We start from the raw sequence: 114,190 nt of genomic DNA on the forward strand, positions 1-114,190 counted from the left end.
GCAGCGGGGTTTGCTTGAGGGATTCGGTGGACATTGCAGCTCCTTGTAGGGTGTGGAGGGGATAGGCAAAGCCACTCCCCTTGAATGAGGGTCAGCACTCGATGATGTTGACGGCCAGACCGCCGCGGGCGGTCTCCTTGTATTTGCTTTTCATGTCGGCGCCGGTCTGGCGCATGGTACGAATCACCTTGTCGAGGGAGACGAAGTGCTGGCCGTCGCCGCGCAAGGCCATGCGCACGGCGTTGATGGCTTTCACCGAACCCATGGCGTTGCGTTCGATGCACGGCACTTGTACCAATCCGCCAATGGGGTCGCAGGTCAGGCCGAGGTTGTGTTCCATGCCGATTTCGGCGGCGTTTTCCACTTGTTGCACCGTGCCGCCGAGCACTTCGCACAAGGCCCCGGCGGCCATCGAGCAGGCCACGCCGACTTCGCCCTGGCAGCCGACTTCGGCACCGGAGATCGAGGCGTTTTCCTTGTAGAGAATACCGATGGCGGCGGCGGTGAGGAGGAACCGCACCACGCCGTCCTCGTTGGCGCCGGCAATGAAGCGCATGTAGTAATGCAGCACGGCCGGGACGATCCCGGCCGCGCCATTGGTGGGCGCGGTGACCACACGGCCGCCGTTGGCGTTTTCCTCATTGACCGCCAGGGCGTAGAGGTTGACCCAGTCCAGCACCGACAGCGCATCGCGCAGTGCCGCTTCCGGGTGCTTGCACAATTGCCGGTGCAGTGCGGCGGCGCGGCGTTTGACCTTCAACCCGCCGGGCAGGATGCCTTCATTGCGGCAACCAGCGTCGACGCAGTCCTGCATGACCTGCCAGATCTTCAGCAGGCCGGCGCGGGTTTCCGCTTCCGGGCGCCAGGCACTTTCGTTGGTCAGCATCACCTGGCTGATGGACAGGCCGTAGGTGGTGCAATGGCCGAGCAGTTCCTTGGCGCTTTTGAACGGGAAGGTCAGCGGTGTGCTGTCCTCGACGATGCGGTCGGCGCCGGCGGCGTCTTCATCGACCACGAAACCGCCGCCCACCGAGTAGTACTCGCGGCTGCGGATCTGGATGCCGGCGGCGTCGAAGGCGCGGAAAATCATGCCGTTGGGGTGATAGGCCAGGGGTTTCCTGATCATCGCCAGGTGGAGTTTTTCATTGAATTCGATGGAGTGTTCGCCGAGCAGATTCAGGCGTCCGTTGCTGCGGATGGTCTGCAGGCGGGCGGCGACGGTTTCGGTATCGACGGTATCCGGGTGTTCACCTTCCAGGCCCAGGAGCACGGCCTTGTCGCTGCCGTGGCCTTTGCCGGTGGCGCCGAGCGAGCCGTACAGCTCGACTTTGACGCTGGTGGTCTGTGACAGCAGTTGCTCGCGCCGCAAGCCCTCGACGAAACGCGCGGCTGCGCGCATCGGACCGACGGTGTGGGAGCTGGAGGGACCGATGCCGATCTTGAACAGGTCGAACACGCTCAGGGACATGTGGGTTCTCCGGGATCATTCTTATTATGGTGATGGACACGGTCTCCTGTAGGAGCCGGCTTGCTGGCGATTGGGGCGACGCGGTCCTTCAGCAAGACCGTGTCGTCGTTCATCGCCGGCAAGCCGGCTCCCACAGGGGGTCAGGCGTAGTTCTCGATCGACGGGCAAGCGCAGACCAGGTTGCGGTCGCCGAACACGTTGTCGACACGTCCCACTGGTGGCCAGTACTTGGCTTCGATCAACGACGCCACCGGGTACACCGCTTGTTCGCGGCTATACGGATGGAACCACTCGCCGACGATCTCCGCCGCGGTGTGCGGGGCGTTCTTCAGCGGGTTGTCGTCCTTGTCCAGGCTGCCGTTTTCCACCGCACGGATTTCTTCGCGAATGTGGATCATGGCGTCGCAGAAACGGTCCAGTTCTTCCTTGGATTCGCTTTCGGTCGGCTCGATCATCAGGGTGCCGGCCACCGGGAACGACATGGTCGGGGCGTGGAAGCCGAAGTCGATCAGGCGCTTGGCGACGTCATCGACACTGATGCCACTGCTGTCCTTCAACGGGCGCAGGTCAAGGATGCACTCGTGCGCCACCAGGCCGTTGCTGCCGCTGTAGAGCACGGGGTAGTGCTCTTCCAGGCGTCGGGCGATGTAGTTGGCATTGAGGATCGCCAGTTGCGAGGCGCGCTTGAGGCCTTCGCCACCCATCATGCGGATATACATCCAGGTGATCGGCAGGATGCTCGCGCTGCCGAACGGCGCCGCGCACACCGCGCCTTTCTTGCGTTCCATGCTGGCATGACCCGGCAGGAACGGGGTCAGGTGCGACTTCACGCCGATCGGACCGACGCCCGGGCCGCCACCGCCGTGGGGAATGCAGAAGGTCTTGTGCAGGTTCAGGTGCGACACGTCGCCGCCGAACTTGCCCGGGGCACAGAGGCCGACCATGGCGTTCATGTTGGCGCCGTCGATGTATACCTGGCCGCCGTTGTCATGAATGATGCCGCAGATTTCGCGGATACCTTCCTCGAACACGCCGTGGGTCGACGGGTAGGTGATCATCAGCGCGGCAAGGTGTTCGCGGTGCTCGATAGCCTTGGCTCGCAGGTCCTCGATATCGACGTTGCCGCGGGCATCGCAGGCGGTGACGATCACGCGCATGCCGGCCATGTTGGCGGTGGCCGGGTTGGTACCGTGGGCCGACGACGGGATCAGGCAGATATCGCGGCGTTCATCGCCACGGCTCTGGTGGTAGGCACGGATCGCCAGCAGGCCGGCGTATTCGCCCTGGGAACCGGCGTTCGGTTGCAGGGAAATCGCGTCGTAACCGGTGGCGGCGCAGAGCATCGCTTCCAGCTCATCGGTCAGTTGCTGGTAGCCGGCGCTCTGCTCGGCCGGGGCGAACGGGTGCAGGGCCCCGAATTCGGCCCAGGTCACCGGGATCATTTCGCTGGCGGCGTTGAGCTTCATGGTGCAGGAGCCCAGCGGGATCATGGTCCGATCCAGGGCCAGGTCCTTGTCGGCCAGCTTGCGCAGGTAGCGCATCAGCTCGGTTTCCGAGTGATAACGGTTGAACACCGGGTGGCTGAGGATTGCCGACTGGCGCACCAGGGCGGCCGGGATACGGCTTTCCAGCGACGCGGCAAGCACGTTGAAGTCCGGCACGGCCTTGCCGCCGGCCAGCAGTTTCCACAGGGCTTCGATATCGGCCTGGCTGCTGGTTTCGTCCAGGGACAGGCCCAGGCGCTGGGCATCCACGACACGCAGGTTGATGCGCTGGGCGCGGGCCTGTTCGTGCAGGGCGGCGGTATGCACGCCGGTGTTCAGGGTCAGGGTGTCGAAGAAGTGTTCCTGCTCGACCGCCAGGCCCAGTGCGTCGAGGCCCTTGGCGAGGATCGCGGTGAGGCTGTGGATGCGCCGGGCGATCTGGGTCAGGCCTTTTGGACCGTGATACACCGCGTACATGCTGGCGATGTTGGCCAGCAGGACCTGGGCGGTGCAGATGTTGCTGGTGGCTTTCTCGCGACGGATATGTTGCTCGCGGGTCTGCATGGCCAGGCGCAGGGCCGGCTTGCCGAAACGGTCGACCGAGACGCCGACCAGACGGCCAGGCATGTCGCGCTTGAACGCATCGCGGGTGGAGAAGTAGGCCGCGTGCGGGCCACCGAAGCCCAGCGGTACGCCGAAGCGTTGGGCGCTGCCGATGGCCACGTCGGCGCCGAACTCGCCCGGCGGGGTCAGCAGGGTCAGCGCCAGCAGGTCGGCGGCAACCGCCACCAGGGCGTTGACGGCGTGGAAACGCTCGGTCAGGGCGCGGTAGTCGAACAGATCACCGTTGCTCGCCGGGTATTGCAGCAGGGCGCCGAAGAACGGGCTGACGTCGGTCAGTTGGTGTTCGTCGCCGACCACCACGTCGATGCCCAGGGGTTCGGCGCGGGTGCGCAATACGTCGAGGGTCTGCGGATGGCAGTGCACGGAGGCGAAGAAGGCGTTGCTGCCCTTGTTCTTGCTCAGGCGCTTGCAGAAGGTCATGGCTTCGGCGGCGGCGGTGGCTTCGTCGAGCAGCGAGGCATTGGCGATCGGCAGGCCGCTGAGGTCGCTGATCAGGGTCTGGAAATTCAGTAGCGCTTCCAGGCGGCCCTGGGAGATTTCCGGCTGGTAGGGGGTGTAGGCGGTGTACCAGGCCGGGTTTTCCAGGAGGTTGCGCAGGATCGGCGACGGCGTATGGCAGTTGTAGTAGCCCTGGCCGATATAGGTCTTGAACAGCTGGTTTTTTGCGGCGATGGCCTTGATCGACGCCAGGGCGTCGGCTTCGCTTTGCCCGGCCCCGAGGTCAAGGACGCTGGTGCCCTTGATGCTGTCGGGGATCACGCTGGCGCTGAGGGCTTGCAGGGAGTCGAAACCGAGGGTTTCGAGCATGGCCTGTTCGTCCGCCTGGCGCGGGCCGATATGACGGGCAATGAATTCGTTGGCGGTGCTGAGATTGACAGTCATGACGGTTCCTCAGGCGTTGGCTTTGATCAGGCGGTCGTAGGCGTCCTGATCCAGCAGTCTAGCGACTGCCGAGGCATCGGTAGGCTGGAAGCGGAAAAACCAGCCGGCGCCCAGCGGATCTTCGTTGACCAGCTCGGGAGTGTCCGCCAGCGCCGGGTTGAATTCGAGCACTTCACCGTCCAGGGGCATGTACACGCCGCTGGCGGCCTTGACCGATTCCACGGTGGCGGCTTCGGCGCCTTTGTCGTAGTGCTGCAGTTCCGGCAGTTGCACAAACACCACGTCGCCGAGGGCGTCCTGGGCGAACACCGTGATGCCGACCGTGACACTGCCATCGGCTTCGCTACGCAGCCATTCGTGGTCTTCAGTAAAACGCAACTCGCTCATGGAAACTCCTAAGGGGGCCAGACTCGTCGTCAGGTGGACGCAGGGATGCGGGATCGACGTCCCGCTGAATGGGATTCCCTTAGCAAGTTTGTGGCCAATACTGAATAAGGCTTGTAAATCAATGAGTTGCTGGTTTTTTTGTGTGCGCCGGACGGCAATCTCTGTAGCGAAATCGCTACAGCTGGAGAGCAGAAAAAAAGCCTAGCAGGATCAAAGCCTTGTGGAACGGGGATTGGCCCGAAGTGTAGCGAAATCATTCCACTGTAGCGCTTTCAGTACAGATGAAGGTCGTTTTTGGCGTCGACGAGCCCTGTGGGCTGGCTTGCCAGCGATGAGGCTCTAAAACCTTGCTTCGACCACAAGGACGCCATCGCCGGCAAGCCGGCTCCTGCAGGTCGGCGTATCACCGCAAAATACTGTGGCTGCCGCGTCCTGTGTGGGAGCTGGCTTGCCAGCGATGAGGTCCTCGAGCCTTGCACCAGCCATGAGGACGCCATCGCCGGCAAGCCGGGCTCCTACAAGGTTCTTTGGTGCCTTGGGGGGCGTGGTTTGTCAGGGCTTGCCGGGAATGCCGTATTTGCGCAACCGATGGGCGATGGCGGTGTGGGAAGTCTGCAACCGACTAGCCAGTTGTCGGGTCGAGGGGTACTGCTGGTAGAGCTTTTCCAGCAGGGTCCTCTCGAAATCCTCCACCGCCTGTTCCAGGCTGTCGATCTCGGGATCGCTCTGGCGTGCCACGGAGGTTCCGGCGATATCCAGGTCACCGATGTCGACCACGCTGCTTTCGCAGATCGCCGCCGCCCGGAAAATTACGTTCTGCAACTGCCGCACATTACCCGGCCAGCGGTTGTCCAGCAGCGCCGGGTAGGTTCCGGGCGCCAACCGGCAGACCGGGCGCTGGATCTGCGTGCAGGCCTGCTGCATGAAGTAGCGCGCCAGCAGCAGGATGTCCTGGCCGCGTTCACGCAGTGGCGGAACCTCGACGTTGAGCACGTTCAGCCGGTAGAACAAGTCTTCGCGAAAGCTGCCCTCACTGACCATCTTCTCCAGGTTGCGGTGGGTGGCGCTGAGTATCCGCACATTGACCTTGACCTCGCGATCCCCGCCGACGCGGCGGAAGCTGCCGTCATTGAGAAAACGCAGCAACTTGGCTTGCAGGTACGGCGACATTTCGCCGATTTCATCGAGAAACACCGTGCCCTGGTTCGCCAGCTCCATCAGCCCCGGCTTACCGCCGCGCTGGGCGCCGGTAAAGGCCCCGGGGGCGTAGCCGAACAGTTCGCTTTCGGCGAGGTTCTCCGGCAGGGCCGCGCAGTTCAGGGCCAGGAACGGTGCGCCATGGCGCGTACTGATGGCATGGCAGGCGCGCGCCACCAGTTCCTTACCGGTGCCGGTTTCACCCTGGATCAGCAGCGGTGCGTCGAGGGCCGCAACCCGTTGGGCACGAGTCTTGAGGGTGCGGATCGCCGGGGACTCGCCGAGCAGCGCATCGAAACCTTCGGCATGGTCGTGGTGCAGGGCCGACAGGCGCTCACCGATGCGGCTCGGTTGATAGAGGGTCAGCAGCGCGCCGGCATCGGTGATCGGCGTGGCGTCCAGCAGCAGGGTCTGGCCGTTGACGGTGATTTCCCGCAGCGGCAGGCGAAAACCGTTTTCCAGCAAGCTGTCCAGGAGCTTGGGATCGGCAAAGAGTTCGGCGACGCTTTCGCCGGCTGGCTCGCGACCGTACAGGGCGATCAGTGCCGGGTTGGCCAGCAGCACATGGCCGGCACTGTCCAGGGCCAGCACCGGGTCGGTCATGGCCGCGAGCAGGGCGTCGAGTTGCAGGTGTCGACGCTGTCCCGGCAGGATGTCGACCACCGTTACCGCCTGTACGCCACGGACGCTGAACAGGGCGTCGCGCAACTCCTCCAGCACTTGCGGGCTGAGGGTCGGGGCGTCGATATAGACATTGGGCGGAACCATCTCCACCGCATCCAGGTTGAGATTGCGACCACCGAGCAGGGCCAGGACTTCCTGGGTGATGCCGACGCGGTCGATGAAGCTGACATGGATACGCATGGGGCGATTCGGTGTTCCGGGCGCGAGGGCGGCAATTATGCCTTGGCGTGGGGTGTTACTCCAAATGCTCGGGTTTCACTGGGTCGCCGGATTTGGCGTGGAGTTGCGCGCGCACGTCTTCGAACATCCGGTCGTAGTGGCCGTGCATGGTGCGCAGATCGACGTTTTTCGGTATGCCGTGCTTCACCGCGATGTGGAAGGCTTCGCTGGCGAAGTTGAAAGCCAGGTCCTTGGGCAGCGTGAAAGTCTCCTCGAAGGCTTTGTGGTTGATGTCGCCGTGCAGGGTGAACTGCATGGACGTGCCTTCCTTCGGATCCTGCACCACCTCATAGTCGATCTTTAGGTCGTAACTGAAATCCCCGGGTTGCAAGGCCGCGCGCTGGATATGCAGGTGACCGGGTTCGAACGTGGCCATGGTGTTCTCCTTCAAGGCATGGAGTAGGGCAGACCGCTGGCCTGCCCGATGGTTCTTATGAATAGGTGATGCCGGGTTTTGCCGTGCTGATCCGCGTCCCTGCCTTACCTTGGACTATCGCCTCGATATCCGCCAGTGAACCGATCACCGCGACCTTGCCGGTGTGCCGGGCGAACTCGCAGGCGGCCTGGACTTTCGGGCCCATGGAGCCGGCGGCGAAACCGAGTTTTTCGAGATCGTCGGGGTGGGCCTGGAGAATGGCTTTCTGGGACGGCTGGCCCCAGTCGACAAAAGCCGCATTGACGTCGGTGGCGATCACCAGCAGGTCGGCGTCCAGCTGTTCGGCCAGCAGCGCCGAGCACAGGTCCTTGTCGATCACCGCTTCGATGCCCTTGAGCTTGCCGTCCTCGCCGTACATCGTCGGGATGCCGCCACCGCCGGCACAGATCACGATGCTGCCCTTGTCCAGCAGCCATTTGATCGGGCGAATCTCGAAGATGCGCTTGGGTTTGGGGCTGGCGACCACGCGGCGGAACTTATCGCCGTCCGGGGCGATGCTCCAGCCTTTTTCGGCGGCCAGCTGTTCCGCTTCGGCCTTGGTATACACCGGACCGATGGGCTTGCTCGGGTGTTGGAAAGCCGGGTCCTTGGGGTCGACTTCGACCTGGGTGAGCAAGGTGGCGAAGGGCACCTCGAAGTCCAGCACGTTGCCTAGTTCCTGTTCGATGATGTAGCCGATCATGCCTTCGGTTTCGGCGCCGAGCACGTCCAGTGGGTACGGCGAGACCTGGGTGTAGGCGGCGGCCTGCAACGACAGCAGACCGACCTGCGGGCCATTGCCGTGAGCGATGACCAACTGGTTGCCGGAGTAGATTTTGGCCATCTGTTCGGTAGCGATTCGGATATTGGCGCGTTGATTGTCCGCGGTCATGGGTTCACCACGACGCAGGAGGGCGTTACCGCCCAGGGCGACGACGATACGCATAAGTACTGTCCTTCCAGAGGTTGCATGAGTCCTCCGGTAGGAGCGAGCTTGCTCGCGATGGAGGTCAACGATAACGCGGGGCATCAGGTACAACACGGCGCCCGTGCGTTTATCGCGAGCAAGCTCGCTCCTACAAGGGGGGAGCGCCGGTCTTAGATATCCGCCAGTGCCGAGACCAGAATCGCTTTGATCGTGTGCATGCGGTTTTCCGCCTGCTCGAAGGCGATATTGGCCGGCGACTCGAACACCTCCTCGGTTACTTCAACTCCATTGGCCAGGTGCGGGTAACGCGCCGCGATATCCTTGCCGACCTTGGTTTCGCTGTTATGGAACGCCGGCAGGCAATGCATGAATTTGACCCGGGGATTGCCCGCGGCTTTCATCATTTTCGCATTGACCTGATACGGCATCAGTTGCTCGATGCGCTCGTCCCAGGCTTCCACTGGCTCACCCATGGACACCCAGATATCGGTGTGGATGAAGTCCACGCCCTTGACCGCTTCCTGCGGGTCTTCGGTGATGGTGATGCGCGCGCCGCTTTCCTCGGCAAAGGCCTTGCACTGGGCGATGAAGTCTGCATGGGGCCACAGCGCCTTCGGCGCGCCGATGCGCACGTCCATGCCGAGCTTGGCGCCGATCATCAGCAGCGAGTTGCCCATGTTGTAGCGCGCATCACCGAGATAGGCGTAGCTGATGTCATGCAGCGGCTTGTCGCTGTGCTCGCGCATGGTCAGGGTGTCGGCGATCATCTGGGTCGGGTGGAATTCGGCGGTCAGGCCGTTGAACACCGGCACGCCGGCGAACTTGGCCAGTTCTTCGACGATCTCCTGTTCGAAGCCGCGGTATTCGATGGCGTCGAACATCCGTCCGAGTACGCGGGCGGTGTCCTTCATGCTTTCCTTGTGGCCGATCTGCGACGACACCGGATCGATATAGGTGACGTGGGCGCCCTGGTCATGGGCCGCGACTTCGAAGGCGCAACGGGTGCGGGTCGAGGTCTTTTCGAAGATCAGCGCGATGTTCTTGCCTTTGAGGTGCTGCTGCTCGGTGCCGGTGTACTTGGCGCGCTTGAGGTCGCGGGACAGGTCGAGCAGGTAGTGCAGCTCGCGGTTGGTGTGGTGCATCAAGCTCAGCAAGCTGCGGTTGCGCATATTAAAAGCCATTTGTGGATCTCCTCGGGTATGGGTTATCCGCCTGTCCGGCCATGGCCCTTCGTGGGGGCAAGGGCAGGTGTTGAATATCGGTTAGTAATCGATCGGGTCGCGAATGATCGGGCAGGTCATGCAGTGGCCGCCGCCGCGACCACGGCCCAGTTCGCCGGCGCTGATGGTGATGACTTCCACGCCGGCCTTGCGCAGCAGGGTGTTGGTGTAGGTGTTGCGGTCATAGCCGATCACCACACCGGGTTCCACGGCCACCACGTTGTTGCCGTCGTCCCACTGTTCGCGTTCGGCGGCGAAGCTGTTGCCGCCGGTTTCCACCACGCGCAGGGCCTTGAGGTTGAGGGCCTTGGCGACGGTGTCGAGGAAGTTGCTTTCTTCCCGGCGCACGTCGATGCCGCCGGGCTTGCTGTCGTCAGGGCGCAGGGTGAAGGCGACGATCTGGTTCACCACTTCCGGGAAGATGGTCACCAGGTCGCGGTCGCAGAAGCTGAACACGGTGTCCAGGTGCATGGCCGCCCGGGACTTCGGCAAGCCGGCGACGATCACCCGTTCCACCGCGTTGTGCTTGAACAGGTTCAGCGCCAACTGACCGATGGCTTGGCGCGAGGAGCGCTCGCCCATGCCGATCAGCACCACGCCGTTGCCCAAGGGCATCACGTCGCCGCCTTCGAGGGTGGCGTTACCGTGTTCCTGGTCCGGGTCGCCGTACCAGACCTGGACGTCGGCATTGACGAATTCCGGGTGGAACTTGTAGATGGCACTGGCCAGCAGGGTTTCCTGGCGTCGCGCCGGCCAGTACATCGGGTTGAGGGTCACACCGCCAAAGATCCAGCAGGTGGTATCGCGGGTGAACTGGGTATTGGGCAGCGGCGGCAGGATAAAGCTGGAGTGGCCGAGGAAGTCGCGGAACATCGAGAGGGTCTTGCCACCGAAGCTGCTCGGCAGGTCATCGGCCGAAACGCCGCCGATCAGGAACTCGGCGATCTTGCGTGGCTCCAGGCTGCGCAACCACGAGTCGACCTCGTGGACCAGCCCGAGGCCGACCTGGTTGGCGGTGATCTTGCGTTCGAGGATCCAGTCCAGGGCTTCCTTCTGGCCGACGATATCGGTCAGCAGGTTGTGCATTTCCAGCACATCGATATCGCGTTCGCGCATCTTGGTGACGAAATCGAAGTGATCGCGCTTGGCCTGGGCCACCCAGAGCACATCGTCGAACAGCAGTTCGTCGCAGTTGTTCGGGGTCAGTCGCTGGTGCGCCAGGCCCGGTGAGCAGACCAGCACCTTGCGCAGTTTGCCGGCTTCGGAATGAACGCCGTACTTCACTTTTTCCGTGGTCATTGCAGATCCTCCAGGGAACGAACAAACAGGCTGTTACAGGGTCAGGAAGCCGTCGTACAGGCCGTAGGCCGCCACCAGGGCGCCTATGACCACAGCAGCGAAAATCAGCTTCTCGACAGCGGTGAAAATCGGTTTGCCCAGCTCGCGCTTGGCCTTGGCGAACAGAATCACGCCGGGGGCGTAGAGCAGGGCGGACAGCAGCAGGTACTTGATGCCGCCGGCGTACAACAGCCAGATCGCGTAGATCAGGGCGATGGCGCCGATAAGCAGGTCTTTGCGGCGCTCGCCCGGGGCCTGTTCATAACTTTCGCCGCGTACCGCCAGCAGCACGGCATAAGCCGCCGACCACAGGTAGGGCACCAGGATCATCGAGGTGGCGAGGTAGATCAGCGACAGGTAGGTGCTGGCGGAAAACAGCGTGATGATCAGGAAGATCTGCACCATGGCGTTGGTCAGCCAGAGGGCGTTGGCCGGCACCTGGTTGGCGTTTTCGCGACGCAGGAACTCCGGCATGGTGTGGTCCCTGGCGGCGGCGAACATGATCTCCGCGCACAGCAGCACCCAGGACAGCAGGGCGCCGAGCAGCGAGATGATCAGGCCGACGCTGATCAGCACCGCGCCCCAATGACCGACCACGTGTTCGAGCACCGCGGCCATGGACGGGTTCTGCAGTTTCGCCAGTTCCGGCTGGGTCATGATCCCCAGGGACAGGACGTTGACCAGTACCAGGAACAGCAGCACGGTGATAAAGCCGATGACCGTGGCCTTGCCCACGTCCGAGCGTTTTTCCGCGCGGGCGGAGAAGATGCTCGCGCCCTCGATGCCGATAAACACCCAGACGGTGACCAGCATCATGTTGCGCACTTGGTTCATCACACTACCGAGGCTCGGATTTTTCACGCCCCAGATGTCGGCGGTGAAGATATCCAGCTTGAAGGCGAACAGTGCGATCAGCACGAACAGTACGAGTGGTACCACCTTGGCGACGGTGGTGACCAGGTTGATGAAAGCCGCTTCCTTGATGCCGCGCAGGACCAGCCAGTGCACCGCCCAGAGCAGCAGCGAAGCGCCGACTACCGCGGCGCCGGTATTGCCTTCGCCAAACACCGGGAAGAAGTAACCCAGGGTGCTGAACAGCAAGACGAAGTAGCCGACGTTGCCCAGCCAGGCACTGATCCAGTAGCCCCAGGCGGACGAGAAACCCATGTAATCGCCGAAACCGGCCTTGGCGTAGGCGTAGACCCCACCGTCCAGGTCCGGTTTGCGATTGGCCAGGGTCTGGAACACGAAGGCCAGGGTCTGGAACACGAAGGCCAGGGTCAGCATGCCCACGGCGGTAATCGCCCAGCCAATCAGTATGGCGCCGACATCGGCACTGGCGGCCATATTTTGCGGCAGGGAAAAGATCCCGCCGCCGATCATTGAACCCACCACAAGAGCGACCAGTGCGCCTAATCGCAGTTTTCCGGGTGATTCAGACATTGCATGACTCCAATCCATGGGAATTGAGGTCATAGGGTAGGTCAGAGGCAAAATCAAAAAATGATATAGATCAGATCATTGGCACATTCCATTGTTTATGAACGACTTGAGTGTCTAACGATGAGATAACGAAGGGCGCCTTGAAATGGCCGTCCCAGAGCTGTCGTGCTGATTTTTAGGAGAGGTGTTGCGTATTGCCGGGGAGGTTTGAACTAGCCAAACCTGTGGATTGTGCAAATGTCCGGCGGCGCTTTTTAAACGCATTTTATGGATTGGGAATGGGGTACGAAATGATGGAGGCAAGTAGGTTTTATAGGCGCTATCGATCTTAAGCGCCTATCTTTTTCATACCTGTTGAATAGACGAAACGACACGCCGGATAATTAATCAAGTGAACAGCTGTTCTCTTGTTAAATATTGAAACAATTAACCGGCAGGCGATATTGATCTCACCACCACTGTGGCGGATGAGCGCCCAGTTTCGTCGCCGCCAAAGCCCACTGCAACGGCACCGCCCCGACCTTCAGCGGTGACAGCAAGCGTTGCGCCGGACCCCAGGAGGTCTGTTCCAGCACCGGGTTCCAGTCTTGCGCTCCAGCAGGCGACAGCGCTTCGGTGCCATTGACCGTTCCCTGTTCCAGCAGCAACTTCGCCGTACGGGCCAGCGACAAACGCGCCGAGCCCCCCAGCCCGCTGTGCAGGCGCGCGGTCAGCGCACGGATCGCCGCGGCCGCCATCAGGTAGCCGGTAGCATGGTCCAGCGCCTGCACCGGCAGCGGGACAGGCTTGTCCGTCTGTTTCCAGAGCATGCCGGCCTGGGCGATGCCGCTGCTCATCTGTACCAGGCTGTCGAAGCCCCGGCGATTGCGCCACGGGCCGCTCCAGCCATAGGCATTGAGGCTCACGTCGATCAGGCCGGGGGCCAGGCGCTGGCGGCGCCGGGCATCGTAGCCAAGTCCGTCCAGGGCATCGGCGCGGTAGCCGTGCAGGAGGATATCGGCCCCGCCGAGCAATCCTTCGAAGACCTCACGATCGGTGGTGTCATGCAGGTTGAGGCGGGCGCAGTGCTTACCCAGGGTGACATCCGGGGTCAGGGCGGGTTCGTCCCAGGTCGGCGGGTCGATGCGCAGCACCTCGGCGCCCAGTCCCGCCAGCAGGCGGCTGGCCACGGGGCCGGCGAGTACCCGGGTCAGGTCGAGGACCTTGATGCCCGCCAATGGGCGCGCCTGCGAGCCGAGCCAGGTCCGTGAACCGTGGCTGTCGCTCGTGGCCCGCTGGACCAGCGGTTCGGCATTCACCGCCAGCCCTTGGGGGTGTTTCTTCCAACTGGCCCATGAACGCATTTGCGCGGCGCAGCCTCCGGCCTCGACCACCGCCTGCTCCAATTCGCTGGCGGACCATTGGGCAACCTTGCTGGCCATGGCGTTGCGATCCGTGGCCAGTCCCAGGACGCGCTCGGCGGCGCGGCGATGATGCGGAGCGTTGGTGTGCAGGCGGATCCAGCCGTCGGCGCTGGCATAGTCGCCGGCAATCGGCTCCCAGGGTGGCGGGATCTCCCAGCCCACTGGCTGCACGGCACTGCCGAACCAGAAGGAGGCCAGGCGTCGGTCGACTTCGACGGAGGGACGCAGTCCGCTCTGTTGCAGTAGCAGTTCGGCCACTGCCTGGCCGGCGGCGGCGAGGGTGGCAGCGGCCAGTTCGGTAACGGCGAAAGTCGAAGGTAGAGCGCCGCTACCGGTAAAAACCGGGGGCGAGAGGGGCAGGTCGAGCGCGGCTTGAATGGACGTCAGTAGATCGGTCATCGAAGGCTCTCCGTGAGAAGGGTCATTGCACCTGAAATACGGCCGATTGTCGATGTCGGGTGTGGCCTCCAGACCGTCAATATATTCTTGATCCTGGCCCTGCCATTCCGATCCATGCGGTCCTTGTAGGAGCCAGCAAGCCGGGGCCTACAAGTCGGGGTTTGCCGAAAAATGCCCCCCGCAGGAACTGAAAGGGGCTCAGGGTGCGTCGGATACGGCAAGCCGCTCCGGACGCGACCAGATCCACAGGTTGCCCAGGCTCATCCCGGCGATGGCCAGGTAGACCGGCCAACCCGGTTCGAGCATCACCAGCATCAGCGTGGCGCAGAGCAGCATGCTCAGGGTGGCGCTGACCTTGGCCCGGCGGGCGATGATCTTGCCGTTGCGCCAGTTGCTCAGGATCGGGCCGAACAGCCGATGGTTTTCCAGCCAGGCACTTAGGCGCGGTGAACTCTTGGTGGCGGCCCAGGCGGCGAGCAGGATGAACTCGGTGGTCGGTAGGCCCGGAATGACGATGGCGATCAGACCGATGCCCAGGCTGACGTAGGCGAGCAGGCCAAAGAGCACGCGGGCGAGTTTGGAAGAGGAGGGTTTTGGTTGGGTCATGGCGTCAATTGTGCGGCGATGGAGTGAACGGCTCAAGCCCCGGATCCTTTTGTTGCCTGTGCAAGGAGGCGTACGCAAGATTAGGGAGCGATGCGTAACTTGTAGGAGCGAGCTTGCTCGCGATGGCCTGAAGAGCGCTGCTGTGTTTCAGGTATCCCGCGTCATTGTTGACGTCCATCGCGAGCAAGCTCGCGCCTACTCAGGCCAGTTCTGGTGCCGTGGCGTAAGCCTGTTCCAGCAACACGGTAAAGCGCTCGAACGCATCAATCGCGCCTTTCTCCGCTGCCGCTTCTTCTGCGGCGCTCAGCTCCAGACCGTCGAGGGTCCTGGTAAAACGCTTCCAGCCTTCGGCGCGGCCGCCGGCCGGTTCGCCCAAGTGGCGGGCACCGAAGGTTTCGCTGAGGCCCAGGCCCACGGCGCGCTTGATCAGGAATGCGGCGCCGAGTTTCGAACCCTCGGAAACGAAGAGCCAGCCCAGGGCTTCGGCCTTGCTCGGGTGATGCACAGCACCGGCTACTGGCGCCGGTACTTCGGTGTCCAGGTCTGCCAGATCGGCCTTGGCGGCTTCAGCGCGGCAGCGTTCTGCCAGATCCGGCACGATGGCGATCAGTTCCGAATCGTTGTACAGCGCCACCAGCTCCGACTGGAACAGGTACTGGGCCACCACGAAACGGGCGAAACCCGGCTGGGTTTCGAACGGCGCATGGGCTTTGACCAACTGGTCGAGCTTGGTATGCGGCGCGTGGGTGATCTGGTTCAGGCGTTGCGAGCGCAGGCTCGGGCGCTGGGTGTTGTCCGGGGTGGTCATAAGCATGTCCTTGAGAATGAGAGGCGCTGTGTGACTAGACGAATCAGAAGACGCGCGACAGTAAAAAAACTTCACCCAGGCCCTGTGAAATACGGCCGGGTGAGGTTCAGTTCGATCAGATATCCCAGACCAGGTTGACCGAGAAGTTGCGTCCCGGCGCGGTCAGCCGCTCGAGGTTGGCCGGGTTCAGCACCCCGGCTTCGCCGACGCTGTCGTAGCCGCGTACGTCATCCCAGTTCCAGTACTTCTTGTCGGTCAGGTTGTAGAGACCGGCGTTGACGGTGACGTCGTGAGTGACCTTGTAATACCCGGTCAGGTCCAGCACGCCGTAGCCCGGGGTTTTGAACTGTTCGCCCTTGCCGTCTGGCGAGAAGAAGTTGCTGCTGTCGACCCTGTTCTTGCGTTGTACCAGCGTCCAGCTCAACAGGCCGCCGTAGCGGTCCTGGTCGTAGCCCAGCGCCATGACGGCAGTCAGCGGGTTGACGCTGTTGAGCGGCTGGCCGGTGTCGTTGTTACGAGCGTAGGCGTAGGCCAGGGAACCCTTGCTGTAGAGACCTTGCGCTGCACCGAAGGTGTCCAGGTTGAGGCGCCCCTTGAGCTCGGCGCCCTTGATGGTGGCGTGCTTGATGTTGTTGCTCTGGAAGGTCAGCTCGGTGTAGCCGGGGGCGATGGCATCTTCGTTGATGAAGTCGCGGTACTGGTTGTAGAACACCGCCAGGTCAAACGAGCCTGCGTCGAACTTGCCGCGCAGGCCGGTCTCATAGCTCTTGCTCTTTTCCGGTTGCAGGTTCGGGTTGGGGGCAACTTGGTAGCCGGTGTCCAGGTTCTGGAAGCGACCGTACAAGGCCTTGGCCGATGGGGTGCGGAAACCCTCGGCGTACTGGCCGTACCAGGTGTACTGGTCGTTCAGGGCGTAGGTCAGGCCGAACTTGGGCGAGATGCGATGCCAGGTCTTGTTGGAGCCATCAACGGCTCCGCCGCCCGCCGCGGCAATGGTATTGAGGAACTCCTGGGTGATATGTGGCTTGAGCTGGGCGTAGTCATAGCGCAGGCCCGGCAGGAAGGTCCAGCTGTTCCAACTGATCTGGTCCTGGGTGAACAGGCTGTAGCTGTCGAGGGTCGGGTCCGGGAAGTCGCTGGACTTGACCAGGCGGTCGGCCGGGCTGTCAGCGCCCACGGCGGTACAGCCCCGCCCCACGGCCAGGCAGGTGCCGGAGCCACTGCGCGAACCGGTGACTTGCTGTTGCTTGATCGTGGTGCCATAGGTCAACAGGTGATCGGTCGTACCGATATTGAAGGCCTTGTCGGCCTGGGCATCGAAGACCCACTGCTGCTCTTCGTAGACCGTATCGCGGCTGCGCAGGACGTTACGGGTGAACGGGAAGTAGTTTTCCAGGGTGCTCTGGTCGGTTTTCGCGATCTGGTAGTTCAGGCTCAGCTTGACGTGATCGGCCACGGCGCTGTCCAGGCCGAAGCTGTTCTCGATGCCGAAACGTTCGCGACTGATGGTGTCGTTGCCGGTGCGCGAACGGTACATGCCCAACGGCTGGCCGACGTTGAACGGGCCGCCGACGGCGCTGCGCTGGTTGGTATCGACATCGTCTTTGTAGCGCTCGTAGGTCAGGCCCAGGCGCGAATCGTCGTTGTAGTTCCAGCCCAGTTTGGCCAGCACGTTGGTGGCACGAGCTTTCTCCGGGTTCGCCGCGGTGCGGTTCAGGCCGTTGCCGCCGGTATCGCCATAGGACTCGGTCTCACGCCCGTTGCGCTGGCTCAGGTGCAGCAAACCGTCGAAATCACCGCTGCGTCCGGCGACGGTGCCGGAGGTCAACCAGCTGTTATCGGCCGAGCTGTAGCCGCTTTTCAGGCGGGCGCCGACGTCCTGGCCCGGCTTGATGATGTCGTCCGGGTCGAGGGTGTAGTAGCTCACGGCGCCGCCGATGGCGTTGCTGCCGTAGAGCACCGAGGCCGGGCCGCGGAGGATCTCCACGCGCTTGATGATTTCCGGGTCGACGTAATTGCGCTGGGTGTTGGCGTAGGGTCCGTTGAAGAAACTGTCGGGAATCTCGACGCCGTCGACCTGGGTCAGGATCCGGTCGCCGTCGATACCGCGAATGTTGTAGTTGCTGATACCACCACCGCGCTGGCCGGTACCGCCGACCGAGACGCCGGGTTCGTCACGTACCAGTTGCTTGATGGTATTGACGTTCTGGCGGTCGAGTTGCTGGCGGTCCTTCACCGTTACGGTGTTGGGCACCGAGTTGATGTCCTGCTCCTGGCGGGTGGCACTGATGGTCACCTGCTCCAGGTGCAGGGTGCTACCGCTGGCGTGCTTTTCCAGGACGATGCTGTTATCGCCGACTTTGCGGTAGCTCAGGTTGGTGCCGAGGAGCAGGCGCTCAAGGGCCTTTTCTGGCGGCAGGGCACCGCGCACGCCCGGCGAGGCCACGCCCTGGCCGAGTTCGGCGGGCAAACCGACTTGCCAGCCGGTGATTGAGGTAAAGGCGTTGAGTGCCGAGACCAGGGGTTGTTGCGCGATCGAGAAACTGTAGTTGCCCAGGCTCCGGGCCGGCTGTTCGGCGCTACCGGCGGCCAGCACTGGCGTGGCTTGTGCGCCGGCCAGCAGGATGGCCGCGGTCAGCCAGGACAAGGTGCGTAGTTGCAGGCCGCCGGTGCGGGGCTTGGAGGTGAAACGAATGGGCATCGATAGCGCTCCCGGGTGGACGAATCGTTATAGTTGCTACGCAATTCAAAATAAGAATCACTTGCATTGGCTATAACGAGACGAATCACCGAAGGCTATCGCGTAAAAATAATTATTCTCAGTTGAGAATCACCAGCGCCGGGTACTCCGAAACCTTGGCGGAAGTGATCTGGGCCAGGGCGCGGACCACGTCCAGAGGCTTGTCCAGGCGGTAGTTGCCGGTGACGGCGAGCTGGGCCAGGTGCTCGTTGTTGTTGACGATCCAGCCGGGGTAGTAGCGCCGCAGTTCGGCCAGTACCTGGCCCATCGGGCAGTTTTCGAACACCAACCGGCCCTGGACCCAGGCCAGGTCCTTCTGCGCATCGAGTTTTTCCGGACGCCCGAAACCATGGGGCCCGACCCGCACGCTGTTGCCGGCGGACAGGCGCAGGCGGGCGCTGTCGTCGAGGGTGCGCAGGTCGACCGCGCCGCGCTGGACCTGCACTTGTGCTTCGCCATCGAGGTAGCGCACGGCGAAGCTGGTATCGCTGACGCTGGCGCGGACTGGCCCGGCATCGATTTCCAGCGGCTGTTCGCGTTCGGCGGCGACCTCGAAAAACGCCTCGCCTTTGTACAGTCGGGCCTTGTGTTGGTGTCCGCTGAAGTTGCTGGAGAACGCCGAATTGGTATTGAGCAGGACTTTCGAGCCGTCCTCGAGTTGCAGGTGCTGGCGCTCGCCGGCCACGGTGAGGTGATCGGCTTGCAGGCGCAAGGGCAGGTCGCTATAGCTGCCGAGGGCGATCAGCAGCGCGGCGGCGCTGGCCAGGGGTTTCCAGTGTGGGCGCAGGCGCCGCAGCAGGGAAGGGCGCCGTTGCTGTTGCAGGACCTGGGCGACGGCGAACACCGGCTGCGCATTCCAGGCGCCGCTGGCGCGTGCATAGGCCTGGGCATGGCGCGGGTCGGCGGCGAGCCAAGTGTCGAAGGCGGCCTGCTGCTCGGCACTCGGGCACTCCATCAGGATCAGCCAGTCCAGTGCCTGATCCATGGCGGGGTCATGCGGCACCTGCCCGGAGGCGGGGCGGCGCAGGTCTTGACTGTCTGTCACGGGTGTTCCTCGGCAATCTTTGCCACGGTCTGGTTCAACGATCTTGTGATTTGGCGCGATCGCGCTGTAGGGCTTTTGAGCGGACTGTCCACGCTCTCAGGCGCCAGAGCTTAAGGGCGATCCAGGCGTTCGGCTACTCCGACACAGATCGCCATGATCAGCTTGAGCTCTTTTTGCACGGTGCTCAGGGACACGTCGAGCTGGTCGGCGATCGCCTGATAGCTGCGGCCGTGGAGGCGGTTGAGGATGAAAATCTGCTGCTGACGGGCACTCAACTGGCTGAGGCTGACACTCAGGCGCTTGAGCATTTGTTCGGCATGGGTGGCGTCTTCCGCGGTGCTCAGGGGCGCGGCAATATTTTGCATGACATCCAGCGGCACGTCGTCCATCAGCGTACGCGACTGGATACGCAGCGTCCGCAGGTGGTCCAGCGCCAGGTTTCGGGCGGTCTGGAAGACGAAGGGTTCGAGGTGATCCACCGAACGTTCGCTCAGGGCACGGGTGACCCGCAGGTAGGTTTCCTGCAGCAGGTCCTCGGCGGTGCTGGGATTGTTGACCATGCGCTGCAAGGTCCGCAGCAGCGTGACACGCTGGGCGAGGAAGACAGTATTGAAGTGGGACTGACTCACGGAAGCACCGGACCGATGACAAGTTAATGATAATGCTTATCATCTGCCTTATTGGTCAAGTCCTAATGTGTTCCTTTCTCCTACGAAGCCGGAGGTATTCGATGAGTCAGGGCTGACGCCGACCTACTGTAGGAGCCGACTTGCTAGCGATGGCGTCCGGATGGACGATACACGATTAGCCGGTCGTTGGCATCGAGCCGAAACAATCAGGGCCGTTGCTCTTTTTGGATACGTCGCTGATAATGTTTCGCGAGGGCTCCTTAAAGAGCAGGGGTATTGAGCATCACGGCGACATCGGCTCAATACTGTGGATGTGCAAGGCTCGCCGGCCTTGTGGTAGCGGCAACCGGCAACAGTGGTTGGCTTCCGACCCCTTTCTCGTGGTGACACGGGGACGTGCTAAGCGAAGCGCTGCGACTACCAGCCCTCATTACTTTCTTGAAAAGGCGCTCATTTCAGAGCGCTTTTTTTGTTTTCAGAGTACCGACTTTCGTTGCGTGAGGACTACGGTGTAGTTTGTAGGCGGTCACCACCGAGTAGAAGTTGTTTCCCTCTGTGTCTAACTGTGGCGAAAGAATCACACATCCTTTTGCACCTTTCAGAATGGTCAGACGATAACCGTCTGCTGTGAGATAAAACTCACACAGAATTTGCGCGCCCGGTGAGCAGATACTCGCCACATATATTGCAACATCGTGAATGCTCTTGCATCCCCACTTGGGAAGCTCGTGCCCGTGGCCTTGCCAGATGTGATTGGCCCCGAAGCCTTTGTTTACGCCGACATGCTTTCCCACTCTGAGATAAATTTCGCCCGCCGGTAACGTGAGGTTTCGACTGCTATAGCCTGGAATAAAGCCGTAGCTTGGAAGGCCCGTCACGGGATGCGGTATGACGTCATCTTCGTGCAAGTTGCAGTAGTCGTGAAGGGGCTTGGGTGGTGAGGTCTGTGACAAGGGAGAGCATCCTTTGCATTGTGCTCCTGATTATGCACAAGCGAATAGGTGTTCAACCTGTTTGAAGTTTTAAGCAATAAAGTTTTTGTATTTCGATGCGCTTATTCAATATTCAGCCTAGTACTGCGGTATTTGGCTGGGGCAAAGATTTTAGCGAATTTTAAGTCATTATCTTTAGATGAGTGTGTAGGCTGTTTCTTCTTTCTATACTCAACTCATCAATATCTCGCCAGTAGATGAAATGGCTTGCAAAAAAATCTCATGTTTCCTACATGTTTCAGCCGTGGGAGAATATTGCGTGCGCAAAAGGTGAACGCTAGAGTCTGGCTGTCGCTGCCAATTCAGCGATACGGGTTTTGCAGCCCGGAATAGCAAAGGCGCACAGCGCCGCGAAAGCGGCATTTGTGCTCGCTTCATGGCGGGCTGTGTGCAGGAGGCTTCGGCCTGCCGGTTCCTTTGCTCCGGTCTGCAAACCTGTGTACGGCTCGCCACCTTTCGTTTTGCAGCGTGGATGACGAGCTCCTTACCTAGCAAAGGAGTTTCACCATAACCAAGAAAATCACTCCCGATCCACCGAGCATTCGCAACGCTTCCAGCATGGCGGACAGAGATATGTACCTCCGTAAAGTCTCTGATGAGCCTTCAAATGAGTCTGAGCCGGCACCGGCAAATACGACCCGTTTGCTCGATACCCTCGCGTTCACCTGCTCCGGTTTCGCCTTCGTTGGACCAGCGATAGACCAAAACGAAAAAAGCCCGCCAAAGGCGGGCTTTCAACACTTTCGTATTTCCCCCAGCGAAATCAATGCTTGCAGCATTTGAACCCTGTCCGGGTGGCTGATGGGGTCAAATCTGTGAATCAGAGCAGTATGCAGGCGTCCGACATCGGAATCTTGGCGACGTCCCCCTTGCCCACGCACAGCAGGGTGACTTTGGCGCCTTTTTTCAGCGGAGCCAGTTTAGGGGCGTCTTCTTTTTCGAAAGCGAATTGCGGTTCCATGAACTGGTTCACACCACCGACCAGTGTCAGGTAAGGCGCACCCATGAAGTTGGTGCTGATATCGGCGACAGTGCCCGAGACTTTGAACTTTTTGCCTTTGAACTGTTGATCGGCAGCCACAGTGTTCTCGTTATAAGCTACTGCAATAGCCTTGGCCGTGACCGCGGGCATGGCCGCCACATCCTGCTTCGCCTTGTCTTGTGCTGCCTGTGCCTGAGCTTGATCGGCGGCGGCTTGTTGCGCATGTTTTTGTTCCAGAGCGGCGGCATCCGCCTGTTTTTGCTCTGGAGACTTCATGGCATTCGAGATGATTGAGATGGCTATCAGGCAGCCAAAAACGATACCGACCCATTTGAATAGCTTTTTCACGTCCTTCTCCCTACCCAGTAAGTGACTTCCATTAACGCTCCCGTGCCATAGCGTCAAACCGCTAAAGCAGCGGGATTCTCTCGGATACTCGGAGGCGAAGCAAGGCAGAGTGCCACCAATTGCTGTGGTCGAAGGGGGGAATATCTGACCCTGGGCAGTCATTCATTCGACTGAAGCTGATAGGTGGCAGTGAGTGTCACCTTCAGTCATGACGATGGATGATTCACCGCCGCTATCGCCAGCAAGCTGGCTCCTACAGTTTTGTGTTGTGTACAAAATTGTGGCACAGACGACGCACTGTAGGAGCAGGGCTTGCCCGTGAAGCATTTGGCGATCTTCACGGACGCCTACGCAGCGATGGGTCTCCTGGCGAGGTTCCACAACGGAGAGTGTCCAGCCTGCTGACTGGCGTTAACGCCGTGCCGCCAGATACGCCTCATAATCCGGTACCCGATACTTATGCGCCTGCTCCATCAACGGACTGCCGAGCAGGTAGTCGGCGGTGCACTCGTTGCAGGCCACGGGAATGTTCCACACCGCAGCGACCCGCAGCAATGCCTTGATATCCGGGTCGTGGGGCTGGGGTTCGAACGGGTCCCAGAAAAAAATCAGCATGTCGACCCGCTGCTCGGCAATACGGGCGCCCAATTGCTGGTCACCGCCCAACGGGCCGCTGATCATGCTTTCCACCGGCAGGCCCAGGCGCTTGTTCAGCAACAACCCCGTAGTGCCCGTGGCCACCAGCTCATGCTGGGCCAGACGGTCTTTCTGGCGCTCGGCCCAGTCCAGCAGAAACACTTTGCAGTGGTCATGAGCCACCAGGGCGATGCGCTTGCGCGCCGCCATGGTGGTCTGGGTAAAACTGATCCCTATCATCGGTTCCTGTTCCACGCCTGTTCCTTGTTCCGTGTTGGTTTTTTACTCGGCGTTGCACAGCGCCAGGCAGTTATCCAGCATGCGGTTGGAGAAGCCCCACTCGTTGTCGTACCAGGCCAGGACCTTGAGCAGCTTGCCGCTGACCTTGGTGTGGTTGGCGTCGAAGATCGACGACAGCGGGTTGTGGTTGAAGTCGCTGGAAACCAGCGGCAGGGTGTTGTAACCCAGGATCTTCGAATGCCGGCTGGCTTCCTTGAGCAGGGCGTTGACTTCTTCAGCCGTGGCCTCGCGCTTGAGTTGCACGGTCAGGTCGACCAGGGACACGTTGATCACCGGCACGCGCACGGACATGCCGGTCAGCTTGCCCGCCAGTTCCGGAAGCACCAGGCCCACGGCTTCGGCGGCGCCGGTTTTGCTCGGGATCATGTTCTGGGTCGCCGAACGCGCGCGGTACGGGTCGGTGTGGTAGACGTCGGTCAGGTTCTGGTCATTGGTGTAGGCATGGATGGTGGTCATCAGGCCACTTTCGATACCCAGCTCGCGGTGCAGCACCTGGGCCACCGGGGCCAGGCAGTTGGTGGTGCACGATGCGTTGGAAATGATCTGGTGCGATTGGCGCAGGATGTCATGGTTGACCCCGTACACCACGGTGGCATCGGCGCCTTTGGCCGGCGCGGAAATAATCACTTTGCGGGCGCCGGCAGTCAGGTGCGCGGCAGCCTTGGCACGGTCGGTGAACAGACCGGTGCATTCAAAAACCACGTCGATCTTCTCGGCGGCCCAGGGCAGTTCGGCCGGATTGCGGATCGCGCTGACGGAAATGCGATCGCCGTTGACGATCAGGCTTTCATTGTCATGTTCTACGCTGGCATCAAAAGTGCCGTGAACCGTGTCGTACTTGAGCAGGTGAGCATTGATGGCGCTGTCGCCCAGGTCGTTGATGGCGACGACCTGCAGGTCTTGACGGTAACCTTGGGTATAGAGTGCACGCAGTACGTTGCGGCCGATGCGGCCAAAACCGTTGATTGCGATTCGTAGAGTCATTTAGGGAAGCGCCTGTCATAGTTTTGTTGTTGGAATTACAAGATTATTCGCATAAAAATAGAAAACAAGCCTTTTTAGTGGCAATATTTTGTTTTATCTACAACGAGTGACCTGAATCAACAGGTCCAGATGATTGAAAAGCCCCGTCGTACGAGGCTTTCGATCAGCTTGGAACCACAGGTCGCCCTATCCGTTAGCCTGGAGTTCTACACATGCATCCCCGCGTTCTTGAGGTCACCGAACGGCTTGTCGCCCGCAGCCACGCCACTCGCCAGGCGTATCTGGCACTGATTCGCGGTGCCGCCAGTGATGGCCCGATGCGCGGCAAGCTGCAATGCGCGAACTTTGCCCATGGCGTGGCCGGCTGCGGCAGCGACGACAAGCAGAACCTGCGCCTGATGAACGCCGCCAACGTGGCGATCGTTTCGTCCTATAACGACATGCTCTCCGCGCACCAGCCTTACGAAACCTATCCGGAACAGATCAAGCACGCCCTGCGCGAGATCGGCTCGGTCGGCCAGTTCGCTGGCGGTGTGCCGGCCATGTGCGATGGCGTGACCCAAGGTGAGCCGGGCATGGAGCTGGGCATCGCCAGCCGCGAAGTGATCGCGATGTCCACCGCCGTGGCCCTGTCGCACAACATGTTCGACGCGGCGATGATGCTTGGCATCTGCGACAAGATCGTGCCCGGCCTGTTGATGGGCGCCTTGCGCTTCGGTCACCTGCCGACCATCTTTGTGCCCGGCGGGCCGATGGTCTCGGGGATTTCCAACAAGGAAAAAGCCGATGTGCGCCAGCGCTATGCCGAAGGCAAGGCCAGCCGCGAGGAGCTGCTGGAGTCGGAGATGAAGTCCTACCACAGCCCCGGCACCTGCACCTTCTACGGCACCGCCAACACCAACCAGTTGCTGATGGAAGTCATGGGCCTGCACTTGCCGGGTTCGTCCTTCGTCAATCCGAATACCCCGCTGCGCGATGCCCTGACCCGCGAAGCGGCGCACCAGATCACCCGCCTGACCAAGCAGAGCGGCAGCTTCATGCCCCTGGGGGAGATTGTAGACGAGCGTTCGCTGGTCAACTCCATCGTTGCCCTGCACGCCACCGGCGGTTCCACCAACCACACTCTGCATATGCCGGCGATTGCCCAGGCGGCCGGTATCCAACTGACCTGGCAGGACATGGCCGACCTCTCCGAGGTGGTGCCGACCCTCTCCCATGTCTATCCGAACGGCAAGGCCGATATCAACCACTTCCAGGCGGCGGGTGGCATGGCCTTCCTGATTCGTGAACTGCTGGAAGCCGGCCTGTTGCACGAAGATGTGAATACCGTCGCCGGCCACGGCCTGAGCCGCTACACCCAGGAGCCGTTCTTGCTGGACGGCGAACTGGTCTGGCGCGACGGCCCGATCGAAAGCCTCGATGAACATATCCTGCGCCCCGTGGCCCGGGCCTTCTCTCCGGAAGGCGGCCTGCGGGTGATGGAAGGCAACCTTGGCCGCGGCGTGATGAAAGTTTCCGCCGTGGCCCTGGAGCACCAGATCGTCGAAGCCCCGGCGGTGGTGTTCCAGGACCAACAGGACCTGGCCGATGCATTCAAGGCCGGCTTGCTGGAGAAGGACTTTGTCGCGGTGATGCGCTTCCAGGGGCCGCGCTCCAACGGCATGCCGGAATTGCACAAGATGACCCCGTTCCTCGGCGTGTTGCAGGACCGTGGCTTCAAGGTCGCGCTGGTCACCGACGGTCGCATGTCCGGGGCCTCGGGCAAGATTCCGGCGGCCATCCATGTCTGCCCCGAAGCCCATGTCGGCGGCGCGCTGGCGCGGGTCCGTGATGGCGATGTGATCCGCGTGGACGGGGTCAAGGGCACCTTGCGGGTGCTGGTGGACGACGCCGAATTCGCCGCGCGCGAGCCCGTGGTCGGCCTGCTGGGTAATAATATCGGCTGTGGCCGCGAACTCTTCGGCTTCATGCGCATGGCCTTCAGCTCGGCGGAGCAGGGCGCCAGCGCGTTCACTTCGGCCCTGGAGCACCTTGAATGAAGTTGGCGTTGGTAGGCGACATTGGCGGCACCAATGCGCGTTTCGCGTTGTGGAAGGACAATGCCCTGGATTCGGTGAAGATCCTGGCAACTGTCGATCATGCCAGCCCCGAGGCGGCCATCAAGGTCTACCTCGACGGCCTGGGCCTGGCGCTGGGGGCGGTCGGCGCCGTGTGCCTGTCGGTGGCGGGCCCCGTGGGCGGCGACGAGTTTCGGTTCACCAATAACCACTGGCGGCTGAGCCGCCGGGCGTTCTGCGAAACCTTGCAGGTCGACGAGCTGTTGCTGGTCAACGACTTTTCCGCCATGGCCCTGGGCATGACCCGGCTGGAGCCGGGTGACTACCGGGTGGTCTGCGAAGGCACGCCGGAGCCGTTGCGTCCGGCGGTGGTGATCGGTCCCGGCACCGGCCTCGGCGTGGGTACTTTGTTACACCTGGGCGAGCAGCACTTCATGGCCTTGCCGGGGGAAGGTGGGCATGTCGACCTGCCCTTGAGCAGCCCACGTGAAACCCAGCTCTGGCAGCATATTCACAGTGAAATCGGCCATGTCAGCGCCGAGTCGGCGTTGAGCGGTGGCGGCTTGCCACGGGTATACCGGGCGATCTGCGCGGTGGACGGGCACGTGCCGGTGCTGGAAACCCCGGAGTCGATTACCGCGGCCGGTCTGGCGGGCGATCCGATTGCCCGGGAAGTGCTGGAGCAGTTCAGTTGCTGGCTGGGCCGGGTGGCGGGCAACAACGTGCTGACCACGGGCGGGCGCGGCGGGGTGTATATCGTCGGCGGGGTGATCCCGCGGTTTGCCGATTTTTTCATCAACAGCGGCTTTGCCAGGAGCTTTGCTGACAAAGGCTGCATGAGCGACTACTTCAAGGGCATCCCGGTGTGGCTGGTGACGGCCCCGTATTCCGGGCTGATTGGCGCGGGGGTGGCGTTGCAGCAGGCTTTTGAGCACACCCTGGTGTCGGCGAGTTAATAAGGCTTCAGGTAGACGCGATCTCAATTGTGGCGAGCGGGCAAGCCCGCTCGCCACAAGATCGTGCTCGGCTTCAGATTTTCTTGATTGACGGGTATTTGGGGCTTGCCCGCAAAGGCATTCCATTCCCCCAGGCAACACTGCTTCACGGCTTAATCGATTAAGGCATAATCCGCATTTCAGTCCTCATCACAACAACAAGGACGATTTCCGTGAGCGTATTCAGTAAGTCCATTCTCCTGGTCGACGACGATCAGGAAATCCGTGAGTTGCTGGACACCTACCTCAGCCGTGCCGGTTTCCAGGTGCGTACCGTCGGCGATGGCGCCGGCTTTCGCCAAGCCCTCAACGATGCCCACAGCGATCTGGTGATCCTCGACGTCATGCTCCCCGACGAAGACGGCTTCAGCCTCTGCCGCTGGGTACGCCAGCATCCGCGACAGGCGCAGGTGCCGATCATCATGCTGACGGCCAGCTCCGACGAGGCCGACCGGGTCATCGGTCTGGAACTGGGCGCCGACGATTACCTGGGCAAACCGTTCAGCCCACGGGAACTGCAGGCACGGATCAAGGCCCTGTTGCGCCGTGCCCAGTTCGGCCAGGAGCGCAATGGCAGCGAGGTGCTGGCTTTTGACGACTGGCGCCTGGACACGGTCAGCCACCGGCTGTTCCACACCGACGGTGAAGAAGTGATTCTCTCCGGCGCCGACTTCGCCTTGCTCAAGCTGTTTCTTGATCACCCCCAGGAAATCCTCGACCGCGACACCATCGGCAATGCCACCCGCGGGCGTGATCTGATGCCCCTGGACCGGATCGTCGACATGGCGGTCAGCCGCCTGCGCCAACGCCTGCGCGACACCGACAAGCCGCCGCGACTGATTCGCACCGTGCGCGGCAGCGGCTATCAGCTGGCGGCCAACGTCACCGCAGCCAATGCCCTCTGAACTGCGCCGGCGCCTGCCGGTTCCGCGCTCGCTGCTGGGGCGCATGTTGCTGCTGACCCTGCTGGCGGTGTTGATCGCCCAGACGCTGTCCAGCGTGATCTGGCTCTCGCAGTTGCGGGCCACGCAGCTCGAAGGCCTGGTCACCAGTGCCCGCAGCCTGGCTCATTCGATGACCGCCAGTGTCAGCTACCTGCGCTCGCTGCCGCTGGCCTATCGTCCGCTGGTGCTCGATCAGTTGCGCAGCATGGGCGGCACGCGTTTTGTCGTCACCCTCAATGACAAACCCCTGGACATGCGCCTGCTGCCGGCCACGCCACGCAAGACCGCGGTGCTCGACGCCGTGCACGAGGTGTTGCGCCAGGCGTTGGGCAACGAGGTGGATATCTCGGTGCAATTCGTCAGCCCGGACGACCTGCGGATCTTCAACGGCGGCCTGAAACTCGACGAGCTGCCGCGTTCCTGGGCCCACTATGCATTGACCCTGGAACCGGTCAATCCGCCGGTGCTGGTGACGCAGATCCAGATGTCCCCCGGCGAATGGCTGTATATCGCCTCCCTGTTGCCGGAACCCTACACCAGCCTGGAGGAGGAAGGCCTGCCGTCCCAGCAGGTGTGGTTTATCGTCCTCACCAGTAGCTTTCTGCTGTTGTTCATCGGCCTGCTGGTGCACTGGCAGAGCCGTCCCCTCAAGCGCCTGGCACGGGCGGCGCGGGACATGTCCCTGGGCGATGCGCAGGTACGGCCGGTGGCCGAGGGTGGCGGTAGCGAAGTGGTGGAGGTGGGGCGCGCATTCAACGCCATGCGTGAGCGCATCAGTCGTTACCTGACCGAACGCAGCCAGTTGTTCAGCGCCATTTCCCACGACCTGCGCACCCCCATCACCCGCCTGCGCCTGCGGGTCGAGCTGCTGGAGGACGAGAAGCTGCAGCACAAGTTTGGCCGCGACCTCGACGAGCTGGAGATGCTGGTCAAGGGCGCGCTGCAATGCGTGAAGGACACCGATATCCACGAGAACATCGAACCGGTGGACCTCAACCACGCCCTCGATTGTCTGATCGAACCCTACCTGCCGCCCAACGGCAACGGTCGGGTCTCGCTGGACGGGCGCGCCCACGCGGCCTTTCCCGGCAAGCCGCTGGCGCTGCGACGCTGCATGGGCAATCTGATCGACAACGCCCTCAAGTATGGTGACAAGGCCCATCTGCACATCGAAGACGACGACGTGGCCTTTGTCCTGCACGTCGATGATGAGGGACCAGGGGTACCCGAGCAGCGCCTGGAGCAGGTCTTCGAACCGCACTTTCGCTTGTCCGGTCAGCAGCAGGGCTACGGCCTGGGGCTGGGCATCGCGCGCAATATCGCCCACAGCCATGGCGGTGAGGTGAGCCTGCAGAACCTGCGCGACGGTGGGCTGCGGGTTACTTTGTACTTGCCGCGAAATGCCGACTGATCGACAGGAACGCTTGTTCCGCACTGATGTTCAGCGCCGGCTCGAGCGGGTCCGGCGTGAGAATATCGGCTGAGACCGAGACCTCCCGCGGTCGCGCCATGGCGGCACGGATGCGGTGCTCGCGCACGCGGCTGTTGCTCTGGCTGAAGTAGCGCTGCAAGGCTTCCATCGCCTGTTCATAGGGCTCGCCGCACAAGGCCAGCTGGCGTTCGCGCTCACGCAGCGCCAGGCGCTTGGCCTGTTCTTCGCCGTGGCGGCGGACACTGAAACTGCGGCTCAGGCAGTAGCCATGAATCCGCGTGCTGGCGCGCCAATAGCCGGTGTTGTTGGTCTCGACCCGAATCACCCCGGGATGCCCGCTGGTGTTGTGGGGCATCAGGCGCTGGCGTTCGGCATAGCTCAGCGAAGGCTGCATTTTCAGCACCAGGGCGTTGCGGTAGGACTCGGCCATGCTCCGGGCCGGTTCCTCGCCGCCGCATTCGGCAAAGCTGAAGACCCCGTCCAGGCGGACGCCGCCGCGCACGACCTCGACCCGCCAGGCACACAGCCCTTGTGCGTTGTAGACCGGGAAAATGCAGCATTGGCGGGGGTTGCGCAGGTGGGGGGCAACCATGGATCACACCTCCTTGTGGGCGCTCGACCGGCGCACCTGAAATGAAGAAGTGCAGCAGATTCGCCGAAGTAAAGGAGTGCTTCAATGTGGGAAAAGACGTTAGGGATTGCTCCTACATTGGAAAGGGAAACGACTTATTCAGCAATTTTCCTACCTTGCGGAGCCTTGGGCCGAAGGGTGCTTCCTTTGATGTTTGTCACTGAGTGGTGACATTTGCGCGGGGCTTCGTGACCTGGTGGCGCGAGATGGCTGGCTAGAATCGCCCGATGACAGGCATTGGTTCCATTGCTGATCAGTCAAGGTTGAACACGGTCTCCTGTAGGCGCTGGCTTGCCAGCGATGGCGGCGGTGAACGTGACATCGCCATCGCTGGCAAGCCAGCTCCTACAGGGGTGTGCGGTGTTTTCAAAGTCACATTTCCTTATCTGACGGCCTGGGGAATGCGCCCTGTCTTTTGATCCTAACAACAAGAAAGGTACTCGGATGGACACCCTTGAACTGCCCTTCAGCAGCTGGCTCAACGCCCCGGCCCATCACGCTTGGCTGCTGGCCGAAGGCCGGCGGCTGCTGGCGTTTGCCAAGGCCTCGCGCCTGGCCGAAGGCTTCGGCAACCTCGACGAGCGCGGGCAACTGGCGGACAGGGCCATGGCCGAAACCATGAACACCGCGCGCATGACCCACAGTTTCGCCATGGCCCATATCCAGGGGATTCCCGGTTGTCTGGCCCTGGTCGAGCACGGTGTCGCCGCTCTCTGGGGCCCGTTGCGCGATGCCACCCACGGCGGCTGGTATGCGCGGCCCGATCACCGCGATGGCAACAGCGGCAAGGCCGCCTACCTGCATGCCTTTGTCGCCCTGGCCGCGAGTTCCGCGGTGGTCGCCGGCAGCGCCGATGCCCCGAGCCTGCTGGCCGAAGCGATCGGCGTGCTGGAAACGCATTTCTGGAGCGAGGAGGAGGGCGCCCTGCGTGAATCCTTCGCCCGCGACTGGCAGCAGGAAGAAGCCTATCGCGGCGCCAACAGCAATATGCACGGCACCGAGGCCTTTCTCGCCCTGGCCGATGTCACCGGCGACAGTCGCTGGCTGGATCGCGCGCTACGCATCGTCGAGCGGGTAATCCATCATCACGCCGCCGCCAACGATTTCATGGTCATCGAGCACTTCGATCGCCAGTGGCAACCCCTGCGCGAGTACAACCACGACAACCCGGCGGACGGCTTTCGCCCCTATGGCACCACGCCCGGCCACGGTTTCGAGTGGGCGCGGCTGGTCTTGCACCTGGAGGCCGCACGCCGTGCGGCCGGCCTGTTCACCCCCGGCTGGTTGCTGGACGATGCCCGCGGGCTGTTCGACAGCGCCTGCCGCCATGGCTGGCAGGCCGATGGCACGCCGGGCATCGTCTACACGCTGGACTGGGCCAATCGCCCGGTGGTCCGTCAGCGCCTGCACTGGACCCATGCCGAAGCCAGCGCCACGGCCGCCGCCTTGCTCCGGCGCACCGGCGAGGCGCAGTACGAAACCTGGTATCGACGCTTCTGGGATTTCATCGATGTGCACTTCATCGACCCGGTGTTGGGCAGTTGGCATCACGAACTGGACGAGCACAATCGGCCCGATGCCAAGATCTGGGGCGGCAAACCCGACCTCTATCATGCCTTTCAAGCGGTACTGCTGCCCGACCTGCCACTCGCTCCGAGCCTCGCGAGTGCTCTGGCCCGGCAATCTTCGGCTAATAACGGCAACGCAAACCATGTAACCATGCGGTGACATTTGCACGTCCCTTCGTTACCTGCGAGGGGCCTTGCCTTGACTAGAATCCCATGCAGCGCAAGCACCAGACTTGCATGCATAACAACAAGAAAGGTACTACAGATGAATTCGATTTCCCGCCTCGCCGCTGTCGTTTCTCTCGCCTCGTTGTTTCCCCTAAGCGCTCTTGCCGCCGACTCGAAAGGGTCCGTGGAAGTTGTCCATTGGTGGACTTCCGGTGGTGAAAAAGCCGCGGTCGATGTCCTCAAGGCTCAAGTTGAAAAAGACGGCTTCACCTGGAAAGACGGTGCGGTAGCGGGCGGCGGCGGTGCCACTGCCATGACCGTGCTGAAAAGCCGTGCCGTAGCCGGCAACCCACCGGGTGTTGCGCAGATCAAAGGCCCGGATATCCAGGAATGGGCATCCACCGGGCTGCTCGACACTGACGTTCTGAAGGGTGTTGCCAAAGACGAGAAGTGGGACGGCCTGCTCGACAAGAAAGTCTCCGATACCGTGAAGTACAACGGTGATTACGTGGCCGTGCCGGTGAACATTCACCGCGTCAACTGGCTGTGGATCAACCCTGCAGTCTTCAAGAAAGCCGGTATCGAAAAAGCACCGACCACCCTCCAGGAATTCTACGCTGCCGGCGACAAGCTCAAGGCGGCGGGTTTCATTGCGCTTGCCCACGGCGGTCAGCCTTGGCAGGACAGCACCGTTTTCGAAGCTGTCGTGTTGTCGGTGATGGGCGTTGATGGCTACAAGAAAGCCCTGGTCGACCTGGACAACGCTACCCTGACCGGTCCTGAAATGGTCAAGGCGCTGACCGAACTGAAGAAAGTCGCGACCTACATGGACCAGGACGGCAAAGGCCAGGACTGGAACCTGGAAGCGGCCAAGGTCATCAACGGCAAGGCCGGCATGCAGATCATGGGTGACTGGGCCAAGAGCGAGTGGACGGCGGCCAAGAAAGTCGCTGGCAAGGACTACGAATGCGTAGCCTTCCCGGGTACCGATAAAGCCTTCACCTACAACATCGACTCCCTGGCGGTGTTCAAGCAGAAAGACAAGGGCACCGCGGCAGGTCAGCAGGATATTGCCAAGGTCGTCCTGGGTGAGAACTTCCAGAAAGTCTTCAGCATCAACAAAGGCTCGATCCCGGTTCGTAACGACATGCTCCACGAAATGGACAAGCTCGGCTTCGACGAGTGCGCCCAGAAGTCGGCCAAGGACTTCCTGGACGATGCCAAGACTGGCGGCCTGCAACCGAGCATGGCGCACAACATGGCGACCACGCTGGCGGTACAGGGTGCGTTCTTTGACGTAGTGACCAACTACATCAACGACCCGAAAGCCGATCCTGCCGATGCGGCGAAGAAACTCGGCGCGGCGGTCAAGTCCGCCAAGTAATCATTAGCAACGCAGGCTCCCTGTAGGCGCTGGCTTGCCAGCGATAGCGGAATATCGGTCACCGGATTCGCCAACTGATAAACCGCAATCGCCGGCAAGCCGGCTCCTACAGAGGATCTGCATGTAGTCCCTTTTCCCTGTAGTGGATTTTCCCATGAGTTCTGTTGCTGTGTTCAGCAAAGCCTCGCCGTTCGATGCATTGCAGCGCTGGCTACCCAAACTGGTGCTGGCGCCCAGCATGTTCATCGTCCTGGTGGGCTTCTATGGCTATATCCTGTGGACGTTCGTGCTGTCGTTCACCAACTCGACTTTCCTGCCGTCCTACAAATGGGTAGGCCTGGCGCAATACGCACGGTTGTTCGACAACGACCGCTGGTGGGTGGCGAGCAAGAACCTGGCGCTGTTCGGTGGCTTGTTCATCGGCGTCACCCTGGTGATCGGCGTGCTGTTGGCGGTGTTCCTCGACCAGCGCATCCGTCGCGAAGGTTTTATCCGCACGATTTACCTGTACCCGATGGCGCTCTCGATGATCGTCACCGGTACCGCCTGGAAATGGCTGCTCAACCCGGGCATGGGCCTCGACAAACTGCTGCGTGACTGGGGGTGGGAAGGCTTCCGCCTGGACTGGCTGATCGACCCTGATCGTGTGGTCTATTGCCTGGTGATCGCGGCGGTATGGCAGGCCTCGGGGTTCATCATGGCGATGTTCCTGGCCGGCTTGCGCGGTGTCGATCAATCGATCATTCGTGCGGCCCAGATCGATGGCGCGAGCCTGCCCAAGATCTATTGGAAAGTGGTGCTGCCAAGCCTGCGTCCGGTGTTCTTCAGTGCGGTGATGATCCTGGCGCACATCGCGATCAAGAGCTTCGACCTGGTGGCGGCGATGACCGCCGGCGGCCCGGGCTACTCGTCCGACCTGCCCGCCATGTTCATGTACTCCTTTACCTTCAGTCGCGGCCAGATGGGCATGGGCTCGGCCAGTGCGATCCTGATGCTCGGTGCGATTCTCGCGATCATCGTGCCTTACCTGTACTCCGAGCTGAGGACCAAGCGTAATGACTAGTCTCGTCCACAAACCGGCTATCAGCCTGAGTCGCATCGCCATCTACGCGGTGCTGATCCTCGCCGTGCTGCTCTATCTGGTACCGCTGGTGGTCATGCTGTTGACCAGCTTCAAGTCGCCGGAAGACATCAGCACCGGCAACCTGCTGAGCTGGCCGACGGTGATCACCGACATCGGCTGGGTCAAGGCCTGGGCCACGGTCAACGGTTACTTCTGGAACTCGATCAAGATCACCGTTCCGGCGGTGCTGATCTCCACCGCCATCGGTGCGTTGAACGGCTATGTGCTGTCGATGTGGCGCTTTCGCGGTTCGCAGTTGTTCTTCGGCCTGTTGCTGTTCGGTTGCTTCCTGCCGTTCCAGACCGTGCTGCTGCCGGCCTCGTTCACCCTCGGCAAGATGGGCCTGGCCAGCACCACCACCGGCCTGGTGTTCGTGCATATCGTTTACGGCCTGGCGTTCACCACGTTGTTCTTCCGTAACTATTACGTGAGCATTCCCGACGCGCTGGTGAAGGCGGCGCGCCTGGATGGCGCGGGTTTCTTCACCATCTTCCGGCTGATCATTCTGCCGATGTCGACCCCGATCATCATGGTCTGCCTGATCTGGCAGTTCACTCAGATCTGGAACGACTTCCTGTTCGGTGTGGTGTTCTCCAGCGGTGATTCGCAGCCGATCACGGTGGCGCTGAACAACCTGGTCAACACCAGTACCGGGGTCAAGGAATACAACGTTGATATGGCAGCGGCGATGATCGCCGGGCTGCCGACCCTGCTGGTCTATGTGGTCGCAGGCAAGTATTTCGTGCGCGGGCTGACGGCCGGCGCAGTCAAGGGGTAATCATGGCAACGCTCGAACTTCGCAATGTAAACAAGACCTACGGCGCCGGTTTGCCGGACACCCTGAAGAACATCGAACTGTCGATCTCGGACGGTGAGTTCCTGATCCTGGTGGGACCTTCGGGCTGTGGCAAGTCGACGCTGATGAACTGCATCGCAGGCCTGGAGAACATCACCGGCGGCGCGATCATGATTGATGATCAGGACGTCAGCGGTATGAGCCCGAAGGATCGTGACATCGCCATGGTGTTCCAGTCCTATGCGCTGTACCCGACCATGAGTGTGCGCGAGAACATCGAGTTCGGCCTGAAAATCCGCAAGATGAGCCAGGCGGCCATCGACGAAGAAGTCGCGCGGGTCGCCAAGCTGCTGCAGATCGAACACTTGCTCAACCGCAAGCCGGGCCAGTTGTCCGGTGGCCAGCAGCAGCGCGTGGCCATGGGCCGTGCCCTGGCGCGGCGGCCGAAGATCTACCTGTTCGACGAACCGCTGTCCAACCTCGACGCCAAGCTGCGGGTCGAGATGCGCACCGAAATGAAACTGATGCACCAGCGCCTGAAAACCACCACGGTCTACGTGACCCACGACCAGATCGAAGCCATGACCCTGGGCGACAAGGTGGCGGTGATGAAGGACGGCATCATCCAGCAGTTCGGCACGCCGAAGCAGATCTATAACGATCCGGCGAACCTGTTCGTCGCCAGCTTCATCGGTTCGCCGCCGATGAACTTCATCCCCCTGCGTCTGCAACGCAAGGACGGTCGCCTGCTGGCCTTGCTCGACAGCGGCCAGGCTCGTTGCGAGTTGCCGCTGGACGTGACCGACGCCGGTCTTGAAGACCGCGAAATTATTCTCGGCATGCGCCCGGAGCAGATCAGCCTGATGCAGGGCGAGCCCAATGGCTTGCCGAGCATTCGTGCCGAAGTGCAGGTCACCGAACCGACCGGCCCGGACACCCTGGTGTTCGTCAACCTCAACGAGACCAAGGTCTGCTGCCGACTGGCGCCGGACGTGGCGCCCCAGGTGGGCGAAACCCTGACCCTGCAATTCGATCCGGCCAAGGTGTTGTTGTTTGACGCCCAGACCGGTGAACGCCTGGGCGTGGTGGCTAAGCCGCAGGCCCAGGTGCATACCGACAATGTGGCGCAATTCAAGGGCCGCTGAAATTCGTGACGCGGGGTTCGCCCCGCGTCGCAGTCGATGTAACCGCGTTAGATAAAAACAGCTTAATAACAATAAAGACGAGGATGTAGGGATGAAAAAGCAAAACACCAATGCCCGCCTGTTCTGCCAATTGTCGGCGGCGGCAACACTGGTTCTGGCCGCTAATGCAATGGCGGACGATGCGTTCAGCGCTAACTCCAAATGGATGACCGGTGACTGGGGTGGAGAGCGAACCAAGCTGATCGAGGAAGGTATCGACATCAAGGCGGACTACGTCGGTGAGGTGGGTAGCAACCTGCATGGTGGCTACAACAATAACCACACCTCGCGTTACGCCGACCAGTTTGGCCTGGGCGTGGCGTTGGACCTGCAAAAACTGTGGGGCTGGGATAACACCCAGGCCAAGATCCAGCTCACCAACCGTAACGGTGAGAACATCTCCAATGACCGTATCGGCGACCCACGTGCCGGCACCTTGAGCTCCTCCCAGGAAGTCGACGGTCGCGGCCACATGGTCCGTCTGACCCAGCTGTGGATCCAGCACCAGATGTTCGACAACAAGCTGGACGTGAAACTCGGTTACTTCGGTGAAGGCGAAGACTTCAACACCTTCCCTTGCGATTTCCAGAACCTGTCGTTCTGTGGCTCCCAGGTGGGTAACTATGTCAACACCTGGTTCAACTGGCCCGTCGCCCAGGCCGCTATTCGCGTGAAGTACAACATCACGCCTGAGTTGTATGCGCAGATCGGTGCTTACAACCAGAACCCGTCGCAACTGGAACACGGTAACGGCTTCAAACTCAGCGGCAGCGGTACCAAGGGCACCGTCTTGCCGGTCGAACTGGTCTGGTCGCCGAAGGTCAACGACCTGCCGGGCGAATACCGTGTCGGTTACTACAAAAGCGCGGCCCCTGCCAATGATGTGCTCAGGGACAACAATGGCGGGGACGCGGCAACGACCGGTCTCCCTTATCGTGTCCACAACAGCAAGCACGGTTACTGGTTCGTTGCCCAGCAGCAACTCACCAGCCACAACGGCGATGCTTCCCGCGGTCTGAACATCGCGGCCAACGCGACCTTCCACGACAAGGCCACCAACCTCGTCGACAACTACCAGTCGGTGATGTTCGTGTACAAAGGGCCGTTCGATGCGCGTCCGAAGGATGACGTCGGGATCGGTTTCGCCCGTATCCATGTCAACCAGGACGTGAGGGAAAACGCCGAGTTGGAAAACGCGGCCAATAACGTCAGCGACTACAACAACCCGCTGTACTCGCCACTGCGCGACACCGAGTTCAACACCGAAATCAACTACGGCTTCCACGTCACCAACTGGCTGACCGTACGTCCCAACCTGCAGTACGTCACCCACCCGGGTGGTGTGAATCAAGTCGACAACGCTGTGGTCGCTGGCCTGAAAATTCAGTCGGTCTTCTAAGGCTTCGACTGATAAGCTCTCTCTCTATGTGCGCATCTTGCGGATGGTCCACCAGACCGTCCGCTTTTTTTTGCAGCACACTGTAGGAGCGAGCTTGCTCGCGATGAACGTCAACGATAACGCGGGGCAACTGGAGGTACGCGGTGCCCTTGCGTTCATCGCGAGCAAGCTCGCTCCTACAGGTGGAGGGATGCAAATGGTTGGGTGATTTCAGGATTCGCGGCACATGCATGAGCAACCGCTACAACGTTTTTTCAAATCCCGGCGCGAGCAGCCGGTGTTCCAGTGGGAGCGCTTTCAACAGCGTGAAGTACTGGTGATCGATCATCCCTTGTGCCAGGCGGTGTTCAGCCGCCAGGGCGCGCAACTGTTGCACTTCCAGCCGCGGGGGCAGAAGCCCTGGCTGTGGTGCGCGGCCAAATGGCCGCAGGTCGGGGCGATTCGCGGTGGGGTGCCGGTGTGCTGGCCCTGGTATGGGCGGCATCCGAGCGAAAACGCCTGGCCGTCCCATGGTTGGGCGCGGCTGATCGACTGGAAGCTGCTGGAGAGTAGCAGCGATGACGAGGGTGTCAGCCTGCATTGGCGCTTGCAGCTTTGCGACTGGCAGGTCGACCTGCATGCGCGCCTGGGTGAAAACATGGACCTGCGCCTGAGCACCGAGCATCAGGACAGCGAACCGTGTCAGTTGAGCCATGCGCTGCACGCCTATTGGCGTATTGGTGATGTTGGTGAGATAGCGCTGTCCGGGCTTGACGGTGCGCAGGGTTATGATCAGTTGAGTCGCCAGGCGTGTCGGCAGGAAGGCGAGTTGCGGGTCGATGGCGGGTGTCAGCGGGTGTTCCAGCATGACGGTGAACTGCACCTCAAGGATCACGCCTGGCAGCGAGAGCTGTGCATCGACACCGGCGACAGCGCCGACACCGTGGTCTGGCATCCGGGGCCCCGGCCGTTGCTGGGGGTAAGTTGGAATGAAGTGATGGGCTTTGTTTGTGTCGAGGCCGCCAGTGGCGGCACCGACAGCCTGTGCCTGGCGCCCGGGGAGCGGGCGCATCTGAGTTTGCAGGCGCGGGCTTCGGCCTAGGCGATGTGGCGGATGACGCCATCGCCGGCAAGCCGGCTCCCACAGGTCGGCATTCCACTCTGCTCTATCGTCGAGCCCGGATTCTGTGGGAGCCGGCTTGCTGGCGATAGGGCCCGCCCAGTCGACACAGAATCTGTGCCGGCCTCAGTTGAACTCGTCGCCCACCGGATAACGGCTGGCATTGAGGCTTTCCTTGATCTTGCGCAGGTGCGGCTGGAAATCCACGCCACGGCGCAGGGTCATGCCGGTGGCCAGTACGTCGAGCACCGTCAACTGGATGATCCGCGAGGTCATCGGCATGTAGATGTCGGTGTCTTCCGGCAGCGGAATATTCAGGCTCAGGGTGCTGGCCTTGGCCAGAGGCGAGCCCGCCGCCGTCAATCCAAGCACCGAGGCACCGTTCTCCCGGGCGATGCGCGCCACTTCCACCAGTTCCCGGGTACGCCCGGTATAGGAAATGATCACGAACAACTCGCCGGTGTGGGCCACCGAGGCGAGCATCCGCTGCATCAGCACATCGGCATGGGCGGTGACCGCCAGGTTGAAGCGAAAGAACTTGTGCTGGGCATCCAGGGCCACCGGCGCCGATGCCCCCAGGCCGAAGAAGTGGATCTGCCGGGCCTGAATCAGCAGGTCGACGGCGCGGCTGATCAGGTTCGGGTCCAGGGCCTGGCAGGCGCTGTCCAGGGAGGCGATGGCGCTGCCGAAGATCTTTTGCGTGTAGGCCTCGGGGTTGTCGTCGGCCTCCACCGCACGGCTTACATAGGCCGCGCCGCTGGCCAGGCTCTGGGCCAGTTGCAACTTGAGTTCGGGGTAGCCGCTGACGCCGAACGAGCGGCAGAAGCGGTTGACTGTCGGCTCGCTGACCGAGGCCGCCTGGGCGAGGGCGGCGATGCTGAAACGGGTCGCCTGCTGCGGGTTGAGCAGGATGACTTCGGCGACTTTGCGCTCGGCCTTGTTCAGGCCTTCGAGGCGGCCCTGGATCTGCTCCAGGAGATTTCGCACGCGGTCCATTTGGTGATTCCTTGATTCGAGACAACTTGGGTTCTGCAAGGCCCGGAACAATGCCCTTGGGCAGCTCCCGGCGGTGGCCTATCCTACTGATGGCGTGTGATGACCACCACTCGGAATCATCATTTTGATAAAATGTTGTGGTTATTACTACATTTTTCCTTGAGTGATGCCTCGAAAAAAGGTATTTATCGCTTAACTTGATAAAAGAACAAACATCATGCCTTCGATAACGGTTGAACCGTGCACCTTTGCCTTGTTCGGCGCCCTGGGCGACCTGGCGCTTCGCAAGCTGTTTCCTGCCTTGTATCACCTTGATGGCGCGGGCCTGCTGCATGAGGACACACGCATCCTGGCGTTGGCCCGCGAGCCCGGCAGCAATGCCGAGCACCTGGCGACCATCGAAGAAGAACTGCGGGTTTTTGTCGAGACCAAGGAAATCGACGAAGCGGTGCTTGAGCGCTTTCTCGCGCGCCTGAGCTACCAGCATGTGGACTTCCTCAAGGCTGACGACTATGTCGCCCTGGCCGAGCAGGCCGGTACCACTCAGTGCCTGATCGCCTATTTCGCCACGCCGGCCTCGGTCTATGGCGCGATCTGCGAGAACCTGGCCAAGGTCGGCCTGGCGAACAACACCCGGGTGGTGCTGGAAAAGCCCATCGGTTCGGACCTCGAGTCGTCGCGCAAGGTCAACGACGCCGTGGCGCGGTTCTTCCCGGAAAACCGCACCTATCGCATCGACCACTACCTGGGCAAGGAGACGGTGCAGAACCTGATCGCCCTGCGTTTCGCCAACAGCCTGTTCGAAACCCAGTGGAACCAGAACTACATCTCCCACGTGGAAATCACCGTGGCCGAGAAGGTCGGTATCGAAGGTCGCTGGGGTTACTTCGACAAGGCTGGCCAGCTGCGGGACATGATCCAGAACCACCTGCTGCAACTGCTCTGCCTGATCGCCATGGACCCGCCGGCCGATCTCTCGGCCGACAGCATCCGTGACGAAAAGGTCAAGGTGCTCAAGGCCCTGGCGCCGATCAGCCCGGAAGGCCTGACCACCCAGGTGGTGCGCGGCCAGTACATTGCCGGGCACAGCGAAGGGCATTCGGTACCGGGTTACCTGGAGGAAGAAAACTCCAACACCCAGAGCGATACCGAGACCTTCGTTGCCCTGCGCGCCGATATCCGCAACTGGCGCTGGGCCGGCGTGCCGTTCTACCTGCGTACCGGCAAGCGCATGCCGCAGAAGCTGTCGCAGATCGTCATCCACTTCAAGGAGCCGTCGCACTACATCTTCGCTCCCGAGCAGCGCTTGCAGATCAGCAACAAGCTGATCATCCGTCTGCAACCGGACGAAGGGATTTCCCTGCGGGTGATGACCAAGGAGCAGGGCCTGGACAAGGGCATGCAACTGCGCAGCGGGCCGCTGCAACTGAATTTCTCCGACACCTATCGCAGTGCGCGGATTCCGGACGCCTACGAGCGTCTGTTGCTGGAAGTGATGCACGGCAACCAGAACCTGTTTGTCCGTAAAGATGAGATCGAAGCCGCGTGGAAGTGGTGCGACCAGTTGATCGCCGGCTGGAAAAAATCCGGCGATGCGCCCAAGCCGTACGCAGCGGGGTCCTGGGGGCCGATGAGTTCCATTGCACTGATCACGCGGGATGGGAGGTCGTGGTATGGCGATATCTGAATTGAAACTGCCGCAGGGCGTGCAGGCTCGCGAGTTCCGCAGCCCGGCGCTGTTGGCCGAGGGTCAGGCGCAGGCGGTGGCCGAGCAACTGCGGGCAGCGATTGCCGCGCGTGGCGTGGCGACCCTGGTGGTGTCCGGCGGGCGCAGCCCGGTGGCGTTCTTCCAGAGCCTGGTGAAACAGGAGCTGGACTGGTCCCGTGTGGTTATCAGTCTGGCCGACGAGCGCTGGGTGCCGGTGGAGCACGCCGACAGCAACGCCGGCCTGCTCAAGCGCTACCTGCTCCAGGGCCCGGCGGCCATGGCGCGGTTTATCGGTTTGTACAGCGCCGCGGCGAACCTGGAAGCGGCGGCCGAACAGGCCGATCAACTGCTCGCCGAGCTGCCGGCGATCGACGTGCTGGTCCTGGGCATGGGCGATGACGGTCACACCGCGTCACTGTTCCCCGGCAGCCCGAACCTGGCGGCGGCCCTGCAAGTGGATGGCAGCCGGCGGATCTGGCCGATGCTGGCGCCCAGCGTGCCGCGCCAGCGCCTGAGCATGAGTCGGGCCCTGCTGGCTTCGGCAAGCTTCACCGTGCTGGCGATTTCCGGCCAGTCGAAACTGACCACCCTGAGTGCCGCATTGGCCGGCGACGACCTCGCCGCCATGCCGATTCGCGCGTTCTTGCAACCTACCCTGAATATTTACTGGTGCCCATGAGTCAAGGATCCGCTGCTATGACAAAAAATGCCCCGACCGTCTCCATGGCAGACAAGGTCGTCCTGATCGATGAGCTCTGCGCCCGTGCACGGATTCTTCCGGTGATCACCATTGCCCGCGAACAGGATGTCCTGCCGCTGGCCGATGCCCTGGCCGCCGGTGGCCTGACCGCGCTGGAAGTGACCCTGCGCTCGCAGTTCGGCCTCAAGGCCATCCAGATCCTGCGTGAGCAGCGTCCGGAGCTGGTGACCGGTGCCGGCACCGTGCTCGATCGGCAGATGCTGGCGGCGGCGGAGGCGGCGGGTTCGCAATTCATCGTCACTCCGGGCATTACCCGTGATCTGCTGGAAGCCAGCGTCGACAGCCCGATTCCGTTGTTGCCCGGCATCAGCAATGCCTCCGGGATCATGGAAGGTTATGGCCTGGGCTATCGCCGCTTCAAGCTGTTCCCGGCGGAAGTCAGCGGCGGTGTGGCAGCCATCAAGGCCTTGGGCGGCCCATTCGGCGAAGTGAAATTCTGCCCAACCGGCGGCGTCGGCCCGGCCAATATCAAGAGCTACATGGCGTTGAAAAACGTGATGTGCGTGGGCGGCAGCTGGATGCTTGATCCGGAGTGGATCAAGAACGGCGACTGGGCGCGGATCCAGGAGTGCACCGCCGAGGCGCTGGCCTTGCTGGACTGATTGAGCGTTACTGAATTCGTTGTGTGTTCTACGGCTTTACGGTGCGCTTGGTCGGCGCACCGTTTTTTTTTGCCTGGCGAAAAGCGGTGTTGTAGACGTGATCGTCTGTACGACGCGGATATCGGTAGGAGCAAGCTCGCTCGCGATCCCACGCAGCGGGCCACTCAACGACTCAATTCGCCCAGCGCCCGGGCCAACAGCTTGAAGTCCTCGGCCGAGTTGGCCAGGCCCGGTGTGACCCGGATGCAATTGCCATGGGCGGTGCCGTCGCGGACCACGGTAAACAGGTTGTAGTCCTTCAAGAGTCGTTCGACCATCCGCTGCTGGTCCGGCTCATGCCGAAAGCGCAGCGAGGTGATGCCGCAATACAACCGCGGATCATCCGGTGTCAGCACCTCGATACCCGGCATTCCGCGTGCCGCGCTCACCCAGATATCCCGCAGGTAATTGAGTCGCGCGCCCTTGGCCGCCGAGCCACCGAGTGCCCGATGTTCCTCAAGGACCAGAGGCAAGGTCATCCAGGCCGGAATATTCGGTGTGCCATAGGGGGCCCGGGCACGGATATCGTTGAGGGGGTAGCGGTCTTCGCCCATGTCCGGGTCGATATCCGCCAGGCGCTTGGGATCGATATAGAGAAAGCCCAGGCTCAGTGGCGCGCCCATCCATTTCTGCAGGTTGAAACCGGCAAACAGGATACCCAGTGCTTCGAGGTTGAAGTCGATCTGGCCGAGGGCATGGGCACCGTCGAGAATCACGTCGACCCCATGCTCGCGGGCCAGGGTCGCGATGGCCTGCACCGGCATCACCAGCCCGCTGCGATGGGTGACATAGGTCAGGGCCATCAGTTTCAGCCGGGGGTAGCGTTCGAAGGCTTCCTGGTAGGTGCTCACCAGGTTGGCGAAACTCGTCGGGAAGGGGTGGCTGATCTCGATCAGCTCGACGCCGCGGTTGCGCGCCAGCCAGCGCATGGCGCCCAGTACGCTGGGGTATTCCTGGTCGCTGACCAGCAACTGGTCGCCGGGCTGCAAGGCGTTGTAGTTGCGGATCAGCGCGTGCAGGCCGTCGCTGGCGCAGCGGGTCAGGGCCAGCGCTTGCGGATGGCTGCCCAACAGGTCGGCCAGTTGCGCGCGAATCTCCAGGCTTTCGATGGTTTCGAAGTGCTGGCGCACATACACCGAGTTGCTGCGGTTGATGAGCTCGATATGGCCTTTGTAGGTCTCCACGACACTACGGGTCATGCGGCCGAAGTAGCCGTTTTCCAGGTTGATCGGACCGGGCTCTACGTCATAGCGCTCGGCCACGGTTTGCCAGAAGTGTTCGTCGCGGGCGTGTTCTTCATTCCATGGCATGACGGTACTTCTCTCGACAACGGGGCTCAATGGCGGGGTTTGGGTTTGCCGTGCTTGGCGCGGAGCGGGTCGAGCAGGTCGGACAAGCCATTGTGGTCGATCTCCTGCATCAAGGCGAGCAGGCCGCCGAGTTCGCCGTGGGGGAAGCCCTCGCGGGCGAACCAGTTCAAGTACGGGCCGGGCAGGTCGGCGATGATCCGCCCCTTGTATTTGCCGAATGGCATTTCGCGGGTGACCAGCAGTTCGAGTTTCTCGGGATTCATGGGCGACCTTGTCTTGCGCTGTTCAAGCGTCTTGAAAAATACCGGCATTCTGCATGCAGGCCAATTGACAGTTCATGCAAATAACCACCATACAGATTCTTTGAATATTTTTAAGTTTATGAAATGTAAGTAAAAAATAGTTGTTCATGATTTGGCACGGTGACTGCAACCGTCTTGGCTAACTTCCACCACCAGAAGGAATTGAGCCATGACCAACATCAATAAAGAAGCCGTATCGATTCTCAACCATCTGATTGAAGTCAGCAAAGATGGTCAGAAAGGTTTTCAGACGTGTGCGGACGATATCAAGCATCCTGAGCTGAAGGCGTTGTTTGTGCAGCGTGCCAGCGAGTGTGCGAACTCGGCGCTGCAGTTGCAGGCCGAGGTGCGCAAACTGGGCGGTGATCCGGAGAACTCCAGCAGTGTGGCCGGTGACCTGCACCGTCGCTGGGTGGACGTCAAGGCGCTGTTCACCGGCAAGGGTGAAGAGGCCGTGCTCAACGAAGCCGAGCGCGGTGAAGACCACGCCAAGAAGGCCTACAGCGAAGCGCTGGTGAAGCTGGCCAAGTACAACCTGGTGGGGCTCACCGATCTGGTGAACCGCCAGTACCAGGGGGTGCTGCGCAATCATGACCAGGTGAAAGCGCTGCGTAATATCGCTCGCGCCAGTTAAGTTTCGCGCGGTCACAAAAAACGCCGGTTGATCCGGCGTTTTTTTGTTTGTTGAGCACAACGGATTTTTTGCGCTGGAGCGCGGTTTGGTGGGAGCCGGCTTGCTGGCGATGGCGTCCGCACGGGCGCCGTAAGACTCACGGGCCTCATCGCTGGCAAGCCAGCTCCCACTGATGGTCAGCCAATGGTGATCGGCGGCGGGCTGGTCAGGGTCACTGTCTGTTGCTTGCGTGGCGCGAGGATCTCGGCCTCGCCGTCGACCACCAGCTCATCGCGCTGGTTGAAGACGCGGGTGGCGATGCGCACGCGGAATTTCGGCAGTTTCTCGAGGATCTCCAGGCGCACGGTCAGGGTGTCGCCGATCTTCACCGGCTTCTGGAAGCTCATTTGCTGGCCCAGGTAGATGGTGCCCGGCCCAGGCAGCTCGCAGGCCACCGCGGCGCTGATCAGCGCACCGCTGAACATGCCGTGGGCAATGCGCTCCTTGAACATGCTTGCCGCGGCGAACTCGGGGTCCAGGTGCACCGGGTTGTGATCGCCGGACATGGCGGCGAACAACTGGATATCGCGCTCTTCAACGGTCTTGCTGTAGCTGGCGGTCTGGCCGACCTCAAGGGCTTCGTAAGGCGTGTTGGTAACCTGGGTCATCGCAAGGGGATCCTGTTAGCGGTTATTTAAAATCAACGAATTGATTTCAAAGAAAATAATGTAGCCGGCGATCATTCCGAGCGCGAGGGGCGGCGATGGGCCAGGGCTTGTTCCAGCCACTGGATCACGTCGTGGGTGACTTCCTCGCGGTTGCTCTCGTTGAACACTTCATGCCGTGCCTGTGGGTAGACGTTCAATTGCAGGTTCTGGCTACCGGCAGCGCGCAAAGCGTCGGCCAGATCCTTGAGACGCTTGCCCTCGCTGACCGGATCACATTTGCCGCCGATCACCAGCAGCGGCAGGCCCGGGTCGATCTGCGCGAGGTTTTTCGCCTTGCTGATCTGCTGCAGGCCGCCGAGCAGATCAATCCACAATTGGTTGGTGCAACGGAAGCCGCACAGCGGGTCGTTGACGTATTTGTCTACTTCATTCGGGTCGCGGCTCAGCCAGTCGAAGGCGGTGCGGTTGGGTTTGAAGGCCTTGTTGAACGAGCCGAACGACAGCCAGTTGATCAGTGCGCTGCGCCCGGTGGGGCCCTGGCGCCAGCGTTCGAAGCGGGCAATCGCGGCGGCCGCGCGGTACAGCACCACCGGTTGGAAGTTCGAGCCACTGAGGATCGCGCCCTGCAGGCTGGCACTGTGGTGCAGCAGGTAGGCCTGGGCGATGTAGCTGCCCATGCTGTGACCGAGCAGGATGATCGGTACCCCCGGGTGTTGCTCGCCGATGCGCTGGTTGAGGCTGGCCAGGTCACTGACCACCGCGCACCAGCCGTCCTGGTCGGCGTAGTGGCCGAGGATGCCGTGTTCGGCGGTCTTGCCGTGGCCGCGCTGGTCGAAGGCGTACAGGGCATGACCGGCGTCGCACAAGGCATCGGCCAGGCGTTCATAGCGGCCGCTGTGCTCGGCCATGCCGTGGGACAGCATAATCACGGCTTTCGGGGGGCCGTCCGGCAACCAGCGATTGACGTACAGGCGGCTGTGGTCACTCACGGTCAGCCAGAAGGTGTCATGGATCATGGCGGTTCCTTTGCACGGGGACGAGACGGACATCGGCCGGGGCGCGTTGTCGCTCCATTGTATAGCGCATCCTCGCACAGGAAGCAGACCCTGCCGCGCATTGGCAGCAAGATTCATGATGTTAATGACTGTGTCCGGCATATTTGCCTGATCCGCGTTAACTGCTAACGTCCGCTAAGCACCGCTTTTTTCGCCTTGGCGCGCAGGCGGCCCCGCAGAGGCTCAGGTAAGAGGACAAAAACAATGCAACCTGATTTCTGGAATGACAAACGCCCTAGCGGCGTACCCCTGGACATCGACCTGGGCGCCTACAAGTCGGTGATCGAGGTGTTCGAGCGCTCCTGCAAGAAGTTCGCCGACCGTCCGGCCTTCAGCAACATGGGGGTGACCCTGACCTACGCCGAGCTCGAACGCTACAGCGCGGCCTTCGCCGGTTACCTGCAAAACCACACCGAGCTGCAACCGGGCGACCGCATCGCGGTGCAACTGCCCAACGTCCTGCATTATCCGATTGCCGTGTTCGGTGCGTTGCGCGCCGGGCTGATCGTGGTCAACACCAATCCGCTGTACACCGTTCGCGAGATGCGCCATCAGTTCAAGGATTCCGGCGCCCGCGCGCTGGTGTACCTGAACCTGTTCGGGCAGCGGGTCCAGGAAGTGCTGCCCGATACCCAGATCGAGTATCTGATCGAAGCGAAGATGGGCGACCTGATGCCCGCCGCCAAGGGTTGGCTGACCAACCTGGTGGTGGACAAGGTGAAGAAACTGGTCCCGGCCTACGACTTGCCCCAGGCGGCCTCGTTCAAGAGTGCCTTGCGCCTGGGTCGGGGCCACGCCGTGCGGCCCTTGACCGTCGGCCTCGAGGATATCGCGGTGTTGCAATACACCGGCGGCACCACCGGCCTGGCCAAGGGGGCGATGCTGACCCATGGCAACCTGGTGGCGAACATGCAGCAGGCCCGCGGCTGCCTGTCCCAGCCCGGCCCGGACGGCCAGCCGCTGCTCAAGGAAGGTCAGGAGGTGATGATCGCGCCGCTGCCGCTGTACCACATCTATGCTTTCACCGCGAACTGCATGTGCATGATGGTCACCGGCAACCACAACGTGTTGATCAGCAATCCACGGGACATCGCTGCCTTTATCAAGGAGCTGAAAAACTGGCGTTTTTCCGCGCTGCTGGGGCTCAACACCCTGTTTGTGGCGTTGATGGAGCATCCGGATTTCAAGGCCCTGGATTTTTCCAGCCTGAAACTCACCAACTCGGGGGGCACCGCGCTGGTCAAGGCCACCGCCGACCGCTGGCAGACGCTCACCGGCTGTCGCATCACCGAAGGCTACGGGTTGACCGAGACGTCGCCGATCGCCTGCACCAACCCCTATGGCGACAAGGGCAAGCTGGGGACGGTGGGCCTGCCGGTGCCCGGCACCGCCTTGAAGGTCATCGACGACAACGGCGTCGAGCAGCCATTGGGCGAACGCGGCGAGTTGTGCATCAAGGGGCCGCAGGTCATGAAGGGTTATTGGTTGCAGACGGAAGCCACCGAACAGGTGCTGGACGCCGAGGGCTGGTTCAAGACCGGCGATATCGCGGTGATCGACCCGGACGGTTTCGTGCGTATCGTTGATCGCAAGAAGGACATGATCATCGTCTCCGGTTTCAACGTGTACCCCAATGAAATCGAAGATGTGGTGATGGCCCATCCGAAGGTAGCCAATTGCGCGGTGATCGGCGTACCGGACGAGCGTTCCGGCGAGGCGGTGAAGTTGTTCGTGGTGGCGCGGGATACGGGGGTCAGCCTCGAAGAGCTGAAGGCCTACTGCAAGGAAAACTTTACCGGCTACAAAGTGCCCAAGCACATCGTGCTGCGCGATTCGCTGCCGATGACGGCGGTGGGCAAGATCCTGCGGCGGGAGTTGCGCGATATCGCTTGAGGCGCAGCTGATGTGGCGTCATTGCGGACCTCTTCGCGGGCAAGCTCCGCTCCCACAGTGGATTTGAGTCGGACTCGAAATAACGAGACGACAATATTCCAATGTGGGAGCGGAGCTTGCCCGCGAAGCTTTTTGGACCTGAAAACCCCGATCCAGAGCAAAATTCAAACAAATAGAATCTTTACTCTAAAAGTGACCGCTGGTATTTCTTGAGTCATCTTTATGACCATGATGGCCACGTTTGGCTCTAGGCGACCCTCGGCAAAGCTGCTACTCTCGGCGCGCTTTGTGACTTCTCGGCGTAAGTTAAAGCCGGACTCACCCCATAAAAAACACAGACAAATAATAATCGCATCAAATGCGGTGCTGAATTCGCGTTGCTGAGGAGTAGGCTTCCATGATCGAAGACTTTTGGAAGGATAAGTACCCGGCTGGGGTTGCTGCCGATATCAATCCAGACGAGTACCCGAATGTTCAGACGGTATTGAAACAGTCTTGCCAACGATTCGCCAGCAAGCCGGCCTTCAGCAACCTCGGCAAGACACTCACCTACGGTGAGCTGTACGAACTGTCGGGTGCTTTTGCCGCTTACCTGCAACAACACACCGACCTGCAACCGGGCGATCGCATTGCCGTGCAGCTGCCCAACGTGCTGCAGTATCCGGTCGCGGTCTTTGGCGCCATTCGCGCCGGGCTGATCGTGGTCAACACCAACCCGCTGTACACCGCGCGGGAAATGGAACACCAGTTCAACGACTCCGGGGCCAAGGCCCTGGTGTGCCTGGCGAACATGGCGCACCTGGCCGAAACCGTGGTGCCCAAGACCGGCGTCAAGCACGTGATCGTCACCGAAGTCGCCGACCTGTTGCCGCCGCTCAAGCGCCTGTTGATCAACAGTGTTATCAAGTACGTGAAGAAGATGGTCCCGGCTTATCACCTGCCCAAGGCCGTCAAGTTCAACGACGTGCTGAGCAAGGGCCGTGGCCAGCCAGTCAAGGAGGCCAATCCGGCCAGCAGCGACGTCGCCGTGTTGCAATACACCGGTGGTACCACCGGCGTGGCCAAGGGCGCGATGCTGACCCATCGCAACCTGGTGGCGAACATGCTGCAGTGCAAGGCGCTGATGGGGTCGGAGCTCAATGAAGGTTGCGAGATCGTCATTACCCCGCTGCCGCTGTACCACATCTATGCCTTCACCTTTCATTGCATGGCGATGATGCTGATCGGTAACCACAACATCCTGATCAGCAATCCGCGCGACTTGCCGGCGATGGTCAAGGAATTGTCGAAGTGGAAGTTCAGTGTCTTTGTCGGCCTGAACACCTTGTTCGTGGCGCTGTGCAACAGCGAAGCCTTCCGCAAACTGGACTTTGCCGCGCTCAAGGTCACCCTGTCCGGCGGCATGGCCCTGCAACTGGCGGCTTCCGAGCGCTGGAAAGCGGTGACCGGCTGCTCGATCTGCGAAGGCTACGGCATGACCGAAACCAGTCCGGTGGCCTCGGTGAACCCGAGCCAGAACATTCAGGTCGGCACCATTGGTATTCCGGTGCCCTCGACCCTGTGCAAGGTGGTCAACGATGCCGGGGAAGAACAGGCCCTGGGCGAAATCGGCGAGCTGTGCGTCAAGGGCCCGCAGGTAATGAAGGGTTACTGGCAGCGCCAGGACGCCACTGATGAGATCCTCGACAGCGACGGCTGGTTGAAGACCGGCGATATCGCGATCATCCAGCCGGACGGCTACATGCGGATTGTCGACCGCAAGAAGGACATGATCCTGGTATCGGGCTTCAACGTTTATCCGAACGAACTGGAAGACGTGCTGGCGACCTTGCCGGGTGTGCTGCAATGTGCGGCCATCGGCGTGCCAGACGAGCGGTCCGGGGAGGTCATCAAGATCTTCATCGTCGCCAAGCCGGGCGTGACCCTGACCAAGGACCAGGTGATGGAACACATGCGCGCCAATGTCACCGGCTACAAAGTGCCCAAGTTCGTCGAGTTCCGCGATGCGCTGCCGACCACCAATGTCGGCAAGATCCTGCGTCGCGAGCTGCGCGATGCGGAGCTGAAGAAGCTGGGCCTGAAGAAAATCGCCTGACCCGCTGAAATGACAAAGCCCCGCCATGCGGGGCTTTGTCATTTATGGCGTTCGGCAACAGCGATTTTGCCGATGCTGAATTTTTCGGCTGAACGAGGTCACTGTGGGCTTGCCAGCGATGAGGCCCTAGAGTCTTACCGCGCCTGCTCGGACGCCATCGCCAGCAAGCCAGCTCACGTCAGTGTTTCAGCGCGACGCTCAGGGCTGCTGGAACGGCGCGAAGTCCACGCCGGTGCCGGCTGGGCGTACGTCCTTGAGGAACGAGTCCTTGTCGGCGCTCAGTTCCAGACTCAAGGTCGGACGGCGTTTGCCGGCGTTGCGTACCACCAGGCCTTCCATCTTCTCGCGCAGGAACGCCGTGGTCACCTTCAGGTGCAGCAACTGGTCGGTGCTCGGCGTGTGCAGCAACAGGTGCACCCATTCGTATTGCCCGATCGCCAGGCGCGCTACCGGGATATCGAACCACCAGATGTTCTTGTTGCGGTTCAATTCGGTGAAGTGACAGTTGTTGAGGCCCAGTACCGCGCCACCCAGCTCTTGGTTGCGGCGGGCGATGGCCTGCTTTTTATCGAGTTTCATGACTTTCCTACCGTTATCGATCTTCAGCGCCGAAGCCTGAATCTGGTGCGCATTCTCGGGGGTTGGCGGGCAAACATAAAGGCAAACCTGAATTCTTCGATGAAAAGTCGCGGGCAAGCGCTGGCTGAAAAAAATGAAACCCTGCACACAGGCCCTGGGTCAACCTTATGGCGAGACATGACACCGGCATATGGCCATCCCCGGCTGGCCGTTTTCGCGTGGCGGCTACACGGGTTAGGGCCGAGAAATGCTTTGAGGGTCGCCAACCGCGTTGCTTTGCGTTAGAAAGAGCTTTATTGGAAGCACCTTTTGAGTCGCCTTGACTCGCTACCTTTATTTGCGGCGAAAGGAGACGCTATGATTTTCCCCGAGTTGCGCGACCTGCCCCTGCACCGCGTGATGATGCGCACGGTCACTGAATTCGTCGCCGACGAAATGTCGACCTATGCCTCGGCACTGGCCTACCAGATGCTGTTTTCGTTGTTTCCCTTCCTGTTGTTCCTGATCGCCCTGATCGGTTTCCTGCACCTGCCGGACTTCTTCACCTGGCTGCGCATGCAGTCGGAACTGGTATTGCCACCCCAGGCCCTGGACCAGGTCAACCCGGTGATCGACCAGTTGCAGCAATCCAAGGGCGGCCTGCTCTCGGTGGGGATCGTCATTGCCCTGTGGACCGCCTCGGCCGGCGTACGCTTGATGATGAGCGCGATGAACGCCGCCTATGACGTGCTCGAGGGACGGCCGATCTGGAAGCGCTTCCCGCTGTCAATTTTCTACACCGTCGGCATCGCCGTGATGCTGCTGGCCGCCGCCGCGCTGATGGTGCTCGGGCCGCAGGTGATGAGCTGGCTGGCCGGGCAGATCGGCATGCAGGATTACGTCGTCACGCTCTGGACCTGGCTGCGTTGGCCGGTGGTGGTGCTGCTGCTGATGTTCGCCGTGGCCCTGATGTACTACGTGATGCCGGACGTGAAGCAGAAATTCCGCTTTATTACCCCAGGCTCGGTGCTCGCGGTGGTGGTCTGGATCGTCGCGTCCCTGGGCTTCGGCTACTACGTGAAAACCTTCGCCGACTACAATGCAATGTATGGCAGTATCGGCGCGATCATCGTCTTGCTGCTGTACTTCTATATTTCCGCGGCGGTCCTGTTGCTGGGGGCTGAAATGAATGCGGTGATCGAACACATGTCGTCCGAAGGCAAGAATCCTGGCGGAAAGGACTTCCACGAGCATGACGACACCCTGCCTATCTCCGGCTTGGGGCGCGACCACTCCCTCAAGCCGACTACTGACGAAGCCTGATCATGATTCGTGAAATACTGAAAATGGGCGATCAGCGCCTATTGCGCATCGCCCCGCCGGTGCCGGCGGAACTGTTCAACAGCAAGGCGCTGTGGGACCTGATCGATGATATGTTCCAGACCATGGAGCACGTCGGTGGCGTCGGCCTGGCCGCGCCGCAGATCGGCGTCGACCTGCAACTGGTGATCTTCGGTTTCGAGCACAGCGAGCGTTACCCGGATGCCGAGGCGGTGCCGCAGACCATCCTGATCAACCCGCTGATCACGCCCCTGGGGCCGGAGCTGGAAGAGGGCTTTGAAGGCTGCCTTTCGGTGCCGGGCCTGCGTGGCGCGGTGCAACGCTACTCGCGTATCCGCTACGAAGGCTTCACGCCCAATGGCGAACCGCTGGTGCGGGTCGCCGAGGGTTTTCACGCCCGCGTGGTGCAACACGAATGCGACCACCTGATCGGTCGCCTGTACCCATCGCGGATCAGCGACTTCAGTAAATTCGGTTTCACCGAAGTGCTGTTCCCCGAGCTGGACCCAGCGGCGGACGACTGAGCGTCCGGGCTTCCAATGCCGCTTATTGGACCGCTACCTTGCCGGGTTTGACGAAGCGCAAGGTCAGGCGGTCCGATTCGCCGATGGCGACATACTTGGCTCGGTCCTGATCCCCCAGCTTCAGTGACGGCGGCAAGGTCCAGACACCACCGGGGTAATCCTTGGTGTCCTTGGGGTTGGCGTTGATTTCGCTTTGTCCTTCCAACGCGAACCCGGCATCGGTGGCCAGTTTCACCACGTAAGCGGTAGGCAGATAGCCGCTTTGCTTGATACTGGCCAGGTCGGCGCCATCCTTGGCGCGGTGATCCACCACGCCGAGCACGCCGCCCGGTTTCAGGACCTTGAAGAAGGCGCTGAACATCGCCGGCGCGTCATCGGCCATGACCCAGTTGTGCACATTGCGGAAGGTCAGTACCCGATCGGCCGAGCCCGGCTTGCCGAACACCGGCGCCTGGGGATCGAACTCGACGACACCGGCCTTGGCGTAGTGGCTCGGGTCCCTGGCGAATTTCTGCTTCAGGTTGTCGGCCGAGCGTTTGGCGAACTCACTGGTCGCGGGCGCCTGCACGGCCGCGATGTAATGCCCGTGGTCCTTGAGCAGTGGCGCGAGTACCTCGCTGTACCAGCCGCCGCCGGGGGTGATCTCGATCACCGTCTGGTTGGCCTGCAAACCGAAGAACTGCAAAGTCTGCCGGGGATGACGATAGCCGTCGCGGACACTGTTTTCCGGCGCCCGCCACGGACCGGCCAGGACCTTGGCGTATTGCGCGTCGGTGATGGCGGCACTGGCGGTGGCGGCCTGGCTGGCGAATGGAGCAAGAAGGGCGGTCAAGGCTAAAGCCACGAGGGTGCGTTTCATGATCATCCTGATAAAAAACGGGTGTGGGTTCGAGGCTATCACGGGCAAATGCAGCGCCCATCACACATTTTTCGCAGTCGACCTCACCAACGGTTCTATACCCAGGGCGATCATCGGCTTGCTGCGCGAGTAGCGCGCCAGGCGCTCCGCCAGAGGCTGTGGCAGTGCCGGGTCGCGGTGGAATCCCAGGCGCTCATAGAACCCGCGCAGGTCGGGATGACAGAACAGCCAGACCGGGCCGTTGCAGTCGCCGAGCGCCTGTTGCAACAACTGTGCGGCAATGCCTTGGCCACGTCGTGGCGGGGCGACGAACAATCCGCTAAGCCAATGTCCCTGGGCAACCGGTGTCAGCGACAGACCGCCGATGATCTCCCCTTGCCGGGCCACCCACAGTTGTCCGGCGCTGGCCGAACGCATGGGTGAATTGTGCGCGCGGTAGAATTTGTTCAGCAGTGGCCGCAGCGTTTCCGGCAATCGTGCGTAGTCGGGAGTGGACATGGAATTCATCGCTGGAGGGGGCTGGCACGGGATTATAAGAGAGCCGAAGTGGTCAGATGGGTGTATACCTGAGTCTACATCCTCCTGGAGTACGCATCATGAGCAAGGGCATGGATTCAAAGAAAGCCGCCAAGAAGAAACCCGCCAAGAGCGCCGATGAAAAGCGTGCGGCGAAGAAGGCCAAGAAGGTCGATGTCTTCGGTCATTGAGGTGTGCTAAGGATATAACCAATTGATCTGCAAGATTTGTCGTCGGTAATCCACATCAGGGGATAAAGCCGGGGTTTATCCATCGGCTGAACCTGTGTGAAGCCGAACGATGCCCAACTATCTCGATGTTGCCCAACGCGAAGAAATCCTGCACCTGCAGCAAACCTTTACCGGTCGTACCGAATGGCCAACCTGGCTATTGCTGATCGGTGTCTATCTAAGCTGGTTCGCCGTGCTGTTGGCCAGTCCCTGGCTGGGCCTGTGGCCGAGCAGTGTGTTGTTGATTCCCATTGTCACGCTGTGGATGTCGGTGCAGCACGAACTGCTGCATGGTCATCCGAGCCGTTTTGTCTGGCTGAACAAGTTGATGGGGTATGCGCCGTTCGCCGTCTGGTATCCCTACACCCTGTATCGCGACAGCCACTTGTTGCATCACCGCGATGAGGACCTGACCTTGCCCGGTGTTGACCCGGAAAGCCGCTACTTCAGTCAGCAGGACTGGCCGCACCGCTCGGCCCTGGAGCGCGGCCTGCAGCGTTTGAACAAGACGGTCCCGGGGCGCCTGCTGCTGGGTGCGCCGCTGGCCTTGTTCGGCCTGGTCAAGGAAGAAGGCCAGCGCCTGCGCCGTGGCGAGCGCCAGGCTTGGCTGATGTGGCTGAGCCACGGCACGCTGACCCTGTTGATGCTGGCGTTCATCGTCCATTACAGCGTGATTCCGGCCTGGCATTACCTGCTGCTGATCAGCGTTCCAGCGCTGTCGGTGGGGGCGCTGCGGTCTTTTTATGAACACCGCCCGAGTGCCTTGTCGCACCAGCGCACGGTGCTCAACGAAGCGGGCTGGCCCTGGCGCTGGCTGTTCCTCAATCTGAACCTGCACCTGGTGCACCATGACCTACCGAAACTGCCCTGGTATTTCCTCCCGCGGGTCTATCGCGCGCGGCGCGACGCCTGGTTGGCGCGCAGTGGTGGCTACCTGGTAAAAGGCTATGGCGAGCTGGCGCGGCGGCATGCCGTGAAGGTTGTTGATAGCCCACGGCATCCGTTTGCCTGAGGAGGGTTCATGACCCATCGCTATGCCGAACTGTTGATGTATGTGGCGCCGCAGGAAGTGCGGGAGGCCAACGAGCGCTGGATCGAGCGGATTGTGGAAAAGCTCGGGGTGCGCCGTGGTTCTGCCGAGGGCCTGGATTTGATGGGGCTTTGGTTGTCCCCGCAGTTGTTGTTCACCCAGACCTGCGGTTATCCGCTGATGACCCTGTTGCGCGGTCAGGTCAAGCTGGTCGGGCGTCCGCGTTATGAATTGGAGCATGCCTCGGGCGGTGAGCATTGCAGCCTGTTGCTGAGTCGTGAGCGTGAGGACCGTCGTGTGCTGGAAGACTTCCACGGCAGTCGCGGTGTGATCAACGACGAGGGTTCCAATAGCGGGATGAACCTGTTGCGACATTCACTGGCGCCCCTGCAGTGGGACGCTCGGTTCTTTGCCAGTGTCGGGCAGAGCGGTGCTCACCGGGAAAGCTTGCGTTGGTTGCGCGAGGATCTCGCCGACCTGGCGGCGGTGGACAGCGTGACCTTTGCCTGCCTGGCGCGTTTTGCGCCCCATGAAGTGGCCGGGCTGAGAGTGGTGGCGCGCAGCGCCTTGAGTCCGTGCCTGCCTTACATTACCCGTGCCGGGGCGAGCGTCGAGGAGATCGAGGGCATTCGGGCGGCGATGAACCAAGCGCTGCACGAGCTTCCCGATGTTGCGGCCACGTTGGGTTTGAGCGAGATATTGCCGGCGAGCGAGGCGGATTATCAGGTCCTGCTGGATTACCGCGATCAGGCCCAGGCGCTGGGATTTAGCCAGGTGCGCTGAACGGCTCCTACGGGATCGACGTCAATCAATCAATTAAATAACTAAATGGTATATAAAAATAGTTTTTAAATATTATTAAAGAATAAGCCGGGTTGGTAGGATCCCTGCCACCGGACCACCGGACATACAGCACATCTCTCTTGAATTGGAGCCACTATGTCCGGCGCCGACACACCTCACAGCGATTACCTGGGCGGATTGTTCCGTAGTCATTACCCATGGCTGTGCGCCCGTTTACGCCGCCACCTGGATTCCAGTGCCAGCGCCGAAGACATCGCCGCCGACACCTTCGTCCAGTTGCTGATGGTTCCCGACACGGTGCCGATCCGTCAGCCGCGCGCGCTGCTGACCACCATTGCCCAGCGCCTGATGTACCAGCTCTGGCGGCGCCGCGACCTGGAGCGCGCCTACCTCGATGCCTTGCAACAGCTTCAGCCGCTCGAAGTGCCGTCTGCCGAAGAGCGGGTCCTGATGCTCAAGGCCCTGGAAAATATCGACCGCCTGTTCGACGGCCTGCCCGACAAGGTCAAGGCGACTTTTCTGCTGTCCCAGGTCAACGGCCTGACTTACCCCGAGATCGCCGCCGAACTGGGGATTTCTCAACGGTCAGTCAGCAATTACATGACCTGGGCCAGGCATACCGCTACTCCAAGGGGGAAACCCCAGTGGCGCTCGATGACCCGACATGAAAACTCAACCACCACGAGGTGACCATGAAATCCATCAAGACCCTGTTCGGCGGCTCGCTGCTGGCCCTGAGCCTGCTGGCCCAGCCGGCACCCGCCGCTGAAAAGAACGCCCCGATCCACTTCGGTGACATCACCTGGGAGAGCGGCAGCCTGATCACCGAGGTCCTGCGGCTGATCGTCGAGAAAGGCTACGGTTATTCCACCGACACCTTGCCCGGCAGCACCGTGAGCCTGGAAGCCGCCCTGGCGAAAAACGATATCCAGGTCATCGGCGAAGAGTGGGCCGGACGCAGCCCGGCCTGGGTCAAGGCCGAAAGCGAAGGCAAGGTGTTCGGCCTGGGCGACACGGTCAAGGGCGCCACCGAAGGCTGGTGGGTGCCGGAATATGTGATCAAGGGCGACCCGGCGCGGGGTATCCAGCCACTGGCACCGGACCTCAAGTCGGTGGCCGACCTGCCACGCTACAAGGACGTGTTCCGCGACCCGGAAGACCCGTCCCGCGGGCGCTTCCTCAATAGCCCCAGCGGCTGGACCTCGGAGATCGTCAACAGCCAGAAAATCAAGGCCTATGGCCTGAGCGACAGCTTCGTCAACTTCCGCACCGGCTCCGGTGCGGCACTGGACGCGGAGGTCGCGTCCTCGGTCAAACGCGGCAAGCCGGTCCTTTTCTACTACTGGTCGCCGACCCCACTGTTGGGGCGCTTCAACCTGGTGAAACTGGAAGAGCCGCCGTTCGACGGCGAAGCCTGGAAGACCCTGGCCGATGCCAGCAACCCGCACCCACGCGGTACCCGCTCGCTACCGGCGCATCTGGCGATCGGCGTGTCCGCGCCGTTCAAGGCGCAGTACCCGGAACTGGTCGAGTTCTTTGCCAAGGTCGACCTGCCCATCGATTTGCTGAACCGCACCTTGGCCGAAATGGCTGAAAAACGTCTGCCACCACGCCAGGTCGCCGAAGCCTTTCTGCGTCAACAACCACAGGTCTGGAACGCCTGGGTCCCTTCGGCGGTGGCCCAGCGTGTGAGTGGCGGCCTGTGAGGTGCAAGTGCGGGTGTCTGCTATCGCGCTCGCCAGCGGACTTTCAGGCCGCCAGTTCCACCGCCAGCGCGGCGATAACGGCTGGCCGTTGAGCGATGCGCTCCATGAAGCGTCCCAACGCCGGCCACGGACCCAGGTCCAGGCCAAGGAAGGCCGTCCAGCGCAGCACGGTGAACAGGTAGGCATCGGCCACGCTGAAGTGTGCGCCCAGCAAGTAGTCATGCTGTTCCAGGGTGCTGCTCAGCAGGGCGAAACGCTTATACAGCTTCTCCCGGAAAATCGCTTTCACCGCATCCGCTATCGCACTGTTGAACAGCGGCCCCATTCCGCCATGCACTTCGCCGGAAATAAAATTCAGCATCTCCTGCAGGCGCGAGCGCTCCCAACTGCCATTGACCGGCGCCAGTCCGGCCTCGGGCTTGAGGTCGGCGAGAAACTGCACGATGGCGGTGCCTTCGGTGAGAACCCGGCCATCGTCCAACTGCAGTGCGGCCACATAACCCTTGGGATTGATCTTGAGAAAGTCCTCACCGTGCTCGGTGACTTTGCTTTGGTTGTCGACCCGCACCAGTTCGAAGGGCAGGCCGAGCTCACGCAGGACAATATGCGGTGACAGCGAGCAGGTCTGTGGGACGTAGTACAGTTTCATGACAATGAGACTCCCTGGAGTAAGAACCGTGTTCAGCCTGGGTGGCTTTGGCGAGCGGCAGTGTCATATGGTGCCCGGACCTGGGTAAAATTAATTCTTGAGAAATAAGCCATAAGGTCAGCTACTGTCATGATGAATCTGCTGCATTGGCGCCTGCTGGTGGCGGTACTCGATACCGGTACCCTGACCCACGCTGCCGAACAGGTCGGCATGACCCAATCGGCGGCCAGCCAGGCGCTGGCGGCGATGGAACAGACCCTCGGCGTCCAGTTGTTCACCCGCCATGCCCGCCAGTCATTGCCCACCGCCATCGGCCAGCAGGTCCTGGCACAGGCGCGGGTGATGCTCGCCGCCCTGGAAAACATCCGCCGGCAGGTCGACAGCGATAAAGGACTGGTCGGCGGCAGCATTCGCCTGGCGAGCTTTCCAATGATCCTGGGCACCTTGCTGCCACCGCTGCTGCGCCAGTTCCGCCAACGCCATCCCGGTATCGAAGTGGTGGCGCTGGAGGTTAGCGATCACGAAGTGCAGGCCATGCTCGCCAATGACACCGTGGACGTTGGCGTGGTGCTCAACCCTGATATCGAAAGTGGCGCCCTGGAGCTGGGGCACGACACCTGGGTCGCGGTGGTCCCCATGGGCCATCGACTGGCCGCGAGGGGCGCCGATGGCCGTGTGAGTCTGGCCGAGCTGGTCGCCGAACCCTTTGTCCTGGCGACCGGCGGTTGCGAGGTCAACGCGCGGAGCATTGCTGGCGAAATCGGCCTGTCGCTGCGGGACGTGCGCGTCGAGGTCCGCGAGTGGAGCAGCGCCTACACCCTGGTGCGGGAAAACCTCGGGGTGACGCTGGTCCCCGAGCTGGCCCTGCCCACCGAGCGCAAGGGCCTGCGGGTGCTGCGCCTGGAGGTGCCGATCAAACGGCGCTTCGGTTTGCTGCCGTCGGCCGCGGGAGGGCGCTCGGCGGCGGTGCGGGCCTTGTTCGAAATGTTGCGCTGAGCCGACGGCTTACTTCGTGGTCAGGAAGGCCCCGGCAGCCTGCTGGTCGAGCGGGTTGGCCTGGTTGTCCGCGGTCTTCGCGTTGCTCGCCACGACGGAGGGGGGCCGTGCCGCCTTGGTTGTCGTTCCCGGCAGTGCGTTTCCGGGTTCAGTGAAGCTGCAGCCCGAACGCCTGGGATGCATCGTCGATCGGGTGATAACCCAATACCCGGGTGGTTTCACTCAGGTCCAGACGCTTGAAGCGGTTGTTGGAGATGCCGTAGGCCACCAGGTGCTGCACACCTTTGACCTCGATCGCGCGCTGCAACAACTGCACGGCGTCGCGGGGGCTGAGCCAGGTACTCAGGTCGGCGGTGTGGCGCAGGTCATGGTCGTCGGGAAATTTGAAGGCGCCGATGCGCAAGACAATGCACGACAACCCGCGTTGGGCCGAGTAGAAGGCACACAGTGCTTCGCCGTAGCATTTGCTCACCCCGAACAGATTGGCTGGCATCACCGGCATGCCCGGAGTGATCTGCCGGTCCTGGGGGTAACCCTCGATGGCCTGGGCGCTGCTGGCGAACACCACGCGCTTGCATTGTGCATTCGCGGCGGCCTCCAGCAGATAGGTGGTGGCCATGATGTTGTTGGGCAGCAGTTCCTCAAAGGACGAATCGGCAAAAGGGATGCCCGCCAGGTGCACCACCACGTCGATGCCATCGACCAGGGCCGCGAGCTCTTCCTTGTCGGCCATGTCCAGGCGGACGAAACGGTGATCGCCGATGGCGAAGTCCGGCTGATGGCGGTCGGCGAGGACAAAGTCGTAATGCTGTTTCGTGGCCTGGAAAAACGTCTTGCCGATCCGGCCGCAGGCGCCGGTCAGTAATACCTTGAGAGAGTTCATTCAGACTTCCATGCAGTTTTTTTTACGCTCGAATGAATGCTTTGTGACAGTTCAAGGTAGACCATGGCCGTCAGTCTGTCCGCTCGATAAATCTCTGGCTCGCGGTTCCCGTGGCGTTTTAGGATAGTGGCCTGTTGCTTTCATCCAACCCTCAGAGGTCCGCGCTAGATGCACAAGGCATTGCGTAAATTCGGCTGTGTGGCCGGGTTGTTGACGCCCTTCTGGTTGCTCGTCGGGCTGGCCCTGGCTGGTGCCCTGTATCCGGGCTACAGCCATCTCAATCAGGCCATGAGTGAATTGGGGGCGCTGGGCGCGCCGACCCACGAGTTGTCGCCGTTGATCAACAATGTGCCGTTGGGGCTGTTGTTCTTTGCCTTCGGCGTGACGGTCTTCGCCTGTTTCGAAGGCCGCGGCCTGGCGCAGATCAGTGGCGTGCTGATTGCGCTGCACGGCATTGCCAGTTTGTTCACCGGTTACTTTTCCTGCGACGCCGGCTGTGGGTTGCAGCACCCTTCCTTCAACCAGACCGTGCATAACAGCGCGGGGCTGATGATGTTTCTGACTCTGGTGATCGCCAACGCCTTGTGGGTGTATCTCGCCGGTCATTTGCTGGGCTCGAAAGCCTTCGCCTGGTTTTCCCTGGCCTGCACCCTGGTGGCCTTGGCGGCATTGCCGTTGATGGGGCTGGCGGTGGCCGCGGGGGAGGGCTTCGGTCTCTACCAGCGCCTGAACTACGGCGCTTCGGTGGTCTGGATCGGGGTGTTTGCCGCGCTGCTGCTGATCAGGGAAAAACGTCGCGCCGATCACGCTTGAGGCCCATTCCCCGGTGCGCCGGGGAATACTCCAGGTACCTGCGGCGGCTTAACTGCTCTCGCGCACCATCAGTTCAAAGCCCATGTCCTGCACGGGCTGGGCCACCGGGTTGCCGGCCATCAAACTCAGCATCTGCTCCGCCGCTCGCCGGCCGATGGCCTCCCGGGGCGTGCGGATGCTGCTCAGACGCGGGACCATGAAGGCCGAGCCAGGCAGGTCGTTGAAGCCCACCACCGCGACCTGCTCCGGCACCTTAATGCCACAGCGTATGGCCTCCAGCAGGGCGCCCTGGGCCAGGTCGTCGTTGCCGAAGAAGATCCCGTCGACCTGCGGATGACTCTGCATCAGTTGCAGGAACAGTTCGCCGCCCAGGCCCACCGACGAAGGGCGCGGGGTCAGCAGTTCCAGGTCCGGGTGGTACAGCCCGGCCGCCTGCAGCGCCTGGCGAAAGCCTTCGCCGCGCAGGAGCGTGCGCTGGTCCAGCTGCGCGCCGATATAGGCCAGGTGCCTGCGACCGCGGGAGATCAGGTGTTCGGCCACGGTGGCGCCGGCGTTTTGTTGCGAGAAGCCGACGCAGTTCACCCCGGCGCCGGGGTCCAGGTCCATCATGTAGACACACGGCACGTTGCTCGCCTCGATCATCCGCCGCGCGCTTTCCGAGCGGTCGAAACCGGTCAGCAACAAGCCCCGTGGCTGGTAGGCCATGTAGTTGCGCAGCAGGTTTTCTTCTTCGTCGCGGGAATAGTGATAGTTGCCGATCAGCACCTCGAAGCCCCGGGGGCGCAGCACCGAGTGAATGGCTTCGAGGGTGTCGATAAACAGCAGGTTGGACAACGACGGCACCAGCACCACCACTGAATGGCTCTGGGCCGAAGCCAGCGCGCGGGCGGCCGGGTTGACCACGTAGTTCAGTTCTTCTGCCGCTTGTCGGACCTTTTCCACCAGCTCCGTGGCCACGCTGCTGATGCCGCGCAGGGCCCGCGAGGCGGTGATCGGACTGACGCCGGCCAGGCGCGCGACTTCGCTGAGGGTAGGGCGTCCCGTGGTACGGGTATTCTTGTCGGTTTTGGTGGAGGTCATCGGACGGCTTGCCAAACAAAATTCAAGGCACTAAGGTAGCGCTGTCTCGACGAGCCTGCAATTGTCCGAGCGTGGTTGGCCTGATCGCGTCGGATGCTGTCGTGGATGTTTAGCGCACCACCCCATAAAAATGACAAGAAAGCGTCGGCAGTCTGTGTTTTGTGCTTTGCTTTCCTGTAATGGAAGCTCTGGCAAAGACAGCGCTGTCTTCGTGCTGAGGTGTTACATGAGTCAACCCATCACTGCCCTGGTCATCATGGGCGTCTCCGGTTGCGGCAAGTCCAGTGTGGGCGAGGCCCTGTGCCGGCTCAACGGCGCGACCCAGATCGAAGGCGACAGCTTTCACCCCGCCGCCAATATCGCCAAGATGAGTGCCGGCATTCCCCTGACCGATGACGACCGTGCCGGCTGGCTCGACAGCCTGTGCGACGAGTTGCGTCGGGTCCTGGCCACGGGCGGGCATCCGGTGCTGACCTGTTCGGCGCTCAAGCACAGTTACCGCGAACGCCTGCGCGGCGCGGCACCGGGCCTGGGCTTCGTGTTTCTCGAATTGAGCCGCGAAGTCGCCGCCGAGCGGGTGGCCCATCGTCCCGGACACTTCATGCCCTCGACCCTGATCGACAGCCAGTTCGCCACCCTTGAACCGCCGCTCGGCGAGCCCCTGACCCTGATCCTGGACGCCTCGAGCCAGAGCGTCGAGCGCCTGGCACAGGCGGCCCATCACTGGTGGCAGGGACACGGGCTGGAACGTTCCGCCTGATTTTTGCTTCGAAAAGATAGCGCTGTCCCAGGCGACTATCGTCAAACCACGCCGCGTATAAAAACAACAAGCAGGAGACACCTTATGTTCGGACTGTCCCACGAGACCTATCTGTTGCTGGATGCAGTGGTCACGATTATCGGGTTGATCGTGTTGATCACCCGCTTCAAGATTCACCCCTTTGTCGGGCTGATCATCGCTTCGGCGTTTCTCGGTCTGACCTCGGGCATGCCCGCGGGCAAGATCATCGGCGCCTTCCAGGATGGCTTTGGCGGCGTGCTGGGTTTTGTCGGGATCATCCTCGCGCTGGGGACCATGCTCGGCAAGATGATGTCTGATTCCGGCGGCGCCGATCAGATCGCCCAGACCCTGATCCGTGCCTTCGGCAAGGAGCGGGTGCAGTGGGCGATGATGTGCTCGGCGTTTCTGGTGGGCATCCCGCTGTTCTTCGAGATCGGCTTCGTGCTGCTGATTCCGCTGGTGTTCATCGTCGCGCGACGTACCGGCGTGCCGCTGATCAAGATTGGTATTCCGCTGCTGGCCGGGCTCTCGGCGGTGCACGGCCTGGTCCCACCGCATCCGGGGCCGCTGCTGGCCATCGGGGTGTTCAATGCCGATATCGGCAAGACCATTTTCTACGGCCTGATCGTCGCCCTGCCGACCGCCATTATCGCCGGGCCGATCTACGGAACCTTCATTGCCAAGTACATTCCGGGCAACCCATCGCAGGAACTGGTCGACCAGTTGGCCCGCGAACCGCAAGTCAAAGCGCTGCCTAGCTTCGGCGTGACCCTGGTCACGGTGCTGCTGCCGGTGTTCCTGATGCTGCTCAAGACCTTTGCCGACATTGCCCTGCCGACCGGGCATTTCTTTCGCATCTGGATGGACATGATCGGTCATCCGATCAGCGCCTTGCTGCTGGCCCTGCTGTTGGCGCTGTACACCTTCGGCAAGCGCCAGGGCATGGATTCCAAGCGCGTGCTCAAGCTGCTCGATGCCAGCCTGGCGCCGACCGCGGCGATCATCCTGATCATTGGTGCTGGCGGTGGCTTCAAGCAGATGCTGGTGACCAGTGGCGTGGGTGACGTGATCGGGCATATTGCCGTGAATGCGCAGATTTCGCCGATCCTGCTGGCCTGGCTGGTGGCGGCGGTGATCCGCGTGGCCACGGGCTCGGCGACGGTGGCGACGATTACCGGGGCGGGTATCGTGATGCCGGTGGTGGACCTGATTCCCGGGGTTAACCGCGAGCTGCTGGTGCTGGCGACGGGGGCGGGCTCGTTGATCCTGTCCCATGTCAACGATGCCGGGTTCTGGCTGGTCAAGCAGTACTTCAACATGACCGTGGCCGAGACGTTCAAGACCTGGACGGCCATGGAGACCATTCTGTCGGTGGTGGGGCTGGTGTTTATCCTGCTGCTGTCGCTGGTGGTCTAAACGACTCGGGGCCGACACTTGTGACGGTGTCGGCCCCGATCCTGTGGCAAGCCCTAATGCCATCATAGGAGCGAGCTTGCTCGCGATGGCAGTCCAGGCACAGCGGGGTATCAGATGCCCCGTATTATCGTTGACGACCATCGCGAGCAAGCTCGCTCCTACACAGGGGTTACTCAGCAGTGGCTTTCTTCAGCAGGCCATCGGCGCGGAACATCCCGCGAATCCCGCGCACGGCCTGGCGAATACGGTCGAGGTTTTCAATCAGGGCGAACCGCACATGGTCGTCGCCGTACTCGCCAAAGCCAACACCCGGCGAGACGCAGACCTTGGCTTCGGCCAGCAGTTTCTTGGCGAACTCCAGCGAACCCATATGGGCATACTCTTCGGGGATCTTCGCCCAGACATACATCGAGGCCTTGGGGTTCTCGACCATCCAGCCCAGTTCATGCAGGCCCTTGACCAGCACGTTGCGGCGTTGGCGATACTGCTCGGCGATGTCCTTGACACACTGCTGATCGCCTTCCAACGCGGCGATAGCCGCCACCTGCAACGGCGTGAAGGTGCCGTAGTCGTGGTAGCTCTTGATCCGCGCCAGGGCGTTGACCAGTTCCGGATTGCCAACCATGAAACCGATACGCCAGCCAGCCATGTTATAGCTCTTGGACAGGGTGAAAAATTCCACCGCGATGTCCTTGGCCCCCGGCACCTGCATGATCGACGGGGCTTTCCAGCCGTCGTAGACGATATCGGCATAGGCCAGGTCGTGGATCACCAGCACGTCGTACTGCTTGGCCAGGGCAATCACCCGTTCGAAGAAATCCAGTTCCACGCACTGCGCGGTGGGGTTCGACGGGAAACCGAGAATCATCATCTTCGGCTTGGGGATGGAGCCACGGATGGCCCGCTCCAGTTCGGCGAAGAAGTCCACGCCGGGCACCAGCGGCACTGAACGGACCTGGGCGCCGGCGATCACCGCGCCATAGATATGGATCGGGTAGCTGGGGTTGGGCACCAGCACCGTGTCGCCCTGGTCGAGGGTGGCGAGCATCAGGTGGGCCAGGCCCTCTTTCGAACCGATGGTGACGATGGCTTCGCTTTCCGGGTCGATATCGACCTGGTAGCGATCCTTGTACCAGTGGGAAATCGCTCGGCGCAGCCGGGGGATGCCCTTGGACGTGGAGTAGCCGTGGGTGTCTTCGCGCTGGGCGACGGTGACCAGTTTTTCGACGATATGCGGCGGGGTGGCGCCGTCGGGGTTACCCATGCTCAAGTCGATGATGTCTTCGCCACGACGACGGGCGGCCATCTTCAGCTCGGCAGTGATATTGAATACGTAGGGGGGGAGTCGATCAATGCGCGCAAAGCGGCGCGGCGAACCTTGGTCTGCCATGTAAACCTCTGACACGTAAGCGCCCGGAACCGTCCGAGCGACGTCGGCCACTGCGGTGGCCTGCGGGCAGACAATAAGGGCGATGCTGGCCATCTGTCCAGATGTGCCGTGGAAAATATTTTCGAAGGGGGGGCAGAGGCCGGGTTGTCAAAGCGACACGATTATTTGCTTCTATACTGCCTTCGGAGTCGTTTCCCATATGGAGTTTGCACCCATGGACGCAGCACATCATCTTGGCTACACGCAGGCCTTGCCAGCGCCACGCTTCGAGCACGGTCATTTTCAATTGATCGCCGGCCTGGGCGCCCGCTTTACCGCCGAGACGTCGGGCTCTATCCCTGACCTGTGGGACGCCTTTGTGCCGCACATCGGAAAAATCCCCAGCCAAGTCGGTGAGGTGACGTACGGTATCTGCTGCCATCCGGATGGCCAGGGCGGCTTCGAGTACATCGCCGGAGTGCAGATCAGCAAGCTCGACGACCTGCCCGAGCTGTATCGCTGGGTGGAACTGCAGGCCCAGCAGTACGCGGTGTTCGAACATCAAGGCTCCCTCGATACCCTCAAGCAGACCTTCGAGGCCATCTGGAACCATTGGTTGCCGCAATCCGGCTACCTGGCGGCCGATGCGCCGGAGTTCGAGCGCTACAGCGCCGATTTCAATCCGGAAAAAGGCACCGGCACCGTGGAGATCTGGTTGCCGATCAAGGCCTGATCCCGTGCCCTGGACGTTCCCCTACGCCAGCAGGGGAACGCGCTTCTATACGCCATCTTAACGTCCCTCCGGCCAATCAGTGTCCGACCTTAATACCCTCGCCCGTACCCTTTGACCTGGCTTGCGGCGCCTTTGTGTGCGCTTGAGCGAGCCGCCGATTTCGCAAGGGGAGCCACCGTGTTGACACTCAAACTTATCTACCTGATCAGCGGCCTGGGCGCGGCCGGCCTGTTCGTCTACCTGGGCTACGCCTTGATCCGGGCCGAAGATTTCTGATCTCACCGCGCGCCTCGCCGCAGGCGCTTTGTACGGTTCGCAAGAACCGTATCGAACAAGGAACCCAACCATGTACGACCTGATTTTCCTGGGCGCGACCCTGGTGTTTTTCGGCGCGACAGCCTTGTTCATTGTCGCCTTGAACAAGCTTTGAACGGAGCCTCCACATGTTGACCGTACTGCTGGAATTTGCGCTGGTCCTGGGTCTGATGACCGGGCTCGCCGTCTTGATGGGGCGCTGGCTGAGCCGGGTGTTTTGCCACCCCGCCCATGCGCTGCCGGAACGCCTGACCTATCGCCTGCTGGGCGTCGATCCGCGGGAAACCATGGGCTGGGCCCGCTACGGCTCGGCGCTGTTGTTGTCCAACGGCGCGATGATGCTGCTCGGCTACCTGCTGTTGCGCGGGCAGGCATCGATGCCGATCAACCCGCTGGGCCTGGCCGCCCAGACCCCGGACCTGGCGTTCAACACCGCCGCCTCGTTTATTACCAATACCAACTGGCAGGCTTATTCGGGTGAAACCAGTTTGTCCAACTTCAGCCAGATGGCGGTGATCACCTTCCTGATGTTCGCCGGCGCCACCTCCGGGGTGGTGGCCGCCGCTGGTTTTATTCGCGGCTTGAGCCGGGCCAGTGCGACGGATATCGGTAACTACTGGGTGGACTTCACCCGCATCCTCTACCGGGTGATGTTGCCGTTGTGCTTCGTCATGGCGCTGGTCTATGTCTGGCAGGGCATGCCGCAGACCTTCGAGTCCCAGGCCCTGGCGACCACTCTTGAAGGCACCCGGCAACAACTGATCGTCGGTGCGGTGGCGAGCTTCGAGTCGATCAAGCATATCGGCACCAACGGCGGCGGCTTTTTCAGCATGAACGCCGCGCACCCGTTCGAGAACCCGACGCCCCTGACCAACATCCTGCATATCTTCAGCATGTTGCTAATCCCCTCGGCACTGACCTACGCCTTCGGCAGCCGGTTGGCCCGGCGGCGTCAGGGCTGGGTGTTCTTCGGCACCTTCCTGGTGATGTTCATCGGCTTTCTCGCGGTGGTCTATTTTGCCGAGCAGGGTGGCAATCCGCTGCTAACCCAGCTGGGCGTCGACCAACTGCTGTCCGCGACCCAGAGCGGCGGCAACATGGAAGGCAAGGAGCTGCGTTTCGGCATCGCCGACACCAGCCTGTTCATCGCCACCACCACCGGCGCCACCACCGGCTCGGTCAACGCCATGCATGACTCGCTGATGCCCATGGGTGGCTTCGTGCCCATGGCGCAGATGATGCTCAACTGTGTGTTCGGCGGCGACGGCGTGGGCTTTATCAACCTGATCCAGTACGCCCTGCTGACGGTGTTCCTGGTGGGCATGATGATCGGTCGCACCCCCGAGTTCCTCGGCAAGCGCATCGAAGCCCGAGAGATGAAACTGGTGATGCTCTCGGTGCTTGCGCATCCGATCTGCATCCTCGGTTTCACCGCCTTGGCCGCGCTCTGGCCTGCGACCCTGGACAGCCTGAATAACGTCGGGCCGCACGGTTTCAGCGAGGTGCTCTACGCCTACACCTCCGGTACCGCGAACAACGGTTCGGCGTTCGCCGGGCTGAACGCCAACACGCCGTTCTTCAACACCACCATCGGCCTGGCGATGTTGCTCGGGCGTTTCTTCACCCTGTTGCCGATGCTCGCCGTGGCCGGCTCCCTGGCCTTGAAAAAGACCACCCCGGCCGGTGCCGGGACCATTCCCACCGCCACGCCGCTGTTCATGTTCCTGGTGGTGTTCGTGGTGCTGGTGGTCGGTGGCTTGACCTTCCTGCCGGCGCTCGCGCTGGGGCCTGTGGTCGAGCAACTGCAACTGCTCTCCGGCCAGACCTACAAGTGAGGATGATTGCATGACTACGCGTATTTCCACGCCGCCGCTGGCGGTAACTCAAGGGCTGTTCCGTGGCCTGTGGCGCCCGGTGCTGATGTCCTCGGTGTTTTTCATGTTGTTGACCGGGCTGGCCTATCCGGCGCTCACCACCCTGGCGGCCAACCTGCTGTTTCCGTTCCAGGCCCAGGGCAGCCTGCTGGAGCGCGACGGTCAGGTGGTCGGCTCGGCGCTGATCGGCCAGGCGTTCAGCCGCCCGGAGTATTTCCAGGCCCGCCCCAGCGTGACCCAGAGCGTCGATCCGAACGACGCCAGCAAGACCGTTACCACGCCCTACAACGCCGGCCTCAGCGGGGCCAGCAACCTGGGCCCGACCAGCCAGCGTCAGCTCGACGTGGTCAAGGAACGGGCCGAGGCCTATCGAACCTTGAACGGCCTGGACCCGCAAGCGCCGGTACCGGTCGACGCGGTGACGGCTTCGGCTTCCGGGCTGGACCCGCATATTTCAGTGGCCAACGCGCTGATCCAGGCCCGCCGCGTCGCACCGCTGCGACAACTGTCCGAAGACGCCCTGCTGATCTTGGTCCGGGCGTCGACCGAGGCGCGCACCTTCGGCCTGCTCGGTGAGCCGCGGGTCAATGTGCTGCAACTCAACCTGGCGCTGGATGCCCTGGCGACACCCGGCCAGCCCCCTGTCGCCGTCACTGAGTAAGAGAATCGATCATGAGTGACATGAAAGCCCGTTTGCCGTTGTTTGACCGCGAGCTGTTGCTGGCGGCTGCTGTGGATGCCTTCAGGAAATTGATGCCCCAGGCCCAATGGAAAAACCCGGTGATGTTTGTGGTGTACCTGGGCAGTCTGCTCACCACTTTGCTGTGGTTGCAGTCCTGGGGTGGCCAGGGCGAGGCCCCCAGTGGTTTTATCCTGAGTATCTGCTTGTGGCTGTGGTTCACCGTGCTGTTCGCCAACTTCGCCGAGGCCCTCGCCGAAGGTCGTAGCCGGGCCCAGGCGGCGAGCTTGCGTGGGATGAAGCGCCAGACCCTGGCCAAGGTCCTGCAAAAACCGCGTTATGGCGCGCAATGGTTGCCGATGGCGGCCAGTGAGTTGCGCAAGGACGCCGTGGTGCTGATCGAGGCCGGCGATCTGGTGCCCCTCGATGGCCTCGTCATCGAAGGTGTGGCGTCGGTGGATGAAAGCGCGATCACCGGCGAATCGGCCCCGGTGATCCGTGAAGCCGGGGGCGACTTTTCCTCGGTGACCGGCGGTACCCGGGTGCTCTCGGACTGGCTGGTGGTGCGTATCAGCGTCAATCCCGGCGAATCCTTTCTCGACCGAATGATTTCCATGGTCGAGTCGGCCAAGCGTCAGAAGACCCCCAACGAAGTGGCCCTGACCATTCTGCTGGTGGGACTGACGGCCTTGTTCCTGCTGGTGATCGTCACCCTCAGCCCGTATTCGATCTTCGCCGTGCTGATGAGTGGCAGCGGCAGTGTGGTCAGCGCAACGGTGCTGGTGGCCCTGCTGGTGTGCCTGATTCCCACCACCATCGGTGGCCTGCTCTCGGCCATCGGCGTGGCGGGCATGAGCCGGATGATGGCGGCCAATGTGATCGCCACCTCCGGCCGTGCGGTGGAGGCGGCGGGTGATGTCGACGTGCTGCTGTTGGACAAGACCGGCACCATCACCCTCGGCAATCGCCAGGCCAGTGCCTTCCTGCCGGCGCCGGGTATGAAAGAGCGGGAACTGGCCGAGGCGGCGCAACTGGCGTCCCTGGCCGACGAAACGCCGGAGGGGCGTAGCATCGTGCTGTTGGCACGACAGAAGTTCGAATTCGGCGAGGCGGATCTGGAAAGACTGGATGCCAGTTTCGTCGCGTTCAGCGCCCAGACCCGCATGAGCGGCGTCGACCTGACGGATGGGCGGATGATCCGCAAGGGTGCCGCCGATGCGATTCGCCGGCATGTCGAGGCGCTGGGCGGTGGTTTCCCGCAGGCCTTGCAAGCGCGGGTGGATGAAGTTTCGCGGCGTGGCAGCACACCGCTGGTGGTGGCTGATGGCGCGCGGGCCCTGGGGGTGATCGAACTCAAGGACGTGGTCAAGGCCGGCATCAAGGAACGCTTCGGCGAGTTGCGCCGGATGGGCATCAAGACCGTGATGATCACCGGCGACAATCCATTGACCGCCGCGGCCATTGCCGTGGAAGCCGGGGTCGATGACTACCTGGCCGAGGCCCGGCCGGAAGACAAGCTGCAACTGATCCGCGACTACCAGGCTCAGGGCAAGCTGGTGGCCATGACCGGCGATGGCACCAACGACGCCCCGGCGCTGGCTCAGGCTGACGTGGCGGTGGCGATGAACAGCGGGACCCAGGCGGCCAAGGAAGCCGGGAACATGGTCGACCTGGACAGCAATCCGACCAAGCTGATCGAGGTGGTCGAGGTCGGCAAGCAGATGCTGATGACCCGTGGCGCGCTGACCACCTTCAGCGTGGCCAACGATGTGGCGAAGTATTTTGCTATTGTGCCGGCGGCGTTCGTGGCGACTTATCCGCAGCTCGGCGCCTTGAACGTGATGCACCTCGGCAGCCCGAACTCGGCGATCCTCAGCGCGGTGATCTTCAATGCCCTGATCATCGTGTTTCTGATCCCGCTGGCGCTCAAGGGCGTAGCCTACCGGGCCATTGGCGCGGCGGCGCTGCTCAATCGCAACCTGCTGATCTATGGACTGGGCGGGGTGCTGGTGCCGTTTGCCGGGATCAAACTGATCGATATGCTGCTGGTCGGCGTGGGCGTGGTCTAGGCAGCGGATCTTGAACGCGCTGCAGATCCTGTAGGAGCCGGCTTGCCGGCGATGGCGCGCGGATGGGCGTCGCAAGGCTCGCGGGTCCCATCGCCGGCAAGCCGGCTCCCACTGCCGAAGATGGCGGTCTGTACAAGGAATGACATGGATTTGAATGACCTCTCCCGCACCAGCCGCGACGGTCGACCCGATCCGGATGCGCTGCTGGAGCAACTGCAAGCAGACGAGAAGGCCGCCCAGCGCGGCCGTTTGCGCATCTATTTCGGCTCGAACGCCGGGGTCGGGAAAACCTGCGCCATGCTCCAGGCCGCCCACCGTGAGCGGGCCCAGGGCCGCGACCTGGTCGCCGGGCTGATCGAAACCCACGGCCGTGGTGACACGGCCGCCTTGCTCGCCGGCCTGGAGCAACTGCCGCTCCATCGCCTGGCCCATGGCGATAGCATGTTGTCGGAGTTCGATCTCGATGCGGCCCTGGTCCGTCGTCCGGCGGTGCTGCTGGTGGACGAACTGGCGCATAGCAATGTCCCTGGCTCACGCCACCCCAAGCGCTGGCAAGATATCGAAGAGCTGCTGCGGGCCGGGATCGAGGTCTGGACCAGCCTGAACGTCCAGCACCTGGAAAGCCTCAACGACCTGGTCAGCGGCATCATCGGCACCCGTGTGCGGGAAACTGTCCCCGACCATGTATTCGACAGTGCCCATGAGGTGGTGCTGATCGACCTGGCCCCCGACGAACTGTTGCAGCGCCTCAAGGACGGCAAGGTCTACCAGGGCCCACACGCCGAGCGGGCATCGCGGCACTTCTTTCGCAAAGGCAATCTGCTGGCGTTGCGCGAATTGGCCCTGCGCCGCACGGCCGATCGGGTCGATGCGCAAATGCGTGTCTATCGCCGCGAGCGTTCCATCGACACCTTGTGGGCCGCCCGTGAGCGTTTGCTGGTGGGGATCGCCGGCGCACCCTCGGATGAACGCCTGGTGCGGGAAGCCGCGCGCCTGGCGCAGAAGCTCGAAGCCGACTGGGTCGTGGTGCATGTCGAGTCGGCCTCGACCGGCGGCATGGCCCTGCGGCGGCGCGCGGCGGCGGTGAAAACCCTGGCCCTGGCCGCCGAGTTCGGTGCCGATACCGCGATCCTGGCGGGCATCGATGTCGCCGAAACCCTGGTGGCCTGTGCCCGTGAGCGCAATGCCAACCGCCTGTTGCTCGGCCATCGGCCACGCCGGGTCTGGCAGTTCTGGCATCAGACGGTCAGCGACCGGATCAGTCGCCATCATCCGCAGATTGACCAGATTGTGATTGCCCATGGCGAGCTGCCGCGCACGGCGCCGTCCCGGCCGGAAGCGGAACCGCGACTGGCGCCGGGCAGGGGCCTGGCCTACCTGTGGGCGAGCCTGGCTTGTTTCGCCGCCACGGCGGTGGCGGCGTTGTTGCTGCAAGTCTTCGACCCGGCCAACGTGGTCATGCTGTTCCTGCTGACGGTGGTGCTGGTGGCGCTGCGCCTGGGGCGCGGGCCGGGTGTCTGGGCGGCGATGCTGGCGGTGTTGTGTTTCGATTTTTTCTTCGTCCAGCCGGTACTGTCGTTTACCGTCAACGACACCCAGTACTTCTTCACCTTCGCCTTGATGCTGGGCATTGCCCTGATCACCGGGCAACTGACCGCGCGCCTGCGCCACGAGGCACGCACGGCCGCTGCCCGGGAACGCCGGGCGACCTCGCTGGCGTTGTTGGCCCGCGACCTGTCCGCCGCCTTGACCGTCGAGCAGCTCGGCGCGGTGGCGCTGCGCACTTTCAGCGGCGTGTTCGAAGCCCGGGCCGGCCTGGCATTGCCCGATGCCAACGACCGGGTCAGCACTATGCTCGGCAGTGTCTTCCCAGTGGATGAAAGCATCGCCCAGTGGACCTACGAACAGGGGCGTCCGGCCGGGCAGGGCAGTGACACCCTGGCTGCCGCACCGGGTTGCTACTTTGCGCTCAAGGCGCCGATGCGTGTGCGTGGTGTGTTGGTTCTCGACCTGAATGATTCCGAACGTCTGAAGGACCCCGATGAGCGGCGTCTGCTGGAAGCCTGCATGAGCCAGTTGGCGATTGCGCTGGAGCGGGTGCATTTCGTCGAAGTGGCGCAAAGCACCCTGGTGCAGATGGAAGGTGAGCGGATGCGCAATACCTTGCTCGCGGCCATTTCCCATGACCTGCGCACGCCCTTGACCAGCATTATCGGGGCCGCTGATGCAGCCGCGCCCCATGTGCGCGACGAATTGGTCAGTGGCTTGTTGAGCGGGATTCACGATCAGGCCTGCGCGATGCAGCGTCTGATCGAAAACCTGCTGGACATGGCGCGCCTGCAGGAGCATGGGGTGCGCCTCAATCGACAGTGGCATTCGCTGGAAGAAGTGGTCGGCAGCGCCTTGCGCCAATTGCGTGAGCCCCTCGCCCGACACCCGGTGCGGGCGCTGTTGCCGGTGGATCTGCCTCTGGTGGAGATCGATGCACTGCTGATCGAGCGGGTGTTGGTCAACCTGCTGGACAACGCGGCGAAATATACCCCGGCGAATACGCCGATCGAGATCACCGCGAGCCAGGTCGATCGACAGATTGTCCTCGAGGTCGCCGACAGTGGCCCGGGCTGCCCGTCCGGTATTGCCCCGGAGCAACTGTTCGAAGCCTTCAGCCGTGGCCGGCAAGAGTCGGCGGTGTCCGGTATCGGCCTGGGGCTGGCGCTGGTCCGGCGGATTGTCGAAGCCCACGGAGGGCGGATTGTCGCGCGGCCACGGGCGCCGAACGGCCTTTGTTTTGTTATCAGCTTACCGGCGGGTCAACCGCCGTCCATGGAAACCTTATGACCAGCACCCGTATCCTGATTGTCGAGGATGAAGCCAATATCCGCCGTTTCATCGGTATCGCCTTGCAGGACGAAGGCTTCCAGGTCTTCGAGGCCGATAGCAGCAAGCGCGCGCTGATCGACGCGGCGAGCCGTCAGCCGGACCTGGTGATTGTCGACCTGGGCCTGCCCGACGGTGACGGCAAAGACCTGATCAGCGAGCTGCGTGGCTGGATGAGCGTACCGATCCTGGTGTTGTCGGCCCGTGATCGCGAAGATGAAAAAGTCGCCGCGCTGGATGCCGGGGCCGATGACTATCTGGTCAAGCCGTTTGGTGTTCCCGAACTGCTCGCGCGTATTCGCGCGCAACTGCGGCGGCAGGTACAAAGCGGCACGGCGGCGGTGAGCAGCAAGGTGCGCTTCGGTGCGGTCGAGGTTGATCTGGCAACCCATGAGGTGCGCCGTGGCAGCGAGGGCGTGCACCTGACACCGATCGAGTTTCGCCTGTTGAGCGCGTTGATCCGGGGGCAGGGGCGGGTACTGACTCACCGACAGTTACTGCTGGATGTCTGGGGGCTGGACTATGCCGATCGCGCCCATTACCTGCGGGTGCATATGGCGCATCTGCGGCAAAAACTCGAAGCCGACCCGGCGCAGCCGCAGCACCTGATCACCGAACTGCAGGTGGGCTATCGCCTGGTCGGTCTGTGACGGCTTATTTGTTCTCCCGTTGCACCTTGGCCGCACGCCAGAAGTCGAGGTAGAGGGTGATCACGCCGAACGCGCAGATGCCCAACAGCATAAGCAGGCCGATTTGGATATGGGTCATGGCAGGTCTCCGGAAAACACCGCATCAGGCGGCGACCTGCAGAGAAATAGTCGAAATTCCGGGCAAATGACATCGACTATATGAAAGCTTTACGGGGTGTTCGCGCAACAATATGGGGCGGATACGAAGTGGGCTGCAGTCGCCTTCCCGCGGCCATTCGCGGTGGCTTCACGTTATCGTCGGTGTTCGATCAGGGGGCAGGCTTGGCACGCATGGTTCATGGAACCATCGGTGTTTTTTGTATTCCTTCAAGGAATGCCTTGCATTAAAAACGTGAATTTTATTTATTTTTACGGTACGACTACCTTGGGTTGAAGTCCCTGGCGAAGAGAGAACACCCATGTCGTCCGAACACCCGGATTCTGCTCGAAAGTTCGATATTTCCCGTGCTGGCGAATACGCCGAGCAAAGCCGCATTGCCCTGGCTGGTTATGACGCCTGTCACGAGTTGGTCGCCTGCATGCTGGCTGCCAGCCTGGGCAGCGGGCGTGAGGCGAGGATCCTGGTGGTGGGCGCCGGCGGTACCGCCCAGGAAATCCTTACGGCGGGGCTGCTTGAACCGCTTTGGCGGTTTACCGCGGTCGACCCCTCGGCCCCGATGCTTGAGTTGGCGCAGGCCAGCCTCCAGGCACAGGGGTTGTTGGAGCGCACGCGGGTATTCCTCGGCACGCTCGAGGAACTGACGGACGAGCCGCCCTATGATGCCGCGACCCTGATCGGGGTCTTGCATCACCTGCCCGGCGATCAAGCCAAGCATGACATCCTCAAGGCGATCGCCGCCCGGCTCAAACCAGGCGCCCCGTTGATTGTCGCGGGCAACCATCAGGCCTATGCCAGCCAGCCGCTGTTGTTGGCGGCCTGGGGCGAGCGCTGGCGTCAGCAGGGGGCGAGCGCCGACGCCGTGCGCGCCAAGCTCGGCAAGATCCTCCAGGGTGCCGATCCGCCGCACTCGGAGGCGGCGGTTCAGCGCTTGCTTGAGGGGGCCGGGTTCGGCACCGCGACGCGGTTCTTCTCCAGCTTGTTCTGGGGCGCCTGGGTGGCATCGAGGGGCGCCACGCAGCCGATATGAGCGTTGCTCTCCCCAGCAGGAGCCGCTGGTTGATGCTCCTGCTGGGGCGGTGTTACCGGCTGGGGCTCAGTTGCCGTGACAGCGAATCACCGCCGAATGGGTGGCGTAGCGTCCGGAGATCAGGATCTTGCCATCAGGCTGCAGTTCGAGGTGGGAGAGATAGCTGGTGCTACCGGAGATGTTGATCACGCGGCTGATCCCGTTGTCGCCAAAGTCGGGGTCGAGCTCGCCGTTGCTCAGGTGGCGCATCAGCCAGCAGCGGCTGCCGCTGTTGATATGACCGGTGCTGACGATTTTCCCGTCCTCCTGCACCGTGAGGGCGAAGGCGATATCCAGTTCCGGCAGTTCCCAGGGCACCCCGGCGTTGAACGTGGTGTCCAGCTTGCCGTCGGCTGTGACTCGGGTGAGCAGGGCGATGTTGTGGGAGAGATCCGCGGAGCCGCTGACGACGATCTTCTGGTCGGGCTGCACGGCGATATCGAAAAACGCGGCGTTGCCGTCACGGGCCGGCTCCAGTTCCAGATAGCCGGCGCAACCGAAGGTCTTGTCCGGCAGGCCAGTGGTTCCGTAGCGCATCAGCATGGCCTTGCGACCCCGTCTACCGGCCACGATCAGCTTGCCATCGGCCTGGACCTGAACCGCCTCGAAGGCGATGTTCGGTTCCGGTGCCGTGACCACGCCGCAGGTGCCGAAGCGCAGGTCAAAACTGCCACTGCGGTCGAGACGCACGATCACATCGCGTTCCGGCTCGCCCACGGCGCTGTTCCTGAGGGCCAGGACGATAAAACCGTCCGCGGGTTGCAGGGCGAGCCTGCGACCATAGCCGATCCAGGGCGCCGTGTAAGGCAGGGTAACCTGGCCGTTATCGCCGAAATCGGGGTCCGGGGCGCCGCTTTCAGTGAGGCGGGCGCAAAAGGCCTGTTCGCCGGAGCGAAAGTGGCCCAGCAAGAGGAACTTGTCGTCTTCGTCGACGACGGCCTTGATCAGTCTTCGGCTGGAACTTCCGAGCGGTTGGGCCAAGTCCAGATGGTAAAAGCCGTCTGCGGTGAAGTTGGCCAGAGTGATACTTTCCGGCCGGTCTTCATGTACGCCGATAAACCGATGACGGCCATCGGGCCATAATAACGATGGGCCGACAAAACCAGGGCCCGCCTCTGAAAAGATAACCAGGCCATCACGGTGTTCACCAAATTCCAGATCGGGTCTTCCGGGACTATCGGATCGCTCGATAGCCGCGGAGGGCGAGTTTTTTGGCGGATTGTTTGAGGTTCGACTTTGTGCATCCATGGGTATTGAGTCCTTTCAGTTTATTAAATGGCTACCTGGATTAAATAACGCTTTATCAAGTAGCGACGCGCTGGCTTCCTGGTGAAGTAGCGACGTGATTGATTTAATAACTGGAAGGCGAGTTTGCCCAGCGATCAAGTTTTACTGTTAATGACTGACTGATCTCATACTTATGGCCACCCGGAACTTTAAAGTGTCAGGGTCAATCGTCGTTCGCCGCGATAGGCTTCGCCGGTATCGACCCAACCCTGTTTCAGGTAAAGGTTCATCGCCGCCTGGTTATCGGTTCCTACTGACAAGAGTAATTCACGGACCTGAGGCCAGGCCTGGCGTGCCGCTTCGGGCAGGGCTTGCAGGCAGGCCGCGCCGAAACCTCGGCCCTGGGCCTGTTTATCGACCTGCAGGGCATGCAGGGTGGCGCTGCCGGCGGCGGCCCAGTGCGGGACGAAGGGATGGCGCTTGAGCAACAGAAAGGCCACCGGCATCTCGTTGGCGAGCAGGACGAAACCGAGCACGCCGTCATGGGGGGCGCGGGGCAGGAAGTGCAGCGCCGCCTGGATATCGCCGCAAAATCGCAGCTGTTCAGGGTGCACCTCAAGACCCACAAGCTGCTCTCGCTGAAGGGCGCTCAGGTCGTCGTAGCGGGCCAACCGGGGATTCGTGGATATTCTCACGGTTGCTGGTCTTTTTTCTGACGGCGGAAGTGGATTCTATCGGCTTTGACGGCCGCGATATTATTTTTTCCTGCGACTTTTTGCGTCTGTCGATTTCACTCACTTCCAGACGACTATTCGTACTTCTGCTGATCGTCGGCGGCCTTCGCCAAAGCGCGAAACAGCAGCCATAGTTGTTCGACCGCCCTGGAGACATTCCATGAAATACCTGTGCCTGATCTACAGTAATGAGGAGCTGCTGCATTCCCATCCCGAGAGTCCCCAGGACCCCGAGTGCCTGGCCTACGCCGAGTCGATCCGGGCCAGTGGCCGAATGCTCGCCGCCGAGCCGCTGGAGTCGGTGAGCACCGCCACCACGGTGCGCATGCGCGGCGGCAAGCTGTCGATCGTCGACGGGCCATTTGCTGAAACCAAGGAACAACTGGCCGGGTTCTACCTGGTGGAGGCCCGAGACCTGAACGAAGCCTTGCAGATCGCCGGGCATATCCCCGCCGCGCGAGTGGGCAGCGTGGAAGTACGGCCGGTGCGGGCGCTGAATCTCTGAGGGAGCGAGCGCTTTCAAACGGCAACTATAAGAATAATAAAAGGAGCCTGAAGATGAACCACCAACCGCTACCCCTTGCGGGAGCCGAACATGAGTTGTCCATCAGTCACCTGATCAAGGCGCCGCGCAACTCGGTCTTTCGGGCCTGGACCGAACCCCGTTTGCTGAGCCAATGGTGGGGCCCCCATGGAGTGAGCATATACCGCCCGGGCGTTTGCACGGGGCGGCGGCGGAAAAGGTGGCGCACGAGCAGATGGGGTTTTATCAGGGCTGGGGCGAGAGTCTCGATCGCCTGGCCTTGCTGGTCAGCCAGGGGGTGCTGGATTGACCGTTGAGCCCGATAGCGTCAAGCAGCAGGTCGAGGCGGTGTACCGAGGCGAATCGCGGCGGATCCTGGCCACCCTGATCCGTTTGCTGGGGGATTTTGACTTGGCCGAGGAGGCCTTGCACGAAGCCTTCTTTATCGCCGTCGAACGCTGGCAGCGCGATGGCGTGCCGGCCAATCCCCGGGCTTGGTTGGTCTCCACCGGGCGTTTCAAGGCCATCGACGTGCTACGCCGCCGGGCGCGGTTTACCGCGTCCCAGGGGCAACTGATCGCCCAGGCCGAAGCGCTGGAGCAAAGTGAATGGAAGGATGAGGATGTCGAGGATGATCGGCTGCGGTTGATCTTTACCTGTTGTCACCCGGCGTTGTCGGCGGATGCCCAGGTACCGCTGACGTTGCGCGAAGTCTGCGACCTGACCACCGAAGAAATTGCCCGAGCCTTTCTCGCGAGCCCCTCGACCATCGCCCAGCGCATCGTGCGCGCCAAGACCAAGATTCGTGACGCGAAGATCCCTTATCAGGTGCCTTCCCTGGCGGAATTACCCGAGCGCCTGGACACGGTGTTGCGGGTCATTTACCTGGTGTTCAACGAGGGCTACTCAGCGTCCCTCGGCGCCAGCCTGACCCGCGACGACCTGACGGCGGAAGCCATCCGCCTGGGACGGCTGTTGCTGGAGTTGCTGCCGGACCCCGAGGTCATGGGTTTGCTGGCGTTGATGTTGTTGCATGAGTCGCGGCGTCAGGCGCGGGTGTCCGAAAGTGGCGAACTGGTGCTGCTCGATGCCCAGGATCGCTCGCGTTGGAACCCGGCGCTGATTGCCGAAGGCTGTGGGCTGGTGGAGCGCGCACTGGGTACCGGACGTTTCGGGCCCTACGGTTTGCAGGCCGCGATTGCCGCTGTGCACGCCGAGTCGGCGACGGCCGCGGACACCGACTGGCGGCAGATCGTCGGGCTCTATGACCTGTTGTTGCGAGCAGTGCCCTCGGCGGTGATAGAACTCAATCGGGCAGTGGCGGTGGCCATGCGTGACGGGCCGTTGGCGGGGCTTGAGCTGGTGGAGGGCATCCTCGGGCGCGGCGAGTTGCTGGACTACCACCTGGCGCATTCGGCGCGAGCGGATTTCTGCCGGCGATTGGGGCGGGTAGAGCAGGCGCGCGAGGCTTACCAGCGTGCGCTGGCGTTGACGCAGCAGGCGCCGGAGCGGCGTTTCATCGAGCGTCGCTTGGAGGAACTGAACGGCGCCTGGTAGCGGGTGTTACTCCAGCATCTTCGCCAGTAACCAACTGCCCGCCGGCCCTGGTGGATGCCGACGTGACCAGAGCGCATCCACCGCCACCGGCCGTGGCCAGCCGCGGATCGGCGGTTCCACCAGCGAGGCGTTGTCGAAGCGCTCCACCAGCCAGCGCGGTAGCGGTGCCCAGCCGAACCCGCGCTGGGCCATTTCCAGCAGCATCAGGTAACTCGACGCCGACCAGAAGCGGCCCTGGGCACGACTCTCGTAAGGCTTGAGGATGCTCGCCAGGCGCAATTCGCGGTGCTGCTGCAGGCCGGCCTGATCGACCTTGGCCTGTTGCGCCAAGGGATGCTCACGATGGACGAACACGGCAAATTCGGTACGTTCCTCCACTGTGGCACTGCCCAGGTCCGGCGGTTAGCTGTCCTGCCGTTCGGCAAAGGCCACCTGGGCCCGGCCTTGGCGGACCAATTCCACCAGGTCGTCACACTCGGCGACCAGGCATTCCAGTTCCCTGTAGGAGCAGAGCTTGCTCGCGAACCGCCGAAGGCGGCCATCCACATGGTTAGCGAGCCCTGCCACCGACTTGGGAGGTGTTGTTCCGCGCCCTGGGGATGAATAACCCGCTGCCGCGCATGCAGATGATCGACGGCTTCAACGAAGGTTGGATCGAGTTCGCCGGGACGCCGCGCAGGGGCGAGGTGCCGTTGCGCAGCGCGCTGAATTTACAGGAACATCCCGCCCGAAGCCTCGATCCGTTGCCCGGTGATCCACTGCCCGGCGTCACTCAGCAGCAGCGCAATAGCGCCGCCGATATCGTCCGGCAAACCGACACGGCCCAGCGCGGTGTTGGCCGCGACATAGTCATTCAGGTCTTTGTTGTCGCGCACGCTGCCGCCGCCGAAATCGGTTTCGATGGCGCCTGGCGCCTGGCAGTTGACGCTGATCCCGCGAGCCCCCAGTTCCCTGGCCTGGTAACGGGTCAAGGTCTCCATCGCGCCTTTCATCGCCGCATAGGTGCCATACAGGCGCCGTACCATGGCGTACGCAAGCATCTGCACAGCGGTGAATTGCTGGCGGTATTGCCCGACTATCTGCCGGCGCCGCTGGAGGTGTCGTTGTTGTATGCCCAACAACGTCATCTGCCCCGGCGCGTGCGGGTGTTCATGGATTGGTTGGGGCAGGTAACGCAGGCGGCGTTTGGCGAGGTTTGAACATGACCGCATGCCAGGGGCATGCGGTCATCGGGGCAGGGCTTAGAAAATCTGCGTGAACAACCAGTACAGGCTGCCCGACAACAGGATCGCTGCTGGCAGGGTCAGGACCCAGGCCATCACCAGGTTGCGGATGGTGCGCATCTGCAAGCCGCCGCCATTGGCGACCATGGCCCCGGCGACGCCCGAGGACAGGACGTGGGTGGTGGACACTGGCAAACCGTACATGTCCGCGGCGGCGATGGTCAGCATGGCGACCGTTTCCGCCGAGGCGCCCTGGGCGTAGGTCAGGTGGGTCTTGCCGATCTTCTCACCCACGGTGACCACGATGCGCTTCCAGCCGACCATGGTGCCCAGGCCCAGGGCGATGGCCACGGCAATCTTCACCCACAGTGGAATGAAGCGCGTGGCGCCGTCGATCTGTTGCTTGAACAGCTGCAGCTTGGCTTGGGTATCGGCGTCGAAGTTGCCGATCTTGTCCTTGTCCATCAGGCGAATGGTTTCGCTGCTCAGGTACATGTCGTTGCGCACGTTGCCCACCGCTTCGACCGGAACCTTGGCCAGCGAGCCGTAACTCTTGACTTCAGTACCGATATTGCCGGCCAGGGCGGCCAGCGCCGGGATCAGTTCCGGTGTCGGCTGTTTACTGCGCACATACTCGGAGAGTGTCTGGCGCGGGTCGGTTGCGGTCGGTTGCGGTGCATTGCGTACCAACGCCTGCTGGGTAACTTCGGCGATCGCGGCGAATTGCAGTGCCTGGTCGGTGGGCATGGTGCGGTTCAATGCGTAGGCCATCGGCAGGGTGCCGACCAGGATCAGCATGATCAGGCCCATGCCCTTTTGCCCGTCATTGGAGCCATGGGCGAAGGACACGCCAGTACAGGTCAGGATCAGCAGGCCGCGAATCCACCACGGTGGTGGTGTATTGCCTTTGGGGGCTTTGTAAAGCGCGCGGTTCTTGACCAACAAACGCAAGGCCAGCAACAGTAGCGCGGCGCAAAAGAAACCCACCAATGGCGATACCAGCAGGGCGTAACCGATCTTGGTCGCCTGGCTCCAGTCCACGCCGCTGGTGCCGTCGCGTCCGTGCATCAGAGCGTTGGCTACGCCGACACCGATGATCGAGCCGATCAGGGTGTGGGACGAGGAGGCCGGCAGGCCCAGCCACCAGGTGCCGAGGTTCCACAGGATGGCGGCGATCAGCAGGGCGAAGATCATCGCGAAGCCGGCCGAGGAGCCGACTTGCAGGATCAGTTCCACCGGCAGCAGGGCGATGATGCCGAAGGCCACCGCACCGCTGGAGAGCAGCACGCCGAGGAAGTTGAAGCAGCCGGACCAGACCACGGCGAAATGCGGCGGCAGGGAATGGGTGTAGATCACGGTGGCCACGGCATTGGCGGTGTCGTGGAAACCATTGACGAACTCGAAGCCCAGGGCGATCAACAGCGCCACGCCGAGCAGCAGGAAAGGCGTCCAGGTGGTGACCACGCTGCCGAAGTCGTGCATGTCGTGCATCAGGCTGTAGGCGGTGAACAGCAGCGCCATGGGCAGCACCGCGAAAAAGATCAGGGTGTTGACGAAGCGCGAGCGGGGAGTGCTTTCAAACTGGGGTTTACCTGCGTCCTGGGAGGGCGAGGCAGCAGTCGATGACGGAGTGGCCATGCCGGAAATCCTTTTTGAGAACGGATGCCAGACATGATCGTTTCCAAATGTTACAGGCTGACTGCGCCAGATCAGTAATCCTGACGTTTACGAAACGCCCAGCGCCCGGCCAGCACGGTGAAGGTCGCCACCAGCGCCACCAGGATCCAGAAGCCTTCCGGGTCACCGGACAGAGGGATGCCGCCGACGTTCATGCCGAAGAAGCCGGCAATGATGTTGATCGGCAGTGCCAGCACCGTGACCACGGTCAGGGTGAACAGGGTGCGGTTGCTCTGTTCGTTGAGGCCGGCGGCGATCTCTTCCTGCAACAGCTTGATCCGTTCGCCGAGGGCTTCCAGGTCGCTGAGGATCAGCGAGAACTCCTCGGTGGACTTGCGCAGTTCCTTGACGTCTTCCTTCTGCAACCATTGCGGCGGACGGTTGAGCAGCCGCAGCAACGAGCCCGGCTCCAGGGCCAGCAGGCGTTGCAGGCGTACCAGTATCCGGCGCATGGCGCCCAGTTCGGCGCGGTTGTTGCTCAGGCGCAGGGCCAGCAACTGGTCTTCGATCTGGTCGACGCTGGTGCTGGTCTTGCGCACGATCTGGGTCAGCACTTCACCCTGGTCGCGCAGCAGGTGCACGAGCAATTCCAGTGGCGAGCGAAAGCGTTCGCCGGCCTTGACCGAGGAGCGCAGCTTGTCCACCGAATGCAGGGGTTGCAGGCGCGCACTGATCAACAGTTTGCTGCGGGCACAGACCCACAGCGTGGAGATGTCCGAGGAGACCATGCTGCTGAGGTTGAATACCACGTCGTTGACCACCGCCAGCAGGGCGTTGTCCACGTGCTCAATACGGGTCGAGCGCGAGCCTTCGTGCAGCGCCTCGAAAAATTCTTCGGGCAACGACAGGTGCGTCTTCATCCAGCGTTCGCAGGCAGCGTGCGCGAGGTTCAGGTGCAGCCAGATGAACTCATCGGGATTTTCCGGTTGTTGCAGGCATTGCAGGGCGGTGGCCGAGTCGATTTCCTCGCCCCGTTCGCCGGTGCGGAAGCGAAAACCGTAAAGCAGGCCGAACAGATCCGGGTCACGGTGGCTTTGGTCAAGGCTGTGGTTCATGGAGGCTCGCTGAAGGGGAACGCCTGAAACTTTTTTTCACAGGTTCACGGGTCTCATCATCGCAAGGCTTTTTGGCAGTTTTGTGACGAACGATATGTAAGCAAATGCTTCGAGATTTTTTAACCGATCGGCGGGTATGATGCGCGCCGTTGACCGGTAGTCGGTTTGATTCAAGCGCCGTACTGGCGCGCCGATGGTAGTGATGTTACCCACAGCACTATTTGGCCATGAGCCCGGTTGTCGCTGACAAGGATGTTTCGACTCCTTGCGTTTCCTACAGGGGACGCTCAATCCTTGTTCAGAGACTCCCCCCGATGTTGAAAAAATCCCTGAGAGCTCAAATTCTCACGCTCCTGAGCGGCAGCCTGATCGCCATGTTGCTGATCGCGCTGACCTGTTTTCACCTGTTGTCCAACGGCGTCCAGGATTATCGGGATTTGCTCGCGGGCCCCTTGCGCACTTCGCAGTTGATCGACGAAGCCAACGTGCAATTCAAGGCGCAGGTGCAGGAGTGGAAGGACGTCCTGTTGCGTGGCAAGCAACCGGAGGATCTCAATCGCTACTGGTCGCAGTTTGAAGCGCGTCAGCGCGATGTGCAGGATATCCTTGGCCGTCTGGTCAGCCAACCGGGCATGGACGCTCAGTTGAAATCGCAGATCGAGCAATTGCGTGAAGCACACCGGGTGCTCGGCACTGCCTATCTGAAAGGCCGCGAGGCTTACCTGGCGGCCGGGTCCGAGGCGAGCGCCGGTGACCAGGCGGTCAAGGGCGTCGACCGTGCCGCCAGCGAGCAGATGAAGACCCTGGTCGCCCAGTTGCGCCAGCAAGGCGATGAGCAGTCGCAGGCCATCAGTGCCCTCGCCGAGCGAACCATCTGGGTCGGCATCCTGGTGTTGCTGGTTTCAGGTCTGCTGATCGGTCTGTTGAGCCTGTGGCTGGTCAACCGCAACCTGGTGGAACCGATCCGCCGCCTGATCGACTACGTGGCGCAATTGAGCCAAGGCAAGTTCGCTGATCGGGTGAATGCCGATCGCCAAGACGAACTGGGTCGCCTGGCGGTGGCGGCGAATACCTTGCGCGACTTCCTGGCCGAGACGTTCAGCCGCCTCAAGCGCAGCACCTCGGACCTGGATGGCGCCAGTGGCGAACTGAAGTCGATTGCCTGTGTGATGGCCCAGGGTACCCACGAACAGTTCCAGCGTACCGACCAGGTGGCCACGGCGATGACCGAAATGTCCGCCACCGCCCAGGAAGTCGCTCGCCATGCCGGGGATGCCGCTACGGCGGCGGATGATGCCGATCGCGCGGCCCAGCAGGGTGAGCTGGTGATGCGATCGACCATCGAGACCATTACCCGCATGCGCGCTGAGATCAGCACCACCGCCGCGGTCATTCGGCGCCTGGAAGCCGACAGCGGACGGGTCGGCAAGGTGCTGGAAGTGATTCGCGGGATTGCCGAACAGACCAACCTGCTGGCGCTCAACGCCGCCATCGAGGCGGCCCGTGCCGGTGAAGCCGGACGCGGCTTTGCCGTGGTCGCCGATGAGGTGCGCAGCCTGGCCCAACGCACCGCGGCGTCGATCATCGAGATCAACCAGATCATCCAATCGGTCCAGACCGGCGCGGTGGATGCGGCCCAGGCCATCGAGGGCGGGCAGGCTCGCAGTGAAGAGAGCGTCGAGCAGGTGACCGAGGCCGGCGCCATGCTCGAACGCATCACCACCGCGGTGGAAGCGATCCGCGACATGAACCGTCAGATCGCTACCGCCGCCGAAGAGCAGACCTCGGTGGCTGAAGACATTTCGCGCAACCTGACCGAGATCACCGCCATCGCCAGTACCAACCTGGATAACGTCAAACGCACCGAGGCCGCGAGCCAGAACCTGCACGGCTTGTCGGGGCAGTTGAATGACGTGACGGCGCGCCTCGCGGGCTGATCCGCGGCCACATGGACGTGGCCTTGTATCGGGACGCTGACACGTGTGATACAGAATCGATCTCAATCATGTTGAAAGGTTGTCGATGACATGACTGCCCATAACTGAATCAGGAGATCTCCATGGTCAGCATTACTTCGGTCACCATTGCCCCAATCCCTTCCACCACGAGCACCAACAAGACCACCGGCACCACCGCTACTGACACCACCAGCACCAGCACCACAGGGGCTGCGGCTAGCACCACCCAGGCCGGCGGCAGCCAACCGGCGGGCGCCGGCGGCGCATCGGGTAGCAGCGACAGCTCCAGCTCCAGCAGCAGCTCTGCTTCCGAGACGGTCAAGCAGTTGCAAAAGCAGCTGGCCGCTCTGCAAAAGCAGTTGCAGCAAGCGGAGCTGCAAATGCAGAAGGCTCAGGCGAGCACGGATACCCCTGACGCCAAGGCCACCGCGATATCGAGCGCGGAGTCGCAGGTGTCTTCCGTTGCCGGTTCCATTTCAACGGTCACCGCCGCCCTGACCACTGCCTTGCAGGCAGAGGGCAGCAGCACCTCGGGCACTTCGGTGAACACCACGGCCTGAGTCAAAGGCTGTGATTGTGCAGATCGCTCACCAGCATGCAACCCGGCGCATGGGTAATGCATAACGGTGGGCGTGACGCTTGCACCACGGATTGCGGCGTCACGCCGCAGGCCCAGAACACCGGCAGTTCATCGTCAGCCAGCGGCACGGCGTCACCATAGTCCGGTGTGCCGAGGTCGTGGATGCCGATCAGTCGCGGGTCGCCGATGTGCACCGGCGCGCCATGCACATTGGGCATGCGCCCGGTGATCTGCACCGCCCGGATCGCGTCGGCGGCCTTCAGCGGTCGCATGCTCACCACCAGCTTGCCCCGCAGGCGCTCGGTGGGACGGGTGTCGATATTGGTCTGGAACATCGCCACGTTACGGCCCAATTTGACGTGGCGCAGGTCGATGCCGGCCTCCAGCAAGGGTTGTTCGAAGGAGAATGAGCAACCGATGGCGAAGGCCACCATATCCTCGCGCCAGAGGTGCTTGATGTTCTGCGGCTCCTCGCTCAGTTCGCCCTGGCGATAGACTCGATAGCGCGGCACGTCGTGGCGGATGTCGACGCTGTCGCCCAGGTGGCGGAAGATCGGGTCGCCGGGTTGGGTGATGTCCAGTATCGGGCAGGCCTGGCGATTGAGGGTGCAGAAACGCAGGAACTCGTCGGCCCAGTCCCCCGGCAGAATCACGATATTGGCTTGTACCCGGCCCAGGCCCAGGCCGCTGGTGTGGCCTTGATACTGGTCGGTGGCGATGTGTTGGCGCAAGGTGCGCGGCGCCAGATGGCGCAACTGATCGAAGGACAGCGCAGACAGGTTCATCGAACTTCTCTTTTGTGTTGGGTCGAGGTCTTTTTAGGGCGCGGCGAGCACCTCGTCCAACGAGAAAATCTGTTATTGCGAACAAGAAAAACTGATCCGTGGTTGCGCGCGGCACGCCGGTATCCCGACACAGGTCCCTGAGGGGCCATCAACTTTTCTTATGCATTGACCGGCTTTTTTCCCGTTTGACGCTGCACCGCCGCGGCGCGAAGAATCCACTCCACGATGTAGCGCATCTGCATCGGCTCTCCACGACAACGCCTTCACAAAAAAACAACGAGGCGTGTCCGTCATCTTCCCTTGCTGCCGCAGGAACCCTCCATGGAACACACCATGACTGACCCCGTGCCTTCAGGGACGCGCCGTGCCGGCCCGTTCAGTTGGTACGGCCCGCTGAGCAAAAATGAAAAACGCACTTTCTGGAGTTGCAAGATCGGCTATGGCCTGGACGGCATGGACACCCAGATGCTGAGTTTCGTGATTCCCACCCTGATTGCCACCTGGGGCATTTCCAAGGGCGAGGCCGGGCTGATCGGCACCTCGACCTTGCTGGCCTCGGCGGCCGGCGGCTGGATCGCCGGGATCTTGTCCGACCGCATCGGCCGGGTGCGCACCTTGCAACTGACGGTGCTCTGGTTTGCCTTCTTCACCTTCATGTGCGGGTTGGCGCAGAGCTACGATCAACTGCTGGTGGCCCGTACGCTGATGGGCTTCGGTTTTGGTGGCGAGTGGACCGCCGGTGCGGTGCTGATCGGCGAGGTGATCCGCTCCCAGGATCGCGGCAAGGCGGTGGGCATGGTGCAGGCCGGCTGGGCCCTGGGCTGGGGTTTGACGGCCTTGCTCTATGCCGGCTTGTTCAGTTTCCTGCCGCCGGAGCAGGCCTGGCGGGCGCTGTTCATGGTCGGCTTGGTACCGGCGCTGTTCGTGCTGGTGATCCGCCGGCTGGTCAAGGAGTCCGACACCTTCGAGCAGGCTCGGGACGAGCGTCTGAGCCAGGCTGAAAAGCCTTCGCCCTGGGCCTTCTTCGAGATCTTCGCGCCACGGATGCTCAGCACCACCTTACGTGCATCGTTGCTGACCACTGGCGCGCTGGGCGGTTACTACGCGATCACCACCTGGCTGCCGACCTACCTGAAAACCGAGCGTGGCCTGAGTGTACTGGGCACTGGCGGCTACCTGGCGATGGTGATCGTCGGTTCCTATATCGGTTATGTCATCAGCGCGTTGCTGACCGATGCCATCGGTCGCAAGAAGAACTTCATCCTCTTTGCCGTCGGCTCCATGTGCATCGTCCTGGCCTATACCCAACTGCCCATCGATAACACCTGGATGCTCTGGCTGGGTTTTCCCCTGGGATTCTTCGCCTCGGGCATCTTCGCCGGCATGGGCGCATTTCTCACCGAGCTGTTTCCCACCCGCATGCGCGGTTCGGGCCAGGGCTTCTGCTACAACGCCGGGCGCTCCATCGCCGCGTTGTTTCCGCTGTTTATCGGCGCGCTGAGTGAAACCCTGCCGATTGGCGTCGGTATCGGCGTGTTTGCCGCCGGTGCCTACGCGGTGGTGATCCTGGCGGCCTTGAGCCTGCCGGAAACCCGCGGTCGCCAGCTCGAGAGCTGATGTCCGACGCACCTGGGTCCGGCGGGCCCAGGGACTACTGATCCTGACGTTTCAACCACATCGGTCGCGATCCCAACGCCCCCGAGAGGGTCGGCTCGCGTCCGCAATAAAGGAGCACACCATGAAGTCGTTCGATTATTTATCACGTTTGTTCGTGCCAGCGAGCGCGTTAGTGGGCTTGGGCCTGCTCTGGGCGCCGGGCGCCCGGGCGGATTTCCTCGCTGACAGCAAGGGGACCCTGGAAGCCCGCAACTTCTACTTCAACCGCGATTTTCGCCAGCCGGGCTCGCGGGAAAAAGCCGATGAATGGGCCCAGGGGTTCCTGTTGCGCATGGAGTCCGGCTACACCGAAGGCACCGTCGGTTTCGGTCTCGATGCCTTGGGCATGATCGGTTACAAACTGGACTCGGGACCTGGCACCGCGGGCACCGGCCTGTTGCCGGCGGACACCCGCCACGGCGGTTCCCAGGACAGCTACGGCAAGCTGGCGGCGGCCGCCAAGGTGCGTATTTCCAAGAGCACCCTGAAGGTCGGCAGCTTCCAGATGAAGGATCCGGTGATCATTTCCAACGACACCCGTTTGCTGCCCGGGACCTTTCAGGGCGGCTTGCTGAACGTGCAGGAAATCGAGCACTTGAGGCTGACCGGGGGCTCGTTCAACCAGATCCGCTATGTCGACTCCACCGATGATCAGAAGATGACAGCCAACCGCATTGGCGGTTCGAGCGACAAGTTCCAGTTCGCCGGAGCGGACTACCAGTGGTTGCCCAACCTGCTGACCCAATATCGCTATGGCAAGTTGGAGAATGTCTACCAGCAAAACTTCCTCGGCCTGGTGCATAACTGGGACCTGGGCCAGGGTCAGAGCTTGAAGAGCGACCTGCGTTACGCCCGTAGCTCCGAGGATGGCAACTTCCGTCCGCTGGATAACCGCGCATTGGGTGGCATGTTCACGTATAGCTTCAAGGGGCATGCCCTGGGATTCGGCTATCAGCGCATGAGCGGCAAGGACCCGTACCCTTACATTGGGCACAGCGATCCGTACCTGGTGAACTTCGTGCAGATCGGCGACTTTGCCAATATCGACGAGCGCTCCTTGCAGGTGCGTTATGACTACGACTTTGCGCAATTGGGCTTGCCGGGTCTGACTTTCATGACTCGCTATGTGTCGGGTGACAATGTGCAACGTACTGCGCCGGGTGAAGGCAAGGAGTGGGAACGCAACACCGACATCGGCTATGTGTTCCAGGACGGCACGTTCAAAGGGCTGGGGGTGAAGTGGCGCAATGCGACGGTGCGCTCGAACTTTGGCAATGACCTGGACGAGAACCGTCTGATCCTCAGCTATACCGTGGCGCTCTGGTAAGCGCTGGCGGCCTATCAATCTTCCGGACGCCGCGGAACGTGTAAGGAGCCTGGCTTGCCAGCGAAGAGGCCTTGGACATCGCCAAAAGCTTCGCGGGCAAGCACCGCTCCCACAGGGTTGATGTGCTCAGTAGCCGTTGGCTTCGAGAATCTGCGGCACGGTTTTCGGCGACGCGCGCTTGAAGTACTTGAGCAACTCGGACGAGCGGTTGGTGAAGATGCCATCGACCCCCGCGTCCAGCACCTTCTTGTAGTCCGTCGGCGTATCGACGGTGTAGACATGCACCAGCATGCCCTTGTCGTGGGTGTACTGGTTCATCCAGGGTTTGACCAGGTCCGAATAGCTCTGGTCGCCACCCTGGGTCAGTTGCGCCGACGGACCGGTACCGATGGCGCCCTGAGCCTTGGCATAGTCGACCCATTTCTCGAATTCGGCCTTGTCCTTGGGTTCCTGCTTGGCGTAGTAGGCCGCCTTGGTCTTCTCGCCGGAGTCGGCGAAGCTGACCTTCGACTTGGGCTCGATGCTGCCTTCACCGACCCACAGCAGCAGGATCTTCGGCGTGTCCGGCATTTCCTTTTGCAACAGCTCGAGGCTGCTCTTCTCGAAGGTCTGCAGGATCACCTTGCCGTTGCCCTGGCCAACCTGGGGCTGTTCCTTGGACACCACCGGCGTCGGGCTCAACAGGCCGCGTTCCTGCAATTTGTTCTTCAGTTCATGCTCGATACCGGGGAACTGCTTGGGTTCCTTGGTCTCGATGTACAGGCCCGGCTGGTGTTTCGGGTTGGCTTGGGCGATGTCGATGATCTGGTCCAGGCTGAGAATTTTCAGGCCGACGTAGGTCGGGCGCGCACGCTCGGGGTAGGCCTTGTTGAACCAGCTGCCGGCGTCCAGGGTTTGCAGTTCGGCCCAGGTGAACTCGTTGGCCGGGCTGTCCCTGCGTTCGGGGAACTTGCTGGCGACGTCGGTGGTGCGCGACAGGTTGTTGTCGTGCAGGGCGAAGATCACCCCGTCCTTGCTGCGTTGCAGGTCCATTTCCAGGTAGTCGGCACCCAGGTCGCGGGCCAGGGTGTAGGAGGCGGCGGTGGATTCGGGGGCATCGAAGGAAGCGCCACGGTGGGCGATCACGGCAGGGTGGGGAATGCCGGCCGCGGCTGCAACGGCGCTGGAGGCGCTGTTGGCCTCGGCGGTGCCCAGGCCCAGCAGCAGGCTCAGGACCAGGGCGCTTTGGGTGAAGTTGACGGGCATGCTCGAATTCCTTTCGCAGAGAGTGAATGTCAGAGCTTCCTTTTAACAACGGATTGCTACAGCGGCTATCGTGAAATCGACACAAACGTGCGCCAGATCCGATTTTCGGTATGTTCCTCGGGTATTGTGCTTCAGGATTTGTCGCCTATTTCCCCACCAGAGGGACAGGCCCGCCCTGCGTGTAAACCAGCCATCCATGAGCCTTGTGGCTCTTCAGCGGGGTTTACCATGCCTATCACATCCGAGCTTATCTGCCTGGCCGCCGACCAACTCAAGGGTTTTGTCGGCTTCAATCGCAAGACCGCTCAATACATCGTCCGCTTCAGTGAGGACGCCTTCGGCATGGATGTGGCGGATGATGCCATCTTCCCGGCTTGCGAGTTTGTCTGGGTGCCGAGCGCGGAGGAGGCCATGAGCCTCAGCCGCGAACGAATCCAGCTACTGCTGGCGCAGAATATCGATGACCGGATCAACATCAGCGAGCCGCTGCGGGTGTACCAGCGGCGTGTGGACATTCCTGAGATCGTCGCGCTGCGCAAAGCGCTCAGCGCTTCCTGACAGGGTGCTGGCGGTCAACGCTGGAAAGCGTAGGAGCGTTCGACCTTGCACACCCGGGTATGAAAAGCCTGGTACCAGGTTGCACGACCGCGTTCGCGGATTTCGCTGTGTTCGGCGTGTTGTTTCCAGGCCAGGATCGCCGCTTCGCTGCTCCAGTAGGATACGGTGATGCCCAGGCCATCCTCGCCCCGGGCCGACTCGACGCCGAGAAAGCCCGGTTGTTGTCGGGCCAGCTCGACCATGTGCTGCGCCGCCTCGCCGTAACCTTGATCACCCTCGGTACGCAGGGAGGTGAAAATCACGGCGTAGTAAGACGGTTGTGGTGTCTGGGCGATCATTGCGGTTGACTCGCGCAGGCTGCCAGGAACGCACTGACCAGCGCCGGAGTACGCCCTTCCAGCGCCGCGCGCTCGGGTTGAAACAAGCTGGCGACGAAGAAGGGGTGCCCCTTGAGTTCGACGGCACGCAGATCACCTTGGGTATCGTAGCCGCTGGCGTACAAGTCGCCGTCGAGCAAGGCGCTTTCGAACTCGGGGTTGATGCCGTAGCGGCAGTGATAACCCTCATGGGTTTCCAGGGCCTCATAGGCCTTGGCGATCAGCGTACCCTCGACAAAGCGGATGCGCTCGTGGGCTTCGACCAGCGAGCAACTCAGCGGCGAAATCACCGCACGCGGTGAGTCGGGCGCCGTTTCGCCATGTTCGGCGTCCGTCCAGCCCAGGACATGACGCGCATACTCCAGGACCGCGTGTTGGAAACCGCCGCAGGTCCCGAGGAACGGGTGTCGTTGTTCGCGGGCATGGGTAATCGCCAGCAAGGCGCCTTCGAGGCTGCGGTAGGGGCTGCCCGGCACGCACCAGAAACCATCGAACAGGCTCAGGTTGGTCTGCGGCGTAAGGCTGTCGGTGGCCAGCCAATGGACTTGCACGTTCAGCCCGGCGTCCTCGGCCGCCCGTTGCAGGGCCACGGAAATGGCACGATGAGCGGTGACCTGCGGGTCGTGATCGCCGATCAGGGCGATGTTCAGGACGGTGTGTGGCGAGCGCTGTTCCATGGATATTCCCTCAGGCTTGTTGATTCCCGGAGCGAACTATAAGGTGGCGGCGACGCATTCAATATAGGCAGTTACCCAATTGATCAATGCACCACTGCACTATCGACTGGAACAGGCCGACCTGTCGCTGATTCTCGCGCTGGTCCGTGGATGCTCCCTGGCACGGGCGGCGGGATTGCTCAAGGTCGATGTCTCGACGGTGTTCCGTTCGGTGCGCCGGCTGGAGGCGGCACTGGGCCGAGAGCTGTTCGAAAAGAGTCGCGCCGGTTATCTGCCCACCGGCCTGGCGCAATCCCTGGCCGAACAGGCGGAGCGCGCCGAGCAGGCTTTGGAGGCTGCGTGCGTCAGCATCGAGCAGGGGGGCGAGGTGATCAGTGGCACAGTGCGTCTGACCTGCACCGACTCGGTTCTGCATACGCTGTTGTTACCGGCGCTGGCGCTGTTCATGCCGGCTTATCCGGCCCTGACCCTGGAGCTCAGCACCTCCAACGATTTCGCCAACCTGAAGCGGCGCGACGCCGATATCGCCCTGCGCTTGACCGACTCGCCCCCGGAGCATCTGGTGGGTCGCTGTCTCGGGGCGGTGGGTTATCGGGTGTGTGCCAGCCCGGCGTATTTGTCAGCGGTCGCTATTGAGGATCTGCAGCGACTGGCCTGGATCGCTCCAGACGATTTTCTGCCCGATCATCCGAGCGTGAGCTGGCGCCGTCAGCGCTATCCGGGAGTCATGCCAAGTTACCGTTGCAACAGCATGTTGTCGGTGGCGGAGCTGGCACGGGCCGGATTGGGGATCGCGGTGCTGCCGGATTTCATGCTGGGCGAGCAGCAGGGCTTGCAGCCTCTGGCCGAGGTGCCGCCGAGCTACGACACGGCGTTGTGGTTGCTGACCCGTCCCGATTGCCGGGCGTTGCGCTCGGTGGTGGCCTTGTTCGATGAGCTGGCCCGGGCCATTCGCCTCGGGCAGGGTGGCGGAACACCCAGCTGAGGCGTTTTGTCAGGTTTTGCGCACGAAATGCTCGTGCATCTCCAGCGTCAGGCCCTCGATGCGCTCGGTCAGTTGCTTGGTCATTTCGGTCAGTTGGGTGTTCTGTTCGAGCAGCATCAGCAGTTGCTCGGTGGTTTTCGCCGCCGCGGCCTGACGTTCGCTGTTGGCCACAGCCAGGGCTTCACGGTGTTGGGCATCCGCGTCGGCATGGGCCTTGTCGCGTGCGGCCTGGCGGGTCTGGGCCAGCAGAATCAGGGGTGCGGCATAGGCCGCTTGCAGGCTGAACGCCAGGTTGAGGAGGATGAACGGGTAGACGTCGAACTGGGTCACGCCCGTGACGTTGAGGATGATCCAGGCCGCGACGATCACCGTCTGGGCACCGAGAAACATCGGTGTACCAAAAAAACGCGCAAAGGCTTCGGCCTTCAGGGCAAAGGTGTCGTTGCCGAAGGTGGTGGACAAATGCGCGTGAGGGCGATGGAAACGCAGGTGATCGATGGTTTTCGCTGTTGCTTCAGGGCTTTTGGCTTCGGTTTTTTCTGATGTCATGGCGAACTCGGCAAGGCGTGGGAATCAGGGCTCACTATAGCCCCATCCCATGCCGCGCGATGCCTTCCCTGGCGCCCTCGTCCGGCTCGCGGTGGGTCAGCCCTGCTCGCCGGCGAACATGCTCACCGCCCGCACCGCATGATTGGCCCCTTCGCGAATCTGCAGGATCACCGTACCGGCCTGGTCCGCCAGGTCAACCCCCTTGGCGGCCCTTTCGCGGGTGCCGTTCATGCTATCGATGGCTTGCTGGGTTTCGTTCTGGATCATGCCGATCATCCCCGAAATCTCTGCCGTCGAGCCGCTGGTACGCGCCGCCAGCAGGCGCACCTCGTCGGCGACCACCGCGAAGCCGCGGCCCTGTTCGCCTGCCCGGGCCGCCTCAATGGCCGCGTTCAGCGCCAGCAGGTTGGTCTGGTCGGCAATCCCGCGAATGGTGTTGACGATGGCCGTGATCTGTTCGGAACGCTCGCCCAGTTTGGCGATCAGCGCTGAAGAGCCTTCGATGTTCGAAGCGATTTCACGCATTTCGGTGGCCGCCTGCTGGATAACGCCGGTACCGTGCTCGGCGACTTTTCGCGTCTCGATCGAGATGTGATAGGCCTCGCTCGCGCTCTTGGCATCTTGTTCGTATTTCTCGACACGGCCGCTGACATTCGAGGCAAACTTGACCACTTTGCACACCCGGCCACTGGCGTCGTAGACCGGGTTGTAGCTGGCCTCAAGCCACAGCGTCTGGCCACGTTTACCGACGCGCTCGAACTGGTCGTTGAAAAATTCGCCCTGGTTCAGCCGCCGCCAGAAATCCTGGTATTCGCTGCTGTTGGCGGTGGCTGGCTTGCAGAAGATCTTGTGGTGCTTGCCCTGGATTTCCGCGAGGGTGTAGCCCATCAGGCCGAGGAAGTTCTGGTTCGCGCTGATCACGGTGCCGTCGGGGTTGAATTCGATCACCGCCATGGCCCGGTCGATGGCCTGCAACTTGCCGTTGGCCTCGCTCTCGCATTGCACCCTGGCGCTGATATCCAGGGCGTATTTGACGACCTTGAACACACGGCCCTGGTCATCCCTGATCGGGTTGTAGCTGGCCTCCAGCCAAATGATTCGACCATCGGCCGTGACCCGCTCGAACGTCCCGGACTCGAACTGGCCGGACTTCAGCCGCGTCCAGAGCTGGTTGTACTCGTTGCTGCGGGCGAAGGCCGGCGTGCAGAACATCCGATGCGCCTGGCCCACTACCTGTTCCTGGCGATAGCCGGTGGCCTTGAGGAAATTCTCGTTGGCGCGCAGGACCGTGCCATTGAGGTCGAACTCGATCACGATCATGGAACGGTCGATGGCAGCCAGTTGGTTGGCTTGTTCAGCCACGGATTGTTGCAGGGCACTGATGGTTTTCTTATGGGCGGTAAATAGCATGGCGTCTGCTCGGAGAGGGATACAACGTGAGAGTTTGTCCCTGGTCATGCGGCTTGCGGCTTGTCCGAGAGGGTGCAAGGGAAGTAGCAGCCCGATACCAGTGCTCCATGACCGGTAGTTGATTTGATACAGAACACTGCACTGCTGCGCCCATGATCATGCGTGGGCTGTGCGAATACCTGTACCCAGGTGATCGTTCAGAAAGTCGATGGCTAAATACTGGCCTTATGATGCCATTTTCTTATACAAAACAATGCTGGGCTGTACAACGGCTGGCGGCGCCTTTCAGACCGGCGGATTCGCTCAAACCGAGTTGATCAGGTTGCATGAGCACCCCTCAGTGCTGTCCTCTTCGGCACTGTTGACCTTATTGCGTCCGGTGTTCTTGGCGACATAGAGCGCCTTGTCGGCTTCATTCAGCCAGGCACCGGCATCGTTGAAATTCTTGCGGCAGGAGGCCAGGCCGATACTCAGGCTGACCCGCAGTTCCGGGACCTCGGCATTGCGGTAGTTGCCGAACGCTTCACGCAGGCGCTCCATCACGGCATTGGCCCGCTCCAGTGACATCTCCGGGAAGATCACGCAGAACTCGTCGCCACCATAGCGCCCAGCCAGGTCATCTTCGCGCAGGTTGTCGCGCAGGTCTTTGCTCAACTGGCGCAGCACGCTGTCGCCGACCAGGTGCCCGTAGGTATCGTTGATGGCCTTGAAGTGGTCGATATCGATCAGCGCAATGACCGCCTGGCACTGGCTGTAGCGGCATTTGTGGAACTTGAGGTGCAGCAGGTCTTTCCAGGAACCATGATTGAGCAGCCCGGTGAGGCTGTCGGTACGGCTCAGGGCGCTGAGGGTGCGCTTATGTTCGGCCAGCTTGATCGCCACTTGGTAGCAGCCCATGCCGATGACCAGGGGATAGAGGATCAGCACTGGCAAGACACTGTAGATCTGCACCGGGGTGGTCAGCGGATTGAAGGCTGGGGAGAAAATCAGCCAGGACACCAGGATGCCAATGGCCTGGGCAACCAAGCCCTGGGCCATCAGGCGGGGGCCGCCGGCCGCGACGTTGTGCATGGCCATCAAGGCCAGCATGTTGATGGTGGTCAATGGCGTGAACTGGATGGTCGCGGCCCAGAATCCGCCCATCAGCGAATCGATCAGGATATTGCGACGTTCGGTCCGATAAGGAAAAGACGAGCGTTTGGCGACCTGATAGGCCAGATGCGGCCAGGCCACTGCATTGATTGCCAGCAATATCCAGATCCACATCGGCATGGCCAAGGGATAAAGCGCGGCGATTATGCTGAAGCAGCCGACACCAACGCCTACCGTGCGGGGCAGGTAAATGCGCTTGGCAAACGATAGCCCTTTGCCTCGTTGGATTTGCATAGGTTTTTTTGCGCCACTTTTTTATCTGAACACCTGGGCGGTGTTCTGCACGGAACGGCCGTTCATCGGATAAGGAGGATGAATATTCTCAAGCATTCCGTAAAGAATAATCAGTGTCCTTCCAAGCCATTTCGAGGGTCTTGAGGTGGCTTTGAGCGCCCGTGCCGGCTATTTGACGATTTCGTAGCCGGCGAGAAATAAATCCAGCGACGATTCTATGACGCGGCTCTGGGTCGACGGGTCCAGTGGGGGGTGGCCGAGGCTGATCTGTGGCCAGAAAGCGAAGGTCTTGAGCAGGCCGTGCAGCTGTGCCGCCGCGAACGCCGGGTCCACGGGTTTGAAGGTGCCGTCTGCCTGGGCGTCACGAATCCACTGGTTGAAGGCTTCTTCCCGTTCGGCCAGGCGCGCGACCATGCCTTGGGCACGTTCTGGGGAGTGGATGGTGGCGGCTATCGCCACCCGGGCGAGATCGAGGAAGCTGTTTTCACTGAGCAGGCGCAGTTTCAAGGCCAGCAACTCGCGCAATTGCTCGCGCAAGCTGCGATCCGGGTGATAGGCCATGTCCACGTGTGCCGCGCTGCTGGCCCACAGGTGGTGCATGATTTCCGCGAACAACTCTTCCTTGCTGGGAAAGTGGTTGTACACCGTGCGCTTGGACACCTCGGCCTTGGCAGCGATCTTGTCCATGCTGGTGGCCTCGAAACCGTCGGCGCGAAACGCCTCGATGGCCGCCTGGAGGATGGCTTCACGTTTGCGGTCGGTCAGGCGTAGGGGAGCGGTCATGGGCGGCTTCGGCAGGAGAAGAAAAGTTACACTCGGTAGTTTACTTATCGGCAGCCTTGTTGCAAGCTTGAAACTACACTGTGTAGTGTAGTTGCTTTGCTCCAGTATTTCATCGGTTCAAGGCTTGCGTGCAGCGGCCATTGATCATCCAGCAGAAGAACGTGGGAACCCTTGGCGGTTTCCGGGAGTCACCCCGTTATGACCACTCGTTCGCTTACCCGTGCCAAACCCTCGTCCTTGCAGGAGCAGGGGCAATACCGCAACCATGCCCCGACCCCCCAGGGCGGTTTGGGCAAGATGCTCGGTATTTTCTGGAAAATGCTCTTTCACAAACCCCGCAGCACCCGCCCGTCCGGTAGCGTCCCGGTCCTGGGGCTGAGCCGCGAGCAGTTGCTGGCGGCGGAAGATTTCAGTGTGTTTCGTCTTGGCCATTCGACCTTGTTGCTCAAGCTGCAGGGGTTGTTCTGGTTGACCGACCCGGTGTTCGCCGAACGTGCGTCGCCGGTGCAATGGGCCGGTCCCAAGCGCTTTCATCAGCCGCCCATCAGCCTCGACGACTTGCCGCCTATTGAGGGTGTGATTCTTTCCCACAATCATTACGACCATTTGGACTATAAGACCGTCCTGCAACTCGCCGCCAAGACGCGCTATTTCCTCGCGCCCATAGGCGTCGGCGATCTGCTGATCAAGTGGGGCATTCCCGCTGACAAGGTCCGGCAACTGGACTGGTGGGAAGAAACCCAGGTTGGCGACATTCGCTTCGCCGCCACCCCAGCGCAGCATTTTTCCGGACGTACGATGTTCGACAATAACCAGACGCTGTGGGCGTCCTGGGTGATGATGGTGGGCGATCAGCGGATTTTCTTCAGCGGTGACAGCGGCTATTTCGAAGGCTTCAAGCAGATTGGCGAACATTACGGCCCCTTCGACCTGACCTTGATGGAAACCGGCGCCTACAACGTCGATTGGCCGCATGTGCACATGCAACCGGAGCAGAGCCTGCAGGCTCACCTGGACCTCAAGGGCCGTTGGTTGCTGCCGATCCACAACGGCACGTTCGACCTGTCCTTCCATGCCTGGCATGAACCCTTCGACCGTATCCTGGCCCTGGCCTGGGAGCGCAATGTGTCCATCACCACGCCGCGGATGGGGGAAACCTTCAACCTGCTGCAACCCCATCGCGGGTACGCCTGGTGGCTGGAAGTGGAACACCCGGAAGAGGCGCAAACGCCGATCACGGCGGGCTAAGGTGTCTCACGGATTGCATTGATTTTTCACTCGGCTTGCAACCGATTGTGTCCGGCGCTTCTGACGGAAGCGCCCATTAGGATGGCCGCCGCCAGTGAAATGGATCACTGGCGTTTGGTTTTATCAGGACACGATTCATGAATCGAACGCTCAGAAAGCGCAGCGTGGTGCTCACCCGGTTGGCATTGCTGCACGCCCTTTGTCTGACATCGCTTGTCAGCCAGGCGAATACCCCAGGCCAACCCGTGTTTCCAGCGGCCGCTTCGGTTAAACGCGAGGCGTTGGCCGGGATGGTCTATGCCAGTGCCACGGAGGTGGCCGTGGCGCTGGCCGATGGGCGCTTCACTTCGCAGGAGCTGGTGAGTTATCTCATTTCGCGGGCGGCCGATCTGGACTCGTTCGGTCCGGCCATTGAGGCGGTGATCGAGTTCAATCCCGAGGCCTTGTCGATTGCCCAGGCCCTGGACGAAGAGCGCCAGGCAGGAAAGCTTCGCGGACCGCTGCATGGCCTCCCGGTATTGCTCAAGGACAATATCCACACGGCCGACCAGATGCAGACCGCGGCCGGGTCGTTGGCCATGGTCGGGGCCCCGGCGGCTGACGATGCGTTCATCGTGCACAAGCTCCGCGAGCAGGGCGCCATTATTCTGGGCAAGACCAATATGAGCGAGTGGGCGAATTTCCGTGGTGACGAACTGCCTTATGGCTGGAGCGGCCGAGGTGGGCAGACCCGCAATCCCCATGCGCTTGATGGCGATGTCTGCGGCTCCAGTTCGGGCTCGGCTGCCGCGATCGCGGCGGGTTATGCCCCCTTGTCGTTGGGGACCGATACTTTCGGTTCGGTGATTTGCCCGGCGTCGAAGAATGGTGTTGTCGGTCTGAGACCTTCCGTGGGGCTGCTGAGCCGCACGGGAATCATTCCTGCATCCCGGGAGCTCGACAGCGCCGGGCCGATCACGCGCACGGTGCGTGATGCCGCCTTGCTCCTGAATACCATGGTGGTTCTTGATCCGCAGGACCCGGCTACGGCGCAAGTGCCCGCCAGGAAGGATTACACGCAAAAGCTGAAAGCCGATGCCCTGCAAGGAAAAGTCATCGGCTATCCCAGCCGCTTCAAGCCTGGCAGTGAAGCCTTGAACGAGCATCCGCAGTTTGCCCAGGCCCTGGACACACTGCGCCGGGCCGGTGCGCAACTGGTTCCGGTCGACTTGAAGGGGACCGATTGGAGTGACAACGATTGGTCGCGGGTGTCGCGTTTGTTCGAGATGTCGATCAAGCGTGTGCTGCCCGGCTATTTGGCCAGTCGTTCCGGTCTGAACGTCTCGACCCTCCAGGCACTGATTGATTACAACGAAAAGTATCCCGGTGCGGAAAAGTACAATCAGCAGCTGCTCAAACGTGCCAATGCGCTGGCGTTTGACCAGACCGAATACTTGAAACTTTCAGACGGGCTTGGCGACGAGGCGCGCGGCAATATCGATAAGCTGCTGGCGGATAACCGGTTGGATGCGGCACTGGGGGATCCCCATCCGTTCGCGGTGCTTGAGTTGGGAAGCGCAACTTTTGCCGGGTATCCGGGGATTACCGTGCCCTCGGGCATGGACGCCGATGGCATGCCCACTGCGGTGTATTTCTACGGTACGCGCTGGAGCGAGGCCGAGCTGCTGGCGATTGCCTACGGCTATGAGCAGGCTTCGAATGCGCGACAGGACCCGGATTTTGAATAATCCCGGGTCGCTGTCGGCCTGCCAACGAGTCTGCTGGCAGGCTGCAAGGTCAGCCTTTTACTGCGTAGCGAGCCGCTGGTGCCGGGTGTGAAAGATTGGCTTTCAGGGCCTGGCACGCCCGTACGCCCGGGAGTTTTCGTACAGACCCCAGGCGGGTACGGGTCTACCATAAGTTCGAGACTGGAAGCAGAGTGTCAGGAACGACCATGGCCCATCGAATTCATCTCTTCGGCGCGTCGGGCTCCGGCACCACGACCTTGGGTATTGCGCTGGCCGAGCGGCTGGGGATTGCCCATTTCGACTCGGACAATTTTTATTGGCAGCCTGCGGACAAGCCCTTCAGTTGCAAGCGCCCCCGTGACCAGCGGGTGCAGCTATTGCGTGAACAACTGTCCCAACAAGACAGTTGGGTGCTCTCCGGTTCGCTCTGTGGCTGGGGCGATCCGGTGATTCCGGCGTTCACCCTGGCAGTTTTCCTGCGCCTCGACCCCGAGGTCCGTTTGCAGCGTTTGCGCGTTCGCGAATTCCAGCGCTATGGCATGCAGATTCATGAGGGGGGAGAGCGTTTTATCGCGACCCGCACCTTCCTGGAGTGGGCGGCCGGCTACGACACCGGTGACCATGGCACCCGCAGCCTCAAGCGGCATGAAACCTGGATCCGGAGTCTGCCGTGTCCGGTGTTGCGACTGGACGCCACCGAGCATGGAGTGGCGCCGTTGGTCGAGCAGGTGATGCGCGCGCTGGAGCGGCCGGCAGCACCGGCGTGAGTGGCTTATTCGATCAGTTCGTAATCCTTGCGCCCGATCGGGTCCGGTGTGGTTCCGCGGATATTCATTCCACGTCCGGGGGCAAACCCGGGGAAGAACACCAGGCCTTCTGCTTCAAAGCGAAAGGCCAGGGCCAGCCGGGTGACATCCCGCAGTGACTCCCCGGTTTCGAAGCGCTGGATGGCGGCGACCGAGACGCCGGACTCCCGGCTCAAATGCTCATGGCTCCAGCCCAGCATGACGCGCGCCTGCAGGCAGTGCCGGGGCGTGAATTGATGCAAGACGATGCGTTCAACGGTGGTCCTCATCACATGACTGGCGGCTTGGCTGGGCATGGCACTCTCCGGGCTTGATCGGCTGATTTGGAAATACTGTGTTTTTGTACAGTTGTTTTTCAACTCGATCAAACATTTTTTCAGCATTCCGATTATCGGTATCGGGCCGTTGTGTTCGCGGGGATCGGCTCATATGCAGGTACCACCCAGGCAGAAAACCGCGGGACATGCTTTGTCACGACCTTTCTCTGCTTGGCAAAAACAATGTTGTGTAGGGTGTGTATTTTCAGCTTGATGTGAATCAAACGCGTGTGTGCCTTACACAACAGAGCTCAAGGAGTGAGCATGCGAAGCAGAGAGGTCATTGAACTGATCGAAGCCGAGGGGTGGTATGAGGTGGCGGTGAAGGGAAGTCACCATCAATTTCGGCATCCGAGAAAGACAGGCCGCGTTACTGTTCCCCCTCCCAAGACGGAAATCCCGAAGGGAACACTCCACAATATATTGAAGTCGGCTGGCCTCAAGGGCACAGCCTATAGCGATGGAAGCCGTGATGACGTGTTTCCATATGGGCGAGGTATCCAATGAAATTTCCAGTCGTATTACACAAAGAGGCGGAGTCGGACTACGGCGTGACCGTGCCGGATGTGCCGGGTTGTTTTTCTGCGGGAAGCACTTTTTCCGAAGCCCTGGAGAATGTGCACGAGGCCTTGGCCTTGCACTTCGAGGGTTTGCTGGCTGATGGCGAGCCGTTGCCCCATGCGCAGGAGGCCGATGTCTACCTGGACAACCCGGATTATGCCGGTGGTCTTTGGGCGATTGTCGACTTCGACGTGACGCCTTACCTGGGCAAGTCGGTGAGATTCAACGCCTCGTTGCCGGAACATCTGCTTGAGCGGATTGACGAGCGTGTACAGAAGGATCATCGCTACGCCTCACGCTCGGGGTTTCTGGCGACGGCGGCGTTGCGTGAGTTGTATGCCTGATGGGCTGAGGCAAAACGTGGAGGCTCAAGACGCTTCGATGGATTGAATACCCCGGCACTGCGGATACCGGCTGCAGCCCCAAAACCGGTTTCCGCTATTGAGTCCCTGCTTGGCGGTGCGCATCACCATGGGTGCTTGGCATTTTGGGCATGCGGGGTCAGGGGATTTCTCCAGTGTCGGCTCGACGTGTGTGGTGGGTTCTGACATCGGCGCGGGAGACGTGGGGCGATTGCGCTGGCTTGTGGCGATCCATTGGCTCAGCTCGTTGCCATCGACCAACCGTACATTGCGTCCCGCAGCAAAGGCTTTCGCCTCGTCGGTAAAGCGCCCGCTGGTGATTACGTAGCCCCCCACCGCGCCTTCTGCTGCCATGACCCCATATAACTCGCGGACGATACTGACGCCCACCTTCATGGCGCGCCATTGCTTGCACTGCACCAGATAGCGTTCGCCCTCTTTGCGCAGCACCAGGTCGATTCCACCATCCGGGCCGCCGCTGTCGTTTTCCTGAACGGTGAAGCCTTGGCGACGAAAGGTTTCGCCCACCAACTGCTCAAATTGCTGCCAGCCAATGCTTTCCAGTGTCTTACCGCCCGGTTTGGCGATGGACTCCAGCAGGTCACGACGTTTTTTACGACCGAGTAGCGAAACGACCGCGCCACCCGCGAAGATCATGGGCAGCAGGTATTGACCGAAGCTGGCCGCCATTTTGAAGATCGTTTGCTGCAGGGTGGTAGAAATCTGGTTGATATCCGTCGAGATCGCTGCAGGCGCAATGGCCACGGAATGCAGATAGAAATAGCCGCCTGCGGCAATCGCAGTGCTGGCCCACCAGGGCAGTTTGCTGGCGATGAAAAACAGATCGTCGAAGAGAGAGGTTTTCGTTCTGCGGGCCATATCCGTTGCCTTGAATTACATTCCATGGGGTCACTTTTCAAAGGAGGAGTGCTCCAGTGATGGCGATATGATTGCGCTTGCGCTCACATCCTGCAATCCCCCTTTCTCTTTAGGCGCAGGCTGAGCTGAGCATGGGTTGCAAAGGGAGCGAAAGATCAGCCAGAGTGGCCAGCCTCAAAAGGAGATAGAACGATATGGCTGTCCGTTGCACATCACTCGAAGAAGTCCGTGAAAACATCGACCGTCTGGATCGGCAGATCGTAACGCTGCTGGCGGAGCGGGGTACCTATGTCACCGAGGCGGCGCGTTTCAAGAAAGACAGTGATGCAGTCAGGGCACCACAGCGCGTGGAGCAGGTCATCGCCAAGGTGCGGGCATTGTCCGAGGAGTACGACGCCAATCCCGAGGTGGTCGAGCAGGTCTACCGGGCCATGATTGCGGCGTTTATCGAGCAGGAGCTGCAAGAACACGGCAAGGCCCTCCCATCGTTCGCCTAGTCACTCAGCCCCCAGGTGGAGGAGGGGCCGTTGGCGGGGAGGAGTCGCCGGTCAGGGTCGACGGTAGTCGACCCTGACGGTCTACAACACCAGGAGAACGGACGCTTAGACGCCGGGCATAGATGGACGGGGATTCGATTGAGTCGCTTCACGGGGTTGCAGCTCAGTTTCCTGCGGAATCGCACGAGCCACATTCCAAACCACGATGGCCGCCACAATGTCAAAAATCGCCAGTACCACGAACAGCGGGCTGTAGCCGATTTTTGTCACTAGAACGCCGAACACCAGCGTAAAGGCCGCGGCGCCCAGGTAGCCGAACATACCTCCCATGCCAGTGGCCGTGGCCACTTCGTTTTTGCCGAACGAGTCCGATGTGATGGCATACAGCGCACCTGACAGGGTCTGGTGGGCGAAGCCGCCTACACACAGCAGCGCAATCGCCGTGTACGGGCTGTCGACCAGGCCGATACAGGCCGGACCGATCATGCAGGAGCAGCCGAACAACAACACCAGCTTGCGTGATGTGAACAGCGACACATTGCAGTAACGATGAAACAACGGGCTCAGGTAACCCCCCAGGACGCAGCCGATATCCGCCGCCAGGAAGGGCAACCAGGCGAACATGGCTATTTCCTTGATGTTCATGTGCCGCTCGGTCATCAAGTACAGAGGGATCCAGGCATTGAACGTCTGCCAGGCGGGTTCCGACAGAATTCGGGCCGAGGCAATGGCGTAGAAGTTACGGCTGGTGATGATCTTCTTCCAATTACCTTTTTCCGGCGCGGCATCTTTGAAGTGAGACTCCTGCCCGGCAAGAATGTAATCACGCTCGGCGTCGTTCATATGAAGCTGATCACGCGGGTGTTTGTACAACAAAAGCCAGAGCCCGCTCCAGACAATACCCAGCCCACCGACGATCAAGAACGCCAATTGCCAACCGCTTTGCAAAATGGCCCAAACCACTAGCGGCGGTGCGAGCAAAGCCCCCACTGATGAACCGATATTGAACCAACCGATGGCGACCGAGCGCTCTTTGGCCGGAAACCATTCGGTGGTGGCCTTCACCCCGGCAGGCAGTCCCGCGGCCTCGGTCAGTCCAAGTACGCCGCGGACGAATGCCAGGCTTTGCCAGCCGGTGGCCAGCGCCGCCGCGGCGCAGGCCGCCGACCAGGCTATGGCGAAAATGGCAAAACCCATTTTGGTGCCAATGGCATCAATGATGTATCCGGCCACTGGTTGCATGAACGCATAGCAGATTTGCCACGCCACCACGATTTGCGAGTACTGCTCGGTGGAAATACTCAATTCACTCATCAGCGTTGGTGCCGCGACCGACAAGGTGTTGCGGGCCAGGTAGTTGACGATCAGCCCGGCGGTCACCAGTCCGACCATCCACCAACGGATGCCTTTGATTTTCATCGTTTCACCTTAATTATTTTTAGATTGGAGGTGTACGTGCTCCACACCTGACGGCAGGAGTTGTCCTTGTTTTTTGGAAAATCGAAGTGTTATACGTCGTCGTACAACATGGTGTTTTATAGCCAGTTCGATTGGGCACTGTCAATCGGAAAAACAACCGCCTCCATCACCGACGTCCCTCAGAACCGCTCGAACTCTCGTCCATAGGGCGCTATACGAAATCGCCACGGTTTGATTTTCAGGTGGTTGACAATGAAGCAGGGATGTTTTAATAATCAAAACACGTTGTACGACAACGTATGTCGTAAATAAAAATAAAAAAGGAGATACTGATGATGCTTACCTCCCCCTACGCCCCTTCTTCTCATTGGCATCCGACGGTCCGCTCGCTCTGTATCGCGTGCTCACCTTCGCAAGCGATTTCGTAAGCCACTTCGCACGCTAATCAGGTTCGACTCGACTCCCGTTCAAGTCGCTGTCGTGGCTGCACGCCGTTTTCCGCTCACAGAAGGCTATTCATGGCCCAGGCGGAATGCGTTCGCTTAACAAGGAGCACAACAATAATGACCATCCGTCCTACTCGACTCACCCCTTCGCTCGCGGCGACAGGCTTGATCCTTGCCTTCCCGCAGATGTGTAGCGCCGAAGGCTTTCTCGACGATGCCCAAGCCGGCCTGAATCTGCGTAACGCTTACTTCAACCGAAATTTCACCAATCCGGCTCATAAGCAGAGCACCGCCGCGGAATGGACACAGAGCTTCATTCTTGATGCGCGCTCAGGCTTCACGCCCGGGACGGTCGGTTTCGGGATGGACGTTCTGGGCCTGTATTCGGTCAAGCTGGACGGAGGAAGAGGCACCGGCGGTACACAGTTGTTACCACTGGACAGCGACGGTGAGCCTGCCAGTAACTTCGGTCGACTGGGCGTGGCCGCGAAGGCAAAGATCTCCAAAACGGAGCTGAAGGTTGGCGAATGGATGCCGGTGTTGCCGATCCTGCGCTCGGACGACGGCCGTTCGCTGCCGCAGACCTTTCGTGGCGGCCAGATCACCTCGAAGGAAATCGCTGGCCTGACGCTTTACGGCGGCCAGTTCCAGGACAACAGCCCACGCAACGACTCGAGCATGACCGCCATGTTCATGAACGGTAAGCCGGGCATTACTTCCGACCGCTTCAACTTCCAGGGCGGCGAATACAGCTTCAATGACAATCGCACGATGATCGGGGTGTGGAATGCCCAGCTCAAGGACATCTACAGCCAGCAGTACATCAACCTGGTGCATAGCCAGCCGCTGGGCGATTGGACCCTGGGCGCCAACCTCGGCTTTTTCTACGGCAAGGACGACGGTAGCGCCAAGGCCGGCGAACTGGACAACAAGACCTGGTCCGGGCTGTTCTCGGCCAAGTACGGTGGCAACACCTTCTATGTCGGCTTGCAGAAACTCACCGGTAACAGCGCCTGGATGCGCGTCAACGGCACCAGCGGCGGTACCCTGGCCAACGACAGCTACAACTCCAGCTATGACAACGCGCAGGAACATTCCTGGCAACTGCGCCACGACTACAACTTCGCTGCCCTCGGAGTACCGGGACTGACCCTGATGAACCGCTATATCAGCGGCGACAATGTGCACACCGGGACCATCACCGACGGTAAGGAGCGGGGGCGTGAGTCCGAGTTGGCATACACGGTACAGAGTGGAACATTCAAGAATCTCAACGTGAGATGGCGTAACTCGACCATTCGCAGCAGCTTCAATATCAACGGTTTCGATGAAAACCGCGTCTTCATCAGCTATCCGATATCCCTGCTCTGATCCGCAAACGATGAGCGCGTGACGCCTCGGCTGCGAGCTACCGGCACCCGAGAGCGTCTTGCCCCTGGGGGACGTTGACAGCTATGAAAATGGCTGTTGATAATCAAATATGTTGTACGACAACACATAATGCAGACCGCAACACGTGAGAGAGCGAGCCCTAATGACTAGCGCAACGACGGAGCATCAACCCTTCAATCGCCTTCTGCTGACGGGGGCCGCCGGAGGACTCGGCAAGGTGCTGCGCCAAAGCCTGCGGCCGTTCACCCGGATATTGCGCCTCTCCGACATTGCCGAAGTGGCACCGGCGCTGGACGCGAGCGAAGAGGTTCAGTTCTGTGATCTTGCTGACAAACAAGCCGTTGACCAATTGGTCAACGGCGTGGATGCCATCCTGCATTTTGGTGGTGTTTCGGTGGAGCGTCCTTTTGAAGAAATACTCGGTGCCAATATCTGCGGCGTCTTCCACATCTATGAAGCCGCACGTCGCCACAATGTAAAACGAGTGATTTTCGCCAGTTCCAATCATGTGATCGGTTTCCACAAGCAGGGTCATCGACTGGATGCCCACTCACCGCGTCGTCCTGACAGCTACTACGGTCTGTCCAAGTGTTACGGCGAAGACATGGCCAGCTTCTATTTCGATCGCTACGGTATCGAGACCGTCAGCATCCGTATCGGCTCTTCGTTCAGCGAGCCGCAAAACCGCCGGATGATGAGCACCTGGTTGAGCTACGGTGACCTGACGCAATTGATCGAGTGCGCGCTGTACACGCCGAACGTAGGCCATACGGTGGTCTATGGCGTTTCGGAGAACCAGAATGTCTGGTGGGACAATAGTTATGCCGCGCATCTGAATTTCAAGGCCCGGGACAGCTCCGAGCCCTTCCGTGGCCAGGTCGAGGCCCTGCCCATGCCGGCGGCGGATGATCCGATCCTGGTCTACCAGGGGGGGGCGTTCGTGACGTTGGGGCCTTTTGGCGATGACTGAGGCTAGTGCAAAAGGCTGCCTGTAACGACCACCTGACTGGAACGGCCATGGATGTTGAACTGATTCTCGACGCCGCTAACGCCACCGGCGAAAGCCCTGTCTGGAGCTGTCGTGAACAAGCGCTGTACTGGGTTGATATTCCTGCCGGGCGCTTGTTTCGCTGGGATCCGACGAATCGCTCCAGCCAGAGCTGGGAGGCGCCCGAGATGCTCGCCTGCATCGCCGCGTGCCCTGACGGCAGCTGGATTGCCGGCATGGAAAGTGGATTGTTTCGACTCACCGCCAGGCTTGATAGCGATCTGCAGTGCAACCGCCTGAGCGGTGTGAGCCATGCCTTGCCGGGCATGCGTTTCAACGATGGTCGTTGTGATCGCCAGGGCCGCTTTTGGGCGGGCACCATGCAGGTCGAACTGACGGCAGGGGCAACGGCAGGTGCGCTGTATCGCTATGACGGCGGGCAAAGTAGCCCATTGGACTCCCGGCTTGACGGTTTTGTGGTTCCCAACGGCCTGGCCTTCAGTCCCGACGGCAAGGTGATGTATTTGTCCGACTCCCATGCGTCGGTACAACTCATCTGGGCGTTCGATTACGACATCGATAGCGGTACACCGTACAACCGTCGGATCTTTGTCGACATGAACCGGTATCCAGGTCGGCCGGACGGCGCGGCTATCGACAGCGACGGTTGTTATTGGATATGTGCCAACGATGCCGGGATGATTCATCGCTTTACTCCCCAAGGCCAGCTGGAGCGCTCCATTACCTTGCCAGTGAAGAAGCCGACCATGTGTGCCTTCGGGGGCCGCAATATGGAAACCCTGTTCGTCACCTCGATCCGTCCGGCTGGCGATCTGAGTGACCAGCCGCTGGCGGGCGGTGTTTTTGCTGTCCAGCCGGGTGTTTGCGGTTTGGCAGAGGCGTTGTTCGCTGGATAGCGCCGTGCCGATGCCGATGCACAGGTCTTGAATAGCATCCATGGCGTCATTGCTCAGCAACCATCTTGACCCTGGATTCGTAACTCCGAGCAACACGGTCAATGTGGGAGCCAGCTTGCTGGTGATGACGTCCGTAAGATCGATGCCAGGCTCGCGGCCGATCATGCACCAATCGCGTGGTTCCCCACCAGAACATCCTGTTGAGCTTCGTCGCCTAGTTGCCCCGATATCAGTAATCTGCCTTCACTCAGGCGCAGTTGTTCCTGGTCAGCACCGTCAAAAAGACGCTTATGTACGCGTGCTATGAATCCCGGGTCAAAGAAGGTCGGCCAGGTGGAACGGCCAATTTCAGATAGAGAAATCAGGTGCGATGTTGATCATCAAATGGACCGGATGAACGCTCAACCCAATCTTCAACCCGCAGCCCTAATACCTGTTCAAATTCACGCAGGTTGTTGGTCACCAAAATCAGCTCCAGCGAACGGGCATGCCCGGCAATCATCTGACCATAGGGGCCAATCGGCCTGCCGACCCTGGCCAGCTCAGCACGCAGCTGACCTGTGTGTGCTGCTGCGCCTTCGTCGTATTTCAATATTTCCAGCCGTGCCGCGAAGCCCTCGACAACTGCCAGGTTACGCTCAGGATTGGCTGACTTCTCCGCTCCGTAGATCAACTCCATCAGGGTCACCGAGCTGATGCACATCTGCCCATGATGGCGCGTGAATACCTCACGAACCTGCTGGGGCCGATTCTTGATTGTGAAAATGCAAATATTTGTGTCGAGCATGAATTTGAGCATTAAAAGGAATCCCGCACCTGATCTGCGGGTTGCTCACGCTCGGTCATGAAGTCGGCAGTAACCCCCTCACCCTCAAACCAGCTATCCCATGATTCGCCAGCGGGGGTGATAATCCTTGTTCTGCCGATTGCTATGACATCGACGCGCTTCACGTCATCAGGCAGCGCTGCGGCTTTGGGTAATCTCACCGCTTGGCTACGGTTACTCTGGAAAATCGAGCCTTGTTCCACGGTACACCTCGGGATATGTCAATGGGATATACATGGGCGTTCACAGTGCGACATGACGCCGACGTGGAGGCATCTGATCATGAAAACCAAGCGCACATCCTTCGGCAGCCAGTCCTACGCTTAAGTCAGAAAACTCATCGGGTTCCTGTCCACTATGGCGAATTGTTCCAGATGAAGCGGTGGGCTTAGAGTCTGAATGGCTCGCTGGGTAATCTGGCGAGAAGAGTTTCGCAGCTCTTTTGCACAACACGAAAAAGCATCATGAAGACATCAGCGGCTGTATATTTGCTGCTGCTCGTTTCATGGTGGCTAACGCTAGGGCTGGAAGCGAAACGCGTGGTTTCATAACGCAGTGCCCAGACGCAAACAAAAAAGCCCTGAACAGGTTCAGGGCTTTTCGGTGTTCCAGTCTATTCACCCAAGGTGAACAGCGGCATCAATCCCAGCTCAACGCCCCGCCAGTCTGATACTCGATCACCCGCGTCTCGAAGAAGTTCTTCTCTTTCTTCAAGTCCATGATCTCGCTCATCCATGGGAACGGGTTGGTCGTACCTGGGTATTCTTCCTTCAAACCGATCTGCGACAGGCGACGGTTGGCGATGAACTTGAGGTAGTCCTCCATCATCGCCGCGTTCATGCCCAGCACGCCGCGCGGCATGGTATCGCGGGCGTATTCGATTTCCAGCTGGGTGCCCTGCAGGATCATCTGCGTGGCTTCTTCCTTCATCTCGGCATCCCACAGGTGCGGGTTCTCGATCTTGATCTGGTTGATCACGTCGATGCCGAAGTTCAGGTGCATGGATTCATCCCGCAGGATGTACTGGAACTGCTCGGCCACGCCGGTCATCTTGTTGCGACGGCCCATGGACAGGATCTGGGTGAAGCCGCAGTAGAAGAAAATCCCTTCCAGCACGCAGTAGTAGGCGATCAGGTTACGCAGCAGTTCCTTGTCGGTCTCAACGGTGCCGGTCTTGAATTCCGGGTCGGAGATCGAACGGGTGTACTTCAGGCCCCAGGTGGCCTTTTTCGCCACCGATGGAATCTCGTGGTACATGTTGAAGATCTCGCCTTCATCCATGGCCAGCGATTCGATGCAGTACTGGTAGGCGTGGGTGTGGATCGCCTCTTCGAAGGCCTGGCGCAGGATGTACTGGCGGCACTCGGGGTTGGTGATCAGGCGATACACGGCCAGCACCAGGTTGTTCGCCACCAGGGAGTCGGCGGTGGAGAAGAAGCCGAGGTTGCGCATGACGATGCGGCGCTCGTCGTCGGTCAGGCCTTCCGGGTCTTTCCAGAGGGCGATGTCGGCGGTCATGTTGACTTCTTGCGGCATCCAGTGGTTCGCGCAGCCGTCGAGGTACTTCTGCCAGGCCCAGTCGTACTTGAAGGGGACGAGCTGGTTGAGGTCGGCGCGGCAGTTGATCATGCGCTTTTCGTCGACCGCGACACGGGCCGAGGCACCTTCGAGTTCAGCCAGGCCTTCGGCGACGTCCAGGGCATCGAGTGCCGCCTTGGCACGGGCGATGGCGGCCGAGTCGGAAGCGGTCACGGCACGGGCCTCCTGGGCCGCGGCGCCACCGGCGCTGTCGAGGCGGTCCATGTTGGCTTCGGTGGCGTGGCCGGCGTTGGCGCCCTTGACGGCAACCTCGCCTTCTTCTTTGTCGAATTCGTCCCAGCTCAGCATGACGTGTCGTCTCCTGCGTGAGGGCCTGATGCCCGTGTGAAAAACACTGATGGTTGGCTTGTCACACGACCAATGGCCGCTTTGGATCTAAAGGGTATGTTGCTTGCAGCAGCGGTTCGTGCACGCAAAAACATGGAATAGGTACGGGATGACCCCGTGTCGTCGATGGGAGAGGGCGCCGGGCCTTCTCCTGTGGCCTGTAAGAGCCTGAATCAACGAGGGTTTGCAGCTCGATTCGACGCTTTTTCAGGCGCGAATGGATACCGACAGTATAAGGTTTTTGTCTGGGTGTTTCAGCCAGTTTTTGCCGGAAATGATCAGGGTAGGTGTGGGGCGGTCGTGGCGGTGGGGAGGGGCAGGAGGAACACCTTTGCCGCAAGAAGCGCTTCCTGCGGCGGGTGGTTTTGCAAGGCTGGATCAGGCCGGGATTTTAACCGTGGGAACAACCGTTACCCATGACGCGATATTCCATGATATGCCGGGTGCCTTGCGAGTCTTCATAGACCATGCGCGCCGGGACAACTTCGCAAACATCCGGAACTTCACTCATGGAGATAACTTTGTGAATGTCCGGGTGAGAACTGTAAGTGTACTCTTCCACCGGAACGGTGTGGCTGGCAACGTCGGTTGGAATCTCATCAGCCATGGCGGTTGCACACAGGCTGCTGAGGGCCAGAACGACTAGA

General features: G+C 61.4%; 104 protein-coding genes and 3 pseudogenes (2 of these 107 cut by a window edge). 53 read left to right on the forward strand and 54 right to left on the reverse strand.

The annotated features are described in order from the left end of the window. The 20 genes from gcvT to gap all read right to left on the reverse strand — a co-directional run. Positions 1-34 carry the 5' portion of a glycine cleavage system aminomethyltransferase GcvT gene (gene gcvT, locus AC07VG_RS05500; RefSeq protein WP_495002413.1) on the reverse strand. The gene continues 1,091 nt to the left of window position 1, outside the view, so 34 of the gene's 1,125 nt are visible here — the first part of the coding sequence; its start codon is at positions 32-34; its stop codon lies off the left edge, out of view. 57 nt (positions 35-91) lie between these two features. Next, positions 92-1,468, reverse strand: coding sequence for an L-serine ammonia-lyase (locus tag AC07VG_RS05505; RefSeq protein ID WP_495002414.1), 1,377 nt, complete (start codon positions 1,466-1,468; stop codon positions 92-94). Positions 1,469-1,608: 140 nt separating this feature from the next. Further along, entirely contained in the window at positions 1,609-4,458 is a 2,850-nt protein-coding gene (gene gcvP, locus AC07VG_RS05510) for an aminomethyl-transferring glycine dehydrogenase (protein WP_495020619.1), read from the reverse strand. Positions 4,459-4,467: 9 nt separating this feature from the next. Beyond that, positions 4,468-4,845 carry a glycine cleavage system protein GcvH gene (gene gcvH / locus AC07VG_RS05515; RefSeq protein ID WP_495002416.1) on the reverse strand — a complete coding sequence of 126 codons (378 nt, stop codon included), beginning with the start codon at positions 4,843-4,845 and terminating at the stop codon, positions 4,468-4,470. 552 nt (positions 4,846-5,397) lie between these two features. Further along, positions 5,398-6,906 (reverse strand): transcriptional regulator GcsR, encoded by a 1,509-nt coding sequence (gene gcsR / locus AC07VG_RS05520; RefSeq protein ID WP_495002417.1) that lies wholly within the window; start codon positions 6,904-6,906, stop codon positions 5,398-5,400. 55 nt (positions 6,907-6,961) lie between these two features. Then, complete coding sequence (locus AC07VG_RS05525) at positions 6,962-7,321, reverse strand: DUF5064 family protein (RefSeq protein WP_495002418.1); 360 nt, start codon at positions 7,319-7,321, stop codon at positions 6,962-6,964. Between the two features lie 55 nt (positions 7,322-7,376). After that, the gene (gene arcC, locus AC07VG_RS05530; protein ID WP_495002419.1) at positions 7,377-8,306 is read right to left on the reverse strand and encodes a carbamate kinase; all 930 of its coding nucleotides are present in this window, start codon (positions 8,304-8,306) and stop codon (positions 7,377-7,379) included. Between the two features lie 152 nt (positions 8,307-8,458). After that, complete coding sequence (locus AC07VG_RS05535) at positions 8,459-9,469, reverse strand: ornithine carbamoyltransferase (RefSeq protein WP_495002420.1); 1,011 nt, start codon at positions 9,467-9,469, stop codon at positions 8,459-8,461. Between the two features lie 81 nt (positions 9,470-9,550). Then, the gene (gene arcA, locus AC07VG_RS05540) at positions 9,551-10,807 is read right to left on the reverse strand and encodes an arginine deiminase (RefSeq protein WP_495020620.1); all 1,257 of its coding nucleotides are present in this window, start codon (positions 10,805-10,807) and stop codon (positions 9,551-9,553) included. A 33-nt stretch (positions 10,808-10,840) separates the two neighbouring features. Beyond that, a complete protein-coding gene (gene arcD / locus AC07VG_RS05545; protein WP_495020621.1) occupies positions 10,841-12,289 on the reverse strand; it encodes an arginine-ornithine antiporter in 1,449 nt (482 codons plus the stop codon). Positions 12,290-12,738: 449 nt separating this feature from the next. After that, positions 12,739-14,091 carry a CoA transferase gene (locus AC07VG_RS05550; protein ID WP_495020622.1) on the reverse strand — a complete coding sequence of 451 codons (1,353 nt, stop codon included), beginning with the start codon at positions 14,089-14,091 and terminating at the stop codon, positions 12,739-12,741. 198 nt (positions 14,092-14,289) lie between these two features. Then, positions 14,290-14,697 (reverse strand): YbaN family protein, encoded by a 408-nt coding sequence (locus AC07VG_RS05555; protein ID WP_495002505.1) that lies wholly within the window; start codon positions 14,695-14,697, stop codon positions 14,290-14,292. A gap of 199 nt (positions 14,698-14,896) precedes the next feature. Next, the gene (locus tag AC07VG_RS05560) at positions 14,897-15,505 is read right to left on the reverse strand and encodes a biliverdin-producing heme oxygenase (RefSeq protein WP_495002424.1); all 609 of its coding nucleotides are present in this window, start codon (positions 15,503-15,505) and stop codon (positions 14,897-14,899) included. A gap of 115 nt (positions 15,506-15,620) precedes the next feature. Next, positions 15,621-18,206 (reverse strand): TonB-dependent receptor, encoded by a 2,586-nt coding sequence (locus tag AC07VG_RS05565; RefSeq protein WP_495002425.1) that lies wholly within the window; start codon positions 18,204-18,206, stop codon positions 15,621-15,623. 118 nt (positions 18,207-18,324) lie between these two features. Continuing rightward, complete coding sequence (locus AC07VG_RS05570; protein ID WP_495020623.1) at positions 18,325-19,290, reverse strand: FecR family protein; 966 nt, start codon at positions 19,288-19,290, stop codon at positions 18,325-18,327. Between the two features lie 110 nt (positions 19,291-19,400). Beyond that, positions 19,401-19,919 carry an RNA polymerase sigma factor gene (locus AC07VG_RS05575; protein WP_495020624.1) on the reverse strand — a complete coding sequence of 173 codons (519 nt, stop codon included), beginning with the start codon at positions 19,917-19,919 and terminating at the stop codon, positions 19,401-19,403. Positions 19,920-20,374: 455 nt separating this feature from the next. Beyond that, positions 20,375-20,827: a hypothetical protein gene (locus AC07VG_RS05580; protein ID WP_495002428.1), complete on the reverse strand. Its 453-nt coding sequence runs from the start codon at positions 20,825-20,827 to the stop codon at positions 20,375-20,377. Positions 20,828-21,731: 904 nt separating this feature from the next. Continuing rightward, the gene (locus AC07VG_RS05585) at positions 21,732-22,241 is read right to left on the reverse strand and encodes an OB-fold protein (protein ID WP_495002430.1); all 510 of its coding nucleotides are present in this window, start codon (positions 22,239-22,241) and stop codon (positions 21,732-21,734) included. Positions 22,242-22,652: 411 nt separating this feature from the next. Then, positions 22,653-23,117 carry a methylglyoxal synthase gene (locus AC07VG_RS05590; protein ID WP_495002506.1) on the reverse strand — a complete coding sequence of 155 codons (465 nt, stop codon included), beginning with the start codon at positions 23,115-23,117 and terminating at the stop codon, positions 22,653-22,655. A gap of 42 nt (positions 23,118-23,159) precedes the next feature. Beyond that, a complete protein-coding gene (gap, locus tag AC07VG_RS05595) occupies positions 23,160-24,161 on the reverse strand; it encodes a type I glyceraldehyde-3-phosphate dehydrogenase (RefSeq protein ID WP_495002431.1) in 1,002 nt (333 codons plus the stop codon). A 212-nt stretch (positions 24,162-24,373) separates the two neighbouring features. Here gap and edd point away from each other — a divergent pair, with 212 nt between their 5' ends. The 4 genes from edd to AC07VG_RS05615 all read left to right on the forward strand — a co-directional run bounded on the left by edd (position 24,374) and on the right by AC07VG_RS05615 (position 29,568). Then, positions 24,374-26,200, forward strand: a complete 1,827-nt coding sequence (gene edd, locus AC07VG_RS05600) for a phosphogluconate dehydratase (RefSeq protein ID WP_495002432.1) — start codon at positions 24,374-24,376, stop codon at positions 26,198-26,200. Then, positions 26,197-27,174 carry a glucokinase gene (locus AC07VG_RS05605; RefSeq protein WP_495002433.1) on the forward strand — a complete coding sequence of 326 codons (978 nt, stop codon included), beginning with the start codon at positions 26,197-26,199 and terminating at the stop codon, positions 27,172-27,174. Before edd ends, AC07VG_RS05605 begins: the two co-directional genes overlap by 4 nt. Before the next feature lie 212 nt (positions 27,175-27,386). Next, positions 27,387-28,118: a response regulator gene (locus AC07VG_RS05610; protein ID WP_177143352.1), complete on the forward strand. Its 732-nt coding sequence runs from the start codon at positions 27,387-27,389 to the stop codon at positions 28,116-28,118. Further along, positions 28,108-29,568, forward strand: a complete 1,461-nt coding sequence (locus tag AC07VG_RS05615; RefSeq protein ID WP_495002434.1) for an ATP-binding protein — start codon at positions 28,108-28,110, stop codon at positions 29,566-29,568. Before AC07VG_RS05610 ends, AC07VG_RS05615 begins: the two co-directional genes overlap by 11 nt. On the opposite strand, the gene AC07VG_RS05620 is transcribed toward AC07VG_RS05615, so the two are convergent. Further along, entirely contained in the window at positions 29,537-30,181 is a 645-nt protein-coding gene (locus AC07VG_RS05620; protein WP_495002435.1) for an AP2/ERF family transcription factor, read from the reverse strand. The genes AC07VG_RS05615 and AC07VG_RS05620 overlap by 32 nt on opposite strands. Positions 30,182-30,664: 483 nt before the next feature. Between AC07VG_RS05620 and AC07VG_RS05625 the strand changes: the two genes are divergently transcribed. From AC07VG_RS05625 to AC07VG_RS05655, 7 genes are all read left to right on the forward strand, one after another. Further along, a complete protein-coding gene (locus AC07VG_RS05625) occupies positions 30,665-31,948 on the forward strand; it encodes a D-mannose isomerase (protein ID WP_495020625.1) in 1,284 nt (427 codons plus the stop codon). Between the two features lie 105 nt (positions 31,949-32,053). Beyond that, positions 32,054-33,340, forward strand: coding sequence for an ABC transporter substrate-binding protein (locus AC07VG_RS05630; RefSeq protein ID WP_495002437.1), 1,287 nt, complete (start codon positions 32,054-32,056; stop codon positions 33,338-33,340). A gap of 154 nt (positions 33,341-33,494) precedes the next feature. After that, on the forward strand, positions 33,495-34,403 hold the full coding sequence (locus AC07VG_RS05635; RefSeq protein WP_495002438.1) for a carbohydrate ABC transporter permease: 909 nt from the start codon (positions 33,495-33,497) through the stop codon (positions 34,401-34,403). Continuing rightward, positions 34,396-35,241, forward strand: coding sequence for a carbohydrate ABC transporter permease (locus AC07VG_RS05640; RefSeq protein ID WP_495002439.1), 846 nt, complete (start codon positions 34,396-34,398; stop codon positions 35,239-35,241). Before AC07VG_RS05635 ends, AC07VG_RS05640 begins: the two co-directional genes overlap by 8 nt. Positions 35,242-35,243: 2 nt before the next feature. Then, positions 35,244-36,404, forward strand: a complete 1,161-nt coding sequence (locus tag AC07VG_RS05645) for an ABC transporter ATP-binding protein (protein ID WP_495002440.1) — start codon at positions 35,244-35,246, stop codon at positions 36,402-36,404. Between the two features lie 91 nt (positions 36,405-36,495). Beyond that, positions 36,496-37,842 carry a carbohydrate porin gene (locus AC07VG_RS05650; RefSeq protein ID WP_495002441.1) on the forward strand — a complete coding sequence of 449 codons (1,347 nt, stop codon included), beginning with the start codon at positions 36,496-36,498 and terminating at the stop codon, positions 37,840-37,842. Positions 37,843-38,068: 226 nt separating this feature from the next. Then, entirely contained in the window at positions 38,069-38,923 is an 855-nt protein-coding gene (locus tag AC07VG_RS05655; protein WP_495020626.1) for a D-hexose-6-phosphate mutarotase, read from the forward strand. A 144-nt stretch (positions 38,924-39,067) separates the two neighbouring features. Here AC07VG_RS05655 and AC07VG_RS05660 read toward each other — a convergent pair whose 3' ends face one another. Further along, a complete protein-coding gene (locus tag AC07VG_RS05660) occupies positions 39,068-39,928 on the reverse strand; it encodes a MurR/RpiR family transcriptional regulator (protein WP_495002507.1) in 861 nt (286 codons plus the stop codon). 226 nt (positions 39,929-40,154) lie between these two features. On the opposite strand from AC07VG_RS05660, the gene zwf reads away from it, so the two are divergent. Genes zwf through AC07VG_RS05675 form a run of 3 tightly spaced genes read left to right on the forward strand, consistent with a single transcriptional unit; the run spans position 40,155 to position 43,007 of the window. Continuing rightward, positions 40,155-41,624, forward strand: coding sequence for a glucose-6-phosphate dehydrogenase (zwf, locus tag AC07VG_RS05665; protein WP_495002443.1), 1,470 nt, complete (start codon positions 40,155-40,157; stop codon positions 41,622-41,624). Next, positions 41,611-42,324 (forward strand): 6-phosphogluconolactonase, encoded by a 714-nt coding sequence (gene pgl / locus AC07VG_RS05670; protein ID WP_495002444.1) that lies wholly within the window; start codon positions 41,611-41,613, stop codon positions 42,322-42,324. The genes zwf and pgl overlap by 14 nt, the downstream gene beginning before the upstream one ends. Before the next feature lie 17 nt (positions 42,325-42,341). Continuing rightward, on the forward strand, positions 42,342-43,007 hold the full coding sequence (locus AC07VG_RS05675) for a bifunctional 4-hydroxy-2-oxoglutarate aldolase/2-dehydro-3-deoxy-phosphogluconate aldolase (protein WP_248797246.1): 666 nt from the start codon (positions 42,342-42,344) through the stop codon (positions 43,005-43,007). Between the two features lie 164 nt (positions 43,008-43,171). Here AC07VG_RS05675 and AC07VG_RS05680 read toward each other — a convergent pair whose 3' ends face one another. Next, the gene (locus AC07VG_RS05680) at positions 43,172-44,356 is read right to left on the reverse strand and encodes an aminotransferase class V-fold PLP-dependent enzyme (RefSeq protein WP_495020627.1); all 1,185 of its coding nucleotides are present in this window, start codon (positions 44,354-44,356) and stop codon (positions 43,172-43,174) included. 26 nt (positions 44,357-44,382) lie between these two features. Beyond that, entirely contained in the window at positions 44,383-44,619 is a 237-nt protein-coding gene (locus tag AC07VG_RS05685; RefSeq protein WP_027619874.1) for a DUF3820 family protein, read from the reverse strand. Positions 44,620-44,827: 208 nt separating this feature from the next. Between AC07VG_RS05685 and AC07VG_RS05690 the strand changes: the two genes are divergently transcribed. Beyond that, a complete protein-coding gene (locus tag AC07VG_RS05690) occupies positions 44,828-45,292 on the forward strand; it encodes a ferritin-like domain-containing protein (RefSeq protein ID WP_495002446.1) in 465 nt (154 codons plus the stop codon). A gap of 176 nt (positions 45,293-45,468) precedes the next feature. Here AC07VG_RS05690 and AC07VG_RS05695 read toward each other — a convergent pair whose 3' ends face one another. Continuing rightward, positions 45,469-45,939, reverse strand: a complete 471-nt coding sequence (locus AC07VG_RS05695) for a MaoC family dehydratase (protein WP_248802594.1) — start codon at positions 45,937-45,939, stop codon at positions 45,469-45,471. Between the two features lie 71 nt (positions 45,940-46,010). After that, positions 46,011-46,955: an alpha/beta hydrolase gene (locus AC07VG_RS05700; RefSeq protein WP_495020628.1), complete on the reverse strand. Its 945-nt coding sequence runs from the start codon at positions 46,953-46,955 to the stop codon at positions 46,011-46,013. Positions 46,956-47,198: 243 nt separating this feature from the next. Between AC07VG_RS05700 and fadD2 the strand changes: the two genes are divergently transcribed. Both fadD2 and fadD1 read left to right on the forward strand, forming a co-directional pair. Further along, complete coding sequence (gene fadD2, locus AC07VG_RS05705) at positions 47,199-48,887, forward strand: long-chain-fatty-acid--CoA ligase FadD2 (RefSeq protein ID WP_495020629.1); 1,689 nt, start codon at positions 47,199-47,201, stop codon at positions 48,885-48,887. A gap of 397 nt (positions 48,888-49,284) precedes the next feature. Further along, a complete protein-coding gene (gene fadD1 / locus AC07VG_RS05710) occupies positions 49,285-50,982 on the forward strand; it encodes a long-chain-fatty-acid--CoA ligase FadD1 (RefSeq protein WP_495002449.1) in 1,698 nt (565 codons plus the stop codon). Between the two features lie 198 nt (positions 50,983-51,180). Here the strand turns inward: fadD1 and AC07VG_RS05715 are convergent, their stop codons facing one another. Continuing rightward, a complete protein-coding gene (locus tag AC07VG_RS05715) occupies positions 51,181-51,561 on the reverse strand; it encodes a hypothetical protein (RefSeq protein WP_495002450.1) in 381 nt (126 codons plus the stop codon). Between the two features lie 357 nt (positions 51,562-51,918). Here AC07VG_RS05715 and AC07VG_RS05720 point away from each other — a divergent pair, with 357 nt between their 5' ends. Both AC07VG_RS05720 and def read left to right on the forward strand, forming a co-directional pair. After that, positions 51,919-52,863, forward strand: coding sequence for a YihY/virulence factor BrkB family protein (locus AC07VG_RS05720; RefSeq protein WP_495002451.1), 945 nt, complete (start codon positions 51,919-51,921; stop codon positions 52,861-52,863). A 2-nt stretch (positions 52,864-52,865) separates the two neighbouring features. Further along, positions 52,866-53,405, forward strand: a complete 540-nt coding sequence (def, locus tag AC07VG_RS05725; RefSeq protein ID WP_495002452.1) for a peptide deformylase — start codon at positions 52,866-52,868, stop codon at positions 53,403-53,405. A 22-nt stretch (positions 53,406-53,427) separates the two neighbouring features. Here the strand turns inward: def and AC07VG_RS05730 are convergent, their stop codons facing one another. Both AC07VG_RS05730 and AC07VG_RS05735 read right to left on the reverse strand, forming a co-directional pair. Then, entirely contained in the window at positions 53,428-54,264 is an 837-nt protein-coding gene (locus AC07VG_RS05730; RefSeq protein WP_495020630.1) for a class I SAM-dependent methyltransferase, read from the reverse strand. Positions 54,265-54,324: 60 nt separating this feature from the next. After that, positions 54,325-54,762: a GNAT family N-acetyltransferase gene (locus tag AC07VG_RS05735; protein ID WP_495020631.1), complete on the reverse strand. Its 438-nt coding sequence runs from the start codon at positions 54,760-54,762 to the stop codon at positions 54,325-54,327. A 318-nt stretch (positions 54,763-55,080) separates the two neighbouring features. Between AC07VG_RS05735 and AC07VG_RS05740 the strand changes: the two genes are divergently transcribed. The 4 genes from AC07VG_RS05740 to AC07VG_RS05755 all read left to right on the forward strand — a co-directional run bounded on the left by AC07VG_RS05740 (position 55,081) and on the right by AC07VG_RS05755 (position 58,550). Continuing rightward, the gene (locus AC07VG_RS05740) at positions 55,081-56,022 is read left to right on the forward strand and encodes a fatty acid desaturase (RefSeq protein WP_495020632.1); all 942 of its coding nucleotides are present in this window, start codon (positions 55,081-55,083) and stop codon (positions 56,020-56,022) included. Between the two features lie 9 nt (positions 56,023-56,031). Then, entirely contained in the window at positions 56,032-56,823 is a 792-nt protein-coding gene (locus AC07VG_RS05745; protein WP_495002456.1) for a phosphate/phosphite/phosphonate ABC transporter substrate-binding protein, read from the forward strand. A gap of 156 nt (positions 56,824-56,979) precedes the next feature. Continuing rightward, entirely contained in the window at positions 56,980-57,534 is a 555-nt protein-coding gene (locus AC07VG_RS05750; protein WP_495002457.1) for a sigma-70 family RNA polymerase sigma factor, read from the forward strand. A 2-nt stretch (positions 57,535-57,536) separates the two neighbouring features. Beyond that, positions 57,537-58,550 carry an ABC transporter substrate-binding protein gene (locus tag AC07VG_RS05755; RefSeq protein WP_495020633.1) on the forward strand — a complete coding sequence of 338 codons (1,014 nt, stop codon included), beginning with the start codon at positions 57,537-57,539 and terminating at the stop codon, positions 58,548-58,550. Positions 58,551-58,593: 43 nt separating this feature from the next. Here the strand turns inward: AC07VG_RS05755 and gstA are convergent, their stop codons facing one another. Continuing rightward, entirely contained in the window at positions 58,594-59,199 is a 606-nt protein-coding gene (gstA, locus tag AC07VG_RS05760; RefSeq protein ID WP_495002459.1) for a glutathione transferase GstA, read from the reverse strand. 129 nt (positions 59,200-59,328) lie between these two features. Here gstA and AC07VG_RS05765 point away from each other — a divergent pair, with 129 nt between their 5' ends. After that, positions 59,329-60,195 (forward strand): LysR family transcriptional regulator, encoded by an 867-nt coding sequence (locus AC07VG_RS05765; protein ID WP_495020634.1) that lies wholly within the window; start codon positions 59,329-59,331, stop codon positions 60,193-60,195. A gap of 148 nt (positions 60,196-60,343) precedes the next feature. Here the strand turns inward: AC07VG_RS05765 and AC07VG_RS05770 are convergent, their stop codons facing one another. Further along, positions 60,344-61,078: an NAD-dependent epimerase/dehydratase family protein gene (locus AC07VG_RS05770; protein WP_495020635.1), complete on the reverse strand. Its 735-nt coding sequence runs from the start codon at positions 61,076-61,078 to the stop codon at positions 60,344-60,346. 168 nt (positions 61,079-61,246) lie between these two features. Between AC07VG_RS05770 and AC07VG_RS05775 the strand changes: the two genes are divergently transcribed. Beyond that, complete coding sequence (locus AC07VG_RS05775; protein ID WP_495002462.1) at positions 61,247-61,891, forward strand: DUF998 domain-containing protein; 645 nt, start codon at positions 61,247-61,249, stop codon at positions 61,889-61,891. 48 nt (positions 61,892-61,939) lie between these two features. Here the strand turns inward: AC07VG_RS05775 and gntR are convergent, their stop codons facing one another. Further along, a complete protein-coding gene (gene gntR / locus AC07VG_RS05780) occupies positions 61,940-62,971 on the reverse strand; it encodes an HTH-type transcriptional regulator GntR (RefSeq protein WP_495002463.1) in 1,032 nt (343 codons plus the stop codon). Positions 62,972-63,197: 226 nt separating this feature from the next. Between gntR and AC07VG_RS05785 the strand changes: the two genes are divergently transcribed. Together AC07VG_RS05785 and AC07VG_RS05790 are read left to right on the forward strand one after the other, a co-directional pair. Continuing rightward, positions 63,198-63,731, forward strand: coding sequence for a gluconokinase (locus AC07VG_RS05785; RefSeq protein WP_495002464.1), 534 nt, complete (start codon positions 63,198-63,200; stop codon positions 63,729-63,731). Positions 63,732-63,815: 84 nt separating this feature from the next. Next, positions 63,816-65,168 (forward strand): GntP family permease, encoded by a 1,353-nt coding sequence (locus AC07VG_RS05790; protein ID WP_495002465.1) that lies wholly within the window; start codon positions 63,816-63,818, stop codon positions 65,166-65,168. Between the two features lie 169 nt (positions 65,169-65,337). Here the strand turns inward: AC07VG_RS05790 and alaC are convergent, their stop codons facing one another. Beyond that, the gene (gene alaC, locus AC07VG_RS05795) at positions 65,338-66,558 is read right to left on the reverse strand and encodes an alanine transaminase (RefSeq protein WP_495002466.1); all 1,221 of its coding nucleotides are present in this window, start codon (positions 66,556-66,558) and stop codon (positions 65,338-65,340) included. Between the two features lie 214 nt (positions 66,559-66,772). Between alaC and AC07VG_RS05800 the strand changes: the two genes are divergently transcribed. The 8 genes from AC07VG_RS05800 to AC07VG_RS05835 all read left to right on the forward strand — a co-directional run bounded on the left by AC07VG_RS05800 (position 66,773) and on the right by AC07VG_RS05835 (position 76,921). Further along, on the forward strand, positions 66,773-67,270 hold the full coding sequence (locus AC07VG_RS05800) for a GyrI-like domain-containing protein (protein ID WP_495002467.1): 498 nt from the start codon (positions 66,773-66,775) through the stop codon (positions 67,268-67,270). A gap of 177 nt (positions 67,271-67,447) precedes the next feature. Next, positions 67,448-67,546 (forward strand): K(+)-transporting ATPase subunit F, encoded by a 99-nt coding sequence (kdpF, locus tag AC07VG_RS05805; RefSeq protein ID WP_100944121.1) that lies wholly within the window; start codon positions 67,448-67,450, stop codon positions 67,544-67,546. 167 nt (positions 67,547-67,713) lie between these two features. After that, entirely contained in the window at positions 67,714-69,420 is a 1,707-nt protein-coding gene (gene kdpA, locus AC07VG_RS05810) for a potassium-transporting ATPase subunit KdpA (protein ID WP_495002468.1), read from the forward strand. A 10-nt stretch (positions 69,421-69,430) separates the two neighbouring features. Beyond that, positions 69,431-70,120: a potassium-transporting ATPase subunit KdpC gene (gene kdpC / locus AC07VG_RS05815; protein ID WP_495020636.1), complete on the forward strand. Its 690-nt coding sequence runs from the start codon at positions 69,431-69,433 to the stop codon at positions 70,118-70,120. A 20-nt stretch (positions 70,121-70,140) separates the two neighbouring features. Next, positions 70,141-72,207: a potassium-transporting ATPase subunit KdpB gene (gene kdpB, locus AC07VG_RS05820; protein ID WP_495002508.1), complete on the forward strand. Its 2,067-nt coding sequence runs from the start codon at positions 70,141-70,143 to the stop codon at positions 72,205-72,207. Positions 72,208-72,351: 144 nt separating this feature from the next. Then, positions 72,352-75,045, forward strand: coding sequence for a DUF4118 domain-containing protein (locus AC07VG_RS05825; RefSeq protein ID WP_495002470.1), 2,694 nt, complete (start codon positions 72,352-72,354; stop codon positions 75,043-75,045). Next, complete coding sequence (locus tag AC07VG_RS05830; protein ID WP_495002471.1) at positions 75,042-75,734, forward strand: response regulator; 693 nt, start codon at positions 75,042-75,044, stop codon at positions 75,732-75,734. The genes AC07VG_RS05825 and AC07VG_RS05830 overlap by 4 nt, the downstream gene beginning before the upstream one ends. Positions 75,735-76,192: 458 nt before the next feature. After that, positions 76,193-76,921, forward strand: a complete 729-nt coding sequence (locus tag AC07VG_RS05835; RefSeq protein WP_495002472.1) for a class I SAM-dependent methyltransferase — start codon at positions 76,193-76,195, stop codon at positions 76,919-76,921. 66 nt (positions 76,922-76,987) lie between these two features. On the opposite strand, the gene AC07VG_RS05840 is transcribed toward AC07VG_RS05835, so the two are convergent. Both AC07VG_RS05840 and AC07VG_RS05845 read right to left on the reverse strand, forming a co-directional pair. Next, positions 76,988-77,941, reverse strand: coding sequence for a hemolysin (locus tag AC07VG_RS05840; RefSeq protein WP_495002473.1), 954 nt, complete (start codon positions 77,939-77,941; stop codon positions 76,988-76,990). Between the two features lie 455 nt (positions 77,942-78,396). Continuing rightward, complete coding sequence (locus AC07VG_RS05845) at positions 78,397-78,882, reverse strand: GNAT family N-acetyltransferase (protein ID WP_495020637.1); 486 nt, start codon at positions 78,880-78,882, stop codon at positions 78,397-78,399. 199 nt (positions 78,883-79,081) lie between these two features. On the opposite strand from AC07VG_RS05845, the gene AC07VG_RS05850 reads away from it, so the two are divergent. Together AC07VG_RS05850 and AC07VG_RS05855 are read left to right on the forward strand one after the other, a co-directional pair. Next, positions 79,082-79,426, forward strand: coding sequence for a YciI family protein (locus AC07VG_RS05850; RefSeq protein WP_495002475.1), 345 nt, complete (start codon positions 79,082-79,084; stop codon positions 79,424-79,426). A 324-nt stretch (positions 79,427-79,750) separates the two neighbouring features. Further along, complete coding sequence (locus AC07VG_RS05855; RefSeq protein WP_495020638.1) at positions 79,751-81,001, forward strand: RNA polymerase sigma factor; 1,251 nt, start codon at positions 79,751-79,753, stop codon at positions 80,999-81,001. Between the two features lie 6 nt (positions 81,002-81,007). Here the strand turns inward: AC07VG_RS05855 and AC07VG_RS05860 are convergent. Continuing rightward, a pseudogene (locus AC07VG_RS05860) lies at positions 81,008-81,499 on the reverse strand (substrate-binding domain-containing protein); the annotation flags it as partial. Positions 81,500-81,711: 212 nt separating this feature from the next. Further along, positions 81,712-82,011 (reverse strand): annotated as a pseudogene (locus AC07VG_RS05865) (SDR family oxidoreductase); the annotation flags it as partial. On the opposite strand from AC07VG_RS05865, the pseudogene AC07VG_RS05870 reads away from it, so the two are divergent. Continuing rightward, positions 82,003-82,200 (forward strand): annotated as a pseudogene (locus AC07VG_RS05870) (LysR substrate-binding domain-containing protein); the annotation flags it as partial. The pseudogenes AC07VG_RS05865 and AC07VG_RS05870 overlap by 9 nt on opposite strands. 42 nt (positions 82,201-82,242) lie before the next feature. Here AC07VG_RS05870 and AC07VG_RS05875 read toward each other — a convergent pair. Together AC07VG_RS05875 and AC07VG_RS05880 are read right to left on the reverse strand one after the other, a co-directional pair. Next, positions 82,243-83,862, reverse strand: coding sequence for an inorganic phosphate transporter (locus tag AC07VG_RS05875; protein WP_495002477.1), 1,620 nt, complete (start codon positions 83,860-83,862; stop codon positions 82,243-82,245). A 71-nt stretch (positions 83,863-83,933) separates the two neighbouring features. After that, positions 83,934-84,956 carry a transporter gene (locus tag AC07VG_RS05880; protein WP_495002478.1) on the reverse strand — a complete coding sequence of 341 codons (1,023 nt, stop codon included), beginning with the start codon at positions 84,954-84,956 and terminating at the stop codon, positions 83,934-83,936. A gap of 314 nt (positions 84,957-85,270) precedes the next feature. Here AC07VG_RS05880 and AC07VG_RS05885 point away from each other — a divergent pair, with 314 nt between their 5' ends. Beyond that, complete coding sequence (locus AC07VG_RS05885; protein ID WP_495020639.1) at positions 85,271-86,893, forward strand: methyl-accepting chemotaxis protein; 1,623 nt, start codon at positions 85,271-85,273, stop codon at positions 86,891-86,893. Between the two features lie 122 nt (positions 86,894-87,015). After that, positions 87,016-87,474, forward strand: a complete 459-nt coding sequence (locus AC07VG_RS05890; protein ID WP_495020640.1) for a hypothetical protein — start codon at positions 87,016-87,018, stop codon at positions 87,472-87,474. A gap of 1 nt (position 87,475) precedes the next feature. Here the strand turns inward: AC07VG_RS05890 and AC07VG_RS05895 are convergent, their stop codons facing one another. Continuing rightward, positions 87,476-88,279, reverse strand: coding sequence for a putative hydro-lyase (locus AC07VG_RS05895; protein WP_495020641.1), 804 nt, complete (start codon positions 88,277-88,279; stop codon positions 87,476-87,478). A 333-nt stretch (positions 88,280-88,612) separates the two neighbouring features. Here AC07VG_RS05895 and AC07VG_RS05900 point away from each other — a divergent pair, with 333 nt between their 5' ends. Beyond that, a complete protein-coding gene (locus AC07VG_RS05900; RefSeq protein WP_495002481.1) occupies positions 88,613-89,896 on the forward strand; it encodes an MFS transporter in 1,284 nt (427 codons plus the stop codon). 121 nt (positions 89,897-90,017) lie between these two features. Then, a complete protein-coding gene (locus AC07VG_RS05905; protein ID WP_495002482.1) occupies positions 90,018-91,262 on the forward strand; it encodes an OprD family porin in 1,245 nt (414 codons plus the stop codon). A 126-nt stretch (positions 91,263-91,388) separates the two neighbouring features. On the opposite strand, the gene AC07VG_RS05910 is transcribed toward AC07VG_RS05905, so the two are convergent. Beyond that, on the reverse strand, positions 91,389-92,507 hold the full coding sequence (locus AC07VG_RS05910; protein WP_495020642.1) for a glycerophosphodiester phosphodiesterase: 1,119 nt from the start codon (positions 92,505-92,507) through the stop codon (positions 91,389-91,391). A 228-nt stretch (positions 92,508-92,735) separates the two neighbouring features. On the opposite strand from AC07VG_RS05910, the gene AC07VG_RS05915 reads away from it, so the two are divergent. Continuing rightward, positions 92,736-93,065 carry a DUF2025 family protein gene (locus AC07VG_RS05915; RefSeq protein ID WP_495020643.1) on the forward strand — a complete coding sequence of 110 codons (330 nt, stop codon included), beginning with the start codon at positions 92,736-92,738 and terminating at the stop codon, positions 93,063-93,065. Between the two features lie 14 nt (positions 93,066-93,079). Here AC07VG_RS05915 and AC07VG_RS05920 read toward each other — a convergent pair whose 3' ends face one another. Beyond that, positions 93,080-93,403 (reverse strand): antibiotic biosynthesis monooxygenase family protein, encoded by a 324-nt coding sequence (locus AC07VG_RS05920; protein WP_495020644.1) that lies wholly within the window; start codon positions 93,401-93,403, stop codon positions 93,080-93,082. Beyond that, positions 93,400-94,119, reverse strand: a complete 720-nt coding sequence (locus AC07VG_RS05925; RefSeq protein ID WP_495002486.1) for a CTP synthase C-terminal region-related (seleno)protein — start codon at positions 94,117-94,119, stop codon at positions 93,400-93,402. The genes AC07VG_RS05920 and AC07VG_RS05925 overlap by 4 nt, the downstream gene beginning before the upstream one ends. Before the next feature lie 79 nt (positions 94,120-94,198). Between AC07VG_RS05925 and AC07VG_RS05930 the strand changes: the two genes are divergently transcribed. Beyond that, positions 94,199-95,104, forward strand: a complete 906-nt coding sequence (locus AC07VG_RS05930) for a LysR family transcriptional regulator (RefSeq protein ID WP_495002487.1) — start codon at positions 94,199-94,201, stop codon at positions 95,102-95,104. 9 nt (positions 95,105-95,113) lie between these two features. Here AC07VG_RS05930 and AC07VG_RS05935 read toward each other — a convergent pair whose 3' ends face one another. The 4 genes from AC07VG_RS05935 to AC07VG_RS05950 form a co-directional block, all read right to left on the reverse strand. After that, complete coding sequence (locus tag AC07VG_RS05935) at positions 95,114-95,653, reverse strand: DUF1003 domain-containing protein (protein WP_495002488.1); 540 nt, start codon at positions 95,651-95,653, stop codon at positions 95,114-95,116. A gap of 96 nt (positions 95,654-95,749) precedes the next feature. Continuing rightward, the gene (locus AC07VG_RS05940; protein WP_495002489.1) at positions 95,750-97,063 is read right to left on the reverse strand and encodes a methyl-accepting chemotaxis protein; all 1,314 of its coding nucleotides are present in this window, start codon (positions 97,061-97,063) and stop codon (positions 95,750-95,752) included. Between the two features lie 303 nt (positions 97,064-97,366). Then, positions 97,367-98,449 carry a diguanylate cyclase gene (locus tag AC07VG_RS05945; RefSeq protein ID WP_495002490.1) on the reverse strand — a complete coding sequence of 361 codons (1,083 nt, stop codon included), beginning with the start codon at positions 98,447-98,449 and terminating at the stop codon, positions 97,367-97,369. A 168-nt stretch (positions 98,450-98,617) separates the two neighbouring features. Beyond that, positions 98,618-99,232, reverse strand: coding sequence for a TetR/AcrR family transcriptional regulator (locus tag AC07VG_RS05950; protein ID WP_495002491.1), 615 nt, complete (start codon positions 99,230-99,232; stop codon positions 98,618-98,620). Positions 99,233-99,430: 198 nt separating this feature from the next. Here AC07VG_RS05950 and AC07VG_RS05955 point away from each other — a divergent pair, with 198 nt between their 5' ends. The 3 genes from AC07VG_RS05955 to AC07VG_RS05965 all read left to right on the forward strand — a co-directional run bounded on the left by AC07VG_RS05955 (position 99,431) and on the right by AC07VG_RS05965 (position 102,974). Continuing rightward, positions 99,431-100,480 carry an MBL fold metallo-hydrolase gene (locus tag AC07VG_RS05955; RefSeq protein WP_495020645.1) on the forward strand — a complete coding sequence of 350 codons (1,050 nt, stop codon included), beginning with the start codon at positions 99,431-99,433 and terminating at the stop codon, positions 100,478-100,480. Between the two features lie 137 nt (positions 100,481-100,617). Next, complete coding sequence (locus AC07VG_RS05960; protein ID WP_495002493.1) at positions 100,618-102,207, forward strand: amidase family protein; 1,590 nt, start codon at positions 100,618-100,620, stop codon at positions 102,205-102,207. Positions 102,208-102,413: 206 nt separating this feature from the next. After that, positions 102,414-102,974, forward strand: a complete 561-nt coding sequence (locus AC07VG_RS05965) for an AAA family ATPase (RefSeq protein WP_495002494.1) — start codon at positions 102,414-102,416, stop codon at positions 102,972-102,974. Between the two features lie 5 nt (positions 102,975-102,979). On the opposite strand, the gene AC07VG_RS05970 is transcribed toward AC07VG_RS05965, so the two are convergent. Continuing rightward, positions 102,980-103,309, reverse strand: a complete 330-nt coding sequence (locus AC07VG_RS05970; RefSeq protein WP_495002495.1) for a helix-turn-helix domain-containing protein — start codon at positions 103,307-103,309, stop codon at positions 102,980-102,982. Between the two features lie 285 nt (positions 103,310-103,594). Between AC07VG_RS05970 and AC07VG_RS05975 the strand changes: the two genes are divergently transcribed. Together AC07VG_RS05975 and AC07VG_RS05980 are read left to right on the forward strand one after the other, a co-directional pair. Then, positions 103,595-103,837 (forward strand): type II toxin-antitoxin system HicA family toxin, encoded by a 243-nt coding sequence (locus tag AC07VG_RS05975; protein ID WP_495002496.1) that lies wholly within the window; start codon positions 103,595-103,597, stop codon positions 103,835-103,837. After that, positions 103,834-104,235: a type II toxin-antitoxin system HicB family antitoxin gene (locus AC07VG_RS05980; RefSeq protein ID WP_040070208.1), complete on the forward strand. Its 402-nt coding sequence runs from the start codon at positions 103,834-103,836 to the stop codon at positions 104,233-104,235. The genes AC07VG_RS05975 and AC07VG_RS05980 overlap by 4 nt, the downstream gene beginning before the upstream one ends. Positions 104,236-104,259: 24 nt before the next feature. Here AC07VG_RS05980 and AC07VG_RS05985 read toward each other — a convergent pair whose 3' ends face one another. Then, complete coding sequence (locus tag AC07VG_RS05985; protein ID WP_495002497.1) at positions 104,260-105,132, reverse strand: restriction endonuclease; 873 nt, start codon at positions 105,130-105,132, stop codon at positions 104,260-104,262. Positions 105,133-105,326: 194 nt separating this feature from the next. On the opposite strand from AC07VG_RS05985, the gene AC07VG_RS05990 reads away from it, so the two are divergent. Continuing rightward, the gene (locus AC07VG_RS05990) at positions 105,327-105,629 is read left to right on the forward strand and encodes a chorismate mutase (RefSeq protein WP_495002498.1); all 303 of its coding nucleotides are present in this window, start codon (positions 105,327-105,329) and stop codon (positions 105,627-105,629) included. A 105-nt stretch (positions 105,630-105,734) separates the two neighbouring features. Here the strand turns inward: AC07VG_RS05990 and AC07VG_RS05995 are convergent, their stop codons facing one another. Further along, positions 105,735-107,048, reverse strand: a complete 1,314-nt coding sequence (locus tag AC07VG_RS05995) for an MFS transporter (RefSeq protein ID WP_495002499.1) — start codon at positions 107,046-107,048, stop codon at positions 105,735-105,737. 563 nt (positions 107,049-107,611) lie between these two features. On the opposite strand from AC07VG_RS05995, the gene AC07VG_RS06000 reads away from it, so the two are divergent. The 3 genes from AC07VG_RS06000 to AC07VG_RS06010 all read left to right on the forward strand — a co-directional run bounded on the left by AC07VG_RS06000 (position 107,612) and on the right by AC07VG_RS06010 (position 110,791). Beyond that, a complete protein-coding gene (locus AC07VG_RS06000; protein WP_495020646.1) occupies positions 107,612-108,865 on the forward strand; it encodes an OprD family porin in 1,254 nt (417 codons plus the stop codon). A 163-nt stretch (positions 108,866-109,028) separates the two neighbouring features. After that, complete coding sequence (locus tag AC07VG_RS06005) at positions 109,029-109,856, forward strand: NAD-dependent epimerase/dehydratase family protein (protein WP_495002501.1); 828 nt, start codon at positions 109,029-109,031, stop codon at positions 109,854-109,856. 47 nt (positions 109,857-109,903) lie between these two features. After that, positions 109,904-110,791 carry an SMP-30/gluconolactonase/LRE family protein gene (locus AC07VG_RS06010; protein WP_495020656.1) on the forward strand — a complete coding sequence of 296 codons (888 nt, stop codon included), beginning with the start codon at positions 109,904-109,906 and terminating at the stop codon, positions 110,789-110,791. Positions 110,792-111,152: 361 nt separating this feature from the next. Here the strand turns inward: AC07VG_RS06010 and vapC are convergent, their stop codons facing one another. The 4 genes from vapC to AC07VG_RS06030 all read right to left on the reverse strand — a co-directional run. Further along, entirely contained in the window at positions 111,153-111,590 is a 438-nt protein-coding gene (gene vapC / locus AC07VG_RS06015) for a type II toxin-antitoxin system tRNA(fMet)-specific endonuclease VapC (protein WP_495020647.1), read from the reverse strand. Then, positions 111,590-111,820 carry a type II toxin-antitoxin system VapB family antitoxin gene (gene vapB, locus AC07VG_RS06020; protein ID WP_100944168.1) on the reverse strand — a complete coding sequence of 77 codons (231 nt, stop codon included), beginning with the start codon at positions 111,818-111,820 and terminating at the stop codon, positions 111,590-111,592. Before vapB ends, vapC begins: the two co-directional genes overlap by 1 nt. Positions 111,821-112,256: 436 nt before the next feature. Next, entirely contained in the window at positions 112,257-113,504 is a 1,248-nt protein-coding gene (locus AC07VG_RS06025) for a ribonucleotide-diphosphate reductase subunit beta (RefSeq protein WP_177145490.1), read from the reverse strand. Positions 113,505-113,934: 430 nt separating this feature from the next. After that, positions 113,935-114,190: the 3' portion of a DUF2790 domain-containing protein gene (locus AC07VG_RS06030; RefSeq protein WP_495004720.1), read on the reverse strand. Its footprint extends 8 nt past the window's final position; 256 of the gene's 264 nt are visible here — the last part of the coding sequence; its start codon lies off the right edge, out of view — the gene reads right to left on this strand; it ends in the stop codon at positions 113,935-113,937.

The sequence above is a fragment of the Pseudomonas sp. GW821-FHT03C07 genome (genome assembly GCF_059420925.1).

Coding starts and splice junctions, on each gene's coding strand:
- AC07VG_RS05645 (WP_495002440.1), top strand. CDS start 35,244: ATGGCAACGCTCGAACTTCGCAATGTAAACAAGACCTACGGCGCCGGT.
- AC07VG_RS05825 (WP_495002470.1), top strand. CDS start 72,352: ATGGATTTGAATGACCTCTCCCGCACCAGCCGCGACGGTCGACCCGAT.
- AC07VG_RS05910 (WP_495020642.1), bottom strand. CDS start 92,507: ATGCCCGTCAACTTCACCCAAAGCGCCCTGGTCCTGAGCCTGCTGCTG.
- AC07VG_RS05790 (WP_495002465.1), top strand. CDS start 63,816: ATGTTCGGACTGTCCCACGAGACCTATCTGTTGCTGGATGCAGTGGTC.
- AC07VG_RS05635 (WP_495002438.1), top strand. CDS start 33,495: ATGAGTTCTGTTGCTGTGTTCAGCAAAGCCTCGCCGTTCGATGCATTG.
- AC07VG_RS05755 (WP_495020633.1), top strand. CDS start 57,537: ATGAAATCCATCAAGACCCTGTTCGGCGGCTCGCTGCTGGCCCTGAGC.
- AC07VG_RS05835 (WP_495002472.1), top strand. CDS start 76,193: ATGTCGTCCGAACACCCGGATTCTGCTCGAAAGTTCGATATTTCCCGT.
- AC07VG_RS05615 (WP_495002434.1), top strand. CDS start 28,108: ATGCCCTCTGAACTGCGCCGGCGCCTGCCGGTTCCGCGCTCGCTGCTG.
- AC07VG_RS05900 (WP_495002481.1), top strand. CDS start 88,613: ATGACTGACCCCGTGCCTTCAGGGACGCGCCGTGCCGGCCCGTTCAGT.
- AC07VG_RS05730 (WP_495020630.1), bottom strand. CDS start 54,264: ATGAAACGCACCCTCGTGGCTTTAGCCTTGACCGCCCTTCTTGCTCCA.
- AC07VG_RS05700 (WP_495020628.1), bottom strand. CDS start 46,955: ATGATCCATGACACCTTCTGGCTGACCGTGAGTGACCACAGCCGCCTG.
- AC07VG_RS05770 (WP_495020635.1), bottom strand. CDS start 61,078: ATGAACTCTCTCAAGGTATTACTGACCGGCGCCTGCGGCCGGATCGGC.
- AC07VG_RS05560 (WP_495002424.1), bottom strand. CDS start 15,505: ATGACCACCCCGGACAACACCCAGCGCCCGAGCCTGCGCTCGCAACGC.
- AC07VG_RS05925 (WP_495002486.1), bottom strand. CDS start 94,119: ATGGAACAGCGCTCGCCACACACCGTCCTGAACATCGCCCTGATCGGC.
- edd (WP_495002432.1), top strand. CDS start 24,374: ATGCATCCCCGCGTTCTTGAGGTCACCGAACGGCTTGTCGCCCGCAGC.
- AC07VG_RS05680 (WP_495020627.1), bottom strand. CDS start 44,356: ATGCCATGGAATGAAGAACACGCCCGCGACGAACACTTCTGGCAAACC.
- AC07VG_RS05740 (WP_495020632.1), top strand. CDS start 55,081: ATGCCCAACTATCTCGATGTTGCCCAACGCGAAGAAATCCTGCACCTG.
- AC07VG_RS05625 (WP_495020625.1), top strand. CDS start 30,665: ATGGACACCCTTGAACTGCCCTTCAGCAGCTGGCTCAACGCCCCGGCC.
- AC07VG_RS05565 (WP_495002425.1), bottom strand. CDS start 18,206: ATGCCCATTCGTTTCACCTCCAAGCCCCGCACCGGCGGCCTGCAACTA.
- AC07VG_RS05980 (WP_040070208.1), top strand. CDS start 103,834: ATGAAATTTCCAGTCGTATTACACAAAGAGGCGGAGTCGGACTACGGC.
- AC07VG_RS05990 (WP_495002498.1), top strand. CDS start 105,327: ATGGCTGTCCGTTGCACATCACTCGAAGAAGTCCGTGAAAACATCGAC.
- AC07VG_RS05995 (WP_495002499.1), bottom strand. CDS start 107,048: ATGAAAATCAAAGGCATCCGTTGGTGGATGGTCGGACTGGTGACCGCC.
- AC07VG_RS05965 (WP_495002494.1), top strand. CDS start 102,414: ATGGCCCATCGAATTCATCTCTTCGGCGCGTCGGGCTCCGGCACCACG.
- AC07VG_RS05690 (WP_495002446.1), top strand. CDS start 44,828: ATGACCAACATCAATAAAGAAGCCGTATCGATTCTCAACCATCTGATT.
- AC07VG_RS05940 (WP_495002489.1), bottom strand. CDS start 97,063: ATGCTATTTACCGCCCATAAGAAAACCATCAGTGCCCTGCAACAATCC.
- AC07VG_RS05590 (WP_495002506.1), bottom strand. CDS start 23,117: ATGATAGGGATCAGTTTTACCCAGACCACCATGGCGGCGCGCAAGCGC.
- AC07VG_RS05735 (WP_495020631.1), bottom strand. CDS start 54,762: ATGTCCACTCCCGACTACGCACGATTGCCGGAAACGCTGCGGCCACTG.
- gcvH (WP_495002416.1), bottom strand. CDS start 4,845: ATGAGCGAGTTGCGTTTTACTGAAGACCACGAATGGCTGCGTAGCGAA.
- AC07VG_RS05960 (WP_495002493.1), top strand. CDS start 100,618: ATGAATCGAACGCTCAGAAAGCGCAGCGTGGTGCTCACCCGGTTGGCA.
- AC07VG_RS06000 (WP_495020646.1), top strand. CDS start 107,612: ATGACCATCCGTCCTACTCGACTCACCCCTTCGCTCGCGGCGACAGGC.
- fadD2 (WP_495020629.1), top strand. CDS start 47,199: ATGCAACCTGATTTCTGGAATGACAAACGCCCTAGCGGCGTACCCCTG.
- AC07VG_RS06010 (WP_495020656.1), top strand. CDS start 109,904: ATGGATGTTGAACTGATTCTCGACGCCGCTAACGCCACCGGCGAAAGC.
- AC07VG_RS05950 (WP_495002491.1), bottom strand. CDS start 99,232: ATGACCGCTCCCCTACGCCTGACCGACCGCAAACGTGAAGCCATCCTC.
- AC07VG_RS05975 (WP_495002496.1), top strand. CDS start 103,595: ATGCGAAGCAGAGAGGTCATTGAACTGATCGAAGCCGAGGGGTGGTAT.
- AC07VG_RS05555 (WP_495002505.1), bottom strand. CDS start 14,697: ATGACCCAACCAAAACCCTCCTCTTCCAAACTCGCCCGCGTGCTCTTT.
- AC07VG_RS05640 (WP_495002439.1), top strand. CDS start 34,396: ATGACTAGTCTCGTCCACAAACCGGCTATCAGCCTGAGTCGCATCGCC.
- fadD1 (WP_495002449.1), top strand. CDS start 49,285: ATGATCGAAGACTTTTGGAAGGATAAGTACCCGGCTGGGGTTGCTGCC.
- AC07VG_RS05800 (WP_495002467.1), top strand. CDS start 66,773: ATGGACGCAGCACATCATCTTGGCTACACGCAGGCCTTGCCAGCGCCA.
- arcA (WP_495020620.1), bottom strand. CDS start 10,807: ATGACCACGGAAAAAGTGAAGTACGGCGTTCATTCCGAAGCCGGCAAA.
- def (WP_495002452.1), top strand. CDS start 52,866: ATGATTCGTGAAATACTGAAAATGGGCGATCAGCGCCTATTGCGCATC.
- arcD (WP_495020621.1), bottom strand. CDS start 12,289: ATGTCTGAATCACCCGGAAAACTGCGATTAGGCGCACTGGTCGCTCTT.
- AC07VG_RS05620 (WP_495002435.1), bottom strand. CDS start 30,181: ATGGTTGCCCCCCACCTGCGCAACCCCCGCCAATGCTGCATTTTCCCG.
- AC07VG_RS05535 (WP_495002420.1), bottom strand. CDS start 9,469: ATGGCTTTTAATATGCGCAACCGCAGCTTGCTGAGCTTGATGCACCAC.
- AC07VG_RS05850 (WP_495002475.1), top strand. CDS start 79,082: ATGAAATACCTGTGCCTGATCTACAGTAATGAGGAGCTGCTGCATTCC.
- AC07VG_RS06005 (WP_495002501.1), top strand. CDS start 109,029: ATGACTAGCGCAACGACGGAGCATCAACCCTTCAATCGCCTTCTGCTG.
- AC07VG_RS05985 (WP_495002497.1), bottom strand. CDS start 105,132: ATGGCCCGCAGAACGAAAACCTCTCTCTTCGACGATCTGTTTTTCATC.
- AC07VG_RS05685 (WP_027619874.1), bottom strand. CDS start 44,619: ATGAATCCCGAGAAACTCGAACTGCTGGTCACCCGCGAAATGCCATTC.
- gntR (WP_495002463.1), bottom strand. CDS start 62,971: ATGACCTCCACCAAAACCGACAAGAATACCCGTACCACGGGACGCCCT.
- AC07VG_RS05775 (WP_495002462.1), top strand. CDS start 61,247: ATGCACAAGGCATTGCGTAAATTCGGCTGTGTGGCCGGGTTGTTGACG.
- gcvP (WP_495020619.1), bottom strand. CDS start 4,458: ATGACTGTCAATCTCAGCACCGCCAACGAATTCATTGCCCGTCATATC.
- AC07VG_RS05655 (WP_495020626.1), top strand. CDS start 38,069: ATGCATGAGCAACCGCTACAACGTTTTTTCAAATCCCGGCGCGAGCAG.
- AC07VG_RS05695 (WP_248802594.1), bottom strand. CDS start 45,939: ATGACCCAGGTTACCAACACGCCTTACGAAGCCCTTGAGGTCGGCCAG.
- AC07VG_RS05970 (WP_495002495.1), bottom strand. CDS start 103,309: ATGCCCAGCCAAGCCGCCAGTCATGTGATGAGGACCACCGTTGAACGC.
- AC07VG_RS05915 (WP_495020643.1), top strand. CDS start 92,736: ATGCCTATCACATCCGAGCTTATCTGCCTGGCCGCCGACCAACTCAAG.
- AC07VG_RS05895 (WP_495020641.1), bottom strand. CDS start 88,279: ATGAACCTGTCTGCGCTGTCCTTCGATCAGTTGCGCCATCTGGCGCCG.
- AC07VG_RS05830 (WP_495002471.1), top strand. CDS start 75,042: ATGACCAGCACCCGTATCCTGATTGTCGAGGATGAAGCCAATATCCGC.
- AC07VG_RS05505 (WP_495002414.1), bottom strand. CDS start 1,468: ATGTCCCTGAGCGTGTTCGACCTGTTCAAGATCGGCATCGGTCCCTCC.
- AC07VG_RS05550 (WP_495020622.1), bottom strand. CDS start 14,091: ATGACCGATCTACTGACGTCCATTCAAGCCGCGCTCGACCTGCCCCTC.
- gap (WP_495002431.1), bottom strand. CDS start 24,161: ATGACTCTACGAATCGCAATCAACGGTTTTGGCCGCATCGGCCGCAAC.
- AC07VG_RS05885 (WP_495020639.1), top strand. CDS start 85,271: ATGTTGAAAAAATCCCTGAGAGCTCAAATTCTCACGCTCCTGAGCGGC.
- AC07VG_RS05875 (WP_495002477.1), bottom strand. CDS start 83,862: ATGGCCACTCCGTCATCGACTGCTGCCTCGCCCTCCCAGGACGCAGGT.
- AC07VG_RS05650 (WP_495002441.1), top strand. CDS start 36,496: ATGAAAAAGCAAAACACCAATGCCCGCCTGTTCTGCCAATTGTCGGCG.
- kdpB (WP_495002508.1), top strand. CDS start 70,141: ATGAAAGCCCGTTTGCCGTTGTTTGACCGCGAGCTGTTGCTGGCGGCT.
- gcsR (WP_495002417.1), bottom strand. CDS start 6,906: ATGCGTATCCATGTCAGCTTCATCGACCGCGTCGGCATCACCCAGGAA.
- alaC (WP_495002466.1), bottom strand. CDS start 66,558: ATGGCAGACCAAGGTTCGCCGCGCCGCTTTGCGCGCATTGATCGACTC.
- AC07VG_RS05955 (WP_495020645.1), top strand. CDS start 99,431: ATGACCACTCGTTCGCTTACCCGTGCCAAACCCTCGTCCTTGCAGGAG.
- AC07VG_RS06025 (WP_177145490.1), bottom strand. CDS start 113,504: ATGCTGAGCTGGGACGAATTCGACAAAGAAGAAGGCGAGGTTGCCGTC.
- vapC (WP_495020647.1), bottom strand. CDS start 111,590: ATGCTCAAATTCATGCTCGACACAAATATTTGCATTTTCACAATCAAG.
- AC07VG_RS05880 (WP_495002478.1), bottom strand. CDS start 84,956: ATGAACCACAGCCTTGACCAAAGCCACCGTGACCCGGATCTGTTCGGC.
- AC07VG_RS05890 (WP_495020640.1), top strand. CDS start 87,016: ATGGTCAGCATTACTTCGGTCACCATTGCCCCAATCCCTTCCACCACG.
- AC07VG_RS05785 (WP_495002464.1), top strand. CDS start 63,198: ATGAGTCAACCCATCACTGCCCTGGTCATCATGGGCGTCTCCGGTTGC.
- AC07VG_RS05745 (WP_495002456.1), top strand. CDS start 56,032: ATGACCCATCGCTATGCCGAACTGTTGATGTATGTGGCGCCGCAGGAA.
- kdpA (WP_495002468.1), top strand. CDS start 67,714: ATGTTGACCGTACTGCTGGAATTTGCGCTGGTCCTGGGTCTGATGACC.
- arcC (WP_495002419.1), bottom strand. CDS start 8,306: ATGCGTATCGTCGTCGCCCTGGGCGGTAACGCCCTCCTGCGTCGTGGT.
- AC07VG_RS05525 (WP_495002418.1), bottom strand. CDS start 7,321: ATGGCCACGTTCGAACCCGGTCACCTGCATATCCAGCGCGCGGCCTTG.
- AC07VG_RS05765 (WP_495020634.1), top strand. CDS start 59,329: ATGATGAATCTGCTGCATTGGCGCCTGCTGGTGGCGGTACTCGATACC.
- AC07VG_RS05905 (WP_495002482.1), top strand. CDS start 90,018: ATGAAGTCGTTCGATTATTTATCACGTTTGTTCGTGCCAGCGAGCGCG.
- AC07VG_RS05675 (WP_248797246.1), top strand. CDS start 42,342: ATGACAAAAAATGCCCCGACCGTCTCCATGGCAGACAAGGTCGTCCTG.
- zwf (WP_495002443.1), top strand. CDS start 40,155: ATGCCTTCGATAACGGTTGAACCGTGCACCTTTGCCTTGTTCGGCGCC.
- AC07VG_RS05715 (WP_495002450.1), bottom strand. CDS start 51,561: ATGAAACTCGATAAAAAGCAGGCCATCGCCCGCCGCAACCAAGAGCTG.
- AC07VG_RS05920 (WP_495020644.1), bottom strand. CDS start 93,403: ATGATCGCCCAGACACCACAACCGTCTTACTACGCCGTGATTTTCACC.
- AC07VG_RS05935 (WP_495002488.1), bottom strand. CDS start 95,653: ATGACATCAGAAAAAACCGAAGCCAAAAGCCCTGAAGCAACAGCGAAA.
- pgl (WP_495002444.1), top strand. CDS start 41,611: ATGGCGATATCTGAATTGAAACTGCCGCAGGGCGTGCAGGCTCGCGAG.
- AC07VG_RS05605 (WP_495002433.1), top strand. CDS start 26,197: ATGAAGTTGGCGTTGGTAGGCGACATTGGCGGCACCAATGCGCGTTTC.
- kdpC (WP_495020636.1), top strand. CDS start 69,431: ATGACTACGCGTATTTCCACGCCGCCGCTGGCGGTAACTCAAGGGCTG.
- gstA (WP_495002459.1), bottom strand. CDS start 59,199: ATGAAACTGTACTACGTCCCACAGACCTGCTCGCTGTCACCGCATATT.
- AC07VG_RS05945 (WP_495002490.1), bottom strand. CDS start 98,449: ATGCAAATCCAACGAGGCAAAGGGCTATCGTTTGCCAAGCGCATTTAC.
- AC07VG_RS05750 (WP_495002457.1), top strand. CDS start 56,980: ATGTCCGGCGCCGACACACCTCACAGCGATTACCTGGGCGGATTGTTC.
- AC07VG_RS05630 (WP_495002437.1), top strand. CDS start 32,054: ATGAATTCGATTTCCCGCCTCGCCGCTGTCGTTTCTCTCGCCTCGTTG.
- AC07VG_RS05720 (WP_495002451.1), top strand. CDS start 51,919: ATGATTTTCCCCGAGTTGCGCGACCTGCCCCTGCACCGCGTGATGATG.